The sequence below is a fragment of the Pseudonocardia sp. Cha107L01 genome (assembly GCF_052566575.1).
The window spans coordinates 8540478-8655820 of record NZ_CP199579.1; the positions used below are offsets into that span (position 1 = coordinate 8540478).

At 72.1% G+C, this 115343-nt stretch carries 103 protein-coding genes, 2 tRNA genes and 2 pseudogenes (1 of these 107 only partly in view); 22 read left to right on the forward strand and 85 right to left on the reverse strand.

Annotation, left to right across the window (positions count from 1 at the left end):
* Positions 1-734: 734 nt before the first annotated feature.
* From ACTXG6_RS40345 to ACTXG6_RS40375, 7 genes are all read right to left on the reverse strand, one after another.
* A complete protein-coding gene (locus ACTXG6_RS40345) occupies positions 735-908 on the reverse strand; it encodes a hypothetical protein (protein WP_445184567.1) in 174 nt (57 codons plus the stop codon).
* A 374-nt stretch (positions 909-1282) separates the two neighbouring features.
* A complete protein-coding gene (locus tag ACTXG6_RS40350; protein WP_445184568.1) occupies positions 1283-1864 on the reverse strand; it encodes a hypothetical protein in 582 nt (193 codons plus the stop codon).
* A 78-nt stretch (positions 1865-1942) separates the two neighbouring features.
* Positions 1943-2278 carry a hypothetical protein gene (locus tag ACTXG6_RS40355; protein ID WP_445184569.1) on the reverse strand — a complete coding sequence of 112 codons (336 nt, stop codon included), beginning with the start codon at positions 2276-2278 and terminating at the stop codon, positions 1943-1945.
* Between the two features lie 4 nt (positions 2279-2282).
* Entirely contained in the window at positions 2283-2555 is a 273-nt protein-coding gene (locus ACTXG6_RS40360) for a hypothetical protein (RefSeq protein ID WP_445184570.1), read from the reverse strand.
* On the reverse strand, positions 2555-2788 hold the full coding sequence (locus tag ACTXG6_RS40365; protein ID WP_445184571.1) for a hypothetical protein: 234 nt from the start codon (positions 2786-2788) through the stop codon (positions 2555-2557). Before ACTXG6_RS40365 ends, ACTXG6_RS40360 begins: the two co-directional genes overlap by 1 nt.
* Before the next feature lie 154 nt (positions 2789-2942).
* The gene (locus tag ACTXG6_RS40370; protein WP_445184572.1) at positions 2943-3533 is read right to left on the reverse strand and encodes a hypothetical protein; all 591 of its coding nucleotides are present in this window, start codon (positions 3531-3533) and stop codon (positions 2943-2945) included.
* Positions 3534-3966: 433 nt separating this feature from the next.
* Complete coding sequence (locus ACTXG6_RS40375) at positions 3967-4341, reverse strand: hypothetical protein (RefSeq protein WP_445184573.1); 375 nt, start codon at positions 4339-4341, stop codon at positions 3967-3969.
* Here ACTXG6_RS40375 and ACTXG6_RS40380 point away from each other — a divergent pair.
* Positions 4336-5043: a recombinase family protein gene (locus ACTXG6_RS40380; RefSeq protein WP_445184574.1), complete on the forward strand. Its 708-nt coding sequence runs from the start codon at positions 4336-4338 to the stop codon at positions 5041-5043. The genes ACTXG6_RS40375 and ACTXG6_RS40380 overlap by 6 nt on opposite strands.
* A gap of 485 nt (positions 5044-5528) precedes the next feature.
* Here ACTXG6_RS40380 and ACTXG6_RS40385 read toward each other — a convergent pair whose 3' ends face one another.
* The 32 genes and pseudogenes from ACTXG6_RS40385 to ACTXG6_RS40540 all read right to left on the reverse strand — a co-directional run bounded on the left by ACTXG6_RS40385 (position 5529) and on the right by ACTXG6_RS40540 (position 40583).
* Entirely contained in the window at positions 5529-8417 is a 2889-nt protein-coding gene (locus ACTXG6_RS40385; RefSeq protein WP_445184575.1) for an AAA family ATPase, read from the reverse strand.
* Positions 8414-8863 (reverse strand): hypothetical protein, encoded by a 450-nt coding sequence (locus ACTXG6_RS40390; protein WP_445184576.1) that lies wholly within the window; start codon positions 8861-8863, stop codon positions 8414-8416. Before ACTXG6_RS40390 ends, ACTXG6_RS40385 begins: the two co-directional genes overlap by 4 nt.
* The gene (locus ACTXG6_RS40395; protein ID WP_445184577.1) at positions 8860-9204 is read right to left on the reverse strand and encodes a hypothetical protein; all 345 of its coding nucleotides are present in this window, start codon (positions 9202-9204) and stop codon (positions 8860-8862) included. Before ACTXG6_RS40395 ends, ACTXG6_RS40390 begins: the two co-directional genes overlap by 4 nt.
* Positions 9201-9503, reverse strand: a complete 303-nt coding sequence (locus tag ACTXG6_RS40400; protein WP_445184578.1) for a hypothetical protein — start codon at positions 9501-9503, stop codon at positions 9201-9203. Before ACTXG6_RS40400 ends, ACTXG6_RS40395 begins: the two co-directional genes overlap by 4 nt.
* An 83-nt stretch (positions 9504-9586) precedes the next feature.
* A complete protein-coding gene (locus tag ACTXG6_RS40405; RefSeq protein WP_445184579.1) occupies positions 9587-9964 on the reverse strand; it encodes a hypothetical protein in 378 nt (125 codons plus the stop codon).
* A 178-nt stretch (positions 9965-10142) separates the two neighbouring features.
* Positions 10143-10307 (reverse strand): hypothetical protein, encoded by a 165-nt coding sequence (locus ACTXG6_RS40410; RefSeq protein WP_445184580.1) that lies wholly within the window; start codon positions 10305-10307, stop codon positions 10143-10145.
* Between the two features lie 6 nt (positions 10308-10313).
* Positions 10314-10502: a helix-turn-helix domain-containing protein gene (locus ACTXG6_RS40415; RefSeq protein ID WP_445184581.1), complete on the reverse strand. Its 189-nt coding sequence runs from the start codon at positions 10500-10502 to the stop codon at positions 10314-10316.
* Positions 10503-10708: 206 nt separating this feature from the next.
* Positions 10709-12151 (reverse strand): recombinase family protein, encoded by a 1443-nt coding sequence (locus ACTXG6_RS40420; RefSeq protein ID WP_445184582.1) that lies wholly within the window; start codon positions 12149-12151, stop codon positions 10709-10711.
* Positions 12152-12156: 5 nt separating this feature from the next.
* Positions 12157-13593 (reverse strand): YifB family Mg chelatase-like AAA ATPase, encoded by a 1437-nt coding sequence (locus ACTXG6_RS40425; RefSeq protein ID WP_445184583.1) that lies wholly within the window; start codon positions 13591-13593, stop codon positions 12157-12159.
* Positions 13593-13949, reverse strand: coding sequence for a YraN family protein (locus tag ACTXG6_RS40430; RefSeq protein WP_445184584.1), 357 nt, complete (start codon positions 13947-13949; stop codon positions 13593-13595). The genes ACTXG6_RS40425 and ACTXG6_RS40430 overlap by 1 nt, the downstream gene beginning before the upstream one ends.
* A gap of 100 nt (positions 13950-14049) precedes the next feature.
* A complete protein-coding gene (locus tag ACTXG6_RS40435) occupies positions 14050-14370 on the reverse strand; it encodes a DUF2469 domain-containing protein (RefSeq protein ID WP_325698546.1) in 321 nt (106 codons plus the stop codon).
* On the reverse strand, positions 14367-15161 hold the full coding sequence (locus ACTXG6_RS40440; protein WP_445184585.1) for a ribonuclease HII: 795 nt from the start codon (positions 15159-15161) through the stop codon (positions 14367-14369). Before ACTXG6_RS40440 ends, ACTXG6_RS40435 begins: the two co-directional genes overlap by 4 nt.
* 4 nt (positions 15162-15165) lie before the next feature.
* Positions 15166-15948, reverse strand: coding sequence for a signal peptidase I (lepB, locus tag ACTXG6_RS40445; RefSeq protein WP_445184586.1), 783 nt, complete (start codon positions 15946-15948; stop codon positions 15166-15168).
* Between the two features lie 2660 nt (positions 15949-18608).
* The gene (gene rplS / locus ACTXG6_RS40450) at positions 18609-18968 is read right to left on the reverse strand and encodes a 50S ribosomal protein L19 (protein WP_445184587.1); all 360 of its coding nucleotides are present in this window, start codon (positions 18966-18968) and stop codon (positions 18609-18611) included.
* A gap of 241 nt (positions 18969-19209) precedes the next feature.
* Positions 19210-19974: a tRNA (guanosine(37)-N1)-methyltransferase TrmD gene (gene trmD / locus ACTXG6_RS40455; RefSeq protein WP_445184588.1), complete on the reverse strand. Its 765-nt coding sequence runs from the start codon at positions 19972-19974 to the stop codon at positions 19210-19212.
* Positions 19975-20019: 45 nt separating this feature from the next.
* Positions 20020-20538: a ribosome maturation factor RimM gene (gene rimM, locus ACTXG6_RS40460; protein WP_445184589.1), complete on the reverse strand. Its 519-nt coding sequence runs from the start codon at positions 20536-20538 to the stop codon at positions 20020-20022.
* A 7-nt stretch (positions 20539-20545) separates the two neighbouring features.
* A complete protein-coding gene (locus ACTXG6_RS40465; RefSeq protein ID WP_445184590.1) occupies positions 20546-20788 on the reverse strand; it encodes an RNA-binding protein in 243 nt (80 codons plus the stop codon).
* Positions 20789-21023: 235 nt separating this feature from the next.
* Positions 21024-21461, reverse strand: a pseudogene (rpsP, locus tag ACTXG6_RS40470) (30S ribosomal protein S16); the annotation flags it as partial.
* A gap of 266 nt (positions 21462-21727) precedes the next feature.
* Positions 21728-22492: a LamB/YcsF family protein gene (locus ACTXG6_RS40475; protein ID WP_445184591.1), complete on the reverse strand. Its 765-nt coding sequence runs from the start codon at positions 22490-22492 to the stop codon at positions 21728-21730.
* Positions 22489-23349 carry a CPBP family glutamic-type intramembrane protease gene (locus ACTXG6_RS40480; RefSeq protein WP_445184592.1) on the reverse strand — a complete coding sequence of 287 codons (861 nt, stop codon included), beginning with the start codon at positions 23347-23349 and terminating at the stop codon, positions 22489-22491. Before ACTXG6_RS40480 ends, ACTXG6_RS40475 begins: the two co-directional genes overlap by 4 nt.
* Before the next feature lie 97 nt (positions 23350-23446).
* Positions 23447-24577 carry an amidohydrolase family protein gene (locus tag ACTXG6_RS40485; protein ID WP_445184593.1) on the reverse strand — a complete coding sequence of 377 codons (1131 nt, stop codon included), beginning with the start codon at positions 24575-24577 and terminating at the stop codon, positions 23447-23449.
* Between the two features lie 16 nt (positions 24578-24593).
* Positions 24594-26123, reverse strand: coding sequence for a signal recognition particle protein (gene ffh / locus ACTXG6_RS40490; RefSeq protein WP_445184594.1), 1530 nt, complete (start codon positions 26121-26123; stop codon positions 24594-24596).
* Between the two features lie 147 nt (positions 26124-26270).
* Positions 26271-26837: an AAA family ATPase gene (locus ACTXG6_RS40495; RefSeq protein WP_445184595.1), complete on the reverse strand. Its 567-nt coding sequence runs from the start codon at positions 26835-26837 to the stop codon at positions 26271-26273.
* Positions 26838-26951: 114 nt separating this feature from the next.
* Positions 26952-27959: a DUF6925 family protein gene (locus tag ACTXG6_RS40500; protein ID WP_445184596.1), complete on the reverse strand. Its 1008-nt coding sequence runs from the start codon at positions 27957-27959 to the stop codon at positions 26952-26954.
* Between the two features lie 52 nt (positions 27960-28011).
* Positions 28012-30405, reverse strand: coding sequence for a [protein-PII] uridylyltransferase (locus ACTXG6_RS40505; RefSeq protein ID WP_445184597.1), 2394 nt, complete (start codon positions 30403-30405; stop codon positions 28012-28014).
* 48 nt (positions 30406-30453) lie between these two features.
* Positions 30454-30792: a P-II family nitrogen regulator gene (locus tag ACTXG6_RS40510; RefSeq protein ID WP_445184598.1), complete on the reverse strand. Its 339-nt coding sequence runs from the start codon at positions 30790-30792 to the stop codon at positions 30454-30456.
* Positions 30789-32138, reverse strand: coding sequence for an ammonium transporter (locus ACTXG6_RS40515; RefSeq protein ID WP_445190251.1), 1350 nt, complete (start codon positions 32136-32138; stop codon positions 30789-30791). Before ACTXG6_RS40515 ends, ACTXG6_RS40510 begins: the two co-directional genes overlap by 4 nt.
* 128 nt (positions 32139-32266) lie before the next feature.
* Positions 32267-32605 carry a P-II family nitrogen regulator gene (locus tag ACTXG6_RS40520; protein ID WP_445184599.1) on the reverse strand — a complete coding sequence of 113 codons (339 nt, stop codon included), beginning with the start codon at positions 32603-32605 and terminating at the stop codon, positions 32267-32269.
* Between the two features lie 6 nt (positions 32606-32611).
* Positions 32612-34009 carry an ammonium transporter gene (locus tag ACTXG6_RS40525; protein ID WP_445184600.1) on the reverse strand — a complete coding sequence of 466 codons (1398 nt, stop codon included), beginning with the start codon at positions 34007-34009 and terminating at the stop codon, positions 32612-32614.
* Positions 34010-34628: 619 nt separating this feature from the next.
* On the reverse strand, positions 34629-36389 hold the full coding sequence (gene ftsY, locus ACTXG6_RS40530) for a signal recognition particle-docking protein FtsY (RefSeq protein ID WP_445190252.1): 1761 nt from the start codon (positions 36387-36389) through the stop codon (positions 34629-34631).
* Positions 36390-36442: 53 nt separating this feature from the next.
* Positions 36443-40048 (reverse strand): chromosome segregation protein SMC, encoded by a 3606-nt coding sequence (gene smc / locus ACTXG6_RS40535; protein WP_445184601.1) that lies wholly within the window; start codon positions 40046-40048, stop codon positions 36443-36445.
* A 211-nt stretch (positions 40049-40259) separates the two neighbouring features.
* Positions 40260-40583 carry an acylphosphatase gene (locus ACTXG6_RS40540; protein WP_445184602.1) on the reverse strand — a complete coding sequence of 108 codons (324 nt, stop codon included), beginning with the start codon at positions 40581-40583 and terminating at the stop codon, positions 40260-40262.
* Between ACTXG6_RS40540 and ACTXG6_RS40545 the strand changes: the two genes are divergently transcribed.
* Positions 40573-41247, forward strand: coding sequence for a CAP domain-containing protein (locus tag ACTXG6_RS40545; RefSeq protein WP_445184603.1), 675 nt, complete (start codon positions 40573-40575; stop codon positions 41245-41247). The two genes, ACTXG6_RS40540 and ACTXG6_RS40545, sit on opposite strands and share 11 nt — an antisense overlap.
* A 22-nt stretch (positions 41248-41269) precedes the next feature.
* Here ACTXG6_RS40545 and ACTXG6_RS40550 read toward each other — a convergent pair whose 3' ends face one another.
* Positions 41270-41950 carry a response regulator gene (locus tag ACTXG6_RS40550; protein WP_445184604.1) on the reverse strand — a complete coding sequence of 227 codons (681 nt, stop codon included), beginning with the start codon at positions 41948-41950 and terminating at the stop codon, positions 41270-41272.
* On the reverse strand, positions 41947-44535 hold the full coding sequence (locus tag ACTXG6_RS40555; protein ID WP_445184605.1) for a DUF4118 domain-containing protein: 2589 nt from the start codon (positions 44533-44535) through the stop codon (positions 41947-41949). The genes ACTXG6_RS40550 and ACTXG6_RS40555 overlap by 4 nt, the downstream gene beginning before the upstream one ends.
* A gap of 218 nt (positions 44536-44753) precedes the next feature.
* On the opposite strand from ACTXG6_RS40555, the gene ACTXG6_RS40560 reads away from it, so the two are divergent.
* Positions 44754-46244 carry an LCP family protein gene (locus ACTXG6_RS40560; RefSeq protein WP_445184606.1) on the forward strand — a complete coding sequence of 497 codons (1491 nt, stop codon included), beginning with the start codon at positions 44754-44756 and terminating at the stop codon, positions 46242-46244.
* Positions 46245-46792: 548 nt separating this feature from the next.
* Here ACTXG6_RS40560 and mutM read toward each other — a convergent pair.
* The 9 genes from mutM to ACTXG6_RS40605 form a co-directional block, all read right to left on the reverse strand.
* Positions 46793-47668, reverse strand: coding sequence for a bifunctional DNA-formamidopyrimidine glycosylase/DNA-(apurinic or apyrimidinic site) lyase (mutM, locus tag ACTXG6_RS40565; protein WP_445184607.1), 876 nt, complete (start codon positions 47666-47668; stop codon positions 46793-46795).
* A 9-nt stretch (positions 47669-47677) separates the two neighbouring features.
* Positions 47678-48529, reverse strand: a complete 852-nt coding sequence (gene rnc, locus ACTXG6_RS40570; protein WP_445184608.1) for a ribonuclease III — start codon at positions 48527-48529, stop codon at positions 47678-47680.
* Positions 48530-48596: 67 nt separating this feature from the next.
* Positions 48597-48779: a 50S ribosomal protein L32 gene (rpmF, locus tag ACTXG6_RS40575; RefSeq protein WP_445184609.1), complete on the reverse strand. Its 183-nt coding sequence runs from the start codon at positions 48777-48779 to the stop codon at positions 48597-48599.
* A 27-nt stretch (positions 48780-48806) separates the two neighbouring features.
* Positions 48807-49406: a YceD family protein gene (locus ACTXG6_RS40580; RefSeq protein WP_445184610.1), complete on the reverse strand. Its 600-nt coding sequence runs from the start codon at positions 49404-49406 to the stop codon at positions 48807-48809.
* Positions 49407-49465: 59 nt separating this feature from the next.
* Entirely contained in the window at positions 49466-50482 is a 1017-nt protein-coding gene (locus tag ACTXG6_RS40585; RefSeq protein WP_445184611.1) for a nucleotide-binding protein, read from the reverse strand.
* Positions 50483-50850: 368 nt separating this feature from the next.
* On the reverse strand, positions 50851-51594 hold the full coding sequence (locus tag ACTXG6_RS40590; protein WP_445184612.1) for a DivIVA domain-containing protein: 744 nt from the start codon (positions 51592-51594) through the stop codon (positions 50851-50853).
* Between the two features lie 83 nt (positions 51595-51677).
* Entirely contained in the window at positions 51678-52166 is a 489-nt protein-coding gene (gene coaD, locus ACTXG6_RS40595; RefSeq protein WP_445190253.1) for a pantetheine-phosphate adenylyltransferase, read from the reverse strand.
* A gap of 10 nt (positions 52167-52176) precedes the next feature.
* Positions 52177-52833 (reverse strand): 16S rRNA (guanine(966)-N(2))-methyltransferase RsmD, encoded by a 657-nt coding sequence (rsmD, locus tag ACTXG6_RS40600; protein ID WP_445184613.1) that lies wholly within the window; start codon positions 52831-52833, stop codon positions 52177-52179.
* Between the two features lie 70 nt (positions 52834-52903).
* Positions 52904-56281 carry a pyruvate carboxylase gene (locus tag ACTXG6_RS40605; RefSeq protein ID WP_445184614.1) on the reverse strand — a complete coding sequence of 1126 codons (3378 nt, stop codon included), beginning with the start codon at positions 56279-56281 and terminating at the stop codon, positions 52904-52906.
* Positions 56282-56363: 82 nt separating this feature from the next.
* Between ACTXG6_RS40605 and ACTXG6_RS40610 the strand changes: the two genes are divergently transcribed.
* Positions 56364-57221 carry a hypothetical protein gene (locus ACTXG6_RS40610; protein WP_445184615.1) on the forward strand — a complete coding sequence of 286 codons (858 nt, stop codon included), beginning with the start codon at positions 56364-56366 and terminating at the stop codon, positions 57219-57221.
* Between the two features lie 114 nt (positions 57222-57335).
* Here the strand turns inward: ACTXG6_RS40610 and recG are convergent, their stop codons facing one another.
* Entirely contained in the window at positions 57336-59552 is a 2217-nt protein-coding gene (gene recG, locus ACTXG6_RS40615) for an ATP-dependent DNA helicase RecG (protein ID WP_445184616.1), read from the reverse strand.
* A gap of 5 nt (positions 59553-59557) precedes the next feature.
* Positions 59558-61300 (reverse strand): DAK2 domain-containing protein, encoded by a 1743-nt coding sequence (locus ACTXG6_RS40620; RefSeq protein ID WP_445184617.1) that lies wholly within the window; start codon positions 61298-61300, stop codon positions 59558-59560.
* Positions 61301-61492: 192 nt separating this feature from the next.
* Between ACTXG6_RS40620 and rpmB the strand changes: the two genes are divergently transcribed.
* Positions 61493-61684 carry a 50S ribosomal protein L28 gene (rpmB, locus tag ACTXG6_RS40625; RefSeq protein ID WP_445184618.1) on the forward strand — a complete coding sequence of 64 codons (192 nt, stop codon included), beginning with the start codon at positions 61493-61495 and terminating at the stop codon, positions 61682-61684.
* A 282-nt stretch (positions 61685-61966) separates the two neighbouring features.
* On the opposite strand, the gene ACTXG6_RS40630 is transcribed toward rpmB, so the two are convergent.
* From ACTXG6_RS40630 to aceB, 4 genes are all read right to left on the reverse strand, one after another.
* Positions 61967-62647, reverse strand: a complete 681-nt coding sequence (locus tag ACTXG6_RS40630) for a uracil-DNA glycosylase (RefSeq protein WP_445184619.1) — start codon at positions 62645-62647, stop codon at positions 61967-61969.
* Between the two features lie 173 nt (positions 62648-62820).
* A complete protein-coding gene (locus tag ACTXG6_RS40635; RefSeq protein ID WP_445184620.1) occupies positions 62821-63345 on the reverse strand; it encodes a gamma carbonic anhydrase family protein in 525 nt (174 codons plus the stop codon).
* A 34-nt stretch (positions 63346-63379) separates the two neighbouring features.
* Positions 63380-64408, reverse strand: a complete 1029-nt coding sequence (locus ACTXG6_RS40640; RefSeq protein ID WP_445184621.1) for an MBL fold metallo-hydrolase — start codon at positions 64406-64408, stop codon at positions 63380-63382.
* A 73-nt stretch (positions 64409-64481) separates the two neighbouring features.
* The gene (aceB, locus tag ACTXG6_RS40645) at positions 64482-66065 is read right to left on the reverse strand and encodes a malate synthase A (RefSeq protein ID WP_445184622.1); all 1584 of its coding nucleotides are present in this window, start codon (positions 66063-66065) and stop codon (positions 64482-64484) included.
* Positions 66066-66473: 408 nt separating this feature from the next.
* Here aceB and ACTXG6_RS40650 point away from each other — a divergent pair, with 408 nt between their 5' ends.
* Genes ACTXG6_RS40650 through ACTXG6_RS40665 form a run of 4 tightly spaced genes read left to right on the forward strand, consistent with a single transcriptional unit; the run spans position 66474 to position 70753 of the window.
* Positions 66474-66761, forward strand: coding sequence for a hypothetical protein (locus tag ACTXG6_RS40650; RefSeq protein ID WP_445184623.1), 288 nt, complete (start codon positions 66474-66476; stop codon positions 66759-66761).
* A gap of 21 nt (positions 66762-66782) precedes the next feature.
* Complete coding sequence (locus tag ACTXG6_RS40655; RefSeq protein WP_445184624.1) at positions 66783-68237, forward strand: FAD-linked oxidase C-terminal domain-containing protein; 1455 nt, start codon at positions 66783-66785, stop codon at positions 68235-68237.
* On the forward strand, positions 68234-69391 hold the full coding sequence (locus tag ACTXG6_RS40660; RefSeq protein WP_445184625.1) for an FAD-binding oxidoreductase: 1158 nt from the start codon (positions 68234-68236) through the stop codon (positions 69389-69391). Before ACTXG6_RS40655 ends, ACTXG6_RS40660 begins: the two co-directional genes overlap by 4 nt.
* Before the next feature lie 6 nt (positions 69392-69397).
* Positions 69398-70753, forward strand: a complete 1356-nt coding sequence (locus tag ACTXG6_RS40665) for a (Fe-S)-binding protein (protein ID WP_445184626.1) — start codon at positions 69398-69400, stop codon at positions 70751-70753.
* 36 nt (positions 70754-70789) lie between these two features.
* Here ACTXG6_RS40665 and ACTXG6_RS40670 read toward each other — a convergent pair whose 3' ends face one another.
* Positions 70790-71782: a thiamine-phosphate kinase gene (locus ACTXG6_RS40670; protein WP_445184627.1), complete on the reverse strand. Its 993-nt coding sequence runs from the start codon at positions 71780-71782 to the stop codon at positions 70790-70792.
* Between the two features lie 113 nt (positions 71783-71895).
* Here ACTXG6_RS40670 and ACTXG6_RS40675 point away from each other — a divergent pair, with 113 nt between their 5' ends.
* The gene (locus tag ACTXG6_RS40675; protein ID WP_445184628.1) at positions 71896-72132 is read left to right on the forward strand and encodes an Lrp/AsnC family transcriptional regulator; all 237 of its coding nucleotides are present in this window, start codon (positions 71896-71898) and stop codon (positions 72130-72132) included.
* Between the two features lie 62 nt (positions 72133-72194).
* Positions 72195-72698, forward strand: coding sequence for a DUF3515 domain-containing protein (locus ACTXG6_RS40680; protein WP_445184629.1), 504 nt, complete (start codon positions 72195-72197; stop codon positions 72696-72698).
* A gap of 18 nt (positions 72699-72716) precedes the next feature.
* Here ACTXG6_RS40680 and ACTXG6_RS40685 read toward each other — a convergent pair whose 3' ends face one another.
* Positions 72717-73844: a D-alanine--D-alanine ligase family protein gene (locus tag ACTXG6_RS40685; protein WP_445190254.1), complete on the reverse strand. Its 1128-nt coding sequence runs from the start codon at positions 73842-73844 to the stop codon at positions 72717-72719.
* Between the two features lie 231 nt (positions 73845-74075).
* Positions 74076-75269 (reverse strand): annotated as a pseudogene (locus tag ACTXG6_RS40690) (aminotransferase-like domain-containing protein); the annotation flags it as partial.
* An 84-nt stretch (positions 75270-75353) separates the two neighbouring features.
* Between ACTXG6_RS40690 and ACTXG6_RS40695 the strand changes: the two are divergent.
* A complete protein-coding gene (locus ACTXG6_RS40695; protein ID WP_445184630.1) occupies positions 75354-76055 on the forward strand; it encodes a pyridoxamine 5'-phosphate oxidase family protein in 702 nt (233 codons plus the stop codon).
* 26 nt (positions 76056-76081) lie between these two features.
* Here the strand turns inward: ACTXG6_RS40695 and ACTXG6_RS40700 are convergent, their stop codons facing one another.
* The 4 genes from ACTXG6_RS40700 to ACTXG6_RS40715 all read right to left on the reverse strand — a co-directional run bounded on the left by ACTXG6_RS40700 (position 76082) and on the right by ACTXG6_RS40715 (position 80176).
* The gene (locus ACTXG6_RS40700; protein ID WP_445184631.1) at positions 76082-77155 is read right to left on the reverse strand and encodes an esterase-like activity of phytase family protein; all 1074 of its coding nucleotides are present in this window, start codon (positions 77153-77155) and stop codon (positions 76082-76084) included.
* Positions 77156-77159: 4 nt separating this feature from the next.
* On the reverse strand, positions 77160-78311 hold the full coding sequence (locus ACTXG6_RS40705) for a cystathionine gamma-lyase (RefSeq protein WP_445184632.1): 1152 nt from the start codon (positions 78309-78311) through the stop codon (positions 77160-77162).
* A gap of 72 nt (positions 78312-78383) precedes the next feature.
* Positions 78384-79382 (reverse strand): NAD(P)H-dependent glycerol-3-phosphate dehydrogenase, encoded by a 999-nt coding sequence (locus ACTXG6_RS40710; protein ID WP_445190255.1) that lies wholly within the window; start codon positions 79380-79382, stop codon positions 78384-78386.
* 53 nt (positions 79383-79435) lie between these two features.
* Positions 79436-80176, reverse strand: coding sequence for a lysophospholipid acyltransferase family protein (locus tag ACTXG6_RS40715; protein WP_445184633.1), 741 nt, complete (start codon positions 80174-80176; stop codon positions 79436-79438).
* Positions 80177-80364: 188 nt separating this feature from the next.
* On the opposite strand from ACTXG6_RS40715, the gene cofC reads away from it, so the two are divergent.
* The 3 genes from cofC (at position 80365) to ACTXG6_RS40730 (ending at position 84729) form a co-directional block, all read left to right on the forward strand.
* On the forward strand, positions 80365-81063 hold the full coding sequence (cofC, locus tag ACTXG6_RS40720) for a 2-phospho-L-lactate guanylyltransferase (protein WP_445184634.1): 699 nt from the start codon (positions 80365-80367) through the stop codon (positions 81061-81063).
* Between the two features lie 403 nt (positions 81064-81466).
* Positions 81467-83785, forward strand: a complete 2319-nt coding sequence (locus tag ACTXG6_RS40725; protein ID WP_445184635.1) for an RNA degradosome polyphosphate kinase — start codon at positions 81467-81469, stop codon at positions 83783-83785.
* Between the two features lie 26 nt (positions 83786-83811).
* Positions 83812-84729 (forward strand): NUDIX hydrolase, encoded by a 918-nt coding sequence (locus ACTXG6_RS40730; RefSeq protein ID WP_445184636.1) that lies wholly within the window; start codon positions 83812-83814, stop codon positions 84727-84729.
* A 171-nt stretch (positions 84730-84900) separates the two neighbouring features.
* Here the strand turns inward: ACTXG6_RS40730 and ACTXG6_RS40735 are convergent, their stop codons facing one another.
* The 3 genes from ACTXG6_RS40735 to leuC all read right to left on the reverse strand — a co-directional run bounded on the left by ACTXG6_RS40735 (position 84901) and on the right by leuC (position 87820).
* Positions 84901-85638, reverse strand: a complete 738-nt coding sequence (locus tag ACTXG6_RS40735; protein WP_445184637.1) for an HU family DNA-binding protein — start codon at positions 85636-85638, stop codon at positions 84901-84903.
* Between the two features lie 97 nt (positions 85639-85735).
* A complete protein-coding gene (leuD, locus tag ACTXG6_RS40740) occupies positions 85736-86338 on the reverse strand; it encodes a 3-isopropylmalate dehydratase small subunit (protein ID WP_445184638.1) in 603 nt (200 codons plus the stop codon).
* Between the two features lie 69 nt (positions 86339-86407).
* Positions 86408-87820, reverse strand: a complete 1413-nt coding sequence (gene leuC / locus ACTXG6_RS40745) for a 3-isopropylmalate dehydratase large subunit (RefSeq protein ID WP_445184639.1) — start codon at positions 87818-87820, stop codon at positions 86408-86410.
* 61 nt (positions 87821-87881) lie between these two features.
* Here leuC and ACTXG6_RS40750 point away from each other — a divergent pair, with 61 nt between their 5' ends.
* The gene (locus ACTXG6_RS40750; protein ID WP_445184640.1) at positions 87882-88583 is read left to right on the forward strand and encodes an IclR family transcriptional regulator; all 702 of its coding nucleotides are present in this window, start codon (positions 87882-87884) and stop codon (positions 88581-88583) included.
* Between the two features lie 446 nt (positions 88584-89029).
* Here the strand turns inward: ACTXG6_RS40750 and ACTXG6_RS40755 are convergent.
* Both ACTXG6_RS40755 and ACTXG6_RS40760 read right to left on the reverse strand, forming a co-directional pair.
* Positions 89030-89102, reverse strand: a tRNA-Glu gene (locus tag ACTXG6_RS40755).
* A gap of 26 nt (positions 89103-89128) precedes the next feature.
* Positions 89129-89200 (reverse strand) — tRNA-Gln (locus tag ACTXG6_RS40760).
* Positions 89201-89754: 554 nt separating this feature from the next.
* Here ACTXG6_RS40760 and ACTXG6_RS40765 point away from each other — a divergent pair.
* Positions 89755-91059: an FAD-dependent oxidoreductase gene (locus ACTXG6_RS40765; RefSeq protein WP_445184641.1), complete on the forward strand. Its 1305-nt coding sequence runs from the start codon at positions 89755-89757 to the stop codon at positions 91057-91059.
* Between the two features lie 105 nt (positions 91060-91164).
* Here ACTXG6_RS40765 and cimA read toward each other — a convergent pair whose 3' ends face one another.
* The gene (gene cimA, locus ACTXG6_RS40770) at positions 91165-92820 is read right to left on the reverse strand and encodes a citramalate synthase (protein ID WP_445184642.1); all 1656 of its coding nucleotides are present in this window, start codon (positions 92818-92820) and stop codon (positions 91165-91167) included.
* Positions 92821-93080: 260 nt separating this feature from the next.
* Here cimA and ACTXG6_RS40775 point away from each other — a divergent pair, with 260 nt between their 5' ends.
* Positions 93081-93392, forward strand: a complete 312-nt coding sequence (locus ACTXG6_RS40775) for an EthD family reductase (RefSeq protein WP_445184643.1) — start codon at positions 93081-93083, stop codon at positions 93390-93392.
* 165 nt (positions 93393-93557) lie between these two features.
* Here the strand turns inward: ACTXG6_RS40775 and ACTXG6_RS40780 are convergent, their stop codons facing one another.
* The 10 genes from ACTXG6_RS40780 to ACTXG6_RS40825 form a co-directional block, all read right to left on the reverse strand.
* On the reverse strand, positions 93558-93689 hold the full coding sequence (locus ACTXG6_RS40780) for a hypothetical protein (protein WP_445184644.1): 132 nt from the start codon (positions 93687-93689) through the stop codon (positions 93558-93560).
* Positions 93690-94152: 463 nt separating this feature from the next.
* A complete protein-coding gene (locus ACTXG6_RS40785; RefSeq protein ID WP_445184645.1) occupies positions 94153-95196 on the reverse strand; it encodes a 3-isopropylmalate dehydrogenase in 1044 nt (347 codons plus the stop codon).
* A 244-nt stretch (positions 95197-95440) separates the two neighbouring features.
* Entirely contained in the window at positions 95441-96070 is a 630-nt protein-coding gene (locus ACTXG6_RS40790; RefSeq protein WP_445190256.1) for a class F sortase, read from the reverse strand.
* A 62-nt stretch (positions 96071-96132) separates the two neighbouring features.
* The gene (locus ACTXG6_RS40795; RefSeq protein WP_445184646.1) at positions 96133-97785 is read right to left on the reverse strand and encodes a hypothetical protein; all 1653 of its coding nucleotides are present in this window, start codon (positions 97783-97785) and stop codon (positions 96133-96135) included.
* Between the two features lie 269 nt (positions 97786-98054).
* The gene (gene serA, locus ACTXG6_RS40800; protein ID WP_445184647.1) at positions 98055-99656 is read right to left on the reverse strand and encodes a phosphoglycerate dehydrogenase; all 1602 of its coding nucleotides are present in this window, start codon (positions 99654-99656) and stop codon (positions 98055-98057) included.
* Positions 99657-99844: 188 nt separating this feature from the next.
* On the reverse strand, positions 99845-100573 hold the full coding sequence (locus ACTXG6_RS40805; protein ID WP_445184648.1) for a hypothetical protein: 729 nt from the start codon (positions 100571-100573) through the stop codon (positions 99845-99847).
* Positions 100570-101076 carry a sigma-70 family RNA polymerase sigma factor gene (locus tag ACTXG6_RS40810; RefSeq protein ID WP_445184649.1) on the reverse strand — a complete coding sequence of 169 codons (507 nt, stop codon included), beginning with the start codon at positions 101074-101076 and terminating at the stop codon, positions 100570-100572. The genes ACTXG6_RS40805 and ACTXG6_RS40810 overlap by 4 nt, the downstream gene beginning before the upstream one ends.
* Positions 101077-101281: 205 nt before the next feature.
* The gene (gene ilvC, locus ACTXG6_RS40815; RefSeq protein ID WP_445184650.1) at positions 101282-102283 is read right to left on the reverse strand and encodes a ketol-acid reductoisomerase; all 1002 of its coding nucleotides are present in this window, start codon (positions 102281-102283) and stop codon (positions 101282-101284) included.
* 104 nt (positions 102284-102387) lie between these two features.
* Positions 102388-102894, reverse strand: a complete 507-nt coding sequence (gene ilvN, locus ACTXG6_RS40820; RefSeq protein ID WP_445184651.1) for an acetolactate synthase small subunit — start codon at positions 102892-102894, stop codon at positions 102388-102390.
* Entirely contained in the window at positions 102895-104850 is a 1956-nt protein-coding gene (locus tag ACTXG6_RS40825; RefSeq protein ID WP_445184652.1) for an acetolactate synthase large subunit, read from the reverse strand.
* 344 nt (positions 104851-105194) lie between these two features.
* Between ACTXG6_RS40825 and ACTXG6_RS40830 the strand changes: the two genes are divergently transcribed.
* Together ACTXG6_RS40830 and ilvD are read left to right on the forward strand one after the other, a co-directional pair.
* Entirely contained in the window at positions 105195-105719 is a 525-nt protein-coding gene (locus tag ACTXG6_RS40830; RefSeq protein WP_445184653.1) for a PH domain-containing protein, read from the forward strand.
* A 5-nt stretch (positions 105720-105724) separates the two neighbouring features.
* A complete protein-coding gene (gene ilvD, locus ACTXG6_RS40835; RefSeq protein WP_445184654.1) occupies positions 105725-107566 on the forward strand; it encodes a dihydroxy-acid dehydratase in 1842 nt (613 codons plus the stop codon).
* A 72-nt stretch (positions 107567-107638) separates the two neighbouring features.
* On the opposite strand, the gene ACTXG6_RS40840 is transcribed toward ilvD, so the two are convergent.
* Positions 107639-108208 (reverse strand): DoxX family protein, encoded by a 570-nt coding sequence (locus tag ACTXG6_RS40840; protein ID WP_445184655.1) that lies wholly within the window; start codon positions 108206-108208, stop codon positions 107639-107641.
* A gap of 136 nt (positions 108209-108344) precedes the next feature.
* Here ACTXG6_RS40840 and ACTXG6_RS40845 point away from each other — a divergent pair, with 136 nt between their 5' ends.
* On the forward strand, positions 108345-109544 hold the full coding sequence (locus tag ACTXG6_RS40845; RefSeq protein ID WP_445184656.1) for a PQQ-dependent sugar dehydrogenase: 1200 nt from the start codon (positions 108345-108347) through the stop codon (positions 109542-109544).
* A gap of 46 nt (positions 109545-109590) precedes the next feature.
* On the opposite strand, the gene gatB is transcribed toward ACTXG6_RS40845, so the two are convergent.
* The 3 genes from gatB to gatC form a co-directional block, all read right to left on the reverse strand.
* Positions 109591-111099, reverse strand: a complete 1509-nt coding sequence (gene gatB, locus ACTXG6_RS40850) for an Asp-tRNA(Asn)/Glu-tRNA(Gln) amidotransferase subunit GatB (RefSeq protein WP_445184657.1) — start codon at positions 111097-111099, stop codon at positions 109591-109593.
* Positions 111096-112622 carry an Asp-tRNA(Asn)/Glu-tRNA(Gln) amidotransferase subunit GatA gene (gene gatA / locus ACTXG6_RS40855; protein ID WP_445184658.1) on the reverse strand — a complete coding sequence of 509 codons (1527 nt, stop codon included), beginning with the start codon at positions 112620-112622 and terminating at the stop codon, positions 111096-111098. The genes gatB and gatA overlap by 4 nt, the downstream gene beginning before the upstream one ends.
* A gap of 118 nt (positions 112623-112740) precedes the next feature.
* Positions 112741-113067, reverse strand: coding sequence for an Asp-tRNA(Asn)/Glu-tRNA(Gln) amidotransferase subunit GatC (gatC, locus tag ACTXG6_RS40860; protein WP_445190257.1), 327 nt, complete (start codon positions 113065-113067; stop codon positions 112741-112743).
* 255 nt (positions 113068-113322) lie between these two features.
* On the opposite strand from gatC, the gene ACTXG6_RS40865 reads away from it, so the two are divergent.
* On the forward strand, positions 113323-113979 hold the full coding sequence (locus tag ACTXG6_RS40865) for an ACT domain-containing protein (protein WP_445184659.1): 657 nt from the start codon (positions 113323-113325) through the stop codon (positions 113977-113979).
* 24 nt (positions 113980-114003) lie between these two features.
* Here the strand turns inward: ACTXG6_RS40865 and ACTXG6_RS40870 are convergent, their stop codons facing one another.
* Positions 114004-114723 (reverse strand): 3-keto-5-aminohexanoate cleavage protein, encoded by a 720-nt coding sequence (locus tag ACTXG6_RS40870; RefSeq protein WP_445184660.1) that lies wholly within the window; start codon positions 114721-114723, stop codon positions 114004-114006.
* 75 nt (positions 114724-114798) lie between these two features.
* On the reverse strand, positions 114799-115343 hold the end of the coding sequence (gene ligA, locus ACTXG6_RS40875) for an NAD-dependent DNA ligase LigA (RefSeq protein WP_445184661.1). 1732 nt of this gene lie beyond the right edge of the window; 545 of the gene's 2277 nt are visible here — the last part of the coding sequence; its start codon lies beyond the right edge, outside the window — the gene reads right to left on this strand; the stop codon is at positions 114799-114801.

Sequence of the window (115343 nt, forward strand, 5' to 3'; positions counted from 1 at the left end):
GTGCCAGTGATGACGATCTGTTTCACCGGGACAACCTCGACGCCCTCGTGAGGAGTTGCCACGAGCTGAACACGTGGGGGCGTCCGCGCTGGTATACCCCAACGCGATATCGACAATGTGTGATAACCCTGAGTGCGAGATGCCGAACAGTAAGAAGGCGTCGGTGTGCCGTGGGTGTGGTTCGGCACTCTCGAGTGCTGCCTAGCGGCGGTCGGACCAGCGTGCCGGGTTGGGCGGTGTGGGCCCTCCCCCGCCGAGTTGTTCTTGCGGTGGGAAGTCGGGGGGTCCGTCTTTCGGTGGTGTCCAGATCGGCTTGGGCGCCATTCTTGATCCGATGAAGGCTAGGGCGCCGAGGGCGGTGATGGCAGCCGCCAGGCCGATGAGCCCCCAGTAGTTCGCCGGTACCGGTACTGGTGGCGGTGCGGCAGGAACGGGCGGTATGTGTGCCGGCGGCTTCGGTCCAGGGGTCTGCGCAGGGCCGGCCCAGTCGGGGCCTCCGGTGCCGTAGATGATTGGCGGGTTGTCTGGGACGTACACCCCGTCGGGGCCCTGGTGCCATCCGTGCGGCCCCGCGATCGGAGCTTGTGCTCCGCCGCCGGTGATTCCGCCGATTACGGCTAGCGCCAGGATCACCACGGCGCAGCCGACGCCGCCGCCGGATGAACTGCGTCCGCAGCGTCGTCTGGGTGTGAACGCACGAACGGTGTGGCGGGCGAACCAGAACGGTCCGAACATTATCGCTCCTGCCCGTCCCGGTACCAGCGCAGCAGCCTGGCCGAGCCGAGGATCACGCCGGGGGACAGGAAGACGAAAATGGCTAGGAAGAGCCCCACGTTGGGGCGGCACCATCCGGCGCAGAGCGCGACGGCTATGCAGATCGCGATGCCCGCCATGGCCATGACGATCACGTCCCGCTCCCCCTCGCTGGCGGGTCGGGTGGGTTGGCGACGACCGTAGCCAAGCGACCGGTCTACGGATCGGGCGATGTACCAAAGCATGGCAGTTGCACCCCGATGCGGTCGGTTGACCAGCGCATCGTACGGGTGTAGTGGGCGCTTTCGGGTGAAACTAGGCCAGAGGAGTGGTGGCCGGCCGCGCCAGCGGGGGAGAGACCGCGCCACCATGTGCGCTACCGGGGTGTTGCCGACGGGATGGCAGCGGTCGAGCTGCTGGCGGACGTGCGCGCCAGGTGGTCACCAGCCCGGCGATTCACCTGGCGGCCCTGGTGGGCCTTCGCACCAACCTTTGCCGGGAGCCAAGGCGGTCCTTCACGCCGTCGGCGCTACTGCTTTTTGCGGACCGGCTCATCGTCGTTGTCCCGACGCCACACGAGGCCACGCGAGTCCCGGAACTCGATCGACACGATCATGTCGCCCTCTGGCCACGCAATCTCACCCGCGCTATCGAAGTAGCGCACATCGAACTTCGCCGAACCTCCCGGCTCGATGACCTGCCGGCGGGCGGTTTGCGCAAGGTTCGGCACTAGCTCCCACCGGTGTCGTCCGTCCTGGGGCTCGTCGGCGAGTCGCATGTCGATCACGCCAGCTCTAAATACAGGCTCCAGGCTGTCATTCCTGATCGAGATCGTCTGCTCGTGTTCCGAGGTACGTATGTTCGTGGGGACTGCGTCGGGGCTGAAGCGGTCCACAACGTGCACCGAGATCATCCGTGCCTGAGCCGCGTCTCGGTCGGCGCGGTCCTCGTCACGCAAGCGCTGGGCGCGACGTCCCGCCCCCAACGCGACCACCACCGCGACGAATGTGCCCACCGCACCAGCGGCCTGGCCGATCCCCGCGATCCAGTCCGCGAGCCATTGATGGCCCTGAAAGTCGTAGGCAAGCCAGAGGTACTGGGCGCTGGTCACGACGGACAGGGTAGAGAGCTGTTGCCGACGGGCCGGTCAGCGCAGGGGTCTCTCGGTCGAAACATGAGCCGGGGAGGCTCAACTCTGCCGGGGTGTTGCCGACGCCCTGTCGCGCTGTAGCCGACCAGACGGTGAGGAGTCGCCGAGGTAGTACCAGAGCGACCCGGCGCAGCGCGGGCACCGACCGTTGAGCTTCAGGTCGTCCTCGGCCCGCTCGTCACCCGGTGCCAGGTACACCAAGTCGAGCATGCGGGCCTTGTGGTTCTTGACGGCCCGATTCACCGGCCGGTCCTGGCGGGTCACCCCGACGTAGTGCAGGACCGGGCCGCCGACGTCCCCGTCGGTCACGCACCGCGGCTCGTCGAAGCACAGCACGTAGACGAAGCTCGGCCGATCGGGCCGTAAGCGGCTCACGCGGTCAGTCCCGCCAGGGTCCGTGCCGCTCGGCGTCGGTGCGCAGCGCGACGACCAACCGGTGCAACCGCTTCGCGTACTCCTGGCGCTCGAGCTGCTGGGCCACCGCGGCGTCGGCGCGCTGGAGGGCGCGGTGCACCGCCTGACGACTGGAATACAGCCGGGTGCCGTCGGGGCCGCCGTGGGTGGCGATCTGTGCCAGCGTCCAGCCGTCCGCGCGCAGCCGCTGAGCTATGGCGACGCGCTCGGTGCGACGGTCAACTGCCGGCGCGTCCATCAGCCCTCGTCCGTCGCCGGGAGCATGCCTGCCCAGAATGGGCTGACACCGCTGGTCCGCCGGGTGGCGAGTTCGCCGAGCTTGACCTCCCAGTAGCTGGCACCGAGCGCGGAGCGCTCCTCCGGGTCGAGCTTGGCGATGTCCGAGGCGGACAGCTGCACGTCAGTGCCGTCCGCGTTCTCTTGCCAGGCCTTCATGCCGCTGTCGGCCTCGGTGAAGTAGATCTCTGCCATGTCGTTCTCCGGTCTAACGAGTGATCAAGATTGGTGAAGGGAACGGCGGGGGGCGCGGGCCTGGGAGCTGCGCCAGATGAACAGCCCCCGGGCCATGCTTTCCATCAGGCCCCTCAGCCATGGAAGCGCGCCGCCCGCCGCGAGTCTGTGCGGCTCAGTAGTGGGGGATCGAGTCGAAAAACTGCCACCACTCCGCGTTGGTGTTGATCTTGTTCGTGACGGGCGTCGGCACCCGAGGCATGGGGTTCGGCGAGATCATCCCGCCCACCTCGGGCGTCGGGTTCAGGACCTCCCTGAGCTGCCACGCGGTACCGGCGGCCTCCCGAGCGTTGGCCTCATGGGCGAACCCCTGACGGACCGTCTCGCGGCACTCGTTGAACAGGGCCTCGATCCTGGTCACGATGGCGCGGGCGGCCTCCAGCTCGGCATCCCGACGAGCCTCAGCTTCGACCACCTGGCGTTCCCAATCGCGGCGCTGGCGGGCGGCCGACGCCTCGGTGTGGATCTCTTCGAGCAGGTGTGCCGACGCTTCAGCGGGGACGAGCTCAGCCTTGACGGCCTGCTGCTCAGCGGCGGCGGCCTCGGCCTCATCGAACCGGCCGGCGCGGACGTGGTCGCGGGCAGCGGCAGCCAGCTCGGTGAGCCGCGCCCGGAGCGAGGACACCCGCGCCGTGTGGTGGTGCCGACGGGCGCCGATCTGCTGCTCCAGGGCCGCGGGGTCGGTCAGCTGACCTGTGTCCGTCACGTCGTCTACCTCTGCTCAATCAAGTCGGGGGCGTGGAGTGCGGCGCGGCTGCTGCCTGCCCCGGGCGGCGTCGCGTCGCGGTGACGAACGCCCTTACGGCTCAAGCCCCGTGCGCAGCGGGGTTTCACTCGGGTTCCGGCGCTGCCGGCCGCACTCTCACTGGCGACATGTCGTCACCTAACGTCAATTATCCCCGACTGACGGTAGCGAAAGCGAGGAGCTTTTCTGGGCTATCTGAGTGAATCTTGTAACCCGTTTCGGCGAAGTCAAGCATTAGGGTCTTGACAGATCACATCCGCCCCCATCTTCGGGAAAGTCAAGCCGGATAGATGATCGTTCATGTAACTGGCGTGGCACATTCGCCACCCGCCGCCGGAAACGACGAAATGAAACGAGCGACCTCGGGGGGTCGGCCCCGCCTTGATCGACACGGTCATGCTGACCCGCCAGCCCCGGGCACCTCGCCGCCGGCCTCGACCCAGCTGAGCGCGAGACCAACGAGCCGCAGCGTGGCCGGGCCACCGGTTGGGAGCTGGTCGGCCAGGGCGCCCGCCAGGAACGCCACGGCGTCCAGCAGTTCGGCGTCCGTAACCGGCATGGCATCGCGACTGGCCGGCGGCAGTTCGATGCCATGCCGGTTGGCGGTGATCACAGCAAGCGCGGAACTCAGGGCGTCGATTCGAGCGTTCGGCATGGCTTTCTCCTGGTGGTTGGTCGCCCGGACAGCCCGGGACATGATCGAGTCGTATAAATTTCTGTAGAAATCTTTACAGAGCAGGTCAGAGGCCGATAGGTTCGGCTCATGCATTTGGTTGCCTACCTCCGCGTCAGCTCGAACGGTCAGCTCGACGGCTACGGGTTCGACGTCCAGCGCGCGGACATTCGTCGCTGGGCCAAGGCCAACGGGCACAAGATCGTGGCCGAGTACACCGACGCGGTGACCGGTAAGGCCGACACCGCGGACCGTCCTGGCCTGCTCGAAGCGCTCCAGATGATCCGCCGGCCGCCCGACGCCGAGGGCGTCATCGTCGGCAAGCTCGATCGGCTGGCGCGGCAGCTCACGGTCCAGGAGGCGATCCTGTCGCTGGTCTGGCGCGAGGGCGGCCGGGTGTTCACCGCCGAGGACGGCGAGGTGCTCCAGGACGACCCCGACGACCCGATGCGCACCGCGATCCGCCAGGTTCAGGGCGTGTTCGCCGAGCTGGACCGCAAGACGGTCGTCAAGCGGCTGCGCGACGGCCGACGGGCGAAGGCCGACGCTGGTCGGCACGCGGTCGGTGCGTACCCCTACGGCACGCACGGCGTCGGCAAGGGGCGCGAGCGCGACGCTGGGCCACGCGAGGACGAGCAGGCAGCAGTGCGTCGCATCGCGGAGCTGCGGGCCGCTGGTGAGTCCTACAGGACGATTGCCACGACGCTCGACGCTCAGGGACTGAAGCCACGGCGTGCCGCGAGCTGGAGTGCGATGTCGGTGCGGAACGTCGCGGTACGCGCCGAGGCTGCGGCCTGAGAGCGGCTCTGCGGGCCGGTCGCGCTCAGCCTGGCGCTGGGCCGGCCGGGGCGGTTGCGTTCGCGAGCGTCGCGACTGGCGGTCAGCAACGGTGCTCCCCGGACGAGCGGGCTGTGCGCGTCGGCAACACCCGATGTTTGAGGGCCGAGTCGGCTGTGCGGTGGCCCGTCGGCAACACCTCGTAGCGCGGATGTCGTGACCAGGCTCGGGGCCGACGACGTCGGTAGTGCCGACGTTGTGACCAGGGGGCGGAGCGGGGGTCGGTTCTACCGACGGGCGCAACTCCGGGGGCGGGGCGCTGTGGTGTTGATCTTGGGGTGGCGCCGACGAGGACCGAGACCTCCCGCGTGGGCGATGGTCCGTTTCGGACGATTCCCCGGTATCCGTAGGCGGTTTCGGCAATGTCGGCCTGTTGATCATGATATTGCGGGACGCCGCGGGGTCGGCTGGCGAGGCGGGTGGGCCACCCCGTGGCGTCCCCTCGATCACGACGCGGTCCCCGTGAGCCGGGCGATGATCTGCTCCCTGGTCTCCCCAGCGGGAGGCACCTCGGACGTGTAGCTCGGCGACGGGTCGAGTCGGGTCGGCCCGGGGCTCGGGTCAGCCGGTCGGGCCGGCGCGGGGGTCGGGAACGGCCATGCGCGCGGGGCCGGCGACGGGTCGGGCTGGGCGGCGGCGGGGGGCGCCTCGGTCGGGTCGGCGGGGGGTGGCGACGAGTGTTCCAAGCCTTCCGAGTGTTCCGTCGCCGAGCAGCGTTCCAGCGTTCCGTCCCTCTCTATAGGGGACGGAACGCTGGTGACCCTGCCCCTTGCTACCCAGTGTTCCGAGTGTTCCGGAACGCTGGTGACCCTGCTTGACCTGGGGTTTTGTGCCCCAGTGTTCCGACCTCCAGCACAAGATCGTTGATCAGCAGCGTTCCGGAACGCTGTGGCCCCCCCTTCCGGATCTGAAAAAACGGGGGTTGACCTGCTGTTTTGTAGTTTCTGACCCGGCGGGGTGAGCGACCACAGTTTTTCGGGCGAGCCACCGCCCACTGTCGGCCCCGGGGCGTCCTGGTGGGCGACGTATCCGAGCTCAAAAAACTTCTTGAGGGCTCTAGAGACGGTGGTGCGCTGGAGTCCGTGACCGTGGATGTCAGCGACCCGGTCGGTGATCGTCTTGACGCTGGCCGGTGCCCCCCCGCAGCGCGCCAAACCATCCAGCACCTTGCCGTCGGCCGGGGCGAGTTTCACCGCGGGCTGCTCGCCCTCCGACTCGACCTCCTCGGGTGCGACGGTGGATACCTCGGTGATGACGTTCATCGGCGAGGTGAGGTCGTCCGGATCGTCGGCCCAGATGCGTCGAGCGATCCGGAGATACTGGTCCTCGACCTCACCGCCTTGGACCTCCATCGCGGTGATGACGTGAGACTCTCCGGGGTGCTCGCCGTCCTTTCGGGCCTTCACGTCGATGGACAGCAGCACCCGACCCCATTCCTGGGGGCCAGCACCCGAGCTGCGCTCCGCGCCGGAGCCCTGCTTGCGGTTGAAGTGGTGGACCAGCATCAGGGCCGCACCGTGTGCCTGGCAGACCCGCTGGGGCCCCTCCAACAGCTGGCCGACCTCGACCAGGCTAGTCATGCTGGCCCCGGCCATCGCCAGGTACAGCGGGTCGATGACCACCAGGGCCGGCTTGTGCTCGCGGACCATGCCCTCGATCTCGGCGAGATGCTGGGGGACCTTTAGATGCGGCGCCCTGGCGCACACGGCGATTTGGAGCCCGCTCGAGCTGGCCCCCTTACTCTTGGCCAACGCGCGGATGCGGCGCACGGTGTTGCCCTTGCCGCCCTCACCGACGAACACGATCACCGGGCCGGTCACGTCCACTGGCTTGTAGCCGAGCCATGGCGTGCCGGTGGCGACAGAGACGGCCAGGTCCAGCGCTGTCCAGGTCTTCTGAGCCTTGGGCGCGGCCGCCATCACCCCGTAGTCACCGGCTGGCCAGATGTTGCGGATGAGCCACTGGCGCGGCGGCGCGTTGTCGACCTCGGCGGCCAGGTCGTCGAACCACTGGAGGGGGAGTGCCGCCGACGGCGCCTGATCCGTCTCAGCGTCGGTGTCCCGTCCGGGGCGCAGCTCCAGCAGCCTTCCCCCGGACCCCTCGTTCGGCGCGTCCTCGTTCGGCGGGGTCATGCCGTCCCCTTCGTAGTGTGTGAGGGCCCGCGGGGGCACAGGGGCAGCCAGCCGAGCCCGAGAGAGGTCAATCCCCATTGCCCCGAAGCGGTCCTCCTCGGTCGGGCAGGCCTGGCGGATGGCGGCGAGCACCGGCTCGGGGAGGTTCAGCGCGGCGTCGGTACCGCCGGTTTCCTGAGCGGCCTCGATCAGGTCCTTGGTAGCCGCGCTGACGTCCCCGCCGTGGTGCAGGTGGGCGAACACCCGGGCCTTGGTGAGGTTCTGTCTCTGCCCCGTCGGCAGGCCTACCGACTCACTCCACACGACCAGGCTGTTCTCGTAGGCGTGCGCGGAGTCCTCGGAGCTGGAGTCTCCGGGGCGCTTCCACGAGTCGTAGTCCGGCTTGGTCCCGACGAACGTCCAGCCTTCCGGCTCCAGGATGTCCGCCCAACTGGCGGCACCCGCGAACGCGTCGAGCGGGCTGTTGCCAACGGGGGTGCCATTGCTCGGCCTCGCCGGCGGGGCGGCCTTGGGCTTGGGTGCGGGCACCGGGAAGTCCGACGGGGCGTAGAGCCTGCCGGTCACCGCGATCACCCGACACGGCCGAGGGTTGTCCGTCTTGCGGTTGATCGACCCCGGCAGGCGCAGGATCCGGGCGAGGTCGCCCACCCCGTCCCCATAGGTCCAGCCGCGGGCGAGGGACGCGTCCAACAGGACCGCCTGCACGTTCTCAGACAGGGCCGCGGCGTGGTCCAGGTCGGTGGTGCCTTGCACGGCGAAGAACGGGTACCAGCCTCCCCCGGAGTGAACGAGGTGCGTCGGCTCCGGCAGTCCCGCGGCGGCGATCAGGCCGTGAGCGTCTTCCTGAGTGGGCGGCAGGGGGAGTTCACCCTTACCCGGGGCGTGCCCCTCGGTGCCATAGTCGAGATCGGCCCAGAGGATCGGCACCGCGCACGTGAGGTCAGCGCCGCCCCGCCCGGACGCCGGACGCTGGGTCAGGGTAGTGGTGCGGAAGTACACCCCCTTGGGCTTGCGCTGATCGCAGTGCGCCGCGTAGTTGACCGATTCGGCGATGCCGGCCGGGGAGGTGTCGAAGAACGCGCCGGTCCAGTTGTTGTCCGACGAGCAGATCTGGATCAGTCCGGGCAGCCCGGCGTAGATGGACGCGAGGAACCCGTGCGCGACCCCGGCGTCAAACACGGGGGTGCTGCCGACGGCGCTCACGGCGCCACCGCCGAGCTGGATACCGGCGCGGACCGGAGGTCGTACAGAAGCCGGTGCTTGAGCCCCCACGCCACGGTGCGGCTCTGCTCCAGCGTCGGCCCGTCGTCCTCGGCGAACACCCCGACCAGCCGGCAAGCGTCGCAATCCGCGTAGTCCCGTGCGGGGATGATCAAGTCCCGGGCATAGGACTGCACCGCGGCGACGGCACGGGAGTCGAGCGCACGGCCGGCGCACATGAGGTGCTGGATCAACACGCCGACCACCCGGACCGATTCGACGTCGTGCCCGGAGGTCCGGATTCCCTGCTCGCTGAGGATGTCCCCGCTCAGGTCGACGTAGTACGCGCGGCGCCGGCTGTCCGACTCGACGAACGCCACGGTGACCCACTCGGGCTCGTCGGTGACGCAAACCACACTGGGCTCAGGCGTGTTGCCGACGGGGCTCATGCCGAGACCCCCCGCCAGGTCCGAACGAAACGGCGCGTGCGCCGCTGGCTGGCCCGCGACCCGACCGGCACGATCCGACCGGCGAGCAGCGCGGAGCCCACCACGGCGCCCCACAGGCACGGCACCGGCGGCTCACTTGGGCAGCTGTCGCTCAGCTCATATACGGAGAACGCCTGTCCGCTGGCTGCCAGCTTCTCCAGCGAGGCCCTGGCCTCGGCCCACCAGTCGCGGGTGTCACCGACGGGGGTGTTACCGACGGTATCGAGTGCGGTATGATCGTCCGGCGTATTGCTGGTGGTGGAGGGGGCCCCGTTTTGGCCGGCGGGGCGTCTCTCGCTCATCTGCCGACCGCCTCGGGTGCGGACGCCAGCAGCTCCTCAGCGAGGCACCGGATCCGGTACTCCCGGTAGGCGAGCTTCATATCGCGCTCGGCCTGCTCGATTGCCGGGTCACCGGGCTCGCGATGCTTTTTCAGCGCGGCCAGGCGCGCGCGGGCAGTGACCCACGGCTCGGGGGCCTCCCGGGGGGTGGCGGCGAGGACCCGCTCGGCCTCGACGAGGGCCGGGTCGTCAGGCGCGCGGAACCGCTTCAGTCCGGCGACGCGTAAACGAGCGCTCAGCCACGTAGGGGATGTACTCACTGGGTCTCCAGAGGTCGACAGGTCGACGCTCCGGTGACAGCGCTTGCATGGTGTGTGCAGCGCAATCTTAGCAGAGCCTTGCTTTACAGGTTGACAGCACCTTCCAAGAGCTGCAGCGACAACGTGTAGCTCGGCCTGTCCGGCTCCCGCGAGATCAGCCAGTCGATCACCCTGAGAAGCGAGGGGTTGTCCTCCCGGCACTGCGGCGCGCGACCACACAACGGGCAGCGCATGATGAACGTCACTCCCGCCCCGTCGGCGTACGGGCGCAAGCTCCGCACGTCGGGCAGGTTCACCACATCCCCGTTGACCGTCGCCGCCCCGGTGATGAACTGCAACGCGCAGCCGGGCAGGTAGCTGCGCCGGTCCAAGATCACACCGACGTTTAGGGGCGGGTGATTGTCGGAGCACTCGATCGTCATCGCGACAATTCCGCGAGGGGCTGAGTACGGGCCGGTCATCGGGCTGCTCCTTACCTACTTCAGCCGGGATCGACTGTGCGTTATTCTGCGTATGCGCCGTGGGGGCGTTGCTGTTGTTGGAGAGGGTCTCGTCGTCGTTACCGACGGGGCCCTCCCCCTTTTCAGGGGGAATCATTGAATTTTCGTCTCTCGCTTGGGGAGCGCGAATAAGGAGCGACTAGGCCACTCGGTCGAGAGCCGTCCGCTCAGGCGTCATCGGCCGCATCAGCAATGCGATCTTGTCCCGCTGCTCGGCCGTCAACGGCGGCGCCAGGTCGACCAACTGGCGGATGCGTTCGGCGCGCTCGTCACCGCCGATCCGCGCCAGCTTGCGTCGGGTCATCGCTGATCAGGCGCTCTGCGTGCGGATGCGCTCGAGCTCCTCGGCCGGGATCCTGACCGTGCGGCCGATGCGGAACGCCTTGATGTCGCCGTTCTTGATCCACCGGCGGATGGTCTCGTCACTGACGCCGATAAGTTCGGCGAGTTCCGCCGCGGAATAAGCATTACGGCTGTGTTCGACTTCAAATACCTTCACGGGGACCGCCTAACGTGACCTCTTGGTGGGTGATGAGGTCAGTTAAACGGGGCGACTTTCGCTCGTCCAGTTTCTCCCGCGTTACAGATGTTCGCCCAAATGCAGCAACGGTTTCAAGCCTAGTCGAGATCAGTCGCGCCTATTCGATTCTATTCGAGCCCGGTGACACCGTGCGTGGGGTAATAGCCGCTCCTGTGGGACAGAGGTCACACGTTGCGCCACTCGATCTCGACCGTGTCCGGCCGGAAGGTGCGACTCCCCCGACCGACCGGATGCAACCTCACGATCATGAGGGCGTCGACCACGGCCCGGCGGCGATCAGGGCTCAGATCCGCCCAGGCTGTCTCAACGTGCTCAGCCAAGATGAGGGGGCCGAACAGGTCGGTGCGGCCGGCGTCAGCGATCTGGTCCTCGATGGCGGCCACTCTGGCGGCCAGGGTCTTACGCATGGCGCGGTACTCGGCCGGTGAGACCTCGGCGTCCTCGGCGAACTCGGCGGCCAGGGCGACGAGCCGACTCCGGAACGCGGTGGCTTCCTCTCGAAGGGCCGGAACATCGGGTCGCGTGTGATCCACGAGGAGGTCCCGGGCATCCGGCCGGCTGAGCCGCTCGATCACCACATCGGCGACGTAATCGTCCGCGGGAGCGGCCAGCCGGTTGACGTGCACGCCGGGTACCGGTGTCCGTCGTTCGCCGGGTTCCCTGGAGGCACTACAGCGGTAGATCGGCTTGCGGTGGCTGGCTCCCCCGCCGTGCACGGTCGCTCCGCACTTAGCACAGCCACACACCGCGAGCCCGGACAGGAATTGGCGCGCCGCTGTCCCACCTCCCAGGTAGCGATTCGGGTCGCTCAGCACGCGTTGGACGGCGCGGAACGTCTCCTCCGGGACTATGGCCGGCCAGACAGCTGGACCGTGCTCACGGCCCCTGTACGGCCGGCGACCGGCGTACCGAGGGTTGGCCAGCACCCGGCGCACCGAGTCAGCTCGCCACGGTGAGAGCACGCCCAACTCAGTGTGGCGCCAGGGTCGCTGGCCCGTGGTGAAACCGCGTCGGTTCCACTCGGCGGCTATCGCGCGCAGGCTGTCCCCGGCGAGCACCGCCGAGTACCCGTCGCGGACGGCCTGGGCCTCGGATTCGATGATGGTCACACCGTCCGCCGAGTATCCGAACGGCTTGCGCCCGCCGATCCAGCGGCCCTGGTCGGCTGCCTGCTCGGCGGCGCGGCGCTGCCGGTCCGACTTCGCGTCGATTTCGTGCTGCGCCACCTCGCCGAGTATCCCGAGCGTCAACCGGCCGGCCGGCGTGTTGGGGTCCATATCGCTGCCGCGCACCAGCGCGATGATCACGCCGTGCTGTTGGCAGGCTTCGACGAGTGCGAGCCGGTCACGGGCGGTTCGAGTCAGACGATCAAGTGCCCAGGCGACCACGGCGTCCACCTCACCCGCGCGGACGGCAGCGAGCAGAGCGGTGAACTGCTCACGCGGCTTATGGCCGGCCGCCGATCGGTCGTTGTCCACATAGGGCTCGCCGGCGAGCCGCCAGCCGCGCTGTCTGACCAGGTTGAGGCAGTCCTGCTGCTGGCGCTCAACACCCAGCCCGTCGCCGTCGCGGTCCTGGCTAAGCCGTAGGTAGCACGCTGCTCTCACGTGCGCTAACGTACCGCACTTGTGACCCGCAGCGCCCGATCGGCGCCCCGCGCGGTGATCTCGCCGCGGCGCAACGCATCATCGAGTGGGCGGACCACCGACCGCGGCAGCCGGAATCTGCTGCGCAACACGGGCCCGGGTACCTCGACATTGGACCGCCAGCCGAGGTCCGCCCACCGAGCCGCCGCGGCCACCCGGGCGATCAGTACTCGGGCGCGCACGGTCTCGGTGCTCTCCTCCGGCCGCACATCGGCGGCGGACAGGGCAACGACAGGCTCCAAGGCGGCACGCAGATCCACCCGGTCCAGTAGCGGCCCGGACAGCCGGCCGAGGTAGCGCCGGCGGGCGCTGGACGGACAGATGCAGTCCCGGTCGTGGGCGGGTGCACACGGACACGGGTTGGCCGCCATGACCAGTTGGAACCGCGATGGGTAGCGCACCGAGCCGTCCGCCCGGGCCACCCGCACCTCCCCCTCCTCCAGCGGGGTACGCAGCGACTCCAACAGGTGCGGAGCGAACTCCGGCGCCTCGTCCATGAAAAGGACACCGCGATGCGCCAGCGACACCGCACCGGGCTTGGCCAGCCCGCTGCCACCGCCGACCAGCGCCGCCACCGAGCTGGAATGGTGCGGGGCGACGAAGGGCGGGGCCATGGACAGCGGGCCCGTCGGCGGCAGCCGCCCGGCAACCGAACGGATCGCCGCGAGCTGCAGCGCCTCGTCCGGATGCAACGCCGGCAGCAACCCGATCAGCCGCTGCGCAAGCATGGTCTTGCCGGTGCCGGGCGGGCCGATCAGCAGCAGGTGGTGGCCACCGGCGGCGGCCACCTCCAGAGCTTGCCGCGCGTCCGGCTGACCCACCACGTCCGCCAGCTCCGGCGGCGGCGGTGGCAGTTCGACGTCAACCGGCCCGGGCGCGGCCAGGGGCCCCTCGCCGGCGAGCCACGACAGCACCTCGTTCAGGCAATTTGCCCCGAGCACCTCGAGACCCTCGACCACGGCCGCCTCGCTCAGCGTCTCGGACGGCACCACCACGGTGCGCGAGCCGGACCGACGCGCGGCGAGCAGGCAGGGCAACACACCGCGAACCGGCCGGACGCGCCCGTCCAGAGCCAACTCACCGATGAGCACAGTGTTCTCGAGCCTCGACCCCGGTACCGCCCCGGCCGCCGCGAGGACCGCGCAGGCCAGGGCCAGATCGAATCCGCTGCCCGCCTTGCGCAAGGTCGCCGGGGAGAGCGCGAGGGTGATCCGCCGGTTGGGCCAGTCCCACCCCGAGTTGACCACCGCGGCGCGGACCCGGTCCTTCGACTCGTGCAGCGCCGCGTCCGGCAGCCCGACGAGGTGCACGCCAGGTAGCCCGATGCCGATGTCGGCCTCGATCTCGACGAGCTGCCCGTCCACCCCGTACAGGGCGACCGACCACGCCCTCGCCAGCCTCATCAGAATGCCGACTCGTAGTGCTGGAGGCTGACCGGCCCATCCGGCGGGGCCAGCACGGCGACCACGTCGAACCGGATCTCACACCAGCGCACCCGGTGGGCGGCCAGCCAAGCCTGCGTGATCCGTCGAATCCGCGCGGCCTTGAACTGGGTCACCGCCTCCGCGGGATCACCGAAGCCCGTCCCGGACCGGGTCTTGACCTCACACACCACCAGCCGGTTGCGATCTGTCGCGACGACGTCGAGCTCGCCGTCCCGACAACGCCAGTTACGGGACAGCACGACGAGACCTCGCCGTTGCAGGTATTCGACGGCCAGGTCCTCGCCGCGTCTGCCGAGCTCATCTTTCGTTGCCACACCATCGACGGTGGACCTGCACGGCGGTCAGCCGCCAGCCCCACCCCGCAGCCTGTGGACAACTTGGGGTGCTGTGGATAACTCGGCGCGAAACGGCCGATCAGCCGAACGCCTCACCCTCCGGAAGCCTAAGGTCGGGCTTGTCCAGCTCCTCCACATGCACGTCCTTGAAGGTGATCACTCTGACGTTCTTGACGAAGCGCGCGGGCCGGTACATGTCCCACACCCACGCGTCCGACATCCGTACCTCGAAATAGATCTCTCCATCTGAGTTGCGCGGTGCGACGTCCACCGCGTTGGCCAGATAGAACCGGCGCTCGGTCTCTACCACGTAGGAGAACTGACCGACGATGTCGCGGTACTCCTTGTAGAGCGAGAGCTCCATCTCGGTCTCGTACTTCTCGAGATCCTCGGCACTCATGACTCCACCCCCCGCCTGGTCGATCCCATCACTCCACCGCTGGGCGCGCCCGCGCCAGCGAACCTCGAACCGTGCACACCCGAATTGTGGACCACAACGGTCGAGGAGCGAACGGCACCGGCACGACTGACGTTGACGAAGGAGTAACGATGTACCGGACTCGGTCCGTGTGTGGTCATCGCCGCGTCGTGCGCGGGCGTGCAGTAGCCCTTGTGCTCGGCAAATCCGTACGTCGGCCAGTCCCGGTCCAGTTCGACCATGATCCGGTCCCGTGTCACCTTGGCGAGCACCGAGGCCGCCGCCACGCAGGCCGCCGCCTGGTCGCCCTTGGGCATCGCAAGGTTCGGCACCGCCATCCCGGGCACCGCGAACCCGTCGGTGATCACGTACCCGGGAGGTGCGCTGAGCTGGGCCACGGCGCGGCGCATGCCGTCGACGTTCGCCGCGTGTACGCCCCTGCGATCGATCTCTTCCGGCGGGATGATCACGACGGCCCAGTCCTCCGCGCGGCGCACGATCAGCTCGTAGAACCGCTCCCGGGCGCTCGGGGTGAGCAGCTTGGAGTCGGTGAGCCCTTCGAAGCGTGCCGCATCGCCTGGCCGCGGCACGCACGCGGCCACCACCAGTGGGCCGGCGCAGGCACCGCGCCCGGCCTCGTCGACCCCGGCCACCGGGCCGAGGCCGTAGCGGCGCAGCGCGGACTCACATGCCCAGATTCCGGTGGACCGCCGAATCACCGCACGTTGTGGGCGCGGCCACGGCACGGATCTGGCCGCGACAGATCGAGCCATTGCGTCAACCGGCCGAATCGCGCCCGGTTCGCCGGCGCGGGCGGCGACGTCGCCGCAACCACCATCGCCGACCGGCGGTCAACGGCACGGCCCCGATCACCCCCAGCGCGAGCGGAGCTCCGGCTGGCGCGGTGCTCGGCGCGGACAGCGCCACCCGTTGCGGGTTGGTGTCGTCGATCGACTTGATGCGGGAGAACGGCAGCACCACGAAGCGGGCCTTACCGATCACGTTCGCGACCGGGATCGGACCGTGGCCCGGAACCCGGGAGTCCGACGAGTTGTTGCGGCTGTCCCCCATGACCCAGAGCTGCCCGTCAGGCACCTTGATCGGCCCGAAGTCCGACTGGGTCGGGGGGCCGGCCTCCGGCAGGTAGTAGATGTAGGGCTCATTGAGAGGTTTGCCGTCCACGGTGATGCGGTTCTGTGCGTCGCAGCAGGTGACTGTCTGCCCGCCGACCGCGATCACCCGCTTGATCAGGTCCTTCTCGTCGGGCGGGGCGAGCCCGACGAGCGACCCGATCGACTGGAGGCCTCTGACCAGGGCGTTGCTGGACGGCACAGCCAACTGCTCGCCGTCCTCCCAGCTGGTCGGCCCGCGGAAGACGATGACGTCGCCGGGGGCCGGATCACCGAACCGGTAGCTCAGCTTGTCCACCAGCACCCGGTCATTGGTGCAGCCGGTGCAGCCGTGCAGCGTGGTTTCCATCGAGCCCGACGGGATCTCGTACACCCGAGCAAGGAAGGTCTGGATGAGGAAGGTCAACAGGAGGGCGACCACGATGAGCATGGGCAGCTCGCGCCAGAACGTCGGGCGTCGCCGACGTCCGCCCTTGGGGCGCTTTGCACGGCCTCCGGCCGGGACGTTGGGTGGCCTGACCTCGTCGCTGGCTGCCTCAGAGCGCGGCCGGTGGTGTCGGCCAGCTTTGGAGCGCTGCTCAGTTTCGGTATCCGCCGGTACGGGGGCGGCGGTGGTGGGCCCGCCGGCTCCCGCCGGCTGGAACAGGTCGACCGAGTCCGGGGCCCGCCGATCGGCAGGCCTGCGCGGCGGAGCTGTCACTGCCCGGTTACCGGAGGTGGAACCAATGGACCGGTAACCGACGGGACGGCCGACATTCTCGGTCGGGGAGTCCATGGCCAGCCGCTCGACCGATGTCAGACCGGCAGGTGTGCCGCTGTCGGCCGGCGATGACCCGGTTCCGCCGAGCGGTACCAGTGAGGTCGGCCCGAAGTGTGAACCTGCCGACGCCGGCGTCGCGCCATTTCGACGCACCCTGCGTGGCAGTTCGGAAGCGGCGGACTGCCCGGGAGCGATCTCGTCGGGGACCGCCTGCCCGGTAAAGCCCCGTCCCGCGATGGACTGACCGGAACGCCCCTGTTCGGGAGCGGCCAGGTCAGCGACGGGCTGCCCGGGAGCGGTCTCGCCCTGGACCAACTGGCCCCGGACCGGCAGCCCAGGGATCGCCACGCCCGGCGCGGTCTCATCGAGATCGGCCTGGCCGGTGAATGCCTGTCCAGGCCGCGCCGGGGCCGGCTGGCGTCGCGGCGCCTGCCCCTGTCCGCCGCCCGGTGGCTGAGCTGGGCCTGGGCCCGGTCCAGTACCTGGTAGCGGAGCTGGGCCTTCGCCCGGTCGGTAGCCCTGCGCTGGGTGGAAGCTCTGGGCCGGGTTGCCTCCGGCGGCGCCATAGATCGGCACCCGGGGTTGCCCCGGTACGGGATCGGCGAGCGTCTGTGCGGCGTCGTCCAGCCCGGGAGCGGGCTCGCGAACGGGTGGCGGCGGGGCTTGGCCCGGAGCGAACATCTGCCCCGCGGTGGCTGCGCGCTCCGGCAGCGGTGGGGCCTGGTTCGGAATGCGGGCGGCCGACCCGAACGGTGGCTGGCCCTGCACTGGCTGGCCCAGCGGTGGTTGACCCTGTGCTGGTGGCTGGGCCTGCGGTAGCTGGCCCAGTGGTGGCTGGCCCGGCACTGGCTGGCTCTGCGGTGGCTGGCCCTGTGCGGGCGGCTGGCGGTGCGCGCCGGAACCCGGCCGACGCTGTGGTGGTGGGCCGACAGCGGGGTCAGGCACCAACGGGCGGGAGTGGCGGCCCAGGTACTCCCCGGACTGACCCGAGTACTCACCGGACTGTGCCGGGTACGCGTCCGGAGGCTGCTCGGCGATGGGGGCCGACCGACGATGGTCGCCGGGCGGGCCGATCTGGTCCGGTGGCACGGACCGGTACTGGCCGTTGAGCGGCGGCGCGGCATCCCAGCCAGCGGATCCACCTTGTGGCGCTGCGCCGTTGGCTTGTGGCGCTGCGCCGTTGGCTTGTGGCGCTGCGCCGTTGGCGTCGGCCGTACCGTTGCGGGCGGCCAGACCGTCGCGCGGCCCCTGGGCCCGTCCCGGCGCCGAACCGTCCCAGTCGGCGGGTCCGGCCGAACCGTTCCAGTCGGCGGGTCCGGTCCGCGGCGTCGAACCATTCCAACCAGCGGGCCCGTCCTGCGAGCCGTTGCCGTTGCCGTTGGCCGAAGCGGGCGGGGGCGCGATGCCGTTCCACGCGTTGGGTGCGGGCAGCCGGCTGGGACCACCTCGACCAGCGAGACCGGCCTGCGCAGCCCCACCGTTCCAGTCGGCCGGACCAGCCTGCGGCGCCGCACCGTTCCAGCCATCGGGTGCCGGCTGCCGGGCCGATCCGTTCCACTCAGCGGGGCCCGCCGGCGGCGTTGACCCGTTTCGCCCCGCGGTCCCGGCGTGCCGGGCTGGGCCATGCCAGTCGGTCGGGACGCTCGGCGGGGTCGAACCGTTCGGGCCGCCCTGCCAGTCGGTCGGGACGCTCGGCGGTGTTGAACCGTTCGGGCCGCCCTGCCAGTCGGTCGGGACGCCCGGCGGCGTCGAACCGTTCGGGCCGCCCTGCCAGTCGGTCGGGTCGCTCGGTGTTGAACCGTTCGGGCCGCCCTGCCAGCCGGCCGAGACACCCGGCGTCGAACCGTTCGAGCCGCCCCGCCAGCCGGTCGGGACAGCCGGCGGTGTCGAACCGTTCGGGCCAGCCGGCGGTGTCGAACCGTTGAAACCGTTGGGGCCGGCCTGGTGAGCCGGGCCGGACCGCGTCCGCGGGCCGCCCTGGCTACCCGCCGAGTGCCGGGGGGTGGGCTCGCCGTCCGGCGGTGCGTCGGCCCACGGCGGGGGTGCCTGCCTCGACTGGGCCGAGTCCGGCGTGGAGTACCCGTTCATTGGGCCCGGGAGAACGGGAGCGCCGTTCCAGCCAGCTGACTGGCCGGGCCTGGATAAGTCGTTCGACTCAAGGCCCTCCGACTCGGCGTGGTGTGTCCCAAGCGGTCCGCTGAACCCCTCGTCCTCCGGGGAGGACGCGGCCAACGGGCCGACGCGACGGGCGGGCGGCCGAGGCTCGCCCGGGGCGTTGGGGACAACCACAGACACGAGGCTACGGCACTACCCGCTATTCGGTCAGGGGGTCAGGAAGCGGACGGAGTATCGCGCTTCTCCTTGATCTTCGCGGCCTTGCCACGGAGCTCGCGGAGGTAGTAGAGCTTGGCGCGGCGCACGTCGCCTCGGACCGCAACCTCGATCTCCGCGATGTTCGGCGAGTGCACCGGGAAGGTGCGCTCGACGCCGACACCGAACGAAACCTTGCGCACAGTGAAGGTCTCACGCAGGCCCGCGCCCTGACGGCGAATCACCACGCCCTGGAAGATCTGCACCCGTGAGCGCGATCCCTCAATGACGCGAACGTGGACCTTCAGCGTGTCGCCGGGCCGAAAGCTCGGAATGTCAGAACGCAGCGACGTAGCGTCCAGTTCGTCCAGGGTGTTCATCGTGCAGGTCCGTCCTCGCGTGGGAGAAAGCGTTCTTACGATCACGTTGCCGCACCGACCGGCTCTTGCCCGCTCGCCGGGGAACACGCTGGCGCGCTCTCCCGACCGACCGGACCGGTGTGATCCGGCATCCCCGGCTAGGTGCGCGGGGCGGTGGCAACCAGTCCAGTGTGCCAGACGGACCGTCGCGGATCGAAACCGGACGGCCAGCCATCCCTCCGTTGCCCCATGGTGGGTTTGCTCACCCGGGCTCGTCGGCGAGCCGTTCCAGCAGTTCACGGTCCCGCGGCTGGAGCGCATCGGGGGGTAGCGCGGCGAGCAGGTCGGGCCGCCGCGCGGCCGTGCGGGCCAGCGACTGGTCGCGCCGCCACCGCTCGATCGCGGCATGGTCACCGCTGCGCAGCACCGGCGGCACCGCCAGCTCCCGCCACCGCTCCGGGCGGGTGTACGCCGGCCCCTCGAGCAGCCCGTCCGAGAACGAGTCCTGCGCGGCGGAGTCCGGGTTGCCGAGCACCCCGGGCAGCAGCCGGGCCACCGCCTCCACCATGGCCAGCACCGCGACCTCGCCGCCGACCAGCACGTAGTCGCCGATCGACACCTCGTCGACCACCATCCGCCGGGACGCGTCGTCGAACACCCGCTGGTCGATGCCCTCGTAGCGGCCGCAGGCGAACACCAGCCACGGCTCCGCCGCGTACTCGCGCGCGGTGGCCTGGGTGAACGGGCGCCCGGCCGGCGTCGGCACCACCAGCCGGGGAGCCGGCGTGGACCCTTCCGGCGGCGCACACACCGCGTCCAGCGCCGCACCCCAGACGGCGGGCCGCATCACCATGCCCGGGCCGCCGCCGTACGGCGCGTCGTCGACCGCCTTGTGCACGTCGTGGGTCCAGTCCCGCAGGTCGTGCACCTGTACCGAAATGAGCCCAGCACTGATCGCCCGACCGAGCAGCGCCTCGCGCAGCGCGGCCAGGTAGCCGGGGAAGATTGTCACTACGTCGATCCGCATCGACCGGGAATCCTGCCAGTCGGCCTCGGCGGCGCGTTCAGCGCTCTACTCGTCGTCCAGCAGGCCGTCGGGCGGGGTGAGAACCACCCGGCCGGCGGCCAGGTCGACGGTCGGCACGATCGCCTGCACGAAGGGCACCAGTGCGTCCGGGGCACCGTCGCGCGCCAGTACGAGCAGCTCGCCGGCCGGACCGTGCACGACGTCCCGCACGGTCCCCACCGACACACCGTCCGCGAGCTCGGCGCGCAGCCCGATCAGCTGGTGGTCGTGGAACTCGTCCGGGTCGTCCAACAGCGGCAGGTCGTCGACCGTCACCGTCAGCACCTCGCCGCGCAGCGTCTCGGCCGCGGTGCGGTCGGCGACCTCTTCGAACCGCACCAGCAGGGCACCTCGATGCCAGCGGGTGCCGGCCACCGTCATCCGGCGGCCAGCACCCAGCTCGAACACCGTGCCCTGGGCGAACCGCTGTTCCGGCGCGTCGGTGCGCACCAGCACACTGACCTCGCCGGTCAATCCGTGGGCCCGACCGATCCGGCCGACCCCCACCGTCACACGCTCGGACACCGGCGGCTCAGCGATCGGTGTCGACCACGTCCACCCGGACGCCTCGACCGCCCACGCCGCTGATCACCGTGCGTAGCGCGGTCGCGGTCCGACCGCCCCGGCCGATCACCTTGCCGAGGTCGTCGGGGTGCACCCGGACCTCGAGCGTGCGCCCGCGACGGGTGGTGACCAGCTCCACCTGAACCTCGTCCGGGTGGTCGACGATGCCGCGCACCAGGTGCTCGAGAGCGTCCACGAGAGCGCCGCTCACGCGATCTCCTCACTCTCGACGGTCAGTCGAGCGAATGCGCGCGCCGGACCACCTGACGGTGAGCTAGCGCGCCGGCTCACTGCCCGCCTTCAGCGACGGCCGCACCAGCCTCGGCCTCTGGCTTCGCCTCGGCCTCGGGCGTGGCCTCTGGCTTCGCCTCGACCTCGAGCTTGGTCTCAGTCTTCGCCTCGGCCTCGGGCTTGGCCTCAGTCTTCACCTCGGGCTTGGCCTCGGGCTTGGTCTCAGCCTTCGCCTCGGGCTTGGCGTCGTCCTTCTTGGCCTTCGGCTCAGCCTTCTTCTTCGGCGTGGTCGCCACGCCGGTCACCTCGCCGCCGGCCTCGGCCAGCGCCGCGTTGAACCGGGCCAGCCGGTCCACCGGCGGAGCCGGGTGACGCAGGGTGCCCTCGGTGCCGGGCAGGCCCTTGAACTTCTGCCAGTCGCCGGTGATCTCGAGGATGTTGCGCACCGGATCGGTCGGCTGGGCGCCGACGCCGAGCCAGTACAGAGCGCGCTCGGAGTCGACCTCGATGAAACTGGGGTCGGTCTTGGGGTGGTACTTGCCGATGGTCTCGATCGCGCGGCCACTGCGGCGGTTGCGCGCGTCGGCCACGACGATCCGGTAGTACGGTGCACGGATCTTGCCGAGCCTCATCAGCTTGATCTTGACTGCCACGGGTCTTGCTGCTCCTCGCGGTTCGAATTGCTCATTCAGGTCATGGACGTCCGAGCCCGCGTCGCCCGCGTGGGGAACGGGCTAGACCAGCTCGGTATCAACCACGGCGCGGGGAGAGGGTCCGGCCACGGCGCTCAGCCGACCATTGTGCCAGATACCCCACGTCGGCGGGCCGGCAGCTCCGGTCTACCGCCCTCGGCCACCCCGCAACCGGCCCCCGTCGACGTCCGGCACCCGGTTCCGGGGTCAGATTTCGGGGTCAGAATTCAGACTTCGACGAACGGGCGCACCGTCACATCCAGGGTGAGCAGCTCGGCGCGGACCGCGCGGGCCAGCTCCACCGCGCCCTCGGTATCGCCGTGCAGGCAGAGCGATCGTGCGCCGACCTTCAGCACCGTGCCGTCCACCGCGACGATCTCCCCGGCCGTCGCCAGCCGCACCGCGCGCTCCACCACCTCGGCGGACGTACTGAGCAGCGCACCGGGCTCGGACCTCGGCACCAGGGTGGCCTCCGGGGTGTAGCCGCGGTCGGCGAACGCCTCCTGGACCGGCTCCAGACCGGCCCGCTCGGCCGCCGCCAGCAGCTCCGAACCCGGCAGCCCGAGCACCGGCAGCGCCCCGAACGCCCGCACCCCGGCCACCACCGCGCCGGCCTGCGCGGTGTGCCGCACGGTGGCGTTGTAGAGGGCGCCGTGCGGCTTGACGTACCCGACCCTGGTGCCGCCGGCCCGGGCACAGGCCTCCAGTGCGCCGATCTGGTACAGCACCTCGTCGGCGAGCTGCCCCGGCTCGACGTCGATGAACCGGCGGCCGAACCCGGCCAGGTCGCGGTAGGACACCTGGGCGCCCACCACGACGCCGCGCTCGGCGGCCAGCGCGCAGACCCGACGCATCGTCGAGGCGTCCCCGGCATGGAAGCCGCAGGCCACGTTTGCCGAGCTCACCACCTCGAGCAGCGCGTCGTCGTCGCCGAGGCGCCAGATCCCGAAGCCCTCCGCGAGGTCGGAGTTCAGGTCCAGGACACCGCTCACTTGATCACTCCGAGCAGGGCCAGCAGCAGGGAGACCGCCGGCAGCAGGTTGTTGAGCTGGTGGGCGATGATGCTGGCGCCGAGCCGCCCGGTGTAGAGCCGGGCCAGCCCGATCGGCACCGCGATGACCAGCAGCAGCGGTGTCCGGGTGAACTCGAAGTGCGCGAGCGCGAACGACAGCGTGGTCACCCCGAAGGCCCACCAGCGCCCCGTCGCATGCCGCTCGACCGCGCCCCACAGCAGGCCCCGGTAGACGATCTCCTCACAGATCGGCGCCACCAGCCACACCACGAGGAAGACCGCGATGGCCACCGGCACGGCGAACCGCTGCCCGGCGAACAGCTCGGCGACCGCCGAGTTGGCCTGCTCGGGGCCGACCACCCTGGACCACAGCGCGGCGGCCGGGATGGTCAGCACCAGGCCGCCACAGCCGAAGGCGAGGCCTCGGGTGAGGTCGGTGCGGTCGAACCGCAGGGCCAGGTCGAGCCGAGGTCCGTTGCCGCGCAGCACGGTCGCCAGCAGCGCCACCCCCGCGGCCAGCACGGTCGGCACGGTCAGGCTGAGCAGCAGCATGATCGGTGGCGGCGGCCCGCTGTGATTTCCGACATAGGGCAGCACCAGCAGCACCGAGGTGCCCAGGAACACCGCCTCCGCCAGCAGGTAGGCCCCGAAGCCCCACCGGTGCGGCGGGCCGCTGGCGGCGGTGCCCGCCGGGGCCTCCCCGGGCGCCTCCGCGAGCCCCCGCCGCGGCTCTGGAATCCCCGACGGAATCCCAGCCGGAATCCCCGACAGCTCCGATCCGGGCGGCGGCGGCTCCCACGGCTCACGAACCGCCTCCGGCGGGCCGGATGTGCTCACACCCACCTCCTGCATCGTTCGCTGCCCGCGACGCTACCGGGCGGGTCGGGTGTTCGCCGCAGCCGAACCGCCGGCAACAGTCGGGCGCGCGCCGTTCTCAGAACGCGCCGAGCCGACCGACCGGGCGGCCGCGCAGCAACACGTGGGTCGGCGTGGCCAGCACACCGAGGTCGACCCTCGGGTCGGTGGGGAAGACGACCAGGTCGGCGCGCTCTCCCGGGCTCAGCCCCGGCCGGCCCAGCCAGTCCCTGGCCGCCCAGCTCGCGGCGCCCAGCGCGTCGGCCGGCGACATCCCGGCCCGGCTCAGCGCGGCGATCTCGTCGGCGATCCGCCCGTGCGCGATGCCGCCGCCGGCGTCGGTGCCCGCGTAGACCGCCACCCCGGCCTCGACCGCGCGCCGCACCACGTCGTCGGCGGTCCGGTACAGCTCGCGCATGTGCGCCGCGTAGACCGGGTACTTGCTGGCCGCGTCGGCGAAGCCGGGGAAGTTCTCCACGTTGATCAGGGTCGGCACGAGTGCGGTACCCCGCTCGGCCATCTCCCCGATCAGCTCGTCGGTGAGCCCGGTGCCGTGCTCGATGCAGTCGATGCCGGCCCGGATCAGCCCGGGCAGCGCGTCGGTGCCGAAGACGTGCGCGGTGACCCTGGCGCCGGCCGCGTGCGCCGCGTCGATCGCCTCGACCAGCACGTCGTCCGGCCACACCGGCGCCAGGTCGCCGACCGCCCTGTCGATCCAGTCACCGACCAGCTTGACCCAGCCGTCGCCGGCGGCGGCCTGCGTGGCGACCTCCTCGGGCAGCAGCGCGGGGTCGTCCAGCTCGACCGCGAGGCCGGGGATGTACCGCTTCGGCCTTGCCAGGTGCCGGGCCGTGCGGATGATCAACGGCAGGTCGTCACGGGCCTGCAGCGGCCGGGTGTCCAGCGGTGAGCCGCAGTCGCGGACCAGCAGGGTGCCGGCGTCCCGGTCGGTCTCGGCCTGCTCGACCGCCTCCGCCATCGTGGTCGCGCCCTGGGTACCCAGCCCGACGTGGCAGTGCGCGTCGACCAGCCCCGGCACGATCCAGCCCCGGTCGGCCAACGTCTCCGCACCCGGGATCGGCCCGTCGCCGACCAGCCCGTCCCCGGTGATCCACAGCTCGGTGTGCCGTTCCTCCGGGAGCAGCACACCGCGAAGGTGGTAGGCCGTTCCGGATCCTCGGTCCCGCGCGGCTCCCGGCGCGATGCTCACCCGCGGTCGCCCTCGGTCACTTCGACTTGGGCAGCTTGAGCCGGGACGGGTCGAACCCGGCGGGCAGCTGGTCCAGCCCGGCAAGGCCGGGCGGCAGCTCGTTGAGCCCGGGCGGCATCTTGGACAGGTCGGGCAGTGCCGGCAGCCCACCGCGCGGCCGGGCCTGGCCGGTGGAGCGCCCCTTGCCCTTCTTGCCCTTGCGGCTCTTCGAAGCCCGGCGCCCACCGCCGCCGAAGCCGAACTGGCCGGCCATCTGCTTCATCATCTTGCGAGCTTCGAAGAAGCGGCTGACCAGGTCGTTGACCTCGCTCACCGACACCCCGGAGCCCTTGGCGATGCGCAGCCGGCGGGAGCCATTGATGATCTTCGGGTCGTCCCGTTCGGCCGGCGTCATGCCCCGGATGATGGCCTGCAGCCGGTCCAGCTGACGGTCGTCGACCTGCGACAGCGCCTCTTTCATCTGGCCGGTGTTCGCGCCGGGCAGCATGCCGAGCAGGTTGCCGATCGGGCCCATCTTGCGGATCGCCAGCATCTGCTGGAGGAAGTCCTCCAGGCTCAGCTCACCGCTGGTGATCTTGCTGGCGGTGGCCTCGGCCTGCTTGGCGTCGAAGACCTGCTCGGCCTGCTCGATCAGCGTGAGCACATCGCCCATGCCCAGGATCCGGCTGGCCATCCGGTCCGGGTGGAAGACGTCGAAGTCCTCCAGCTTCTCCCCGTTCGAGGCGAACAGGATGGGCTGGCCGGTCACCTCGCGCACACTCAGCGCGGCACCACCCCTGGCGTCGCCGTCGAGCTTGGTGAGTACCACGCCGGTGAAGCCGACGCCGTCGCGGAACGCCTCGGCGGTGGCCACCGCGTCCTGGCCGATCATGGCGTCGACGACGAACAGGACCTCGTCCGGATTGGTCGCATCCCGGATCGCGGCGGCCTGCGCCATCAGCTCGGTGTCAACCCCGAGGCGGCCGGCGGTGTCCACCACAACGATGTCGTAGTGCTTGTCGCGGGCGTGCGCGATGCCCCGGCGGGCGACGTCGACCGGGTCGCCGACGCCGTTACCCGGCTCCGGCGCGAAGGTCGTGGCCCCGGCGCGCTCGCCGACGATCTGCAGCTGGTTCACCGCGTTGGGGCGCTGCAGGTCGCAGGCCACCAGCAACGGGGTGTGCCCCTGGCCGGCCAGCCACTTGGCCAGCTTGCCGGCCAACGTGGTCTTGCCGGAACCCTGCAGGCCGGCGAGCATGATCACGCTCGGGCCCTGCTTGGCCAGGTTCAGCCGCCGGGTCTCGCCGCCAAGGATGCCGACGAGCTCCTCGTTGACGATCTTGACGACCTGCTGCGCGGGGTTCAGCGCACCGGAGACCTCGGCGCCCTTGGCGCGGTCCTTGACCCGGGCCACGAACGTCCGCACCACCGGCAGTGCCACATCCGCCTCGAGCAGCGCGATGCGGATCTCCCGGCAGGTGGAGTCGATGTCGGCTTCGGAGAGCCGGCCCTTGCCGCGCAGGTCGCGCAATGCGCCGGTCAGGCGCTCGGAGAGGGTGTCAAACACGGTGACTCGTCGCTCCAGCTCGTCGTTCAGGTTCGGGCGGCCGCACGCTCGCCAACGCCCAGACCCTGTTCGATGGCCCGGACGCCTTGTCCGTCGAGACTAGACGAGTGACCGAGGGGTCCGCTGGAGCCGGTCGCCCCGAGGGTGTCACCGGGTGGTGAGAACCAGCCCGTGCCCCGCCTGGCGGCGGTCCAACAGGGTGACCCGGTGCCATCCGGGTGGCCGGTGACCGGCGCGGAGCCTCTCGACGAAGGCACCGCCGCGCCGCACGTGCCGCTCGAAGCTGGAGCGCGGCAGCACCCGCCCCCTGCTGCGCTGGCCGCGCCGGGCCTCCTCGGGCTCGGCATGCACCCACACCAGGTCCCGGCGGCGGCAGGCCAGCATCGCCAGCGCCACCATGGCGACCCGGGTGAACGCGGCGGTGGCCGGCATGTGCACCACCACCGGGCCGAGGGCGACCAGCGCCGTCAGCACGATCTGGACCCGGTACAGCAGGTGCACCAGGCCCCGGTAGCTCCGGTAGGGCAGGCCGGCCGGGAGCCTGTCCCGCAGCCACTCCCGGACCCGGTCGGAGTCCAGCACCACAGCACCGGGCACGGCGATCGGGCGCCGCGCCAGCATGCTGCTCTTCCCTGCCCCCGGGATGCCCGCGACCAGCACGAACGACCGCTTGGACACCGTGAGGACGGTCGGGTCGCCCGCTGTCCCCGTCACGTTGGGTCAACGGCCGACGGGCCCCGATCGTTCCAGCCCGTCGGGTCCGCCACTGTGATCTCGGCGGATCTCGGGCGGCTCTCGGAGCCCGATCCGTAGGGCCGATCGGGGGGATCAGCCGCCGTTGCGGTCGCCGTCCGGGTCGAGCAACGCGGCGGGCGGGTGCCGGCGGTCGGCCCAGGCCGGGTGGAGCGTCCCGGCGTCGGTGTGCGCCAGCTGCCGCAACGCCACCGCGACGGCGGCCCGGCCGAGCGGATCGCGCACCCCGGCGACCGGGTCGCCGGTGGCGGGCGGCGGACCGCCGCTGCGCACCGCGCTGATCGTGGCCGCCTTGACTCGGCGTTGGCCGGCGTCGCCGAACCGTTGCAACAGCCCCTGGAAGGTGTGGTGGCGGGCAGCGTCGAACGGTGTCGGCCGGCCGAGGAGGTCCCGGGCCGGGTGCGGCGGGTACAGCTCGGCGCACGACACCAGCCCCACCGGGATCGGCACCGTCGCCGGGTGGCCCCCGGGCCGGCCGGTTCCGGTCCGCAGCAGGTGCGGCAGCAGGTGGGTGTGCGGGCCGTCCGGGGAGCGGCCGGCAACGGGTGGGATGGCGACGAAGACCTCGACCCGCCCGCACGCGGTGGCGAACACCCGGTGCGGGCTGGCGGCGGCCACCCGCCCGGCCAGCTGGCCGGCGTCGGCGAACAGCGACCGGCCGGCCGACGCGCGCAGCAGCTCGAGCAGCTCGGGGTCCGCGACGCGCACGCAGACATCCACCGTCGGCGTGCCGAGCCCGAGGTCGAACAGCACCGAGGCGCGGTCGGCGGGGCGCAGGCCGTCCTCGTCGGGACCCAGCTCGGTGACCGAGGTCCGGACCGCGCACCGGGCGTCGTCAGCCGGCAGGCAGAGCGCCACCGCGTGGTTCCAGTCGTCCCGGGGCCCGGCCGGCGTCTCGTAGGCCACCGGGCGGACGCCGCCGGGCAGTACGAGCCGGATGCCACCGCGCGCGGTCACCACGGATCCGGGGGCCCTGGTGGCCGGCTCGCCCGGGTCACGGACGAACTCGGCGATCGCGCCCCTGGTGCCCATGCTCCAGCCCGACCCGGGGTCGCCCAGGTGCTCCTCGACCAGCCGATCCACAGCGGCTCGATCCACAGCGGCACCGACCATGAGCCGAGGCTACTGGCGAACGTCAGCTGGTGGCCGCGGCCAGCACCGCCTGCTCGATCCTGCGGCGGACCGGCCGGGGCAGCGAGCTCTGGCCGTCCACCTCCACCAGGCAGAACGAGTCGACCACCGAGGAGCCCAGCGTCTCGACCTTCGCCCACCGGACGTCCGCCCCGCAGCTCTCCAGCGCGGCGGCGATCCGGTGCAACAGGCCGATCCGGTCCGAGCCCCGCAGCTCCAGCACCACCGCGCCGGTGGCCTCGTCGTCGAACCAGAGCACCCGAGGCCGGACCCGCTCCTCCAACCCGGCCGGACGCGCGTAGTCCCGTTCCTTGCGCGCCAGCGCCTCGGTCAGGTCGAGCGTGCCGTCCAGCACCCGGGCCAGGTCATCACGCAGCACGGCCGGGTCCGGCATCCGACCGAACCTCGGTGATACCCCGAAGGTGTCCACCGCGATGCCCTGGTGCGAGCGCAGGTCCGCGACGTGCACCTCCAGCGAGTGCAGCGCCAGCACGCCGGCGGCCAGCGACAGCGAACCCGGCCGGTCCGGCAGCGCCACCAGCACGACCGTCGGCTCGTCCGGGCCGACCTCGCCGCCGCCGGTTCCCGAGGCGTCCCCCGAGCCGGAAGCCACACGCAGCGTGATCTGCGGGCGGCCGGTCGACGCGGCGCGCCCGGCCAGCTCGCGGCGCACCTCGTCCAGCGGCTCCGGCAGTCGGATCGGCTCGCCCGTCATCGCCGCTCGGCAGCGCTCGACGAGCTCGTCGATCAGCGTGCGCTTCCACGGGCTCCACACCCCCGGCCCGGTGGCCAGCGAGTCGGCCTGGGCCAGCGCGTGCAGCAGCTCCAACAGCTGCGGGTCGCCGCCCAGCGTCTCGACCACCCTGGTCACGGTCGCGCCGTCCTCCAGGTCACGCCGGGTCGCGGTGTCCGGGAGCAGCAGGTGGTGCCGCACCATCGCGGCCAGGGTGGCCACGTCGCGCTCGGGCAACCCCAGCCGCCGCCCGACCTGTCGGCCCAGCCCTTCGCCGACCACGGAGTGGTCCTCGTCGCGGCCCTTGCCGATGTCGTGCAGCAGCGCGCCCAGCAGCAGCAGGTCGGGGCGGGCCACAAGGGTCGTCAGCCGGGCGGCCTGGGCACAGGTCTCCACCAGGTGCCGGTCCACGGTCCAGACGTGTGCCCGGTCCCGGGGCGGCATGTCGCGCACCGCGCCCCACTCCGGGAAAAGCCGGCCCCACAGCCCGCCCCGGTCCAGCGCCTCCACCACGTCCACCAGCGGCCGACCGCAGCCGAGCAGCGAGAGCAGCTCCACCACCGCCGCCCTCGGCCACGGCATCCGCAGCTCCGGCGCGGTGTCCGCGAGCCTGGTCAGGGTGCCGGCCGCGATCGGCAGCCCGGTCCGCGCGGCGGTGGCCGCCACCCGGAGTACGAGTGCCGGGTCCTTGGCCGCCGCCGCGTCCCTGGCCAGCGACACCTCGCCGTTGTGCTCGACCACACCCTCGTCGAGCGGGCGGCGGACCGGCGCCCGCCGCAGCGCGGCCAGGCCGCGGCGGGGCAGCGCGGAACGGGCCGCGCGCAGACCCACGTCGACGGCGTAGGCCACCGTGCGTGCCGCCCCGGACAGCGCCCTGGCCAGGTCGAACCGGTCACCCAGTTCGAGCAGTGCGGCGATGTCGTCGGCATCCTGGGCGCGCAGCACATCGCGGGCCCGACCGGCCAGCCGGTGCAGCTCGGTACGGACGTTGAGCAGCAGCAACCGCGCCGCCGCCACGTCCGGGCCGGCCCGGTCGATCAGCTGCGCGGCGGCCAGCGCGTCCAGCAGGTACACGTCCCGCAGCCCGCCCCGGCCGTCCTTGAGGTTCGGCTCGACGCGGTGCGCCACGTCGCCGTTGCGCTCCCAGCGGCCGTTGGTCATCTCGACCAGCTCGTCGAACCGGCTGCGGATGCCGGCCCGCCAGGACTGCCGCACCGCCGAGTTGACCTTGTCGAACAGCGCCTTCTCCCCCGCCAGGTGGCGGGCTTCGAGCAGGCCGAGCGCGGCGCGCAGGTCGGTGGCCGCGACCTGCACCACCTGCCCCGGGGTCCGTACCGAATGGTCGAGGCCGATGCCGGCGTCCCAGAGCGGGTACCACATGGCCTCGGCCAACCGGTCCGCGTCCGGGCGGCGGTCGTGCACCATCACGAGGTCCAGGTCGGAGTACGGCACCAGCTCGCGGCGACCGAGCGCGCCGACCGCGACCAGCGCGACGCCCTCGGTCATCCCGATCGTGGCCGCCCGCGAGGCCAGCCAGAAATCGTGCAGGTCGACCAACGCGCCGCGCAGTGGCTCCGCCGCCAGCCGGCGCTGCCCGGGTCCCGGGTTCAGCAGCACCGCCCTGGCCCGAATGAGGTCGTCGGCGATGCCGGCCGTCGTGCTCATCGAATTGTTCCCCCGACCAACCGCGATGAAGGAGATGAAAGAGCTGACTCAGAGAGCGTCACTGCCGCGTTCCCCGGTGCGAACCCGGACAACGGTCGACAGCGTGGTCACCCAGACCTTGCCGTCGCCGATCTTGCCGGTGCGCGCCGCCTGCACCACTGCGTCGACCACCTTCTCCGCGATGCTGTCGTCCACCGCCACCTCGACCCTGATCTTCGGGACGAAGTCGACGGTGTACTCGGCACCCCGGTAGACCTCGGTGTGCCCCTTCTGCCGGCCGAAGCCGGACGCCTCGCTCACCGTCATGCCGAGCACGCCGAGCTGCTCCAGCGCGCCTTTGACGTCCTCCAGCACGAACGGCTTGATGATTGCCGTGATCAGCTTCATCGCTTCACGTCCTCCTGTTCAGGCCTCGCGGTTCCCCGCGTGGCCGCCCCCGATGTCACTACCCCGCCGCCCCCGCTTGTGGCGGAGCCGAGCAGGGAGAGGTCGTAACCGCTCTCCGCATGTTCGGCCTCATCGATGCCGCCGTGCTCGACCTCCCGGTCCACCCGGAAGCCCATGACCGACCGCACCAGCCAGGCCAGCAGCAGCGTGACCCCGAAGGCGTAGCACACCGCCACCGCGGCAGCCAGCGCCTGCCGGCCGAGCTGCCCGAGGCCGCCCCCGTAGAACAACCCGTCCGCGCCCGCCGGGTTGACCGCCACGGTGGCGAACAGGCCGACCAGCACGGTGCCGAGCAGTCCCCCCACGCCGTGCAGCGCCACCACGTCCAGCGAGTCGTCGTAGCCCAGCCGGTACTTCAGCTTGATCGCCAGCGCGCACACCACGCCGGCCACCGCACCGATCACCAGTGCTCCCCAGGTGTCCACGAAGCCGCAGGCCGGGGTGATCGCGATCAGCCCGGCGAGCGCCCCGGAGGCCGCGCCGAGCGAGGTCGGCCGGCCGTCGTCGATCTGTTCGTAGATCAGCCAGGTGATCAGGCTGGCCGCCGACGCGGTCATCGTGGTGGTGAACGCATTGGCCGCCACCGCGCCGACCGCCAGCGCCGAACCGGCGTTGAAGCCGAACCAGCCGAACCACAGCAGCCCGGCGCCGAGCAGCACGTTCGGCATGTTGTGCGGCCGGAACGGGTCCCTCGGCCACCCCCGGCGCTTGCCCAGGATCAGCGCCAACGCCAGCGCCGACGCCCCCGAGTTGATCTCCACCACGGTGCCGCCGGCGAAGTCCAGCGCCTTGAGCTGGTTGGCGATCCAACCACCGGACTGTGCGGCGTAGCCGTTGAACGCGAACACCCAGTGCGCCAGCGGGAAGTAGACCAGGCAGGTCCATAACGCGATGAAGACCGTCCAGCTCCAGAACTTGGCCCGGTCCGCGATCGCCCCGGCCAGCAGCGCGGCGGTGATCACCGCGAACATCAGCTGGAACATCGCGAACGCCAACAGCGGGATCCGGTCCGAGGGCGGGCCCACGACGCTCGCGGCGTCCCGCAGCCCGACGTGGTCCAGGCCGCCGATCAGGCCGTGCCCGATGTCGTTGCCGAACACCAGGGAGTAGCCGAACACCATCCACAGGACGGTGACCACACCCAGGCACATCAGGTTCATCATCATCATGTTGAGCACGCTCTTGGAGCGCACCAGGCCGCCGTAGAACAGTGCCAGCCCTGGCGTCATCAACATCACCAGGGCGGCACTGACCAGCACCCATGCGGTACTTCCCGCATTGACCACGTCTGTGTGGATCAAATCGTCCTCCCGAACGTTCCGAGAGCCGAATGATCACACCCCGTGGCGGCGACACCGGCAACGGGGCGATCGCGGTCACTCCATGGCACACCGCGATCACCCCGTCGCCTCGATCAGATCGCGTCTGTGCCGCGTTCCCCGGTACGCACTCGCACGATTGCGTCGACCGGGCTGACCCAGACCTTGCCGTCACCGATCTTGCCGGTGCGGGCTGCCTCGACCACGGCGTCGACCACCTTGTCCACCATCGCGTCGTCGGTGACGACCTCGATGCGGACCTTGGGTACGAAGTCGACCGAGTACTCAGCACCCCGGTAGACCTCGGTGTGGCCCTTCTGCCTGCCGTAACCCTGCACCTCGCTGACCGTCATGCCGAGGACACCGATCTGTTCCAGTGCGCCCTTGACGTCCTCCAGCACGAACGGCTTGATGATCGCTGTCACCAGCTTCATGTCCGGTCAGCCCTCCTTCGTGACACTGGCGGTCGCGTTCGCCGCCACCTTGTCCCCGCCGATGGCGTGCTGCCCCAGACCGGCGCTCGCGCGGCCGCCGACCGATGAGAAGTCGTACGCGGTCTCCGCGTGCTCGCCCTCGTCGATGCCGGTGACCTCGGCCTCTTCGTCCACCCGGAACCCGATCGTCTTCTTGATGATCGTGCCGATGATGAACGCCATCACGAACGAGTAGACCATCACCGACCCGGCCGCGATGGCCTGCCGACCCAGCTGGGTGAAGCCGCCGCCGTAGAACAGCCCGTCCTCGCCGAGCGCCGCCGAGTTCACACTCTTGGTGCCGAAGAAGCCGATCAGCAGCGTGCCGATGATGCCGCCGACCAGGTGGACGCCGACCACGTCGAGCGAGTCGTCGAAGCCGAACTTGAACTTGATGCCCACCGCCAGTGCACACACCGCGCCGGCGATCAGGCCGATTGCGATGCCACCGAGCGGGTTGACGAAGCCGCAGGCAGGAGTGATGGCCACCAGACCGGCGACGGCACCCGAGGCCGCGCCGAGAGTGGTCGGCTTGCCGTCCCTGAACTGCTCGACGAGCAGCCAGCCCAGCACCGCGGCGCAGGTGGCCACCGTGGTGTTGGTGAACGCAACCCCGGCCAGGTCGCCGGCGCTCAGTGCGGAGCCGGCGTTGAAGCCGTACCAGCCGAACCACAGCAGGCTCGCGCCCAGCAGCACGTAGGGCAGGTTGTGCGGCCGCATCGGATCACGCGGCCAGCCCTTGCGCCGACCGAGCACGATGGCCAACGCGAGACCCGCGGCACCGGCGTTGATGTGCACCGCGGTACCACCGGCGAAGTCCTCGGCCTTCAGCGTGTTGGCGATCCAACCGCCGTGCGAGTCGGCACCGGTGAAGCCGTCGAACGCGAACACCCAGTGCGCGACCGGGAAGTAGACGATCGCGCCCCAGACGACGACGAACAGCGTCCAGGACCAGAACTTGACGCGGTCCGCGATCGCGCCGGAGATCAGCGCCGGGGTGATGATCGCGAACATCAGTTGGAACATCACGAAGGCCGTTGCCGGCAGGGCATCCGGCCCTGGCCAGGCCACCGCGGGCGGGCCGGTCACGGCCACCCCGACGAAGTGGCCGATTGTCTTGCCGAGCCCGGCGAACTCGTTGCCGCCGACCAGGCCGCCGAACGCGTCGTTCCCGAACGCCCAGCTGTACCCGAACAGCGTCCAGAGCACGCCGATCACTGCCAAGCAGATGAAGTTCATCATCAGCATGTTCAGCACGCTCTTGCTTCGGACCATGCCGCCGTAGAAGAACGCCAGGCCTGGGGTCATCAGCATCACCAGCGCCGCGCTGGCGAGCACCCAAGCGGTATCCCCTGCGTTGATCACCTTCTTGTCCTCCTGTCAGCCAGGTTGGCGAGAAGGATCTGTGGGGGATGTTTCGCCGAAAGGCGCTCCATGTTGCGCAGCGGTGAACGAGCACGCCCATGTCGTTACAGGGAGGTTAAGTGACCCTCTCAACCGGTTCACCCGTCCGGTGCGAGTGACGCCGATCACCCAGAGCGAGTCACAGCGGTCCCACCGGCAACAACCCGGCTTGCTCGACGACTCACGGGCCGGACCGGACGGTCGCGCGCCGGGCCGCCCCCGGTGAGCCGCCGCGCCGCGCCGGAAACGGGCCGGGAACAGGCGGGCCGGGTTGGGCGCAGGCAAGCGGGCCGGGGCGGCCCGTTCGGTCGCGGGTCGCGCCCGGCAGGGCGGTAGCGAATCCGCGCCGAGCGGCACCGTCCGCTCGGGCGCAGCCTGGGGCACGGAGCCGAACGTCGACGGGAACTCCCGGTCGGCCTGCTCGCGCCGTATCGGGTGATCGCCGCCGACAGTAACGCCAGTCCGATTCGATCATGGTCGAGATGCGACTGTTGTTACTGTCGCTGGTCCTTAGCGTCTTTACAGCCGGGCGGTGGGCACCCGGTGTTCGCACGCCCCGGCGAGCTCAGCCCGCGCGCGGTCAGGCCAGCAGAGCGTCCACGAACGCCGACGGCTCGAACGGGGCCAGGTCGTCCGGACCCTCGCCCAGACCGACCAGCTTGACCGGCACACCCAGCTCGCGCTGGACGCGGAACACGATGCCACCCTTCGCGGTGCCGTCCAGCTTGGTCAGCACGATGCCGGTCACATCGATGACCTCGGCGAACACCCTGGCCTGGATGACCCCGTTCTGCCCGGTGGTCGCGTCGAGCACCAGCAGGACCTCGTCCACGTCGCCCTGCCGGGACACCACCCGCTTGATCTTGCTGAGCTCGTCCATCAGCCCGGCCTTGGTGTGCAGCCGCCCCGCGGTGTCGAGCAGCACCGCGTCCGCGCCGGACTCGGCCGCGCGCTTGACCGCCTCGAACGCAACGCTGGCCGGGTCGGCCCCCTCCGGCCCGCGCACCACCTCGGCGCCGGCCCGCTCACCCCAGGTGACGAGTTGCTCGGCCGCGGCGGCCCGGAACGTGTCGACCGCGCCGAGCACCACGGTCCGGCCCCCGGCCACCAGCACCCTGGCCAGCTTGCCGGTGGTGGTGGTCTTGCCGGTGCCGTTCACCCCGGCCACCAGCACCACGGCGGGCCGGCCGTCGTGCGGCAGGGCGCGCACCGAGCGGTCCAGCTCCGGCAACAGTGCGGCGGTGAGTACCTCGTGGAGCAGTTGCCGGGCCTGCTCCGGGGTGCGCGCTCCCTTGGCGGCGATCTCGGCACGCAGCGTGCCGACCAGCTCGGCGGTGGTGTCCGCGCCGAGGTCGGCCAACAGCAGGGTGTCCTCGACCTCTTCCCAGGACTCCTCGTCCAGCTCACCGCCACCGAGCAGGCCGAGAATGCCCTGGCCGAACGCGGACCGGGAGCCGGCGAGCCGTCCGCGCAGCCGCTCCAGGCGCCCCTCGGCCGGTTCGATGGTCTCGGCGGGTGCCGACGGTTGCAAGGTGGGCGGCGCCGCGACGACGGGAGCCGGCGCCGCGGCGGCCGGCCCGGTGCGGGGCGGTGCCGCCGAGGGGGGCGGCGCCGCGGTGCGGGGTGGCTCGGGTTCGGCGGCCGGTGCGGGCGGGACCGGCGGGGCCAGCTCAGTCGTCGGCGGGACGGGCTCGGCCGGCGGTACCGGCGGGACCGGCTCGGCCGACTCGGGCCGCTCGGGTGCGGTCGGCGGGACCGGCTCAACCGGTTCGGGCCGCTCCGGCGCGGCCGGCGGGACCGGCTCGGCCGACTCGGGCCGCTCCGGCGCGGCCGGCGGGACCGGCTCGGGCCGCGCCGGCTCGGCCTCGCTCGGCGGCGGCGTCGTTCTGGGCGGCGCGGCCTCGCTCGGCGGCGGCGTCGTTCTGGGCGGCGCGGCCTCGCTGGGCGGCGCCGGCTGGGCGGGCGGCGCCGGCTGGGCGGGCGGCGCCGGCTGGACGGGCGGTGCCGGCTTCGCGGGCGGTGCCGGGGCCAGCCCGTTGGAGGCTGGGTCGGCGGTGCCGTCGCCGGCCGGCGGCGCGGGGCGCTCGGCGGTACCGGTGCCGGCCGAGAAGCTGATGGCCCCGGTACCCCGGTAGACCTCCCTCGGCTTGTCCGGCGTCTGATCCGGCCGGTCCGCGCGCAGGTTGACCCGCCTGCGCCGGGCCGTCACCAGGCCTACGACCAGCGCGATGAGCAGCAGCACCACCACTACCGCGACGACGATCCACACCACGCCGATGTTCACGGCGGTCTGTCCGACCTGTCCTTGGGCGAGCGCGGTCCGGGCGGCGAACGAGTCCATCACGGTGCCATCCTGACACCGCGGCAACCGAACGGGCGGGGCGGCACCGAAGCTCAGCCGGCGGCGGGCACTCCGCGAAGCCGCTGCGAGATCAGCGTGGTGATGCCGTCGCCGCGCATGCTCACCCCGTACAGCGCGTCGGCCACCTCCATAGTGGGCTTCTGGTGGGTGATGATGATCAGCTGCGAGGTGGCCCGCAGCTCCTCGAGCAGCACGATCAGCCGGCGCAGGTTCGCGTCGTCCAGCGCCGCCTCGATCTCGTCCATCACGTAGAACGGGGACGGCCGGGCCCGGAAGATCGCCACCAGCATGGCCACGGCGGTCAGCGACTTCTCCCCGCCGGAGAGCAGGGACAGCCGCTTGATCTTCTTGCCGGGCGGCCGCGCCTCGACGTCCACGCCGGTGGTGAGCAGGTCGTCCGGGTCGGTGAGCACCAACTTGCCCTGCCCGCCGGGGAACAGCGTGGCGAACACGATCTCGAACTCCCTGGCCACGTCCGCGTAGGCCGACGCGAACACCTCGAGGATCTTGTCGTCGACGTCGCGCACCACGGTGAGCAGGTCGCGCCGGGTCGCCTTCAGGTCCTCCAGCTGGGTGGACAGGAACTTGTAGCGCTCCTCCAGCGCGGCGAACTCCTCCAGCGCCAGCGGGTTCACCTTGCCCAGGGTGGCCAGGTCACGCTGGGCGCGCTGGGCACGCCGCTCCTGGGTGGGCCGGTCGTAGGGCATCGCGGGCGGCGCGGTCACGTCCTCGCCGCGCTCCTTGGCCGCCTCGTACTCGGCCAGCTCACCGAGGCCCGGCGGAACCTCCTGGTCCGGGCCGTACTCGGCGGTCAGCTCCTCCAGTCCCATGCCGAAGTCGCCGGCGATCCGGGACTCCAGCTGCTCGACCCGCAGCCGCGACTGCGCACGCAGCACCTCGTCGCGGTGCACCGTGTCGGTCAGCCGCTCCAGCTCGCCGGTCAGCTGGTTCACCCTGGCCCGCACCTCGCCGACCGCGGCCTCCCCGGAGTCCCTGGCCGAGCGGGCCGCCTCGCGCTCCGCCTCGGCGGTGGCCAGCGACACCTCGATGCGCTCGAGCGCGACCTCGCCGGCGGAGCGGACCGCCTCGGAGATCGTCGCGCCGCGCTCCCGGGCCGCCCTGGCGCTGGCCGCCCTGGCCCGCGCGTCCCGCTCGGAACTGGCCTGGCGGCGCAGCGACTCGGCACGGCCGGCGATCGCCCTGGCCCGTTCCTCGGCGGTCCGCAGCGCCAGCCGGGCCTCCATCTCCTCGGCCCGGACCCCGGCCAGCGCCTCGGCGGCCTCTTCGCGGATGGCGTCGTCCGGCTCCTCGTCGACCGGCTCGCCCTGCGCCGCCTCCAGCCGCTGCTCCGCCTCGTCGAGCGCGCCCAGCGCCTCGATCCGACTGGCCTCCACGTCATCGCGCTGCCGGCGCAACCGGTCCGCCTCGGCCGAGGCGGACCGCACCGCCTGGTCGGCCCGGCCCAACCGCTGCGCCACCGCGGACCGGCGGGCGTCCGCCGCGCTCTGCGCCTCCTGGGCGGCCTCCACATCGGCGAGGCGGGCCGACTCCTCGGCCCGGGCGCCGTCCAGCGCGGCGCGCAGCCCCTCCAGCTTGTGGTCCAGCCCCTCGGAGGTCTCGACGGCCTCGTCGATCGCGGCCTGTACCTCGATCGCGCTCTGGTCCTTGGCGGAGCCGCCGACGGCCCAACCGGCGCCGAGCAGGTCGCCCTCGGCGGTGACCGCACGGACCGAGGGCAGCGCCCCGGTCAGCTGGGCCACCACCCGTTCCGCGGCGGCCAGGTCGTCCACCACGACCACGTCGGCGAGCGCGCGGCGGACCGAGGGGCGCAGCCGCTCCGGCACGCTGACCAGGTCGTCGGCCCAGCGCGCGCCACCTGGCAGGGTGGGCCGACCACCGGCCGGCGGGCCAACCACCTCGCCGGTGCCGATCATGATCCCGGCGCGGCCGGCGCCCTCCGACTTGAGCAGCAGCAGGGCGGCCACCGCCTCGCCGACCGAGGACACCGCGACACCCTCGGCCAACCCGCCAAGCGCGGCGGCCAGCGCGGCCTCGGCACCGGGCTCGACGGTGACCAGGCCCGCTAGCGAGCCCAGCAGCCCGGGCAACCGGTCGCCGGCGGCCAGCAGCGCGGCCGGGCCGTCCTTGCGCCGCAGGCCCAGCGAGAGCGCCTCCACCCGGGCCTTCCAGTGCGCCCGGTCGCGCTCCAGCGCACGCTCGCTCGCGACCAGCTCGGCGACCCGTTCCTTCGCCTCGTCGTGCGCGTCGCCGGCGACCCGGCCGCGCTGGTCCAGCCCGTTGTCGCCGTCGTCCAGCGCGCCGAAGTCGGCCTGCAGCACGGACAGCTCGGCCTCGGCCGCCTCGGTGCGCGACCGGGCCTCGGCCAGCGCGCCGGACAGCCGGTCGATCTCTTCGGCCGTTGCGGCGGACTTGCTGCGCAGTGCCTCGGCCCGCCCGGCCAGGGTGGCCAGCCCGGCCCGCCGGTCGGCGACCGCGCGGACGGCCGCCAGGTGTGCCCGCTCGGCGGCGGCCAGTGCGCGCTCCCCCTCGGTCAGCCGCTCCACCGTCGCGCTGAGCGCCCGGCGTGCGTCGGCGACCTCGGCGAGCAGCGTGTCCTCCCGGTCGGCGATGGTCTCCGCCTCGGCCTCCAGCTCGTCCGGGTCGCGCCCCGAGCCGGCGGCTTCGACCGGTTCGGACAGGTGCCGGCAGCGCTCGGCGGCCAGCCGCACCGTGCCGCGCAGCCGTTCCTGCAGCGACGACAGCCGGTACCAGGTCTCCTGCGCGGCCGTCAGCGCCGGCTGGGCGGCGGCCAGCTCGGCCTCCCGGCCGGCCAGCTCGTGCCGGGCGGCGGTCAGCAGCTGCTCGATCTCGGCGCGCCGTGCCCTCGCGGTGGCCTCGTCGGCCTCCTCCCTGGCCAGCTCGGTACGCAGGGTGACCAGGTCGTCGGCGGCGAGGCGCAGCTTGGCGTCGCGCAGCTCGGACTGCACCGTCTGCGCCCGTCGGGCGATCTCCGCCTGCTTGCCGAGCGGCTTCAGCTGGCGGCGCAGCTCACCGGTGAGGTCGGTCAACCTGGTCAGGTTGGTCTGCATCGCGTCGAGCTTGCGGAGCGCCTTCTCCTTGCGCTTGCGGTGCTTGAGCACGCCGGCGGCCTCTTCGATGAAGGCCCTGCGCTCCTCCGGCTTGGCCTCCAGGATCGCAGCCAGCTGACCCTGCCCGACCACCACGTGCATCTCACGGCCGATGCCGGAGTCGGAGAGCAGCTCCTGGATGTCCAGCAGCCGGCAGCTGTTGCCGTTGATCTCGTACTCGCCGGCGCCGTCGCGGAACATCCGGCGGGTGATCGACACCTCGGAGTAGTCGATGGGCAGCGCGCCGTCGGAGTTGTCGATGGTCAGGGTGACCTCGGCGCGCCCCAACGGCGGCCGGCCGGCGGTGCCGGCGAAGATCACGTCCTCCATCTTGCCGCCGCGCAATGCCTTGGCGCCCTGCTCGCCGAACACCCACATGATCGCGTCGACCACGTTCGACTTGCCGGAGCCGTTGGGCCCCACCACGCAGGTGATCCCCGGCTCGAGGCGCAGCTCGGTAACCGAGGCGAAGGACTTGAAACCCTTCAGCGTCAGGCGTTTGAGGTGCACGTCGTGGCTGGCCTCTCGTCGGGGCCCGGAGCTGCCCGGTCACGCGAACGGCCCAAGGATACAAGCCACCCCCGACGGCGCCGCCCTGACCGGCCCCGTCGCCCCGCGGCCTGTTGTTACCGAACTCCACAGGAGGCAGCAATTCCGGCGCCCAAACCTGCCTAGTGTGCAGCTCGGTAACAACCGTCAGGGCCAGGGACCAGCGCCCGGGTCAGCGCTCGATGAACGAGGTGAGCGTTCCGGTCGCCTCGCTCCAACGCTCGGTCACCCGATCGACCCGACCCGGCGAATGCCCACTACGGAGCGTGACAAGCAGAGCTTCGCAGGCCGGCCTGTCTCCTTCCGCAATGATCTCCACACGGCCGTCCCGCAGGTTCGACGCGCTGCCTACCAGGCCCAACTCGAGCGCCCTGGAGCGCGTCCACCAGCGAAAACCCACACCCTGGACGTGGCCGTGAACCCATGCTGTCAGCCGAATGGCGCTATCGGAGTGCACGCTGCGCAGTCTGCTACGTTCACCCACTGTGACTACCATCGGGCGGCGGCATCTAGTTCCGGCGCTCGCCGGCCTGGGCTGTGGCGCCCTGATCGCCGTGGTCACCGTGATGGTGGGGCCGCATCAGCAACCCGTCCCGCCGCAACCCGACCCGACCACCCTGGCCGGGCCCATGATCATCGGGCCGCCGCCGCCGGACCCGGCCGGCACCCCCGACCAGGGCAGCCCGCTGCTGCTGCCGCTCCCCCCGCCGGTGCCCGTCCCGCCGCCCGCGCCGACACCGCCGCAGGTGCCGGTCCCACCGCCCGTACCGGTCCCGCCGGTACTGTCCGGGCCGGCCGGGCAGGTGCTGGCCATCACCAACGTGCAGCGCCGCGCGGCCGGCTGCGGACCGCTCAAGGTGGACCCCCGGCTGATGCGGGCGGCGCAGCGGCACAGCCAGGACATGGCCACCCGGGGCTACTTCAGCCACACCACGCCGAACGGCACCGGCTGGGACGCCCGGGAGATCTCCGCCGGCTACCCCGAGGACAAGACCGGCGGCGAGAACATCGCCTACGGCCAGGCGACCGCGGCGATCGTGATGAACGTCTGGATGCACTCGCCGCCGCACCGGCAGAACATCCTGTCCTGCGAGTTCACCACGATCGGCATCGGCTACTACCCGCCCGGCCACTACTGGACGCAGGACTTCGGCTACTGAGACGGGGTACTGAGACGCCGGGTCAGAGCTCGAAGCGGTAACCCATGCCCGGCTCGGTGATCAGGTGCCGGGGCCTGGCCGGGTCCGGCTCCAGCTTGCGGCGCAGCTGCGCCAGGTAGACCCGCAGGTAGTTGGTCTCCTTGCCGTACGCCGGCCCCCACACCTCGCGCAGGAGCTGACGCTGGCCGACGAGCTTGCCGTGGTTGCGGACCAGCAGCTCGAGGATGCCCCACTCGGTCGGTGTCAGGTGCACCTCGGCGTCGTCGCGGACCACCTTCTTGGCCGCCAGGTCCACGGTGAAGGTCGAGGTGGTCACCACCGGTTCGCCGTCCACCTGCCCGACCGTGGAGCGGCGTACCGCGGCGCGCAGCCGGGCCAGCAGCTCCGCCATCCCGAACGGCTTGGTGACGTAGTCGTCCGCGCCGGCGTCCAGCGCGTCCACCTTGTCGGTGGAGTCCGTCCGCGCGGACAGCACGATGATCGGCACCTGGGTCCAGCCGCGCAGCCCGGCGATCACCTCGGTGCCCTCCAGGTCGGGAAGCCCGAGGTCGAGGACCACGACCTCCGGGTGGTCGTCGGCGGCGACCCGCAGCGCGCTCGCCCCGTCCACCGCGGTGAGCACCTGGTAGCCCCGGGCCGCGAGGTTGATCCGCAGCGCGCGCAGGATCTGTGCGTCGTCGTCGACCACCAGCACACGTGTCATGTGTAGACCTCCGGCCGGGGCTCCGGCAGGTCCGCCGGGGCGCCGGACCGCCCGCCCGAGGGCACCGCCGGCAGCGAGATCACCACGGTCAGCCCGCCGCCCGGGGTGTCCTCGGCGGTCAGCGTGCCCCCCATCGCCTCGGTGAACCCGCGCGCCACGCTCAGCCCGAGTCCCACCCCGGACGTGACCTGCCGGTCGCCGAGCCGCTGGAACGGGGTGAACAGCCCGTCGGCGGCGTCCCTGGGCACCCCGGGTCCGGAGTCCACCACCCGCAGCTCCACCCGGTCGGCGTGCGCGCTGGCCCGCGCCGCGACCGGCGCGCCCCGGCCGTACTTCAGCGCGTTGTCCACGACGTTGGCCACCACCCGCTCCAGCAGGCCGGCGTCGGCCAGCACCGCCGGCAGCGACTCGTCGATCTCCACCCGTACCCGCTGGGCGCCGTCCACCCCGGTCAGCGCGAGCGCCGCGACCTCGTCGTAGCCGACCGGGGCGATGCGGGGCACCACGGCGCCGGCGGCGAGGCGGGACGAGTCGAGCAGGTTGTCCACCAGCGAGGTGAGCCGGTCCACGGACTCCTCGACGGTGGCCAGCAGCTCGCCCCGGTCGCCCTCCGACAGCGTCAGCTCGGGGTCGCGCAGGCTGCCGGCGGCCGCCTTGATCGAGGTGAGCGGGGTGCGCAGGTCGTGGCCGACGGCGGACAGCAGCGCCGACCGCAGCTCCGCACCCTCCATCTTGCGGTGCGCCGCGGCGGCCTCGGCGGACATCCGCTGGGCGCGCAGCGCGAGCAGTGCCTGGCCACCGACCGTCTCCAGCACCCGGCGGTCGCCGGCCGCCAGCGTGCGGCCCTGGCCGATCAGGTGGATGTCCTGGTCGACCTCGACGTCCACCTCGGCGTCCTCGGGCCGCAGGCAGTCCGGGGCGCCGACGCAGGCGACGTAGCGCCACCCGGAGCGCTCCTCGGTGGCCCGTTCCAGCACGGCCACCGAGCGCAGCCCGAAGGCCTCGCTGACCTTCTCCAGCAGCCGGGGCAACGGGTCGACGCGGGTCAGCACGGTACGGGCGAAGGAGGCGAGCAGGGCTGCCTCGGTACGCGCCCTGGCGGCCTGCTCCGCCCGGCGCGCGGCCCGGTCCACCACCAGCGCCACCGCGACGGCGACCACCACCATGACGACCAGGGTGACCGCGTTCTCCCGCTGGGCGATGGTGAACGTGTGCACCGGCGGGGTGAGGAAGTAGTTGAGCATCGACCCGCCGGCGACCGCGGCCAGCAGCGCCGGTCCCAGCCCGCCGACCAGCGCCACCACCACGATGGTCAGGAAGAACAGCACCACGTCGGTGGAGAGCCCGAACAGCGGGGCGAACAGCAACGCCGCCACGGTGGCCAGCGCGGGTGCCAGCACGGCCAGCGCCCAGCCGGCGACCAGCCGGTTCATCGGCAGTGCGCTGTGCAGCCACCGCGCCGCCGGGCCGGCACCGGCCTGGGGGTGGGTCACCATGTGCACGTCGATGGAGCCGGAGTCCTGCACCACGCCGGCGCCGATGCCCGGGTTGAACAGCCTGGCCAGCCGGGAACGCCGCGAGGTACCCAGCACCAGCTGGGTGGCGTTGGCGCCCCTGGCGAAGTCCAGCAGCGCCGCCGGCACGTCCTCCCCACCCACCACGGTGTGGAAGGACGCACCCACGTCGTCGGCCAGCTGGCGCAACCCACGCAGCGCGGTCGGGGGCGTGCCGGTCAGCCCGTCGCTGCGCAGCACGTGCACGCAGAGCAGGTCGGCCCCGCCACCGCCGCCGCCGGCGCGCTTGGCGATCCGGGCGGCGCGGCGCAGCACCGTCTCGCTCTCCGGGCCGCCGGTCACCGCGACCACCACCCGCTCCCGGGCATCCCAGACCTCGGTGATGTGCTGCTCGGCGCGGTGCCGCAGCAGGGCCACATCCACCTCGTCGGCCACCCACAGCAGCGCCAGCTCGCGCAGCGCCACCAGGTTGACCGGCTTGAAGTAGTTGGACAGCGCCGCGTCGACCCGTTCCGGCGGGTAGATGTTGCCGTGCGCCATCCGCCGGCGTAGTGCCTCCGGGGTGATGTCCACCAGCTCGATCTGCTCGGCGCCGCGCACCCACTCGTCCGGCACGGTCTCCCGCTGGCGCACCTTGGTGATCGTCTCGACCACGTCGTTGAGCGACTCCAGGTGCTGCACGTTGACCGTGGACAGCACGTCGATGCCGGCGGCCAGCAGCTCGTCGATGTCCTGCCAGCGCTTGGCGTTGCGCGAGCCCGGCGCGTTGCTGTGCGCCAGCTCGTCCACCAGCACCAGCTCGGGTGCCCTGGCCAGAACGGCGTCGACGTCGAGCTCGGACAGCTCGGTGCCCCGGTAGTGCGCCAGCCGCCTCGGGACCACCTCGAACCCGTCCAGCAGCGTCGCCGTCTTGGGCCGCCCGTGGGTCTCCACGATGCCGACCACGACGTCGGTGCCCCGGTCCGCGCGGCGGCGGCCCTCGCCGAGCATCGCGAACGTCTTACCCACCCCGGGGGCGGACCCGAGGTAGATGCGCAGGATGCCCCTGCGACAGGGGGGATGGACACTCACAGCGCCATTCTCACCCTCCGGCTCCGGCGGCGGCGAGCTCCGGCCCGGTGTTGCGGCGTCTTGACGCCCGCTACCGGCCACATTGACGCGTTCTTGACGCGGCGGTGAGCCCGCTCACCACGACGGGGCGGCCGGCGGCGGCGCGCCGACTGAGGCTCAGCTGAGGGCATCAGCGCGTCGTTTTCATGACCAGGTGCTTCCTGGTGCAGGCTGTCCCGGTGAGAACGCGGGGCCGGGCACTGGGCAGAGTTGTCCTCGCGCTCGCCTCCGCGCTGGTGCTGTTCGTGACCGGCTACGGCTGGCACGCCTACGAGAACCTGTCCAACGGGCTGACCAAGTCGGACGCACTGGCCGGCACCGCGTCGGGGTCCACCAACGGCGACACCAACATCCTGGTGATGGGCCTGGACAGTCGGCTGGACCAGAACGGCAACCCGCTGCCCCGCGACGTGCTCGCCCAGCTGCACGCCGGGGACTCCAGCGACGGCGGCTACAACACCAACGTGCTGATGCTGCTGCACGTACCGGGCAACGGCGACAGGGCGCAGGCCATCTCCATCCCCCGCGACGACTACGTGAAGCTGCCCGGGTCGCCGGACGGGGTCAGTAAGCAGAAGATCAAGCAGGGCTACGGGCTGGCCAAGGACGCCAAGGAGCGCGCGCTGCGCGCGGCCGGCGTGACCGACCAGAGCACGCTCGAGCAGCAGGGCCGCGAGGCCGGCCGCAAGGAGGCCGTCCAGGCGGTGCAGAACTTCCTCGGCGGGGTGTCCATCGACCACTTCGTGGAGGTCACCCTGGTCGGGTTCTACGACCTGGCACGGGCGCTCGGCTCCATCACCGTGTGCCTGGCCGGGCCGACCCAGGACAGCTACTCCGGCGCCAAGTTCGTCAAGGGCCACCAGCAGCTGGGCGCGGCACAGGCGCTGGCGTTCGTGCGGCAGCGCCGGGACTACGTGCACCCCGACCTCAACTTCACCGACCTGGACCGGGAACGCCGCCAGCAGGCCTTCCTCTCCTCGGCGGCCTACCAGCTGCGCAGTGCCGGCACCTTCACCAACCCGGAACGGCTGAACGCGCTCATCAACGTGGCCACGAAGGACGTCGTGATCGACAGCGGCTTCGACCTTCTCGGCTTCCTGCAGCAGTCGCGGGGCCTGCTCAGCGGCAACATCACCTTCACGACGCTGCCGGTCAAGGAGTTCAGCAAGGTCGACGGGCAGGACGTCAACCTGGTCGACCTCGACCAGGTCCGGGCCACCGTGCGCGCGTTGATCAACCCGGACGACGCGAACCCGCCGGCCGGCGATACGGCGGGCGCGAAGCTGCCGGCCGCGACGCTGGACGTGGTCAACGCGGCCGGCAAGGACGGGCTGGCCTCGAAGCTGGAGAAGCAGCTCGCCGCGCTCGGCCTCACCGAGGGCACCGCGAGCACCGAGCACCGGCTCCGGCACGAGTCGACGGTGAGCTACGCCCCCGACGCACGGGACGCGGCCACTGCGCTGGCCACCGCGCTCGGCGGACTGCCCGTCCAGGCGGACCCGACGCTGGCCAGCGGGCACGAGCGGGTCGTCGTCGGCACCGACTTCAGCCCACCGGCCAGCCTGAACGGTCCGGCCGGGGGGACGGACGGATCGGGCCCGCCGGACGCGGCTCCGCCCGCCGTGGCGGCATCGAGCATTTCCGGTGGCGGGATCCCGTGTGTGAAATGACCATCCGCACACCCGCCCGCTCGACCGGCCGGGCCGCCGGCGAGCGGCCGGCGCGACCGGCCTGACCGGTCGCGGCCAGACCCAGCAGGCTGGCCGCCACCCCCACCGTGAGCAGCAGCACCAGCGCGGACCGGCTGGTCGCGTCGAGGCGCAGCTCGCCGAAGCGGTGCAGCTCGAACCCGGAGTACATCCCCCAGCACTGTGCGGCCGCGGCCAGCGCGCCCGGCAGCGTGGTCGTCGCCCCCACCCCGACCGCGACCGCGGCGAGCAGCACCAGGCCGACCGCGGGTCGGTCACCGGCGCCGAGGCACCAGCCGAGCAGGGTGGCCACGATCGCCGCACCGAAGCCGATCGCGCTGCCGACACCACCGGTCAGCCGGGGCCAGCTCGCCGACACGCCTTCGGACCGCCGCATCTCGACCCACCTCCAGCGCCCGAGCATGCCGCCGCCGGGGCCGGGGGGACCGGCCGCTCACGGGGCGCTGATGCCGCCGCCCGACACCTTGACGCGCCGTTGACGCCGCGACGCCCCGAGCCCGTCGGGGGGGTCAGCGGTGCGGCTGCCGGGGCGGGGGCTGGCAGTGCGGGCAGAAGTAGGACGACCGGTTCATGAACGGCTCGCGGCGAATCGGGGTGCCGCAGCGGGAGCACGGCCGGTCCTCCTGGCCGTAGACGTTCAGCGAACGGTCGAAGAAGCCCGAGTTGCCGTTGACGTTCACGTAGAGCGCGTCGAACGAGGTACCGCCCTGGTCGAGGGCCTCGTCCATCACCTCGGCGGCGCGTGCCAGTACCCCGAGTCCTGCCTTGCGGGTCAGCGTCGCGGTCGGGCGGGTGCCGTGCAGCTTGGCCCGCCACAGCGCCTCGTCGGCGTAGATGTTGCCGATCCCGGACACCAGCGACTGGTCCAGCAGGGCCCGCTTGAGCCCGGTCCGCCTGGCGCGCAGCGCGGTGACCACCTCGGCGGCGTCGAAGGCCGGGTCCATCGGGTCCCTGGCGATGTGCGCGATCGGCTCGGGCACCTGCTCGGCCGGATCTGTGTCAGCGCCGACCAGCGTCTCGACGCTGACCCCGCCGAACGTGCGCTGGTCCACGAACCGCAGCTGGGGGCCGCCGTCGGCGAAGCTGAGCAGCACCCGCAGATGTTTCTGCGGCGGCGTGGCCGGGTCACAGACCAGCAGCTGGCCGCTCATGCCCAGGTGCGCGAGCAGTGCCTCGGCCGAGTCCAGCTCGAGCCAGAGGTACTTGCCCCGGCGGCGGGCCGCGGTCAGCGTCCGGCCGGTGAGCCGGCCGATCACATCGGCCGGACCGGCCAGGTGGCGGCGCACCGCCCTCAGGTGCAGCACCTCGGCGGCGGCGACGCGGCGCCCGACCACGTGCTCGGCCAGGCCCCGGCGCACCACCTCGACCTCGGGTAGTTCGGGCACGACAGCCCGTCAGGAGTCCGGCGCGCCGGGCTCGGTGGCGCTGTGGGAGTCCGGGTCGGTGCTGTTCGCCGAGCCGCTGTTCGTCGTACCGCTGTTCGTCGTACCGCTGTTCGTCGATCCGCTGTTCGCCGTACCGCTGTTCGCCGATCCGCTGTTCGCCGAGCCCGCGCCCTCGGACAGCGACCGCCAGGCCAGCTGGGCGGCCTTCTGCTCGGCTTCCTTCTTGGTCCGCCCCATCCCGGTGCCGAGCTCGCGGCCGGCGACGACGGCGGTCGCGGTGAAGGTCTTGAGGTGGTCCGGGCCGTCCTCGGAGATCCGGTACTCCGGCACCCCCAGCTCGGCGGACGCGGTGAGCTCCTGCAGGCTGGTCTTCCAGTCGAGCCCGGCACCGAGCAGCGGGGCAGCCCGGAGCAGCCCGTCGAACAGCCGCTCCACCACGTCCCTGGCGATCTCAAGGCCGTGGGCCAGATACACAGCGCCGATCAGTGCCTCGGTCGCGTCGGCCAGGATGCTGGCCTTGCCGCGCCCGCCGGTCAGCTCTTCGCCGCGCCCCAGGTAGAGGTACGCACCGAGGCCGGCGTTCGGGACGCCGTCGGGCTCGGGCGGCCCCAGCTCGCGAGCCACCGAGGCGAGCGCGTGCATGTTCACCACGCTCGCCCGCAGTTTCGCCAGCTGCCCCTCCGGCAGGTCCGGGTGCGACCGGTACAGGCGCTCGGTGACGATCACGCCGAGCACCGAGTCGCCGAGGAACTCCAGGCGTTCGTTGGTGGGCAGACCACCATGTTCGTACGCGTAGGACCGGTGGGTCAGCGCAAGCGTCAGCAGCTCGGTGTCGAGTTCGACACCGAGCTGCGCGGTCAACGCTGAACGGTCGCTCTCCGGCCCTCGCGTCGCTCGATCCCCCACGAGCGGGTGCTTTACCGGGCGATCAGGCGGGGGTGACGACCGGGCGGCCGTCGTACTGACCGCAGGTCGGGCAGGCCAGGTGCGGCGGCTTCAGCGCCCGGCAGGCCCGGTTCGAACAGGGCGCGAGGTTCGGCGCGGAGGTCTTCCACTGCGAACGGCGGGAGTGCGTGTTCGACCGCGACATTCTGCGCTTCGGGACAGCCACGACGATCTCTCCAAGTATCTCGGTGCGTTACCGACGCTCTTCAGCATCCGCTGCAGAGTCGGCTGAGGACGTGAGCTTGCCCCGCAGGGCAGCCCATCGAGCATCAATTGTCTCATGGCGGTGCTCGGGCGCGAGATCGGCCCACCGCTCGCCACATTCCGGGCACAGTCCCCGGCAGTCTTCCTGGCACAGCGGGACCAGTGGGAGCTCGAGCACCACCACATCCCGGACCATCTGTTCGGTGTCGATGTAGTCGTCGACGACCTGGCTGACCTCGTCCTCCTCGGTCGTCTCCACCGTGGTGCTGTCCGGGTAGGCGAACAGCTCGCCGAGCCGCACGGTGACCTCGTCGTGGATCGGCTCCAGGCACCGGGAGCACTCGCCGACGATCTCGGCGTGCGCCGTCCCGGAGACGAAGACACCCTCGCTCGCCGACTCGAGGCGCAGCTCGAGGTCGATCGGGGCACCCTCCTGGATGCCGATCACCTCCAGCCCGAAACCCGACGGGGCCGGGACGGTCCGCTGGTAGGTGCGCATATTGCCTGGCCGGCGCCCCAACTCCCGGGTGCTGATCACCCACGGACTGGTGCGCACCGGATGAATTCCCGCGTGCTCATGTCTGGTCATACCAACTCCAGGGTAAGCCACCACGCGGTGGGGCGTGTCGTGCGGGCCCGAGCCGCTCCCTACCTGCCGAACCGGTCCGCGATCTGGGCCCCCAGCTCGAGGAACGCCAGCTTGGTCGGCTCACGCATGGCACCGAGGTCGAGCCGCCCGCCGGTGGCCAGGTGCGGGTCGTACGGAATCTCCACCACGGACCGGCAACGGGCCAGGAAGTGCGCCCGCACCCGCTCCCGGTCGATCTCCGGGCTCACCCGGTCGCAGCACAGCACGACCACCGCGTCGGCCACCTGCTCGGCGTAGCCGTGCGCGACCAGCCAGTCCAGCGTCTTCGACGCCCGCGAGGAGCCGTCGACCGTTGGGGCGCCCACGACCACCAGCGAGTCGGCCAGCGCGAGCGTGCCCTCCATCGCCGAGTGCACCAGCCCGGTGCCGGAGTCAGTGATGATGATGTTGTAGAACCGGGCGAGCACCGCGCAGATCTGCTCGTACTCGGCGCGGTTGAACGCCTCGCTCATCGCCGGGTCCTGCTCGGAGGCCAGCACCTGCAGCCGCCCGGCCAGGCTCGTGTAGTGCGACACCGCGGTCAGCGAGTCGATGCTGTCGATGTTCTCCAGCATCTGCCGCACCGTCACGCCGATCTCCCCGGTCAACCGGTCGGCCAGCGTGCCGGCATCGGGGTTCGCGTCCAGCGCCACCACCCGGTCGCCGCGGTGCTCGGCCAGCGTGAGGCCCAGCACCGCCGACACCGTCGTCTTGCCCACGCCGCCCTTGAGCGAGCTCACCGCGATCTGGTGCGCGCCGGGCAGGTGCCGGCGGACCCGGCGCAGCAGGATGTTGCGCGCCGCCTCCGCCTCGCTCACGCCGGGGTTGATCCGGCCACCGGAGGCGCTGTACACCGCGCGGCGCCAGCCGACCGTCGGGCGTTGCACCCTGGCCCGGACGATCGTGTCGTCGGTGAGGTCCGCCGCGCTGGAGTCGCCGCTGTGCCCGAGGCTGCTGGCGGAGAGGTTGTTGGAGGAGGCCGGCGGCCGGCTCATCGGGTGGGAGGTCGTCACGTTGCTGTACCCCTCATCGGACATGGCGAACCGATGCTGATGCTTCGGCCACCAACTGCGCGGGTCGAAGGCGCCGGGGCCAAAAGTGCCATCCGGATAACGAGGCCTCGCCGCGGCCCAGCCGTCCGGTCCGGTGATCGGCGGACCGAGGTCGAAGGTCGGCACGTGGTGTTCCGGATGCTCGGTCCGGGTGGACTCGGGCTCTCTGCTCGTCACTGTCGCCTCCAGAGCGATCGCCCACCACGGTCTCCCTCCGCGATCGCCGGCGAACTGTGTGCCAGTTCATTGACGGTGATCACTATAAGCACGCGGAGGCGGTGAGCACCTGCCCGAGGAATCGCCTGTATGGGCCAATTCGTTAGGCCGGGCCTGCCCGTTCAGCCAGGAGAGTGTCAGTCGAGCAGATCCGCGCCGATGCGGTCGCGCGGGCCGGTCTGCTCCGGGCGGCCCGACAGATCGCGCCGCGCTCCCCGGTGCCCCCGCCCCCGCTGCACCGTCTGCAGCGTACGTGTCAGCGTGTCCTCGAAGCTCGACAACGAGGACTCGATGTAGTGGTCGCACTCGGCGCGCAGCCGGTCGGCCTCCCGCTCGCCCGCGTCGATGACCCGGCCGGACTCGATGTGCGCCGCCTGCACGACCTCGGTCTGCGCGACGAGACGGGCCTGTTCGGCGCGTCCCTCGGCCACCGCGTGCTCGTAGTTGGCCCGACCGGTCTCGGTGAGCCGCTCGGCCTCGACACGCGCCCGTTCCACCAGATCCTGGTGCTGCGCCCGGGCGTCGGCGATGGTCCGCTCTGCCTCGTGCCGGGCCCGGCCGACGAGTTGCTCGGCCTCCGCGCTGGCCTGTGTCACCAGGCGTTCCGCTTCCGCGCGCGCGTCGCCGAGGAGCTTGTCCGCGTCCTGGTCGGCCTGCTCGGTGACCTCGTCGGCTCGCCGCTCGGCGGTGGACATCAGCTCGTCGCGGTGATCCAGCACGTCCTGTGCATCGTCCAGCTCGCCGGGCAACGCCTCGCGGAGCTCGTCGAGCAGGTCGAGCACGTCGCCCCGAGGAACCACGCAGGTGGCGGTCATCGGCAGCCCTCGTGCTTCTTCAACCACCGTGACCAGCGCGTCGAGAGTTTCGAAGACCCGGTACACGACTGCCAGTGTGCCTGCCGGAGATCCCGAAACGGGGGATCCTCCGGCGGCCGCGTGTCCGAGTGCCGCCGACCGGCCGGCCCCTAGGAGGGGTTCGTACCGGCCAGTCGGTCGATCACCCGCTGGTTCACCGGGCCGGGCAGCAGGTGCGCCACGTCGCCGCCGAACCTGGCCACGTCCTTGACCAGCGAGCTGGCGATGAAGCTGTACTCCGGGCTGGTTGACATGAACAGCGTGTCCACCCCGGACAGCCGCTGGTTCATCTGCGCCATCTGCAGCTCGTAGTCGAAGTCGGTGACCGCGCGCAGGCCCTTCACGATGGCGTGGACGTCGTGCTCCCGGCAGAAGTCCACCAGCAGCCCGTGGAAGGACGTGACCTTCACGTTCGGCAGGTGCTCGGTGACCTCGCGGAGCATGTCGATGCGCTCCTCGACGGTGAACATGCCCTGCTTCTGGGGGTTCACCAGTACCGCGACGACGATCTCGTCGAAGAGGGCGGCCGTCCGCTCGATGATGTCGAGGTGGCCGTTGGTCACCGGGTCGAAGGAACCGGGGCAGACCGCCCGCCTCACCACCGTGGCCTCATGGGCGCGAACCGTAACAAAGACCCATGGACCTACCCCAGTGCAGCACCGTGTCACCGTAGCGACGGTCGCGCTCGGCCCGCAGCGGCTCCGGCCAGTCGAACGCCCCGGACCGGGCCGCCCGCTCCACCACCACCGTCGCCCCGGCCGGCCCGTCGACCGTCGCCCCGTCCTCCGCCGGCCCGCTCCCCCCGCCGCCGACTGCCCCGCCGACTGCGCCGCCGGAAAGCCAGCCGTGCGCCCAGGCGTCGCGCAGCCAGCCGGCGATCTCGGTGTCCGCAATCGCGTACGGCGGGTCGATCAGCACCACGTCGTAGGACCTCGGCGCCGGTCCGGCCAGCACCGAGCCGGCCGTCGCCACCCGCAGCGTCGCCACCCCGGCCAGCCCCAGGTCGGCCAGGTTGCGGCGCAGGGTGGCGGCCGCACGCTTGTCGGACTCGACGAACAGCGCGTGCGCCGCGCCCCGGGACAGCGCCTCGATGCCCAGCGCGCCGGAGCCGGCGCACAGGTCCAGCACCGCCGCGCCGCGCAGCCCCGGGCCGGCTTCCAGCGAGCTGAACAGCGCCTCGCGCACCCGGTCGGAGGTCGGCCGGGTACCGCTGGGCGGCACCGCGATCCGCCGCCCGCCCACCACCCCGGCGATGATCCTGGTCACGTCACGCCCGCACGTGACGAGCCCCCCGTGAGTGGCGAGTGGTCCCCGGGGACCACTCGCCACTCACGAGTCATGACAGCTCCAGGAGCAGGTCGCCGCCCTCCACCTGCTGGACCGCGCCGATGGCCACCCTGGCCACCGTGCCGTCCTTGGGCGCGGTGATGCCGGCCTCCATCTTCATCGCCTCGATGGTCGCCACGGTCTGCCCCGAGCTGACCTTGTCGCCCTCGCCGACGGACAGCGTGACCACGCCGGCGAACGGCGCCGGCACGTGGTCGGGGTTGTTCTTCTCCGCCTTCTCCGCGGCCTTGACGTCGGTGGTGACGGAGTCGTCGCGCACCTGCACCGGCCGCAGCTGACCGTTGAGGGTGGTCACCACGGAGCGGAAACCGCGCTCGTCGGGCTCGGAGATGGCTTCGAGGCCGATCAGCAGGGTCACCCCCGGCTCGAGCTCGACCTCGTGCTCCCGCTCGGGTTCCAGGCCGTAGAAGAAGTCCTTGGAGGACAGCACGGAAGTGTCCCCGAACGACTCCCGGTGCGCCTCGAACTCCGCGGCGGGGCCGGCGAAGAGCAGCCGGTTGAGCGTCGTGCGGGGTTGGTCGCGCAGGCCCCTGCGGTCCTCGATGCTCAGCTCGGGCACACCCTTGGCCGGCGAGCGGCCCTCCAGCGCCCTGCTCCGGAACGGCTCCGGCCACCCACCGGGCGGGTCGCCGAGCTCGCCGCGCAGGAAGCCGATCACCGAGTCCGGCACGTCGAACCGCCCGGGGTCGGCCTCGAACTCCTTCGGGTCGACGTCCGCGCCGACCATGTGCAGCGCGAGGTCGCCGACGACCTTCGACGACGGGGTGACCTTGACGAGCCGCCCGAGCATCCGGTCGGCCGCGGCGTAGAAGTCCTCGATCTTCTCGAACCGCTCCCGCAGGCCGAGCGCGATCGCCTGCTGGCGCAGGTTGGACAGCTGCCCGCCGGGGATCTCGTGGTGATAGACCCGCCCGGTCGGCGAGGCCAGCCCGGACTCGAACGGCGCGTAGACCTTGCGCACCGCCTCCCAGTAGGGCTCCAGGTCGCAGACCGCCTGCAGGTTCAGCCCGGTGGTGCGCTCGGTGTGGTCGGTGCCCGCCACCAGCGCGGACAGCGGCGGCTGCGAGGTGGTGCCGGCCATCGAGGCGACCGCGCCGTCCACCGCGTCCACCCCGGCGTCGATCGCGGCCAGCAGGGTGGCCAGCTGCCCGCCGGGGGTGTCGTGGGTGTGCAGGTGCACCGGTAGCGGGAACCGCTCGCGCAGCGCGGTCACCAGGGTGCGGGCGGCCGGTGGGCGCAGCAGCCCGGCCATGTCCTTGATGGCGAGCACGTGAGCCCCGGCGTCGACCATCTGCTCGGCGAGGCGCAGGTAGTAGTCCAGGGTGTAGAGCTTCTCCCCGGGGTCGGACAGGTCGGCGGTGTAGCAGAGCGCGGCCTCGGCGATCGCCGTCCCGGTGTTGCGCACGGCCTCGATCGCCGGCCGCATCTGGGCCACGTCGTTGAGCGCGTCGAAGATCCGGAAGATGTCGATCCCGGTGCGCGCCGCCTCCGCGACGAAGGCGTCGGTCACCTCGGTCGGGTACGGGGTGTAGCCGACCGTGTTGCGCCCGCGCAGCAGCATCTGCAGGCACAGGTTCGGCACCGTCTCGCGCAGCGCGGCGAGCCGTTCCCACGGGTCCTCGGACAGGAAGCGCAGCGCCACGTCGTAGGTGGCGCCGCCCCAGCACTCCAGGGACAGCAGCTCCGGCGCCATCCGGGCCACGTGCGGGGCCACCGCCAGCAGGTCGCGGGTCCGTACCCGGGTTGCCAGCAGCGACTGGTGGGCGTCCCGGAACGTGGTGTCGGTGACGCCGACCCGGGTCTGCTCCCGCAGCCGGGTGGCGAAACCCTCCGGCCCCAGCTCGGTCAGCAGTTGCCGGGAGCCGTCCGGTGCCGGTTGGCTCAGGTCGACCCCGGGCAGTTTGTCGGCGGGCTCGGCCACCGCCGGGCGGGCGCCGTGCGGCTTGTTCACCGTGACCCCGGCCAGGTAGCTGAGCATCCGGGTGCCCCGGTCGGCGGACTGGCGCGCGGTCAGCAGGTACGGCCGCTCCTCGATGAACGAGGTGGTGACCCGGCCGGCCTGGAAGTCCTCGTCGGCCAGCAGCGCCTGCAGGAACGGGATGTTGGTGGACACGCCGCGGACCCGGAACTCGGCGACCGCCCGGCGGGCCCGGCGCACGGCCGTGGGGAAGTCGCGGCCCCGGCACGTCAGCTTGGCCAGCATGGAGTCGAAGTGGGCGCTGACCTCGGCGCCAGTGTGCACGGTGCCGCCGTCCAGGCGTACCCCGGACCCACCCGGTGAGCGGTAGGTGCTGATCACCCCGGTGTCCGGGCGGAAGCCGTTGGCCGGGTCCTCGGTGGTGATCCGGCACTGCAGCGCGGCGCCGTGCAGCACGATGGTGTCCTGGCTCAGCTCCAGGTCGGCGAAGGTCTCGCCGGCGGCGATGCGCAGCTGCGAGCTCACCAGGTCGACGTCGGTGACCTCCTCGGTGACCGTGTGCTCGACCTGGATCCGGGGGTTCATCTCGATGAAGACGTGGTTGCCGTCCTCGTCCAGCAGGAACTCCACGGTGCCGGCGTTGCGGTAGCCGATGGAGCGGGCGAAGGCCACCGCGTCGGCGCAGATCCGCTCCCTGGTCGCCGGGTCCAGGTTCGGCGCCGGGGCGATCTCCACGACCTTCTGGTGGCGGCGCTGCAGCGAGCAGTCCCGCTCGAACAGGTGCAGTACCTCGCCCGCCGCGTCGGCCAGCACCTGCACCTCGATGTGCCTGGGGTTGACCACGGCCTTCTCCAGGAACATCCGGCTGTCACCGAACGCCGACTCGGCCTCCCGCATGGCGGCCTCGACCGCCTCGCGCAGGTCACCGGCCGACTCCACCCGCCGCATGCCCCTGCCGCCGCCGCCGGCGACCGCCTTGACGAACACCGGGAAGCCGATGTCCTCGCCCCGCCCGATCAGCTCGTCGACGTCGGTGGACGCCTCGCTGGAGGCCAGCACCGCCACGCCGGCCTCCCGCGCCGCGGCGATCGCGCGGGCCTTGTTGCCGGTCAGCTCCAGCACCTCGGCGGGCGGCCCGACGAAGGTGATCCCAGCGTCCGCGCAGGCCTGCGCGAGCTCCGGGTTCTCGGACAGGAAGCCGTAGCCCGGGTAGACCGCGTCCGCGCCGGCCTTGCGGGCGGCCCGGACGATCTCGGACACCGACAGGTACGCGCGCACCGGGTGGCCCGGTTCGCCGATCTGGTACGACTCGTCGGCCTTGAGCCGATGCAGTGAATTGCGATCCTCGTGCGGGAACACCGCCACAGTGCCGATGCCCAGCTCATAGGCGGCGCGGAAGGCACGGATCGCGATCTCGCCCCGGTTCGCCACCAGCACCTTGCGAAACATGTCTCCTCCAGATGTGCCGATCGGGCTACCGTGGGGGAAGCTCATCACACGCCGCCACGGCCCGCACGGAGGCCATCCGCTGATGACCAGATGCCACCCGAGGGGGTCGCTCCGTGGGAGCGGCTACCGCCGTCGGTCCATCCACCCCGCCCGCCTGCTGCTGTTCGCCCTGCTGGGCGCGGTGCTGCTGGGCAGCGCGGAGATCACCTTCCCGCTGCTGATCGCCGCGATGCTGGTCGGCGGCACCGTGCTGCTGTTCCGCGCGGGCAGCGCATCCCGGCGGCAACAGCACTGGCAACAACAGTGGCAGCAGCACTGGCGGGCCGAGCAGGCCTGGTTCCCGCCGCCCGCCGTCCCGGTGCCGAGCCCGCGTACCGCGCCGGACTGGCGGGGCGAGTGGCGGGCGGCGCGTCGGCGGTTCGACGCGCTGCGCGGTGAGTACGCCGGCTACGAGTGCGACCCGCTGGCGGTGCTGCGGCTGCCCGCGCTTGCCGATGTCACCGTGCCGGCCACCGCGCGCTTCGTGGACGCGTTCGCCGAGGCGCAGGCGCTGGACACCGACGTCGTGCCACCGGTCGGGCACGCCGCGAAGTTCCGGCTGGCGGTCGACCGGGCGTGCCGGTCCTGGCAGGCCGCCCGGGACGCCGCCGACCGGATCCGGCTGGCCGGGCTGTCCCCGGAGGAGCGCTCGTCCGTGCAGCGGGTGATCAAGCTGCTCACCATGGCGAACGCGAGCGGGAACGACGCCGAGCGGCTCACCGCGTACGCCAAGGCCCGCGCCGAGCTGGCCCGATTGGAGCGCGCCGGCCGGATCCACCTGCCCAGAGCGGCGACCGCGGCTCTGGACGCCTCGGCCCGCACCGGGCTGCCGGCCGGGTTCGCGGTGCCGGGCGCACCGGACGCCGACGCCGAGCCCGTGGCGGACGCGAAGCCCGCCTAGAGATCCTTGGCCGGAGGTGTCCGACCACCCGGCGAGGCCTGCTGGTGCACAGTGCCATCGACTCGGTGGCCACCCTGCTCGCCGCCGGCGAGGGCACTCCCCAGGCCTAGTAGCTCAGGCCTTCTCGAGGTACTCCGCGCGCTCCTCGTCGACGATCTCGGCGACCATGGCGGCCAGCCCGGGGTGCTCGGTCAGCGTCGGGTCCTCGGCGACCAGCTCCCAGGCCCGGTCCCTCGCCTCGGAGATGGTCCGCTCGTCGCGCAGCAGTGACAGCAGCCGCAGCCCGGAGTTACGGCCGGACTGCGCGGCGCCCAGCACGTCGCCCTCCCGGCGCAGCTCCAGGTCGTGGCGGGCCAGCTCGAAGCCGTCGGTGGTGGAGGCCACCGCGTCCAGGCGTTCCCGCGCGGTGGTGCCCGGCGGCGAGTCGGTGACCAGCAGGCACACCCCCGGCGCCGAGCCCCGCCCGACCCGCCCGCGCAGCTGGTGCAGCTGAGACAGGCCGAACCGGTCCGCGTCCATGATCACCATCGCGGTGGCGTTGGGCACGTCCACCCCGACCTCGATGACCGTGGTGGCCACCAGCACATCCAGCTCGCCGGCGGCGAACGCGCGCATCACCGCGTCCTTCTCATCCGACGGCAGCCGCCCGTGCAGCACCCCCAGCCGCAGCCCGGCCAACGGCCCCTCGGCGAGCATCGGTGCCACGTCGGCCACCGCGAGCGGTGGGCGGCGCTTGCCGTCGTCGCCGTCGGCGCCCTCGTCCTCCGGCTCGAGGTCGGTGTCCTCCAGCGGGGCCGACCCGGGCGCCGCGCCGTCCTCGCCGATCCGGGGGCAGACCACGAACGCCTGGTGACCGGCGGCGACCTCCTCGCGCAGCCGGTGCCAGGCCCGCTCCAGCCAGGCCGGTTTCTCCCCCACCGGGATGACCGTGGTGGCGATCGGCGAGCGCCCACGCGGCAGCTCGCGCAGCGCGGAGATCTCCAGGTCGCCGTACACCGTCATGGCCACCGTGCGCGGGATCGGCGTCGCGGTCATCACGAGCAGGTGCGGGGTGGTGCCCTGGCCGCCGTCCCGACTGCGCAGCGCGTCCCGCTGCTGCACGCCGAACCGGTGCTGCTCATCCACCACCAGCAGCCCGAGGTCGGCGAACTCCACCCGGTCCTGGATCAGCGCGTGGGTGCCGACCACGATCCCGGCACTCCCGGAGACCGCGTCCAGCAGCGCCTGCTTGCGCGCCTTGGCCGGCAGCGACCCGGTGAGCAGCGCGACCCGGGTGGCCCGTTCCGCGCCATCCAGCTCGCCGGCCCGCCCCAGCGGCCCGAGCAGCTCGCGCAGCGTCCTGGCGTGCTGGCCGGCGAGCACCTCGGTGGGCGCCAGCATCGCGGCCTGCCGGCCCGAGTCGGCGACCCGCAGCATGGCGCGCAGCGCGACGATGGTCTTGCCGGCGCCGACGTCGCCCTGCACCAGGCGGTTCATCGGGTGCTCGCCGGCCAGGTCGCGGGTGATCACCTCACCCACCTCGACCTGCCCGTCGGTCAGGGTGAACGGCAGCTGCGCGTCGAACTCGTCGAACAGCCCGCCGGGCACCGGCGGACAGGCCGGGGCCGGTCGGCTCAGCGCGGCCAACCGGCGCTGGGCCAGCGCGAGCTGCACGGCCAGCGCCTCGTCCCAGACCAGCCGTTCCCTGGCCCGGCGCCAGTCGGAGTCCTTGCCGGGCAGGTGGATCCCGCGCAACGCGTCGCCGAGGCCGGGCAGGCCGCGCTCGGCCAGCAGCGCCGCCGGCACCGGGTCGGTCGGGTCGTCGATCATCTCCAGCACCTGCCGGACACACCGGGCGATCTTCCAGGACTGCAGCTTGATGGTCGCCGGGTAGATCGGCAGCAGCGCACCGGCGAACTGGTCCACCACGCCGGCGTCGTCATCGTCCTCGCCGAAGATCATCATGTCCGGCTGGGTGAGCTGCAGCTTGCCCCGGAACGCGGTGACCTTGCCGGAGAACATCCCGACCTTGCCGGCCACCAGGCTGCCCTGGAACCGCCGGTTGAAGAACGTGCAGCTCAGGGTGCGCCCACCGGAGGCGATCACCACCTCCATGATGGTGCCCCGGCGCTGGCGCATCGGCCGGCTGGACACCGAGCGGATCTCCGCCATCACCGTCACGTGCTCGCCGAGCTGGAGACTGGCGAGGTCGGTCAGCTTGCCCCGCTCGGCGTACCGGCGCGGGTAGTGCCGCAGCAGCTCGCCGACCGTGTGCAGGTCCAGCTGCGCCGCGAGCGCCGTCGCGGCGGCCTGCCCGACGAGCGGCTTGAGCGGGCTGTCCAGATCGGTCATAGCCGTCATTCCACCCCCAGCTGGACCGGCCGCCCGACCGGGCCGCCCCGATACCGCACCACTTCGACCTCCGGGTGGGTGTGCCGCAGGTGCCCGACGAGCAGCTCACCCAGCTCGTCGGTGCCGCCCTGGCCGTTCTGCCCGAGCAGCACGGTCACCAGTTCGCCCCCCGTCGTCAGCATCCGGTCCGCGAGCTGACAGGCGGCGGCCGCCAGGTCGTGCTCGATGAGCACCACCTCGCCGTCGACCAGCGCGAGCACGTCACCCGCGTAGCAACGGCCGACCCAGGTCAGCGCCTCACCGGTGGCGATCTGCACCACCCCGGTGCGGGTCGCGGCCGCTGCTTCGGCCATCGCCACCACGTCGTCGCCGGCCCGGCGCCGCGCGTCGTGCACGGCCAGCGCGGCCAATCCCTGCAGCACCGACGAGGTGGGTACCACCACCACCTCGACACCGGCCGCCCTGGCCAGGTCGGCGGCCTCCTCGGCGACCGCGGTCAGCTCGATGTCGTTGGGCAGCACCACGACGTGCCGGGCCCGGGTGCCGGCCACCGCCGCCGCGATCTCACCGGGCCCCGGGGGCTGCTCCGGGGCCGCCACCAGCGCGGTCACCCCGTCGGCCCGGACCAGCGCGGCGACCGGTTCGCCGCTGACCACCGTGACCACCGCCCTGGCCAGCCGGAACCGCCCCGCGTCGGCGCCGGCCCCGAGCAGCGCGGACTGCTGGTCCTCGAACCGGACCACGGTGATCCGGTACGGCCGCCCGGCCTCCATGCCCGCCTCGACCGCGGCCCCGATGTCGGTGCAGTGCACGTGCACGTTCCACTGGCCGGCGGCGCCGGGCTGGCCGTCGCCCACCACGGCCACCGAGTCGCCCAGCTCGTCGAGCCGGGCGCGCAGCGCGTCGACCCGCTCGGCGGAGCTGCCCTCCAGCAGGTACATCACCTCGTAGTCGAACTCCGCCGACCCGGACTCCCGGTCGGCGGTCAGCGACCCCCGGTCCCTGGAGCGCCACCTGGAGTCGAGGGCATGTGGTTCTACACCGGGTTCGCCCGGGACCACGACCGCGGACACGGCGCCGGCAACGACGGCGGGGCCGCCGGAGCGCGCGTTGACCACGCCGGCCAGCGCATCGAGCAGCAGCGCGAGCCCACGCCCGCCGGCATCGACCACACCGGCCCTGGCCAGCACCGGCAGCTGCCTCGGGGTGTCCGCCAGCGCGACGGCGGCTCCCTCGACGGCGGCGGCGACCACGTCCGCCAATGCGCCGCCCCGGTTCGCGGCGGCCGACGAGTCCGTGGCCGCCGCGCGCAGCACGGACAACATCGTGCCCTCCACCGGCCGGCTCACCGCGGCTCTGGCCAGTTCGTCGGCCCGGCACAGCGCGGCGGCCAGCGCGGGGCCGTCCACCCCGTCGACAGCCCAGCCCTCGGCGTCGGCGAGCACCTCGGCCAGGCCCCTCGGCAGCTGCGACACGATCACTCCGGAGTTGCCGCGGGCGCCGCGCAGCGCACCCCTGGCCAGCGCGGCGGCCGCCTCGGCAGCGGTGTCCGGCCGGCCCGGCCGCACCGGCCGGCGGGCCAGCTCCTCGGCGGCCGCGCGCAGCGTGAGCACCAGGTTCGTCCCGGTGTCACCGTCCGCGACCGGGTACACATTGGTTCGGTCCAGCTCGGCGCGATGGGCGTCCAGCAGGTCGACCGACGCGTCCGCCCAGCGCCGGAGCGCGCTCGCGTCCAGGACCCGCAACACCCGCACTCTCTCCTCCCGGTAGCTCCCGGACAGAACCGGGTGGACCGCCCGCCGAGCCTAGTGCGGTGCTTTTGCTCGCCCCGGTTTGGTTGCCGCGAATCCGATCGCTTACCCTGGTACGAAGCACGTCCGGCCTCCTGGCCGGCCGCGCGCGCCTAGCGCGCATTCCATTCGACACGAGGAGTTATCGACGTGGCTGCCGTCTGCGACGTCTGTGGCAAGGGTCCCGGCTTCGGCATGTCCGTGTCGCACTCACACCGCCGCACCCACCGCCGCTGGAACCCGAACATCCAGACCGTGCGGACCAGCGTGAACGGTGGTTCCCGCCGCCGGCTGAACGTGTGCACCTCCTGCCTCAAGGCAGGCAAGGTCGCCCGCGCCTGACCGCGTACCGCAATGTGACCCGCCACACCGATCCGGTGCGGCGGGTCATTTGTGTGCGCATCCCTTTGTCCATCCGATACCTACCGCGCCTATCCGAGTCCTACCGCTGCCGCCCGAGCGAAACCGTGCTCGCGGGCTGTCCGGGCCAGCGCGGCCGGGTTCAGCGCCGGGGGTTGGTTCGCGACGGTGTGACTCTCCGCTCACATTTTGGCCCGAAATGTGAGCCATCGCGCACAGTCCCACACCCCACCTGCCGCCGGACCGGCGCCGCGACCGGGACGGTCAGGGCAGCTTCCAGTCGACCGGCTCGGAGCCGCCCGCCTCGAGCAGGTCGTTGACCCGGCTGAACGGGCGCGAGCCGAAGAAGCCGCGGTCCGCCGACATCGGGCTCGGGTGCGCGGACTCGATACACGGCACACCGGCGCCCAGCGCCGGCCGCAGCGTCCGCGCGTCCCGGCCCCAGAGGATCGCCACCAGCGGGGCCGGGCGGGCGACGAGCGCCCGGATGGCCTGGTCGGTGATCTGTTCCCAGCCCTTGCCCCGGTGCGACGCCGGCTGCCCCGGCTGCACCGTGAGCACCCTGTTGAGCAGGAGCACGCCGCGCTCGGTCCACGGCGTCAGATCCCCGGACGACGGCATCGGGTGCCCCAGGTCCTCGCCGTACTCCCGGAAGATGTTCATCAGGCTGCGCGGCAGCGGGCGGGTCTCCGCGGACACCGAGAAGGACAGCCCCACCGGGTGGCCGGGCGTCGGGTACGGGTCCTGCCCGACGATGAGCACCCGGACGGCGTCGAACGGCTGTTGGAACGCGCGCAGCACGTTCGGCCCGGCGGGCAGGTACCGGCGGCCGGCGGCGATCTCCGAGCGCAGGAAGGCGCCCATCGCGGTCACCCCGTCGGCAACCGGGGCCAGCGCCGTCGCCCAGCCGGCCTCGACGACCTCGTCCAGCGGCTTCGCGCTCACGGCCGGACCGGTCGACGGGCCGGCTGGCCGGCGGCGGCGCGGGACGGGCCTGGTTCGAGAGTGGAGACGAGCACGGCAGGACACTATCGAGCACCGCGGAGCCGGCGGCGCTCAGCCCAGCGGCTTGCCGAAGAACCTGCTCCTCGGCTTGCGGGTCCCGGTCTCGGTACCGATCACCCGTCCAACCGCCGCAGCTCGGTCCGGAACTTCTTGCCGCGCTCGACGTAGGAGTCCACCGCGTACTTGAAGGCCCCCGCCGGCACCTCGTAGTCCTCCCGGATCCGGGCCGGCACGCCGAGCGCCATCCGCCGCGCCGGCACGTGCGAGTTGGGCGAGACCACCGCGCCGGCGGCCACCACGGCGCCCTCGTCGACCCGGGATCCGTTGAGCACCACGGAGCCGGAGGAGATCAGGCAGCGGTCGGCGATCGTCGCGGCTTCGATGTGCACGTTGTGCCCGATGGTGCACTCGTTGCCGATCACGGTGAACTGCCGGCTGGTGGTGTGCACGATGGTGCCGTCCTGCACGCTGGTGCGCTCGCCGATCAGGATGCGGCCGTGGTCCCCGCGCAGCACCGTCGTCGGCCAGACCGTGGAGAACGCCCCGATGATGACGTCGCCGATGACCACCGCGTCGGGGTGGATGTAGGCGTCGGGGTGGATGTCCGGTTCAAGCTCACCGAGCGCGTAGATGGGCACCCGCCGAGCCTAGATCGTCGCTACGCCGGGCGCGTCAGGCGTAGCAGGTCAGCGGCTTGCCCCCGTTGTAGGCGACCATGTCCGAGAACGCCGCGACGATGTCGATCTGACCGCCGCGCGGGGTGCCGCCCAGGTCTGCGGTCAGATCGGCGGTCAGATCGGCGGTCAGATCGGCGGTCAGATCGGCGGTCAGATCGGCGGTCAGATCGGCGGTCAGATCAGCGTAGGCCCGGTGCAGGTTGCCGACGATCCGCTCCGCGTCCAGCAGGTCGGCGTAGCCACCCAGGTCGACCTCGCGGGCCGCCTCCAGCGGGGTCAGCCCGGCCGCCTTGCCCTCGCGCGCGGTGTCCTGGACGAACCGCAGGTAGCCGAGCACGTCGTCGATCAGCTCCGGGCCGGCGACCCCGCCGTGGCCGGGCACGATCGTCTGGGCACCGAGCGGCTTGAGCACCGAGGTGAGCACGTCGATCGCGCCGGCCACCGAGCCCATCAGCAGGAACGGGGTGCCGCCGTTGAACAGCAGGTCCCCGCAGAACAGCACGGAGCGCTCCGGCAGCCAGATGATCGAGTCGTTCGTGGTGTGCGCCGGGGTCCCGACGTGACGGACCTCGCAGCGCAGGTCGTCCGACCACACCGTCACGCCCTCGGTGTAGGTCAGGAAGGGCGGCTCGAGCGGCAGGTCGCCCCAGTCGATCGGGGTCCAGAACGGCAGTGGCTGCGGCGGCCCGAAACCCAGCATCTCGGTCCGGGTCGCCTCGTGGGCGACGATGGTCGCGCCGTCGAACAGAGAGTTGCCGAAGGTGTGGTCGCCGTGGTGGTGAGTGTTGATCAACGTGCGCACCGGGCGGTCGCTCACCGAGGCGATCGCCTCCAGGTACGCCCTGGTCCGCCGCTCGGTGGAGCAGCTGTCGATACTGACCACGCCACGCGACCCGGCCAGGAACCCGGTGTTGTTGATCCACCAGCTGCCGTCCGGCTGGATGTAGGCGTAGACCCCGTCACTGACCTCGACGACGCCGGGCTCGCCGAGGTGCGCGGCGGCCGCTACCGGTGATGAGCTCATGTCGTCAGCCTAGAACCCGGCCCAGTGCCGTGAGTGGCGATGGTCGTCATAGCGACCATCGCCACTCACAGGGCTAGTCGATCAGCTCGTAGGCCGGCAGGGTCAGGAAGTCGACGAAGTCGTCCGCGAGCGCGACCTGCTCGAACACCGTCCGCGCCTGCTCCCAGCGCCCCGAGGCGAAGGCCTCGTCGCCCACCGCGTCGCGGATCTTCGCGAGCTCCTCCTCGATCACCGTGCGGACCAGCTGCTCGGTGACCGTGGTGCCCTCGGCCAGCTGCACCGACCCGTGTACCCACTGCCACACCTGCGAGCGGGAGATCTCGGCGGTGGCGGCGTCCTCCATCAGGTTGTTGATGCCCGCCGCGCCGTTGCCGCGCAGCCAGGACTCGATGTACTGCAGCCCGACGCTGATGCCGTTGCGCAGCCCGGCCTCGGTGGCCTCGCCCGGGGTGGCCGCCACGTCGAGCAGCTCGGCGGCGGTGACCTTGACGTCGTCGCGGATGCGGTCCAGCTGGTTCGGCCGGTCGCCGAGCACCCCGTCGAAGACCTCGCGGCAGATCGGCACCAGGTCCGGGTGGGCGACCCAGGAGCCGTCGAAGCCGGCCTCGGCCTCCCGCTTCTTGTCCTCCCGGACCTTCGCCATCGCCTTCTCGTTGACCTCCGGGTCACGCCGGCTGGGGATGAACGCGGCCATGCCGCCGACCGCGAAGGCGCCGCGCCGGTGGCAGGTGGACACCAGCAGTTCGGTGTAGGCGCGCATGAACGGCGCGGTCATGGTCACCGCGTTGCGGTCCGGCAGCACGAAGGCCGGCCCGGCGTCCCGGAAGTACTTGATCAGGGAGAACAGGTAGTCCCAGCGGCCGGCGTTCAGGCCGGAGATGTGGTCGCGCAGCTCGTAGAGGATCTCCTCCATCTCGAACGCCGCGGTGATCGTCTCGATCAGCACGGTGGCCCGGACCGATCCGTGCGGCACGCCGCGCTCCCGCTGGGCGAAGGTGAACACGTCGTTCCACAGCCGTGCCTCGCGGTGGCTCTCCAACTTCGGCAGGTAGAAATAGGGCACGGACGGGTTGTGGAAGAAGTACAGCCCGAAGTCGACGAGCGCGCCGGCCACCGGCTCGCCGTCGACGACGAGGTGACGCTCGTCCAGATGCCAGCCCCTCGGCCGCACCACCACGGTGGGCAGGTCGGTGGCGGTGACCCGGTACTCCTTGCCCTCCGGGCTGGTGAACTCGACCTTGCCGGTGCGCGCGTCCAGCAGGTTGATCTGGCCGGCGACCACGTTGTGCCAGGTGGGCGTGCTGGCGTCCTCGAAGTCGGCCAGCCACACCTTGGCGCCGGAGTTCAGCGCATTGATCGTCATCTTGCGCTCGGTGGGGCCGGTCATCTCCACCCGCCGGTCCACCAGTGCGGGCGGCGCCTGGGCAACCCGCCATTCGCCAGCCCGAATTTCCGCGGTTTCTTCGGAGAAGTCCAGCCGGCCGGTACGGGCGACCTCCGCGCGGCGTTCAGCGCGGGCGGCGAGCAGGGTCCGGCGGGTCGGCTCGAACTTCCGGTGCAGCGCGGCGACGAACTCGAGCGCCGCCGCGGTGAGCACCTCGTCCTGGCGGTCCACCGTATAGGCGTTGATCTCGATCGACGATGTCTGGGAGCCCATGCGGCGAGGGTACTTTCTACAAAGTGGACACGCCATTCCACGATACGGAAACTCTCGGCCACCCTTTCGTGGAGTCGTGAAGCCCCCGAAAGGACCACGTTGGGTTGATGTAAAGAGCTCCGTGAAATCCCCCGTTCAGGCCATAGGGCGTCAGCAGATTCGCCTACTGCCCTTTACAGGTGACGGGGTGGCGGCCAAGAATCACCGAGTGGCCCAATCCGGCGTGAGCCGGAGCACCACCCGGCCGGCGCCCGCCGGCCGCGACCATCCGGACACCGTCGGAGGCTCCCCATCTCTGCTTCGCACTCAGGGGACGGGCCAGCCCGGCCGGCCGAGGCGGGTCTGCCCCGCATTCCTCGGCCGAGGGCTCCCCTCAGCGAATCAATTCGTCGGATCCTGCCCCGCCCGGTGCAGCCCGACGAGATCAACCTCGACGAGGCGTTCGTCGACCTGGCCGAGGTCGCCGTGCGAACCTGCGCGGACGGCTCCTGGCAGGAGCACGCGTGCTTCCTGCTCGGCTCGGCCTCCGGCCGCTGGCAGGTGATCCCGTTCAGCCACCCGGTGGTGTGTGACCTGATCGGACGGCTCCGCCTGCTCCCCGGCTACGAGGACAACCAGCTGCTCGACCTGATCGGCTCCAAGCAGACCGAGATCGTGGTGCTCTGGCGCGACCCCGCACTGGCGCGGATCCGCTAGCCTCCGTATCGGAGGTGCGCGATGTCGCTCAACGGCACCGCCCAACGGGACTTCGAGCGCGCTCTGGGCGCCGCGAACGTGATCAGCGACCCGCCCCGGCTGCGCAGCTACGAGTGCGACGGGCTGACCGGGTACCGGGTGGTGCCGGCCCTGGTGCTGCTGCCGAAAACCGCCGAGCAGGTCGCCGCGGCCGTCCGGGTCTGCGCCGCGCACGGCATCCCGTTCGTGGCCAGGGGCGCCGGGACCGGCCTCTCCGGCGGTGCGCTGCCGGTGGCGGACGGTGTGGTGATCAGTCTGCAGCGGCTGCGCCGGGTGCTGGAGGTCGACCCGGTGGACCGGCGCGCGGTACTCGAACCCGGCGTCACGAACCTGGACATCACCCGCGCCGCGGCGCCGTACGGGCTCTACTACGCGCCGGACCCGTCCAGTCAGCAGGTCTGCACCATCGGCGGCAACGTGGCGGAGAACTCCGGCGGCGCACACTGCCTCAAGTACGGCTTCACCACCAACCACGTGCTGGCGCTGGAGGTCGTGCTGGCCGATGGCTCGGTGGTGACCCTGGGCGGTGACAGCGGCGAGCAGCTCGGGCCCGACCTGCGTGGGGTGTTCCTCGGCTCCGAGGGCACCGTCGGCATCGCCACGAAGATCACCGTGCGGTTGCTGCGCGCCCCGGAGACGGTGCGCACGCTGCTCGCCGACTTCCCGTCCATCGAGGCCGCCGGTGAGGTGGTCAGCGACATCGTGGCGGCCGGGATCGTGCCGGCGGCGGTCGAGATGATGGACACGCTCGCCATCGAGGCGGCCGAGGAGGCGGTGCACGCCGGCTACACCCGGGGCGTGGCGGCGGCGCTGGTCGTCGAGCTGGACGGGCCGGTCGAGGAGTGCGCCGAGGGGTTCGACAAGGTCACCGCGATCTGCGAGAAGCACGGCTGCACCCGGCTGCACGTGGCGGGCGACGCCGAGGAGCGCGCGGCGATCTGGCGGGGGCGCAAGTCGGCGTTCGCCGCGGTCGGGCGAATCAGCCCGGACTACTTCGTGCAGGACGGCGTGGTGCCCCGGACCCGGCTGGCCGAGGTGCTCGGCCGGATCGCCGAGATGGGCGAGCAGGCCGGGCTCCGGGTGGCGAACGTGTTCCACGCCGGCGACGGCAACCTGCACCCGCTGGTGCTCTACGACGCCGCCGCCGGTGAGACCGAGCGCGGCGAGGAACTGTCCGGCAAGATCGCCGAGCTGTGCGTCGAGCTGGGCGGCTCGCTGTCCGGCGAACACGGCATCGGCACCGACAAGGCCTGCTCGATGCCCAAGATGTACTCCGCGACCGACCTCGCGGTGATGGCCAGGGTGCGCGCCGCGTTCGACCCGGCCGGGCTGTGCAACCCGGGCAAGCTGCTGCCGACGCCTCGGCTGTGCGGCGAGATCCCCGGCAAGTTCACCCCGCACCCGCTCGAGGAGGCCGGGGTGATCGAGCGGCTATGAGCTCCCTGCAGGACTCCTCCACCCGCACCGTCCGCCCCGCCGACCTGGCCGAGGCGGCCGCCGCGCTGGCCGACACCGCCGGGCAGGTGCTGGTCAGCGGCGCCGGGACCGCCGCCGACTGGGCCGGCCGGCCGGACGCGCCCGAGCTGGTACTGGACACCACCGCGCTGACCGGGGTGCGCGCGCACAACCCGGGGGACATGACCGTCGAGGTGCGGGCCGGCATGCCGCTGCGCGAGCTGAACGGCGTGCTGGCCGAGCACGGCCAACGGGTCGCGCTGGATCCGGCCAGGGTCGCCCTCGGTGCCACCGCGGGCGGCCTGATCGCCACCGCCGACGCCGGGCCGCTCGCGCTGACCTACGGGTCCATGCGCGACCTGGTGATCGGGATGACCGTGGTGCTCGCGGACGGCACGGTGGCCCGCAGCGGTGGCCATGTGATCAAGAACGTGGCCGGTTACGACCTCGCCAAGCTGGCGCACGGCTGTCACGGCACGCTCGGGCTGATCGCCGAGGTGGTGCTGCGGTTGCACCCGCTGCCGGCGGCGAACCTGACGGTGCGGCTGCCCGGCTCGCTCGCCGAGGCGGCCGAGGCGGCCGCCGAGATAATGAGCGGCCCGCTGGAGCCGGCGGCGCTGGAGTGGTGCGGCGACGCGCTGCTGGTCCGGTTGGAGGGCGGCGCGGCGGCGGTGGATGCCAGGGCCGACCGGCTGATCACGCTGCTCGGCCTGGGTGCGGTGCGGCTCACCGCGGCCGAGGAGGCGGCGGCGTGGGACGAGCACGCGGTACTCGTCGCCGGCGCCGAGGGACGGCCGCCCGAGGGCACCGCGGTGCTGCGGGTCGGCGCCCGACCGTCCCGGCTGGCCGGGCTGCTCGGCGAGCTGGGCACCGAGCTGGGCGCCAGCCGGGTCACCGCGGGGCTGGCCACCGGGATCGGCACCGTGACGCTGCCGGCCGACCCGGAGACCGTCTCGCGGGCCCACCAGAGCGTGCACCGGGCCGGCGGCACCTCGACGCTGCGGGCCCGCCCGGTCGACGCGGCACTACCCGGCTGGGGCCCGGCACCGGCCGCGGTGGGCCTGCTGCGGGCCGTCCGGAAGGAACTCGACCCCGGTGGCCGGCTCGGCGCCGGCCGCTTCGTACCTTGGATGTGATGCGCGTTGACCACCCCCGGCGGAACCGCCGACAGCAAGCTGCCGCAGACCGGGCCGAGCGCGTTCGACCCGCACCGGCCGCCGTCCGCCGAGCTGCTCGGCGACTGCGTGCACTGCGGCTTCTGCCTGCCGACCTGCCCCACGTACCAGCTGTGGGGCGAGGAGATGGACTCCCCGCGGGGCCGGATCTACCTGATGGACATGGCGTCGAAGGGCGAGATCGAGCTGGCCGGGGCGCTGCACGAGCACATCGACGCCTGCCTGGGCTGCATGGCCTGCGTGACGTCCTGCCCGTCCGGGGTGCAGTACGACCGGCTGCTGGAGTCGGTGCGCCCACAGCTGGAGCGCAACGTGCCTCGCGGGCGGGCGGACCGGCTGTTCCGGGGCGCGATCTTTGCCCTGTTCCCGTACCGGGGGCGGTTGCGCGCGGCGGCCGTGCCCGGGGCGCTCTACCAGCGGCTGCGCCGGGTGCCGGCGGTCGCGCGGCTGGCCGGCAAGCTGCCCGGCCGGCTCGCCGCGATGGAGTCGCTGCTGCCGCCGGTGCGGCTGCGGGAGGCGTTTGCCCGGCTCCCGGAGCGGGTCGCGGCGCGGGGGACGCGCCGCCGCCGGGTCGCGCTGCTGACCGGCTGCGTGCAGGACGTGTTCTTCCACGAGGTGAACGCGGCCACCGCCCGGGTGCTGGCCGCTGAGGGCTGCGAGGTGCTGATCCCCCGGGACCAGCGCTGCTGCGGCGCCCTGGAGCTGCACGCCGGCCGGGAGGTCAGTGCACTCGGCCGGGCCCGCCGCACGATCGAGCGGTTCGCCGAGCTGCAGGTGGACGCAGTGGTCACCAACGTGGCCGGCTGCGGCTCCTCGATGAAGGAGTACGGCCACCTGCTCGCCGACGACACGGCGTGGGCCGACCGCGCGGCCGCCTTCAGCGCGAGGGTCCGCGACGTCAGCGAGGTGTTGGCCGAGCTGGAGCCGGCGGCGCCCCGGCACCCGATCCGGGCCCGGGTGGTCTATCACGACGCCTGCCACCTCGGGCACGCCCAGGGTGTGCGGGCGCAGCCGCGCGCGGTGCTGCGCACGATCCCCGACCTGGAGCTGGTGGAGGTGCCTGAGGCCGAGCTGTGCTGCGGCTCGGCGGGCATCTACAACCTGGTCCAGCCCGAGGCGGCGGCCGAGCTCGGCGCGCGCAAGGCGGCGAACGTCCGCTCGGCCCGGCCGGACCTGGTGGTCACCGCCAACCCCGGCTGCCTGTTGCAGATCCGCAAGCACCTCGGTGCCGACTCGACCGACGCCGGGCTCGAACTGCCGCTGATGCACCCGGTGCAGCTGCTGGACGCCTCCATCCGGGGCGTGCCATTGCCCCGGGGGTAGGCCGGCCCCGGGGCTAGTCCCGCGGGTAGGCCAGGTTCAGCTCGGGGCGAAGTGGTCCCAGCCGGCGACGCCGACATAGGGCCGACCGTCCACCGTGATCCCGGCCCCCGAGGCCACCGAACCGATCTCCACCCAGCCTTCCGGCAGCACGGTGCCGGCCGGGAAGGCCGCGGCCAGCGCGTGGTCCTCGCCGCCGGTGAGCACCCAGCGCCGGGCATCGGCGCCCAGCGCGGCGGCCACCTCGACCAGTCGGGACGCCAACGGCACCGCGTCGGCACGGATGTCCAACGCCACCCCGGACGCCAGCGCCACGTGCCCGAGGTCGGCGAGCAGCCCGTCCGAGACGTCGATCATCGCGGTGGCCCCCGCGTCGGCGGCGACCGGGCCGGCGGCGTACGGCGGCGTCGGCACCCGCTGCGCCCCCACCACCTCCACCGGCGAGCGGAACCCCCGCCGCAGCACGGCCAGCCCGGCAGCGGCCCAGCCGAGTCGACCGGCCACCGCGAGCCGGTCACCGGGTCGGGCACCGGAGCGGGTCACCGGCTCGCGCCCGCGCAGGTCACCGAGCACCGTCACCGACAGCACCACGGCGGGCCCGGACACCACGTCGCCGCCGACAACTCCGGCACCCGCCGCCGACGCCTCCGCCCACAGTCCGGCGGCCAGCCCCTCCGCCACCAGCGACGGGGTGTCCGGCGGACAGCACAGGCCGACCAACAGCGCCGTCGGCGCCGCGCCCATCGCCGCGATGTCGGCCATGTTCACCGCCGCCGCCTTGCGGCCGACCTGCTCCGGCGTCGACCAGTCCAGCCGGAAGTGCACGCCCTCCACCAGCACGTCGGTACTCGCCAGCACCCGCCCGTCCGGTGCCGCCACCATCGCCGCGTCGTCGCCCGGCCCCAACAGCGTGCTGCCCGGCTGCACCCGTCCCTCGGTCACCCTCTTGATCAGTCCGAACTCACCGAGATCGGCGACCGTCCGCCGGTCCCGAGAGTCAGCGGGATCCCGGCCGCCAGCTTGGTAAGCCACAGCCCACACTCCCTTCGTCCGATCATGTGTCCGACATGTGACGGCGCCGCGGTACGTTGCTCTCGCTGTCGTTCCTACCCGAGAGGCGACATCACGTAGGGAAGGGGCACGTTGTGGTCCAGGCATACATCCTGATCCAGACCGAGGTCGGCAAGGCCTCCGCCGTGGCGGCGGAGATCTCCGGGCTGCCCGGAGTGCTGGCCGCGGAGGATGTCACCGGCCCCTACGACGTGATCGTGCGCGCCGAAGCGGACTCCATGGACAACCTCGGGCGCCTCGTCGTCGCCCAGGTGCAGAACGTCCCCGGCATCACCCGCACGCTGACCTGCCCCGTGGTGCATCTGTCCTGAACACTCCCGTCCCCGGTAACCCGCCCCGGCCCGCCGCCCCGCGGCGGCATCCGGCGACGGTCGTGATCTTCGTGCTCCCGCTGCTGCTGTTGGCCGTCGCCGCCGTGCTCGGCATCGTCGCCGGCCACCGGGGTGCCGACGCCGCCCGCCCGGACGACCGCCCGCTCGCACTGCCGCCGGTGGACGCGCCGGACGCCACCTCGCCCTCGTGCACCCGGCTGCTCGCCGCACTCCCGGCCACCCTGACGGCGAGCCCGCACCCGGTGCCCCGACTGCCCCTCGCCGCGCCCGCCCCGGCCGGTGCGACGGCCTGGGCCGGCACGGCGGGCGGTGATCCGGTGGTGCTGCGCTGCGGGCTGCCCAGGCCACCCGAGCTGACCGACAGCTCAGCGCTGATCGTGATCAACGGGGTCAGCTGGCTGGACCTGTCCCAACCCGGCCGGGACACCTTCATCGCGGTGGACCGGCCGGTGTACCTGGCGGTCACGGTGCCCCGGGACCTCGGTACCGGGCCGGTGCAGTCGGTCTCGGACACGGTGCGCACCACCCTGCCGGCGACGAACTGAGCCGGCGACGAACTGAGCTCACCGCAGTCCGGTGCCCCTCGCCAGCGCGGTCTCGATCAGCGTGGCGAGCAGGGCCGGGTAGTCCACCCCGGTCACCGCCCACATCCTCGGGAACATCGAGATCGGGGTGAAGCCCGGCATGGTGTTCACCTCGTTGACCACCAGGCTGCCGTCCTCGAGGGCGAAGAAGTCCACCCTGGCCAGTCCCTGGCAGTCCAGCGCGGTGAACGCCGCGATGGCCAGCTCGCGGACCCGCTCGGTGGTGGCGTCGTCGAGCTTGGCGGGGATGTCGAACTCGCACACGTCGTCGAGGTACTTGGACTCGAAGTCGTAGAACTCCGGCGCCGAGCCGTCCTCACCCGAGCCGACCAGCCGGATCTCGGCCGGCAGACTGGCCCGCACCGAGCCGTCCGGGAACTCCAGCACGCCGCACTCGACCTCGCGGCCCACCACCGCCGCTTCCACCAGCACCTTCGGGTCGTGCTCCCGGGCGGCGGCGATCGCGGCCGGCAGCGCCGCCCAGCTGGCCACCTTGGTGATGCCCACCGAGGAACCCGCCCTGGCCGGTTTGACGAACACCGGCAACCCCAGCCTGTCCCGCTGCGCGTCGCTCAGGGTGGCCACCCCCGGCCGCAGCACCACCACGTCGCCGACCGGCAGCCCCTCGGCCGCGAGCAGCTTCTTGGTGAACTCCTTGTCCATGGCGGCCGCACTGGCCAGTACCCCGGCGCCGACGTACGGCGTGCCGGCAAGCTCGAGCAGCCCCTGGATGGTGCCGTCCTCGCCGTACGGGCCGTGCAGCACCGGGAACACCACGTCCACCGCGCTGAGCACCTCACCGGCCCGGCCCGGGTCCAGGCGCACCAGCCCACCCAGCGTCGGGTCGGCCGGCAGCGCGAGCGAGGTACCGGTCGAGTCGACCGCCGGGAGCTGACGGTTCTGGATGCTCAGGGCCTCCGGGTCGTCCCGGCCGAGCACCCAGCCACCCTCCGGCGTGATACCGACCGGCACGACCTCGAACCGCTCCCGGTCCAGGTGCCCGAGCACACTGCCGGCGGACACGCACGAGATCGCATGCTCGCTGCTGCGCCCACCGAACACCACGGCGACCCGGATCCGGCGCTCTCCCCCGCTGCGCTGCTCCATGGCCGGCGAGCGTAGCCGCCGAGGGGAATCAGCCCGATGCCAGGCCCGCTCGACCAACTCGGCGACCACCCCGACGGCCGTGTCCAGCTCGGTTCGGCTCGGCCCGGCATAGCCGATCGACACACCGAACACGCTGGCCGGGCCCCTGTGGTACTCCTTCAGGCCGGGGATCAGCACGCCGGCGGCCTCGCCACCGGCCAGCACCGCCAGCTCGGCGGCGGCCGACGGCAGGCCGATCCGCAGGTGGCCGCCGGCCGCGTCGCCGAGCACCGGGGCCCCGGTGCCGCCCAGTGCCTCGACGACCCGCCCGCGACGCTCGGTCAGCTCCGCCCGCAGCCGCCGCAGGTGCCGGGCCAGGTCGCCGTACTCGGCCAGCGCGGCGAACACCAGCTGGCCGGCCGGCGACGGGCGGATCGAGGTCCGCTCCCTGGCGGCCAGCATCGCGGCGTGCAGCGCGGGCGGTGCCACCAGCCAACCGGCGCCCAGTGCCGGGGTGAGCAGCTTGCTGGTGGTGCCCAGGTACGCGACGACGTCCGGGCCCAGCGCGGCGAGCAGCGGCAGCGGGGCCACGTCGTAGCGCAGCTCACCGTCGTAGTCGTCCTCCAGCACCACGAAGCCCTCGGCCCTGGCGCGCTCCACCAGCGCCACCCGCCGGCCGGCGGACAGCCGGGAGCCGAGTGGGAACTGGTGCGCCGGGGTGCAGTAGACGGCGGCCAACCCGGTCGGCAGCTGGTCCACCCGCAGCCCGTTCTCGTCGACCGCGGCGGGCACCACCCGCAGCCCCCTGCCGACCAGCGTCGCGGCGGCGCGCTGATAGCCCGGCTCCTCCAGCGCGACCGTCGAACCGGGCGGCAGCACGGCGGCGAGCTCGTCGAGGCCGGCGGTGGTGCCCGAGGTGGCGAGCAGCTGCTCGGGGTGCGCGGCCAACCCTCGGTGCCGCAGCAGGTGGTCGACCACCGCCCGGCGGAACTCGGGGCGCCCGGCCGGCTCCGGCCCCCGGGACGGCGGTCGGTCGGCGGCGGACCGCCAGGCGCGGCGCCAGGCCGCCCGGTCCAGCACCGCCAGGCAGGGGCGGCCGGCGGTCAGGTCCAGCAGGGCGGGCGGCGGAGCGGTCCCCTCGGTCGAGGGGCCGGTGCCCAGGCCACCGCCGCGCACACCCCGCACCCCGGCCGGTGCGGCGGTGACGAAGGTGCCGGAGCCGCGCTGGCCGGCCAGCCAGCCCTCGGCCAGAAGCTGGTCGTACGCGGCGGCGGTCACCGTGCGGCTCACCCCGAGCCGGGCGGCCAGCGCGCGGGTGGAGCTCAGCCGGTCGCCGACCCGCAGTGCCCCGCTGCCGGCGGCCGACCGCAGCGCATCCGCCACCTGAACCGCCAACGGCTCCGGGCCGCTCCGGTCGAGCACAATGGGCAGGTCGTCGACCGGCACCTCGACACCTCCACTAAGTGGCCTGCCTGAATCCTACGGGAATGGCTCTATCAGGATGCCACTTGGTCGACGCATCATCGAGCCATGAGCACCGTGTCCGAGTCAACGCGAACACCACCACGATCGGCCTCCGACCGGCCGCTGTCCCCGACCGACCGCAGCACCCCGCGCCGGCACCGCGAGCGTGGCCGCCGCGACCGCGACGAGCTGTACGCGGTACTCGACGAGGCACTCATCTGCCATCTCGGCGTGGTCTCCGGGGCCGCGCCGATCGTCCTGCCCACCTGTTTCGGGCGCGTTGACGACGTCCTGTACCTGCACGGGTCGAGCGGTGCCGCCAGCCTGCGGACCGGGGTCGGCGCCCCGGTGTGCGTGACCGTGACCCTGCTGGACGGGCTGGTGTACGCCCGCTCGGTGTTCAGCCACTCGGCCAACTACCGCTCCGCGGTGGTGCACGGCAACGCCCGGCCGGTCACCGACCCGGCGGAGAAGCTGGCCGCGCTGCGGGCCATCGTGGAACACACCACACCCGGCTCCTGGGAGCACGCCCGCCAGCCCACGACCAAGGAGCTGGCCGCGACCGGTGTGCTCGCCCTCGATCTGGGCGAAGCCAGCCTCAAGGTCCGCACGGGCCCCCCAGGGGACGAGGACGCCGACGTCGCGACCGGGGCGGCGTGGGCCGGTGTGCTGCCGGTACGCACGACGTTCGGCGAGCCGGCGCCGTGCCCGCTGCTGCCGGCGGGCGCGGCGACCCCGTCGCACGTGACCGAGCGGGCCGGCGCGTAGGTCGGCCCGGGCCCGCCCCCGACCCGCTACGGCTCGGGCAGGTGGGCCGTCAGCGAGTAGAGCCGGGTGGTCTGGGCCGGGTTCTGGTTGTCGTCGCTGACCAGTAACAGCCGCAGCCCGCCGTCCGGGCCCCGGCCGGTGACCGCGAGGCCCTCGATGTTGTCCAGCAGCGGGTTGACCTGTTTCTCCCTGGCGGTGGCACCGAGGGACGGGCAGTGGCCGAGGTCGGCCAGCAGTGTCTTGCGGACGAGCCGGCCGGCCCGCTGGGTCAGGTCCTGGACGGCGCCGACGTCGGAGGCCTGGCCCAGGTCGGCGAGGTAGAGCCGGATGGTGTTGCCGATGCCGGGGATGAAGCCGCGTTCCAGGACCAGCAGCCGGCCGTCGCCGGTGGCCCTGATCTCGGAGACGCCCAGGGCCGGGTCGACCGGGTAGCCGTACTGGGCGGCGAGCCGGAAGTCGTCGGTGTCGCCGGTGCGGGTCCACGTCTGGAAGCGGACCAGGTTGCCCTGGTCGCCGGACAGCGCCGCCTCCATCGAGGCCACCAGGGTGCGGCCGCCGGGTTGCAGGGTGAGGCCCTCGAACGTGAGGTTCACCGACGCCCGGCCGGCCGGCGCGACCCGCAGGTCGTCCGGTACCGGGAGCCGGCCGAGCAGGGTGCCGTCCCTGGCGTAGCGCCGGACCGACGGCTCGGTCTCGGAGCTGACCAGCCGGGTGCCGTCCCGGTCGATGGCCAGGCCCTCGGAGTCCAGCGGCCGCCCGCTCTCGTCCTTGAGCGCCACCACGCCGGTTGGTCGATGCGTCCGGGCATCCAGCGTGAACAGCGACGAGCGGTCGGACAGCGCGGCGATGTTTCCGTCAAGGTCGACGTCCAGGCTGGACAGGTTGCCCACGTAGGTGCCGTCGAAGGTCGTCTTGTCCAGCGCGTCGGAGAAGCTGTCGATGCTCACCGAGGGCGAGCAGGCGCCGGCCCGCCCACCGGCGCTCTGGCCCGCACCGGGCGCGGGGGTGGCGCCCGGACCGGTGCCGGTGCCAGCGCCGGTGCCGGCGCTACAACCGGCCAGCAGCAGACCGACGCCTACGACCGTCAGCAGAGTGCGCACCCAGCTACCGCTCGGTCCTGGGGTCGAGCTTGGGGTCGAGCACTGGGTCGAGCGCCAGGTCCAGCGCCTTGAGCACGTCGGCGGTCAGGTCGTCGGTGTCCTCGCAGCCCGCGGAGAGCCGGACGAACCCGGGCCCGACCTGGTCCCCCCACCGCTCCCGGCGGTCCGCGCTGCTGCGCAGGCCACCGAAGCTGGTCGCCGAGGCCACCAGCGTGCTGGCCGCCAGGAACCTGCTCACCGCGGCCGCCGAGGGCAGCTCGAAGCTGAGCACCCCACCGAACCGGCGCATCTGCCGGCTGGCCACCTCGAAGGACGGGTCGTCGGCCAGCCCCGGCCAGCGCACACCGAGCGCCCCGGGGTGCTCACGCAGGGCGGTGGCCAGCGCGGCGGCGTTGGCGGCCTGGCGGGCCAGACGCAGGTCCAGGGTGCCGAGGCCGCGGTGCGCCAGCCACGTCTCGAACGGACCCGGCACCGCGCCGCCCCGGTTGCGGGTGGTCGCCAACCGGCCGGCCAGCTCCGGGTCCGCGCAGCTCAGGTGCCCCAGGATCAGGTCGCTGTGGCCGGACAGGGCCTTGGAGTCGCTGGCCACCACGACGTCCGCGCCCAGCTCCAGCGGCCGCTGCCCGAGTGGCGTGGCGGTGGTGTTGTCCACCGCGAGCAGCGCCCCGGCGGCGTGCGCCCTGGCGGCCAGCGCGGCGATGTCGCACACGTCCAGCCCCGGGTTGGACGGCGTCTCCAGCAGGACCAGGGTGGCGCCGTCGAACACCGAGTCCGGCCACGGCCCCGGTGTCGGCACCTCACGCACCTCGACGCCGAGCGGGGCCAGCTCCTCGGCGGCCAGCGCGCGCGCCAGGTAGTAGCCGTCGGCCGGCAGCACCACCGCGGCACCGGGGCGGGCCAGCAGCCGCAGCAGCGCCGAGACGGCGGCCATCCCGGACGGGTAGAGCACCGTGTGCCCCCCGTCCAGCTCGCCGATGGCGGCCTCCAGCGCCCGCCAGGTGGGGTTGGCCGACCGGCCGTAGAAGTCCACCGGCAGGTCGCCGTCCGGGGGGCCCAGGTGGTACGCGGCGGCCAGCACGGGCCCGGCGTGCAGCGCCTCCCCGGCTACCTCGCCGACCCGCCCCGCGTGCACACAGCGCGTCCCGTCACCAACCATGACCCAACCCCCGCGAGCCGCTCACTCCGATCACGCCACCACGCTACGTCCTCGACACCGCCGGCCCGGGGATCACTCCGGCTTCAGGGTGCGGCTGATCAGCTGCTTGGCCATCGCGGCGGCCGACATGCCCTCGTGGCACACCCGGCGCACCCCGTCCGCGATCGGCACGTCCACCTCGTGCCGCGCGGCCAGCTCACAGATCGACACGCAGGACTTCACGCCCTCCGCCACCTGGCCGTGGTTGGCCGCCTCCGCCTCGGCGAGGCTCTCGCCCCGGCCCAGCCGCTCGCCGAAGCTCCGGTTGCGCGACAGCGACGACGAGCAGGTGGCCACCAGGTCGCCAAGGCCGGCCAGCCCGGCGAAGGTCAGCGGGTCGGCGCCGAGGCGCACCCCCAGCCGGGCCGTCTCGGCCAGTCCCCGGGTGATCAGCGACGCCCTGGTGTTGTCGCCGAAGCCCATACCGGCGGCGATCCCGCAGGCCAGCGCGATCACGTTCTTGCCGGCACCGCCCAGCTCGGCGCCCACCAGGTCGGTGTTGGTGTAGACCCGGAAGTAGCCGGTGGTGCAGGCCAGCTGAAGGGCGACCGCCCGGCCGTGGTCCGTGCAGGCGATCACCGTGGCGGTCGGCTGCTCCTCGGCGATCTCCCTGGCCAGGTTCGGCCCGCTCACCACGGCGACCTGGCCGGCCGGCACGTCGGCCACCTCGGTGATCACTTCGCTCATCCGGCTGAGGCTGCCCAGCTCGACCCCCTTGGCCAGGCTGACCAGCGTCGCGCCGGGCGGCAGCGCGTCCCGCCAGCCGATGAGGTTCTTGCGCAGCGTCTGCGAGGGCACCGCGAACACCACGGCGTCCGCGCCGTCCATCGCCTCGGCGGCGTCCGCCGTGGCGGTGATCAGTTCGGGCAGCCGGATCCCGGGCAGGTACTCCGGGTTGGCGTGCCGCTCGTTGATCTCGGCGGCGACCTCCGGCCGGCGGGCCCAGAGCGTCACCGGGCGCCCGGCGTCGGCGACCACCTTGGCGAACGTGGTTCCCCACGACCCGGCACCGAGCACCGCCAGCCGACGCACGCCCGACGGCTCCAACCCGGCCGTGACCTCCACGGCCGAGACGTCCACCCGGCTCACGACGCCGCGTCGCCCTCGACCGGTCCCCCGGCGGCACGGCTCCGCCGGTAGAAGTCCGCCGGCGCCGGCTCGTTGCGGACCTCGGCGAGCAGGTCGCGCACCGCGGCCATCATGAAGTCGGTCGCCTCACGCAGCAGCGCCGCGTCGATCGGACGGCCGGCGAACGCGCTCAGGTCCAGCGGCGGGCCACAGCGCACCACGACCTCCTTGCGCGGTATCGGGCGGAACTTCTTGCCGTTGTAGTGGTCGTACACCTCGCGGGTACCCCAGTGCACCATCGGCAGCACCGGGATGTCGCCGGACAGCGCGAGGCGGGCCACCCCGGTCCGGGACTGCATCGGCCAGCCGGCCGGGTCCCGGGTGATGGTGCCCTCCGGGTAGATCACCACCAGCTTGCCGTTGCGCAGTGCCTCGACGCCGGCGCGCAGGCTCTGCTGGGCGTCCGCCGAGTCGCGGTAGACCGGGATCTGGCCGCTGCCGGCCATCGTCCAACCGGCCACCGGCACCTTCCAGATGCTGGCCTTCGCCAGGAACCGGGGTACCCGCCGGGCCCGGTGCACGAACACCGCCGAGTACAGCGGGTCCACGTAGGAGATGTGGTTCGCCACCACCAGCGCCGAACCGGTCGCCGGGATGTGCTCCAAGCCCTCTATCCGCCAGCGACTCACCGCCCAGGTGAACGGATAGAACATCACCGCGCTCAGCCCGACCCAGAAGCCGCCCTTTTCCCGCGCCACCCGCCAACCTCCTCGATTGCGCGCCCTGCAACCCGGCCGTTCCGGATCTAGTGTCCCGACCGCCGCGGCGAGTCTTTACCGGGCGGTTACCGGCGTGAGTCTGTACCGGGCGGGCGCCGATGGTCCAGCAACCCACCCCGGTGGCGTGGTGGCCCGCGGCACCGGCGCGAGAGTGGAACGATGAAGGTATGACCGGTCGGGTGGAGGTGGGTCGGGTGCCACCGGTGGACCTCGTCGTCCCGGTCAAGTCGCTGGCCAGGGCCAAGACGCGGCTGCGTGGCGCGGCCGACGACGGCATCGGCGACCCGATGGCGCACGCCCGGTTGTCCCTTGCGCTCGCCATGGACACCATCGCCGCGGCCCGCTCCGCGCGCGGGGTGCACGACGTGATTGCTATCACCTCCGACCCGGAGGTCGCGTCGGCGCTGCGGGCCGACGGGGTGCGGGTCCTGGCCGATCACCCGGAGCGGGGGCTCAACGCGGCGCTGACCTTCGGTGCCGAGGTGTTGCTGGCCCAGGACCCGGCGCGCCCGGTCGGCGCACTGCAGGCCGACCTGCCCGCGCTGCGCTCCGAGGAGCTCGCTGACGCCCTGGCACACGCCCGGATCGCGATGGCGGCCGGCAGCGCGCCCCGGGCGTTCTGCTCGGACGCCCAGGGCAGCGGGACAACGCTGCTGGTCTGCGCGCCGGGCGTGCCGCTGGCCCCCCGGTTCGGGGTGGGTTCGGCCGAGGCGCACGAGCGGGCCGGTGCGCTCCGGCTGCGCGGCGACTGGCCCGGTCTGCGCCAGGACGTGGACACCGCGGCTGATCTGCGGCGGGCCGCCGAGCTGGGCCTCGGCCCCGCGACCCTGGCCGCCCTGCGCAGCACCGCCAAACAGCTGCCCTGAACCAGCCCGTCGGAGCACCGATGGTCGATCGTGACCTGCTGTTCACCTACGGCCCCTCTCGGTGGGGGCTTCCCTCTTGACGCCGTTGGGCAACAATGACCTCGTGGCTTCCGAGGGACAAAACGGACGACGGACAACCCGACCTACCCGACGAGGTACGCCGGCGCCCCGTTCGGCGCCCACCGGCAGCGGTCGGGCGTCCGCCGACGTGCCGGCCAAGCCCAGGTCGGCCAGATCCGCGTCCGCCAAGTCCACGCCGGCAACAAGCACGCCGGCAACAAGCACGCCGGCAACAAGCACGCCGGCAACAACGACGGCGAGCACGCCCGGGGCCACCGCTACCAACGGCGCACCGGACACCACCGCGGCCGGCACCCCCGCGGTTGTCGGCCCCCCGGCGGCGGTGACGGTCCCGGCGACCCCGGCCCCGGCGACCCCGGCATCGGCGTCGGCATCGGCGTCGGCATCGACGTCGGCATCGACCCCGGCATCGGCGACCCCAGCATCGGCGACCCCGGCATGGGGGACCAACGGCACCCCGGCGGGCACCGCCTCGGACACCGGCCCGGGACGCCGGCCGGCACCGCGCCCGGGCGGCGTCGACCAGTCGACCCCGGCAGCGCCACCCGCGCCGACGCCGTCCGAGACGCACACCGACCTGCCCGACGACCGCTACCTGAACCGGGAGCTGTCCTGGCTGGACTTCAACGCCCGGGTGCTCGCGCTGGCCGAGGACACCAGCCAGCCGCTGCTCGAGCGGGCAAAGTTCCTCGCCATCTTCGCCTCCAACCTCGACGAGTTCTTCATGGTCCGGGTGGCCGGTCTCAAGCGCCGGGACGAGACCGGCCTCGCGGTCCGCTCCGCCGACGGCCTCACCCCGCGCGAACAGCTGGCCCGCATCGCCGAGCGCAGCCAGGCGCTGGCCGAGCGGCACGCCAGGGTCTTCCAGGACTCGGTGCAGCCGGAGCTGGAGGAGCAGGGTGTCCACCTGGTCCGCTGGCGCGACCTCACCGACACCCAGAGCAAGGCGCTCTCCCAGTACTTCTTCGAGCAGGTGTTCCCGGTGCTCACGCCGCTCGCGGTCGACCCGGCGCACCCGTTCCCGTACATCTCGGGGCTGTCGCTGAACCTGGCCGTGACGGTGCGCGACCCGCAGTCGCAGATCGAGCGGTTCGCCAGGGTGAAGGTGCCCAACAACGTGCCCCGGCTGGTCCCGGTCATCTCGGAGCAGGGCAACGACGTGTTCCTGCCGGTCGAGGACCTGATCGCGGCGAACCTCGGCGAGCTGTTCACCGGGATGGAGGTCGCCGAGCACCACGCCTTCCGGGTCACCCGCAACGCCGACCTGGACGTCGAGGAGGACCGCGACGAGGACCTGCTGCAGGCGCTGGAGCGGGAGCTGGCGCGGCGCAGGTTCGGCCCGCCGGTGCGCCTCGAGGTCACCGACACGATGAGCGAGCACGTGCTGGAGCTGCTGCTGCGCGAGCTCGACGTCGACCCGCACGACGTCATGGTGGTGCCCGGGCTGCTCGACCTGACGATGCTCTGGCGGGTCTACGGGGTCGACCGCCCCGAGCTCAAGGACGCCCCTTTTGTGCCGGCGACCCACCCGGCCTTCGCTGAGGGGGAGACGCCCAAGAGCGTGTTCGCCACGCTGCGCCAGGGCGACGTACTCGTGCACCACCCGTACGACTCGTTCTCCACCAGCGTGCAGCGGTTCATCGAGCAGGCCGCCGCCGACCCGCAGGTGCTGGCCATCAAGCAGACGCTCTACCGCACCTCCGGCGACTCACCGATCGTCGACGCGCTGGTCAGTGCCGCCGAGGCCAACAAGCAGGTGGTCGCGCTGGTCGAGCTGAAGGCGCGGTTCGATGAGAAGGCCAACATCCGCTGGGCCCGTGAGCTGGAGAAGGCGGGCGTGCACGTGGTGTACGGGTTGGTCGGGCTGAAGACGCACTGCAAGACGTCGATGGTGGTGCGCCAGGAGGGCTCCCGGATCCGGCGCTACTGCCACGTCGGCACCGGCAACTACAACCCCAAGACCGCGCGGCTCTACGAGGACCTCGGTGTGCTGACCGCCGACCCGACCGTGGGCGCCGACGTCGCCGACCTGTTCAACGCACTGACCGGCTACGCCAGGCAGAGCCGCTACCGCACCCTGTTGGTGGCCCCCTACGGTGTGCGCCGCGGCCTGCTCGAGCGGATCGACACCGAGATCGCGCACCACCGGGCCGGCGAGCCGGCGGGCATCCGGTTCAAGATGAACTCCCTGGTCGACGAGCAGGTGATCGACGCGCTGTACCGGGCGTCGCAGGCCGGGGTGCCGGTCGACATCGTGGTCCGGGGCATCTGCGCGCTGGTGCCCGGGCGCGCGGGGCTCAGCGAGAACATCCGGGTCCGCTCGATCCTGGGCCGATTCCTGGAGCACTCGCGGATCTTCCACTTCGAGGGCGCCGGCGAGTACTGGATCGGCAGCGCCGACATCATGCACCGCAACCTGGACCGCCGGGTCGAGGTGCTGCTGCGGGTCAATCCGAAGCTGACCGAGCAGCTGGACGGCATCATGAACTCCGCGCTGGACCCGTCGACGCGCTGTTGGATACTCGAGCCGGACGGCGTCTGGACACCGTCGCCGGAGCCGGGCAGCGGCGCCGGCCCGGTACGCGACCACCAGGCCGAGTGCCTGCGCCGGCACGCGGTCGCGCTCGCGCCCGCCGAGTGACGAATACGGGACCGGGCGACACCCAGATGACCGACAACAAGAGCGACGACAAGACTGACGACGTGACGAACTACGCGAAGCCGGACGTGGTGGCCGCCGGGGCGGTGCTGTGGCGCCCGGCCGCCGACGGCAGCCTGGAGACGGCCCTGGTGCACCGGCCGCGCTACGACGACTGGTCGCTGCCGAAGGGCAAGCTGGAGCACGGCGAGACGGCGCCGGTCGCGGCCCTGCGGGAGGTGACCGAGGAGACCAGCATCTCGGCGGCCCTCGGCGCGCGGCTCGGCGAGAGCCATTACCAGGTGCCGCAGGGCGCCAAGGTGGTGCACTACTGGAGCGCCAGGGCCGGCGGCGGCGAGTTCACCCCGAACCACGAGGTGGACGAGCTGCGCTGGCTCGGGCTGGATGCCGCCGGCGAGCTGCTGACCTACGTCCGCGACCGCGAGCTGCTGGACCGCTTCCGCCGGTGGGAGCTGCCCCCTCGGCCGTTGCTGCTCGTCCGGCACGCCAAGGCGGGTACCCGGAGTGACTGGTCCGGCGAGGACGAGTTGCGCCCGCTCACCCCCAAGGGGCGCGAGCAGGCCAGCGCGCTCAGCGCGCTGCTCAGCCTGTTCGGACCGGCCCGGGCGTACGCGGCACCGCCGGTCCGCTGCCCGCAGACCATCCAGCCACTGGCCGACAAGCTCGGTCTGACGATCACGCCGGAACCGCTGTTGAGCGAGGACAGCTACTGGAAGGACCCGGACGCCAGCCTGGCGCGACTGCGCGAGCTGGCCGCCGGCCCGGACGTGCCGGTGGTGTGCAGCCAGGGTGGCGTGATCCCGGACCTGGTCGACCGGCTGACCGGCGACCAGGGGGCGACGTCCCGCAAGGCGAGCACCTGGGTGCTGGGTTTCAGCGGCGACCGGGTGGTCAGCGCCGACTACTACCCGGCGCCCGGGCACTGAGCCGGCGCGTCCCGGAGCGGTAGTCCGGAGCGGTAGTCCGGAGTTGTTCCGCCCGGAGTTGTAGTCCGGAGTTGTAGTCCTGAGTGTTCCGACGGAGCTGCCCGGGGAGCTGGGTGACCCAGGCCCCCGGGCAGCCGGTCGGCGCGACGCCGCGGTTGCGGCCGCTGGGCGCTACTTCTTGGACTTCTTCTTGACGGCCTTGGCGTCCACCTTGCCGTTCTTCGCGGCGCTCTTCGCGGTGTCCTTGACGGCCTTGGCCGCCTTGGCCGCCTTGCCTTTGGCGCCGTTCTTCGCCGCGGCCGGCTTCACCTCGGGCTTGGTGGCGACCTTGGGCTCGGCAGTGGCGGCGGCAGTGGGCTTGGTCGCCGGCTTGGCGGCGGCCCTGGCCGCCGGCTTCGTGGCAGCCTTGGCGGCCGGCTTGGCAGCCGCCGGCTTGGCAGCGGCAGGCTTCGCGGTCGCCGGCTTGGCAGCGGCAGGCTTCGCGGCCGCTGGCTGGGCAGCGGCAGGCTTCCTCGCGGCCGGCTTCGCCGCCGCCGGCGCGGCCGCCCCGTTGACGGCGGCCCTGGCGGCGGGTCGCGCGGCCCTGGTCGCGGTGGCGGCCGGGGCGGCGGCCGACCGCGCACCCGGCTCGCGAACTCCGCTGACCACGTCCCGGAACCCGGCGCCCGGCCGGAACGCCGGTACCGCCGTGGCCGGCACCTCGATCACCTGTCCGGTACGGGGGTTGCGACCCGAGCGGGCGGCGCGCTCGCGCCGCTCGAACACGCCGAACCCGGTCAACGTCACGGAGTCGCCGGCGTGCACCGTGCGGACGATCACGTCGAGCAACCCGTCCAATGCAGTGGTGGCGACCTTGCGGTCGCCTTCCAGGTGCTCGGCGAGAGCTGTGACGAGCTCAGCCTTGTTCACCTCGTGCCCCTTCCAGCTTTCCCCGGCCCCGATAGGCCACGGTTATCTGGCCCCACCGTAGAGGTTATGGCTGGTCAGCCACCAGCCGCCCCGTCGATCACCCCGAAGTGGTGATCACCGTGCGGGGCAGCCGGGCGGGCCGGGTGGCCTCGAAGCGGTCGATGTCGCCCTCGTTGCGCAGGGTGAGGCCGATGTCGTCGAGGCCTTCCAACAGCCGCCACCGGACATACTCGTCGACCTCGAAGCGCATCGAGAGGTCCTTCGCGGAGATGGCCTTCTCGGTCAGGTCGACAGTGACCTCGGTGCCCGGCTCGTTCTCCAGCAGCTTCCACAGCAGCTCGACGTCGTCCTGGCTGCACTGGGCGGTGAGCAGGCCGCCCTTGCCCGAGTTACCCCGGAAGATGTCCGCGAACCGGGACGAGATGACCACGCGGAACCCGTAGTCCTTGAGCGCCCAGACCGCGTGCTCCCGGGAGGACCCGGTGCCGAAGTCCTGGCCGGCGACCAACACGCTGCCCCGGGAGAAGGGCTCGATGTTCAGGATGAAGTTCTCGTCCTGGCGCCAGGCGGAGAACAACCCGTCCTCGAACCCGGTGCGGGTGACCCGCTTCAGGTACACCGCCGGGATGATCTGGTCGGTGTCCACGTTGGACCGGCGCAGTGGCACACCGATGCCGGTGTGCGTGGTGAATGGCTCCATGGGATTGCCCTCCTTCGTCGGGCTCGTGAGTGGCGAGTGGCCCTATCGGACCACTCGCCACTCACGGGGTCAGTCCAGGTCTTCGGGCGAGGACAGGGTGCCGCGCACGGCGGTGGCGGCAGCGACCAGCGGGGACACCAGGTGGGTGCGGCCACCCTTGCCCTGGCGGCCTTCGAAGTTGCGGTTCGAGGTGGACGCGCTGCGCTCACCGGGTGCGAGCTGGTCGGGGTTCATGCCGAGGCACATCGAGCAGCCCGCCGAGCGCCACTCCGCGCCGGCGGCGGTGAACACGTCGCTGAGGCCCTCCTTCTCGGCCTGGAAGCGCACCCGCATCGAGCCGGGCACCACGAGCATGCGCACCCCGTCGGCGACCTTGCGCCCCTTGATCACCGCGGCGGCGGCCCGCAGGTCCTCGATCCGGCCGTTGGTGCAGGACCCGACGAAGACGGTGTCCACCGGGACCTCACGCAGCGGGGTCCCCGCCGTCAGGCCCATGTAGGTCAGCGCCTTCTCCGCGGCGACCCGCTCGTTCTCGTCGGCGATCTCCCTCGGGTCCGGCACCCGTGCGCTCAGCGGCAGGCCCTGGCCGGGGTTGGTGCCCCAGGTGACGAACGGGGTGAGGGTGTCGGCGTCGACGTCGACCTCGGCGTCGAAGGTGGCGTCGTCGTCGGTGCGCAGCTGTTCCCAGGCGGCCACCGCCTCGTCCCACTCCGCACCCTTCGGGGCGTGGTCGCGGCCGTTGAGGTACTCGTAGGTGATCGCGTCCGGGGCGATCATGCCGGCTCGGGCGCCCGCCTCGATGGACATGTTGCAGACGGTCATCCGGGCTTCCATCGACAGGTTCTCGATGACGTTGCCGCGATACTCAAGCACGTAGCCCTGGCCACCGCCGGTGCCGATCTTGGCGATGACAGCCAGTACGACGTCCTTGCTGGTGACCCCGGGGCGCAGGGTGCCGTCGGCGCTGTTGATGTTGATCGCCATGGTCTTGAACCGCTTGAGCGGCAGCGTCTGGGTGGCCATCACGTGCTCGACCTCGGAGGTACCGATGCCGAAGGCCATCGAGCCGAACGCGCCGTGCGTCGAGGTGTGACTGTCGCCGCAGACCACGGTCATGCCGGGCTGGGTCAGACCGAGCTGCGGGCCGATGATGTGCACGATGCCCTGCTCGGCGTGGTTCATGGAGTACAGCGGTACCCCGAACTCGGCGCAGTTGCGGCGCAGCGTCTCCACCTGGGTGCGCGACACCGGGTCCGCGATCGGCAGGTCGACATCCTTGGTGGGCACGTTGTGGTCCTCGGTGGCGACCGTGAGATCCGGTCGGCGCAGCGGGCGCCCAGCGAGCCGCAACCCGTCAAACGCCTGCGGACTGGTGACCTCGTGCACGAGATGCAGGTCGATGTAGATCAGGTCGGGCTCGGCGCCCTGCCCGCGCCGCACCAGGTGCTCGTCCCAGACCTTCTCCGCGAGCGTCCTTCCCATCGCTTCCTCCGATTACCCGTCGATCTAGACTTCCCACATACCGGGAAGTTAGTATCGTTCCGTGAGACAGCATAGCGGGATTGGCGTGCTGGACAAAGCCGTCGGAGTGCTCTGGGCGGCCGCGGCCGAGCCGTGCGGGCTCTCCGAGCTGTGCCAGCGGACCGGGTTGCCCCGGGCGACCGCGCACCGGCTCGCGGTCGGTCTGGAAGTGCACGGGTTGCTCCACCGGGGCGCGGACGGCCGGTGGCGTCCCGGGCCGACCCTGGGCGAGCTGGCGTCCCGCTCCGGCGACCCACTGCTGGAGGCCGCGGCGGCGGTACTGCCCCGGCTCCGCGACCTTACCGGCGAGAGCGTGCAGCTCTACCGGCGTGACGGCATGTACCGGATCTGCGTGGCGGCGTCGGAGCCGGCCAGTGGGCTGCGGGACACCGTGCCGGTCGGCACCCGGCTCTCGATGGGCGCCGGCTCCGGGGCGAAGGTGCTGGCCGCCTGGGCCGACCCGGCCACCCAGCGCGCGGTGCTGTCCGACGCGGCCTACTCCGAGCGGACGCTGATGGACGTGCGCCGGCGAGGCTGGGCGCAGAGTGTCGCCGAGCGGGAGACCGGGGTGGCCAGCGTGTCGGCGCCGGTCCGCAACTCGGCCGGCCAGGTGGTCGCGGCAGTCTCAGTCTCCGGCCCGGTAGACCGCATAGGCCGCCGCCCCGGCGCCCGCTGGGCCGCAAACCTCCTGGCCGCCGCCGACGCCCTACAACACCGCCTCTAACGGTGAGCCGACCCCAGGCCACCCGACCCCAGGCCACCCAGCCTGTCGGCGCCCCCAAGGCCGAAGGCGAAACCCCGCAACCCCGGCCACTGACACCGCACGGTCGAGCCGTTCACGCTGACGAAACCCCCGACTCACCCTGACAAAACCCCCGACTCGCGGGACACAAGGTGACCGGGACACCAAAGGTGACCGAGCCGAGGCGAAGGTGACCGGGACACCAAAGGTGACCGAGCCGAGGCGAAGGTGACCGGGACACCAAAGGTGACCGAGCCGAGGCGAAGGTGACCGAGGCACCAAAACCCGACCACCGGGGACACCAAAGGTGACCAGGGTGGGGGTCCGGGGGCATGCCCCCGGCGCGGGGTCTGGGGGCTCGGCCCCCAGGGCAAAATGCGAAAGAGCCCTGTCCACATATTCCGTGGACAGGGCTCTCCCAGCCTCTGTAGCCCCGACGGGATTTGAACCCGCGCTACCGCCTTGAGAGGGCGGCGTCCTAGGCCGCTAGACGACGGGGCCAAGGGATACGGTTTGCACCGAATCCGCTGGGGTACCAGGACTCGAACCTAGACTAACTGAACCAGAATCAGTCGTGCTGCCGATTACACCATACCCCAATTGCTGTGGAGCACCGTCGCCGGTGTTCCGTGCTGCGACAGATCGTAGCTGACCCGTCCGGGACGTCTCAAACCGCCACCCCCACTCCATCGGCTCGCGGTCGACACCCGGTCCGGCCAAGCGGACGGGCACCCGCCGGCCGTACCCGGATCTTTCCTGGTCACGGCCGCGACGGCGCCCCGCGGCGCCCACCCCCCTCTTCGCACGCCGCACCGGGGAGCGACCACCAGGCCCCGCGACCCGGCTTCGCCGACAGCTCGGACCCGGCCTTCGCGGGTCGGAGACCGAGTGTCCGAACCGCCGAAGATCGCGCCACGGTGCACCGTGAGAGGGATCACGTCAATTCCCCCGACACTCTTCAGGTGGAACGTTATGCCCCTTATGGCTCATATTCCCGCCGCCGAGGCAGCCATTCGTCCGCACGAATTGTGGACCGCGGCCCGACAGCGACAAGGTGATCTCAGTCGCACCGTGCGCGCTTGACCACAGCTCGGCGGGCGAGCAGACTGACACCGCATTCAACAAGGTTGAATTATGGTGAGGCAACAGGCAGATGACCGAAACAGAATGTGTCGTCGTCGGCGGCGGCCCCGCTGGGATGGTGCTCGGGCTCCTGCTGGCCAGGGCCGGGGTGCAGGTCACCGTCCTGGAGAAGCACGCGGACTTCCTGCGCGACTTCCGCGGCGACACGGTGCACGCCTCCACGTTGAGGCTGCTCGACGAGCTCGGGCTCGGACCGGAGTTCGCCGAGATCCCGCACCGGCTGGTCGACACGATCACCATGGAGATGGACGCCGGCTCGGTGACCATCGGGCTGAGCCGGATCCCCGGCGGGCACAAGCACATCGCGCTCGTCCCGCAGTGGGACTTCCTCGAACTGCTGGCCACCGCCGCCGCGCGGGAGCCGAGCTTCACCCTGCTGCGCAACGCGGAGGTGACCGGGCTGCTCACCGAGCACGGCCGGGTGGTCGGCGTGCGCTACCGGGACCGCACCGAACACAGCGGCGAGCCCGAGGAGAACCGCGGCAGCGGATCCACCGGGACCGAGCACGAGCTGCGGGCCGCGCTCACCGTGGGCTGCGACGGGCGCGACTCGACGGTGCGCGCGGCGGCCGGGGTGGCGCCCCGCACGTTCGGTGCGCCGATCGACGTGTGCTGGTTCCGGCTGCCCCGCCGCGACGGCGACCCGGTCGGCAACGTCGGCCGGTTCTCGGTCGGCCACCTCGTGGTGATGCTGGACCGGGGTGACTACTGGCAGGTCGCCTATGTGATCCGCAAGGGCGGCGACGCCAACCTCCGGGCGGCCGGGGTGGCGGCGCTGCGGACCGAGATGGCCGGACTCGTGCCGTGGACCTCGGACCGGCTGGACACAATCGGCAGCTGGGACGACGTGAAGCTGCTGGACGTCAAGGTCGACCGGATGCGGCGGTGGTTCTCAGACGGGCTGCTGTTGATCGGCGATGCCGCGCACGCCATGTCGCCGGTGGGTGGGGTCGGCATCAACCTCGCGGTGGCGGACGCGGTCGCCGCCGCCCGACTCCTCGCCGCGCCGCTGCGCCTCTCGCACGGGGTCACCCCGGCCCGGCTCAAGCGGGTGCAGCGTCGCCGGCGGTGGCCCGCGATCCTGATCCAGGCCGGCCAACGGCTCGTGCACAAGGCCGTGCTCGGCCCCCAGCTCGCCGCCGACCCGACCGACCGGCCCCGCGCGACCGAGCTGCCCCGGGCGGTGAAACTGCTGGGCCGGTACCCACTGCTGCAGGCGATCCCCGGCTACCTGGTCGCGGTCGGCCCGCTGCCGGAGCACGCTCCGTCCTGGGCCAGGCGACGCCCGGCGGTCGCGTTCGCGACCGCCGAGTAGGGCGGTCGGTATGACCGGTGGCGCGTCGCCGAGGGGGGCGGCGCGCCACCGCCGAGGCGGCGCGCCCGTCTCAGCCAGTCAGCGCCGGTCTCCGCGTTCGAGCAGTCAGCGGACCGCGGTCAGCGGGGCGCGCTGCCGCATCGACGCGAAGGTCAGCGCGTCCACCAGCGCCAGCCAGGACGCCTCCACCACGTTGCCGTGCACCCCGACCGTGGTCCACGAGCCGGCCCGGTCCCCACCGTGTTCAGTGCTCTCCACCAGCACCCGGGTGACCGCGTCGGTGCCGTGCCCGGAACCGCGCCGGGGGTTCAGGATGCGCACCTTGTAGTCGGACAGCTCGACGCCGTCCAGCCACGGACACGATGGCGACAACGCCGCCCGCAGTGCCGCGTCCAGTGCGTTGACCGGGCCGTTGCCCTCTTCCGTCGCGATAACCCGCCGGCCGTCGACGACCATCTTGACGGTCGCCTCGGCGATCACCTCACCGTCCGCGCGCCGCTCCACGATCACCCGGTAGGACTCCAGGGTGAACGGTGGGACCGGCGCCGACTCCGGGTCCATCGCCGAGCGCATCAGCAGCTCGAGGGAGGCCTCGGCCGCCTCGAAAGACCATCCGTTTGCTTCCCGCTCCTTGACCGTGGCGACCACCGAGGACACGGCGGCCGGGTGGCCGGCCAGGTCGAGGCCGAACTCGATTCCCTTGAGTTCGACGCTCGCCCGGCCGGCCATCTCGGTGACCAGCACCCGCTGCCCGTTGCCGACAACCGTGGGGTCCATGTGGTTGTACAGCTCGGGATCGACCTTGATCGCACTCGCGTGCAGGCCCGCCTTGTGAGCGAACGCTGACGCCCCGACATAAGCCTGGTGGGTGTCGGGGGCGATGTTGGCGATCTCCGCCAACGCGTGCGAGGTCCGGGTCAGCTCGGCGAATGCCCCGTCCGGTAGGACAGGCATGTCGAGCTTGGTCACCAGGTTCCCGACGACGGCGAACAGGTCGGCGTTGCCGGCCCGCTCCCCGTAGCCGTTCGCGGTGCACTGCACGTGGCTGGCGCCGGCCTGTACCGCCGCCACGCTGTTGGCCACCGCGCAGCCGGTGTCGTCCTGGCAGTGGATGCCGAGCCGGAACCCGGTCAGGTCGGCCACCTCGCCGACGATCTCGGCGAGGCGCAGGGGCAACATCCCGCCGTTGGTGTCGCACAGGACGGCGACGTCGGCACCGGCGGTCATCGCCGCGTCCAGCACCCGCAGCGCGGTGTCCGGGTCGAACTGGAAGCCGTCGAAGAAGTGCTCGGCGTCCAGGAACACCCGCCGGCCCTCCGCGCGCAGCAGCGCCACGGTGTCGGCCACCATCGCGCAGTTCTCCACCACGTCGGTGCGCAGCGCCCGCTCGATGTGCCGGCGGTCCGACTTGGCCACCAGGGTGACCACCCGCGCCTCGGATGCCAGCAGCGCGCGGACCTGCGGGTCGTCCTCCGTCCGGACGCCGGCCTTGCGGGTGGCACCGAAGGCGACCAGCGCCGCGTGCCGCAGTTGCAGCTCCCCGGCGGCGGCGCGCGCGAAGAACTCGGTGTCCTTGGGCAGCGCGCCCGGCCAGCCACCCTCGATGAAGCCCACCCCGAGCGCGTCGAGGTGGCGGGCGACAGCGAGCTTGTCGGCCACCGAGTAGCTGATGCCCTCCCGCTGGGCGCCGTCCCGCAGGGTCGTGTCGTAGACGTGGAAAGCGTCTCCGAGGGGGGTGCCGGTGGGTGCTGTTCGGGACATCGGCTCTGCTGCTCCTGGTTATCGGTGGTGGCGAGCTCGGGATCAGGCAACAAAAAAGACCCCCCGCGAATGCGAGAGGTCTGCGCGTCGGGCGATGGTGCTCGCTACCCGACGCGCTCCGCGATAATCACAGACTGGTGTGCCACGCCGCCGACGATAGCACCTCTGGAGCCGAGTCCGTTCACCCGGCGGTGTGGGAACCCAGCGGCGCGTGCCGGCGGCCAGCAAGATGGACCCGTACCCGAGATCGAGGAGGATCAGTGTTGTACCAGCTCACCGTGCTCTACAACCACCCCGAGGACACCGCCGCATTCGACAAGCACTACCGCGAGGTGCATGCGCCGCTGGCGAAGAAAGCCCCCGGACTGGACAGCTACACCCTGAACTGGTGCGAGGACGGCCCGGACGGCAGCACGGCGCCGTACCACCTGATCGCGGTGCTCAGCTGGGCGTCCAAGGACGCGATGCTCGCCGCGCTGGGCAGTCCCGAGTTCCAGGCGGCCGGGGCGGACCTGCCCAATTTCGCCGGCGCCGGCGCACAGCTGATCTTCGGCGAGACCGAGGACGCCTGACCCGGAGCACCGGAGCACCGGAGCACCGATCACCGCCGACTCCCCCGCGATCACCGCCGACTCCCCCGCGAGTCGCTGGATTCTGCGGGGTGAGTCGGTGGAATCCGCGGGGTGAGTCGGTGGAATCCGCGGCTCACCGCGCGGCCCGCTCACGCGGACGGCGGCTCACCGGGGCCGCCGCTCACCGGGCGGCGGCTCACCGGGCGGCGGCTCACCGGGCGGCGGCTCACCGAGCGGCAACTCACCGAGCGGCGGCTCACCGAGCGCACGCCCGACCCCGACTCTCGCCGACGCCACCGGCCTCGTTCAACCGAGAGTAACGCCAGTCTCTCCGCAGTCATGATCTAAACGGCCCTACGTTACTTTCGCTTCCGCGCGCGGCGCCAATCACCGGGCCTGGCAGATGTCGAGGCACCCCGGCACCGACCCGCCGATCGGCCACCCTGCACGGACTGTCCACGGGGCACACAGACCGGCCGCACTCCGCACAGGGGCTACAAGGCCTGTGCGACCTACACCTGGTCTGTGCCAGCAACCCGGCGGCGACCACAGCCACCCGGCCCAGCTCCGCGGTCCAGCCACCGGCGGCCCACCTCCGCGCGCCTGGCCACCCGGCGCGCCATTCGAGACCGTTGCCCGGCGGCGACCTTCCCGTTCGCTACGGAGCCGGGGCCGCCCGATGTTCGGGCGGCCCCGGCTCCGGGTGTGCTGAGAGCCGCGACTCAGTGTGCTGAGAGCCCCGACTCGCGGGAAAGCTCGGTCAGATGGCGTCGAAGGTGGCCGGGCGGCCGACCAGCGCGGCCAGCCGGTCGCCGATCGACGAGGTGTGCCCGGCGGCCCCGGGGTCGCGGGTGGCCAGGTCGAACGCCACCGACGCCTCCACCTTGCGGGCCGCCTCGCTGCGGCCGAGGTGATCGAGCAGCAGTGCCACGGACAGCACCGCGGCCGTCGGGTCGGCGATGCCCTGCCCCGCGATGTCCGGCGCGCTGCCGTGCACCGGTTCGAACATGCTCGGGTTGCGCCGGCTGACGTCCAGGTTGCCGCTGGCGGCCAGCCCGATGCCACCGGTCACCGCGGCCGCCAGGTCGGTGAGGATGTCGCCGAACAGGTTGTCGGTGACGATCACGTCGAACCGGCCGGGGTCGGTCACGAGGTGGATCGTGGTCGCGTCCACGTGCTGGTAGGAGACGCCCACGTCGGGGTACTCGAGCGAGACCTCCTCGACGATCCGCGACCACAGCCCGCCGGCGTACGCCATCACGTTGGTCTTGTGCACGAGGGTGAGGTGCTTGCGCGGCCGCTTGGCCGCCCTGGCGAACGCGTCACGCACGACCCGCTCCACACCGAACGCGGTGTTGATGCTGACCTCGGTGGCGATCTCGTGCGTGGTGTCCTTGCGCAGATGGCCACCGGTGCCGGCGTACGGCCCCTCGGTGCCCTCGCGCACCACAACCAGGTCGATCTCCGGCGGGTTGGCCAGCGGGCTGCGCACCCCCGGGTAGAGCCGCGCCGGGCGCAGGTTGACGTGATGATCGAGCTCGAACCGCAGCCGGAGCAGCAGCCCGCGCTCCAGGATGCCGCTGGGCACCGAAGGGTCACCCACCGCGCCGAGCAGAATCGCGTCGTGCTCGGCCAACTCGGTCAACACGGACTCGGGGAGCAGCTCCCCGGTCGAGTGCCAGCGCGCCGCGCCGAGGTCGTAGGTCGTCGTCTCGGTACCGGGCGCGACTTCCCCGAGCACCTTCAGCGCCTCGGCGATGACCTCCGGCCCGATCCCGTCTCCGGGAACCACCGCCAATCGCATGACCTGCCGCCTCCTCATACCGCCCCTGTACTGCCGGGAACCGATGTCCCGACGGCACGCTACCGGCTGCGGTGAGCCGCATTCGCCGATGGCCACCCATTCGGGTTCACTCACCCTAGTGAAGATCCCGCCAACCCGGGCGAGTCGCCTCGCGACACCGCCCGAACCGGCGAATTTTGCCGAGTTCGGGCAGGGCCGTTTGGCGGTGTCGCACGGGCCGCCTACTCGCTTAGAGCAGCCCGCGTCAGGCCACCGAGGTGAGCTTGGCGAAGGCGATGATGCTGTCCACGTAGCTGCGCTTGCTCTTGTCGAAGCCGCCGCCGCAGGTGATCAGCCGCAGCTCCGAGTCCGTGGTGTCCCCGTAGACGTCCACGGTCGGGAACGCGTTCTTCGGGACCTGCTGCAGCTTCGTCACGGTGAAGACGGCGGTCTTGCCGTCCGCCCTCGTCACCTTGACCTGATCGCCCGGCTTGAGCTGGTTCAGCTTGGCGAAGATGCCGTCCTGCCCGTTGCCGTTGATGTGGCCCAGGATGATCGCCGGGCCGGCCGCGCCCGGTGTCGGGCCCAACCGGTACCAGCTGGCCTGCAACGGCGTGCTCACCGGCGGCACGGTGATCGTCTGGTCCGGGTTCAACCCCAGCGGGACCAGGCTCGACGACGCGTTGATCGCATCGATCCGCAGCTCCGTCGGCGCCGACGCCGCGAGCGGCGGGATCGCCGTCACCGGCGCCCCGGTCACCGTCGGCGAGGTGAGGCTCGGGCCGTCGTTCGGTCCCGGCCCCGCCTGCGAGCTACAACCCGCCGCCAGCACCGCGACCGCCGCCGCCGCCAGGACGGACCGAGCCGCGAACGTCCGGACCCCGAACGCCGCCACTCTCAACGCCGCCACCCTGAACGTCGAAACCGTGCCGACCCGAGCCGGCCCCCCGTGAATTCTCATCGTCGCGCACCCCGCCGTGAGTTCCGTCGCGCCAACGCCGCACCAGTACCGGCAATCGCCGCACCTGTCAGACCGATCACACCCAACGCCGTCAGACCCGGCGCACCACCGTCATCGACCGGGCCGCCACCGGTCTCCGGGGCACCCTCCGGGTACACCGACACCTGGTCCCCACCGCCTGGTGTGGAGCCGTCGTCACCGTTGTGGTCGCCGTCGCCCTGGACGAAGAACGACTCCTCCAGCGTGGCGCCCCCACACTTCACCCGGACCGTGTGCTCGCCCTGCTCGGCGTCGTCACTGACGTGCGTGGTGCCGCTGAAGCGCCACTGCCGGCCGTCGTGGTCCAGGTCGATATCGTCCAGCGCGTCGGACTCCGCCCGGCCCACCGAGTCGTCACAGCCGACGTGGATGTCGACCTCGTCGCCGCGGTGCCCGTAGCCGGGGTCGAGGCTGAGGTAGCTGTCGTGGTCGCCGCGCTCGCTCAGCACCCAGAAGCCCTCGCTGTCGTTGTGGCCGTCGCAGCTCACGGTCACCCGGTGCCAGCCGTTGCTGACGTGGTCGACCACGCGGGTGGACCCGGTCAGCCGGCTGCCGTCGCGGTGCAGCGTGATGTCGTCGAGGGCGTCGGACTCCAACCGGGCGTTGTTGTCCCGGCAGCGCACCGACACGTCCACCGAGTCGCCGCGGTAGCCGGAGCGGTCGCTCAGCCAGAAGTCGCGCGGCCCCTCGCCGTTACCGCCGTTACCGCCGTTGCCGCCGTTGTCACCCCGGATGACCCGGAAGGTGTCCCTGGCGACCTCTCGCCTCGAACCGTCCTGGCAGACCCGGGTCGCGGTGTGGTCGCCCTCGCGGGCGTTGTCGTCGACGTAGCCCCGGTTGCCCCGGACGTTCACGCCGTCGGCGTCCAGCGACACCTGCCGGCCACTCGAGCAGCCGCCGTTGAAGTAGACCGCGTCGCCCTGGCGGACGTTCCTCGGCGAGACCGAGAGGGTCGCACGCAGGTCGCCGTTGCCCGGGCCACCCGGCCCACCTGGCCCACCGGGCCCACCCGGGCCGCCAGGCCCACCGGGTCCACCTGGTCCACCAGGCCCGCCGGGACCGCCGGGACCGGGGCCGATGCCGCGGACCTGGAACGAGTCGGTCGCGGTGTCGCGCTTCGACCCGTTCGCGCACACCAGGGTCACCGTGTGGTTGCCCGAGTTGGCGTTGCGATCGACCGAGCCGCTGTTGCCGCTGAACCGCACCCCGTCACCGGTGAGCGAGAACAGCTGGCCGTTCGCGCAGTTCGCGTTGGCCGAGATGGAGTCGCCAGGGCTGACCAGCTTCGGCGACACCGAGAGCGACGCCTTGGGGTCGGACAGGATGGGGCCGGGCTTGAGCTCGTTGCCCGGTGCCGGCTTGGGCTCCACCGGCTTGGGTTCCACCGGCTTGGGTTGCACGGGCGGCGGCGCGGGTGGCTCGGACGGCTTGTCCTTGTCCTTCTCGCCCTGCGCCGGCTTGTTGCTGTCGGCCTGCCCGGGCACGGGGACCGATGAGGCCGGCGGCTGGGAACCACTGCCGTCGTTGTCGGCGGCCATCGCGACGGGCGCGCTCCAGGCCATCGTGAGCAGCGCCAGGGTGGCGCCGGCCAGGAGTGTGCGGGTTCGCATCCTGAGTGTTCCCCTCGTCCGACCCGCCGGCGGGCTGCCAGGGGGATCCGCCGTAGAGACCGTTGGCGAACCTGAGAACGTTTCCGGGCGTTACCGAACTGCAACTCCCCTGAGCCTCAGGACTACTGCCACGCCACCTCCGGCGCATGAGCCCCAGGAGTTTTACCCGGATGGACCACGCGCACACGGCAAAGACAAGAGGTGGGGCGGCCGATCGCGGCCGCTTTACCCTACAGATGCCTGAAACGCACCCGGAGCTGAGCCCGATCTCAGTCGAAACTGACCGCTCTGATCGTGCGCGCGCCGATCGCGGCGCCGACCGGGCTGAGCACGGTGTTGTCCACCGGCCGGTCCACCCGCAGCAGCATGATCGCGTCGGTTCCGTCGGCGGTCTGGCTGATCTGGGCGGCCTCGATGTTCACGCCGGCCTCGCCGAGCAGGGTGCCGACCCGGCCCATCACGCCTGGGCGGTCGGTGTACTCGAGCACCAGGACGTCGCCCTCGGCGCGCAGGTCGAAGTGCCGGCCGTTGATCTCGACCAGTTTCTCGACCGCCGCGCGGCCGGTCAGCGTGCCGGCCACGGTCACCTGCTCACCGTCCGGCATGGCGGCGCGCAACCGCACCACGCTGCGGTAGTTGTCGCTCTCCGGCACCGTGGTGACCGCCACGGCCACGCCGCGCTCCTCGGCGAGCGAGGGCACGTTGACGAAGGTGACCTGGTCCTCCACCACGTCGTTGAAAATGCCGCGCAGCGCCGCCAGCGGCAGCACCGAGACGTCCTCGGCCGACAGCTCGCCGGAGACCTCCACGTTCACCGAGGCGGGCACCCGACCGGTCAGCGCGTAAAGCAGGGTGCCCAGCTTCTGGGTGAGCGGGAGGTACGGCCGCACCTCCTCGCCGACCACGCCGGAGATCTGCACGTTCACCGCGTCCGGCACGAACTCGCCGGCCAGCGCGAGCAGCACCGAGCGCGCCACGTCGGTGCCGGCCCGGTCCTGCGCCTCGTTCGTCGAGGCGCCCAGGTGCGGGGTGACGACGATGGAGGGCAGCTCGAACAGCGGGCTGACCGTGGTCGGCTCGGTGACGTAGACGTCGATGCCGGCGGCGCCGACGTGGCCGGAGCGGACCGCCTCGGCCAGCGCGTCCTCGTCGACGAGGCCACCGCGGGCGGCGTTGACGATGACCACGCCCCGCTTGGTCATGGCCAACTGGTCCTTGCCGATCAGGCCGAGCGTCTCCGGGGTCTTCGGCAGGTGGATGGAGATCACGTCGGCGCACTCGAGCAGCTCGTCGAGGGACAGCAGCTCGATGCCGAACTGGGCGGCGCGGGCCGGGGCGATGTACGGGTCGTACGCGACGATCTTGGTGCCGAACGCGAACAGCCGCTGGGCGACCAGTTGGCCGATCTTGCCGAGGCCGACAACACCGACCGTCTTGCCGTTGAGCTCGACGCCGGTGTACGAGCTGCGCTTCCACTGCCCGGCGCGCAGGCTGGCGTCGGCGGCCGGCACGTGGCGCAGCGCGGACAGCAGCAGGGCCACCGCGTGCTCGGCGGCGGAGACGATGTTCGAGGTGGGCGCGTTGACCACCATGACGCCGCGCGCGGTGGCCGGCGGGACGTCGACGTTGTCCAGCCCGACGCCGGCGCGGGCGACCACCTTGAGCTGGTGCGCGGCCGCCAGCACCTCCGCGTCCACCTTGGTGGCGGAGCGGACCAGCAGCGCGTCGACGTCGGCCACCGCGGCCAGCAGCGCGGGGCGGTCGGTCCCGTCGACGTGCCGGATGTCGCAGCTGCCGCTGAGCAGGTCGAGGACGGAGGGCGCCAACTTCTCGGCAAGCAGTACGACGGGACGGCGGGCGGCGGTGCTCACGGTGCTCCCAGGTATAGAGGTGCGGGGTCGGCACCGATCGTAGTGGCGTGGCGCCGGGCACTCCCGGGCACCGTGACCAGGGCAATAGCGGCGGACCCGGCGGCCTGGGACGTGCCTGGGGCCGTGCTGGTTCGGGGCTGGTTCGGGGCTGGTTCGGGGCTGGTGCGAAATCCGACCCAGGACCGGGGTCAGATGTGGACGGTGCGCAGCACCACGTCGCCGCGCGCGTCGTGAACCTCGAGGCCGGCCAGCTGCTGTCGGGTCAGGTCGGTGGCGGCGGCCAGCACGACGTCCTTGTCCGGTATCGCGGTCCACCGGGCCAACTCGGTGTCCGAGCCGTCCACGCCCTTCGCCACCAGGGTGTACACCGGCGATACCCAGTCCTTGGTGCCCTGGTAACGGCACCGCATCACCACCTCGGTGCCCCACGCCTTGGCGTTCAGCGCTACCGCGGCGGTGGCGTCCGCGCCGCCCTCCGGCTCCATCTGGACCGGCAGTGCGGCCGCCGCGGTGACCCCGGTGCTCGGTCCCCGCAGGGCGCCGGTCGCCAGCGCGGTGCCGCCGACGCCGACCAAACCGACGAGCACCAGCGACGCCGCGACCAGCCCACGCCGCCGGGCCCGCTGGCGGCGGATCTCGCGCAGCGCGGCGGCGACCGGGCCCGGGTCGCCCTCCCCGCCCTCGGCGGCCCACGGTGCCGCCGCCACCACCGGGACGGGTTGGCTACCCGAGGGTGGCCCGGGGCTGCGGGCCAGCAGTCCGGGCAGGCCGGCGAGCTGGCCGACCTCACGGAGGCAGTACGGGCAGTTCGGCAGGTGCTCGGCGTAGTCGGCCCGCTCGATGGGGTGCAGCGAGCCGATCAGGTAGGCGCCGGCCTCCTCGGTGCGCGGGCAGCCCTCCGGTGACATGCGCGTCACGGCGTAACTCCCATCTCGACCAGCGCGGCGCGCAGTGCGCGCAACGCGTAGTGGGTGCGCGACTTGACGGTGCCGGCAGGCACCCCGAGCCGCGCGGCGGCCTCGGCGACCGAGCGTCCGTCGAAGAAACACTCCCGGATGACGTCCTGGTGCGGCGGGGTCAGGTGGCTGACCGCCTCGGCCACCAGCCAGGCCTGCAGCGCGGCGTCCACGCCATCGGCCACGCCGGTTTCCGGGGGTTGATCGGTGATCGTCTCGGGACGCACCGACCGGGCGCGCCATTCGTCGATCAACACATTTCGCAGGGTACGCAGTAGCCACCCCCGCGTGCTGCCACGCTGGGGATCCAGCGACTCGGGGTGCCGCCATGCTCGCAACAGGACCTCCTGGACGGCGTCCTGGGCCCGGCCCAGGTCACCATTGGTCATGCCCAGCGCGTACGACTCCAACGCCGTGCCGTGTTCGGAGTACAGGGCGCGGATGAGCCGATCGTCGACGACCACTGCGCACCTCCGCTCCCCGCCCTAGACACGGACGCTCGGGCCGAGCGGTTCAATACTGGCCGGACCGGAGTTCACCGGCCGCGCCGACCACCCGCAGCCGACCACCCGCAGCCGACCACCCGCCGCCGACCACCCGCCCCGGACATGGCACCGCCCCGCCGGGCGGCCCGGCGGGGCGGTGGACTGGCTGGGAGACGCGGGTGGTTCAGGCGGGCGGTGCGACCCAGGACATCAGACCGCGCAGCTTGGCGCCGACCACCTCGATCTGGTGGTCGACACCCTGCTTCTGCAGCCGGGTGAAGTTGGGCCGCCCGGCGTCGTCCTCGGCCACCCACTCGCGGGCGAACGTGCCGTCCTGGATCTCGCCGAGGATCTTGCGCATCTCGTCCTTGACCGCCGGCGTGATGACACGGGGGCCTCGGGTGAGGTCGCCGTACTCGGCGGTGTCGGAGATCGAGTAGCGCTCGCCGGTGATGCCGCCCTCGTACATCAGGTCGACGATCAGCTTGAGCTCGTGCAGGCACTCGAAGTAGGCGATCTCCGGGGCGTAACCGGCCTCGGTGAGCACCTCGAAACCGGTCTGCACCAGCGCCGCGGCGCCACCGCAGAGCACCGACTGCTCACCGAACAAGTCGGTCTCGGTCTCCTCCTTGAAGGTGGTCTCGATGACCCCGGCCCGGCTGCCGCCGATGCCCTTCGCGTACGAGAGGGCCAGCGCCTTGGCCGAGCCGGAGGCGTCCTGCTCGACCGCGATCAGGCACGGCACGCCCTTGCCGTCCACGAACTGCCGGCGCACCAGGTGCCCCGGGCCCTTCGGCGCGACCATGGCCACGTCCACATCGGCCGGCGCCTTGATCAGGTCGTAGCGGATGTTGAACCCGTGCCCGAAGAAGATCGCGTCGCCGCTCTTGAGGTTCGGCGCGATGTCCTCGGCGTAGATGAACCGCTGCTTGGTGTCCGGCGCCAGGATCATGATCAGGTCAGCCTCGGCGGAGGCCTCCGCCGGGGTCACCACCCGCAGCCCCTCGTCCTCGGCCTTCTGCCGCGACTTCGAGCCCTCGGGCAACCCGACCCGGACATCGACACCGGAGTCGCGCAGGCTGAGCGCGTGGGCGTGCCCCTGGCTGCCGTAGCCGATCACGGCCACCTTGCGACCCTGGATGATCGACAAATCAGCGTCATCGTCGTAGTAGATGTTGACAGCCATCGCTGCTCAGAATCCCTTCTCAAAGCTTGTGACGTTGTGTGGTGTACATCTGGCTAGCGGCACCGCTGGGGTGCCGACCCTCGACCGGCGCGCCCGGGCCCGGTCTACCGGACGGCCGTGGCGGTGATCGACCGGGGTCCCCGGCCGACCGCGACCATGCCGGACTTGACCATCTCGCGGATGCCGTAGGGCTCGAGCATCCGGAGCAGCGCGGTCAGCTTGTCCGTGGTTCCGGTGGCCTCCACCGTGACCGCCTCCGGCGCCACGTCGACCACCTTGGCCCGGAAGAGCTGGACCGTCTCCAGCACCTGGCTGCGGACTGTCGCATCGGCCCTGACCTTGACCAGGAGCAGCTCGCGCTGCACCGAGATGGCGGGCTCGAGCTCCACGATCTTGATCACGTTGATCAGCTTGTTGAGCTGCTTGGTGACCTGTTCGAGAGGCAGCTCGTCGACCGCGACCACGATGGTCATCCGGGACACCTCGGACACCTCGGTGGGGCCCACGGCCAGCGACTCGATGTTGAAGCCGCGCCGGCTGAACAGCCCGGCCACCCTGGCCAGCACCCCGGGCTTGTTCTCGACCAGCACCGAGAGGGTGTGCCTGTTCATCTACCGTTCCCCCGCTGAGTCGGTCTCCCCGGTGCGCACGCTCGGCGCACCGTGGGTGTCGTGCCGCTGCACCTCGGCGTGGTCGAGCACACCGTGCTCGATCACCTCTCCGGTGGCCGCGTCGTCGTCGTCGAACAGCGGGCGGATCCCCCGCGCCGTCTTCACCTCGTCGTTGCTCTTGCCGGCGGCGACCATCGGCCAGACCTGCGCGTCCGCGCCGACCACGAAGTCGATCACAACCGGCTGGTCGTTGATCTGCATCGCCTGGTTGATCACCTCGTCCACCCTGTCCCGGCTCTCGCAGCGCAGCCCCACGCAGCCCATCGCCTCGGCGAGCAGCTTGAAGTCGGGGATGCGGTGCTTGTGGGTGCCCAGGTCGGTGTTGGAGTAGCGCTGCGAGTAGAACAGGTTCTGCCACTGCCGGACCATGCCGAGGTTGCCGTTGTTGATGATGGCGACCTTGATCGGGATGCCCTCGATGGCGCAGGTCGCCAGCTCCTGGTTGGTCATCTGGAAGCAGCCGTCACCGTCGATGCACCACACCGTGGTGTCCGGCAGGCCGAGCTTGGCGCCCATCGCGGCGGGCACCGCGAAGCCCATGGTGCCCAGCCCGCCCGAGTTGATCCAGGACCGCGGCTTCTCGTAGCGGATGAACTGGGCGGCCCACATCTGGTGCTGGCCGACCCCGGCGGTGTAGACCGCGTCCGGGCCGGCGATCGCCCCGATCCGCTCGATCACGTACTCCGGGGAGAGCATGCCGTCGGACGGCCAGTCGTAGCCGAGCGGGAAGGTCTCCCGCCACTCGTCCAGCACCGTCCACCAGGCGGCAAGGTCGGTCTTGCCGCCGGCCTCGGCCTGCTCGCCGCGCACCGCGTCGATCAGGTCGACCAGGACCTCCTTGCAGTCCCCGACGATCGGCACGTCGGCGCGGCGGTTCTTGGAGATCTCGGCGGGGTCGATGTCGGCGTGCACGATCGCGGCGTCCGGCGCGAAGGTGGACAGCTGGCCGGTGACCCGGTCGTCGAACCGCGCGCCCAGAGCGACCAGCAGGTCCGCCTTCTGCATCGCGGCCACGGCGGTGACGGTGCCGTGCATGCCGGGCATCCCGAGGTGCTGCGGGTGGCTGTCCGGGAATGCCCCGCGCGCCATCAGGGTGGTCACCACCGGGGCACCGGTGAGCTCGGCCAGCACCTTCAGCTCGGCGGAGGCGGCAGCCTTGACCACGCCACCGCCGACGTAGAGCACCGGGCGGCGCGCGGCGGCGATCAGCCGGGCGGCCTCCCTGATCTGCTTACCGTGCGGGCGGGTGGTCGGCCGGTAGCCGGGCAGCTTCAGCTCCGGCGGCCAGGAGAACGTGGTCTGCTCCTGCAGCACGTCCTTGGGGATGTCCACCAGCACCGGGCCGGGGCGGCCGGTGGAGGCGAGGTGGAAGGCCTCGGCGATCGCCCTCGGGATGTCGATCGGGTCGATGACCAGCATGTTGTGCTTGGTGATCGGCAGCGTGATGCCGGTGATGTCGGCTTCCTGGAAGGCGTCGGTGCCGATCAGCGCGCGGGACTGCTGCCCGGTGATGGCCACCATCGGGACGGAGTCCATGTAGGCGTCCGCGATCGGCGTCACCAGGTTCGTCGCACCCGGCCCACTGGTCGCCATGCAGACGCCGACCTTGCCGGTGGCCTGCGCGTACCCGGTGGCCGCGTGCCCGGCGCCCTGCTCGTGGCGGACCAGCACGTGCCGCACGATGGTCGAGTCGAGCAGCGGGTCGTACGCGGGCAGGATGGTGCCACCGGGAATCCCGAATACCGCCTCACAGCCCACCGCCTCGAGCGAGAGCACGAGCGACTGCGCGCCGGTCACGGAGACCGGCTCGGACGCGGTGCGCAGCGGGCGCGCGGGCGGCGGGGTGGGTTTCGGCGGACCGGGAACCGGGGCCGGTCGGGGCGTCGCGGTGGTCATCTTGAGCTCTGCCTCGTGTCTGCTCGGTCGAGTATCTGGCAACGGTCATTTGCTCTGGTCGGGAACTCGGGCATAAAACCTCGGGCACAAAAAAGCCCCCGCCGCCGGGACCGGCGGAACGAGGGTTGCGCGTCGACGAAGAACTATTCAGGCGTCGACGCGCCTGCGAAGTACTACAAGGTCGACGAGAATGCGCACACAGCGACGGTAACCGGCCGTTCGGCGACGGTCAACTCAGTGAGACCGCGATCTCGGATCCTGGGATCGGCTGGGACGTCGCGGCCGGCCGCCCGGCAGCGCCGGCTGGTCGCCGGCCGGTACCGGCCACCTGCGACGATAGCCGGGTGGATGGTCCTGTCGTGTTCCGCAACTCACCGCTCGCCGTGCTCGCCGCCATCGCCTTCATGGTGTGTTTCACTCCGGTGGCGCTCACCGTCCCCGGCATGACAGTGCTCTACCTGATCCCGATCGCGATGGTCTTCTGGGTGCTGCGGCTGCGCACGACGGTGGATGCGGACACGATCGCGGCGCGCGGCACGTTGCGCACGCAGCGCGTAGATTGGGCTGACGTCACCGCGTTGCGCTTGCGGACACGATCCCGGATCAGCGCGGTGCTCAACAGCGGCACGGAGCTACCTCTACCGGCCGTGCACGTCCGAGACCTCCCCGTGCTCGCCATGATGAGCGGCGGGCGGCTGCCCGACCCGAGCGCCGAAGCTGGCGCGCCCGAACGCACCGAGTCCGAACGTACCGAGTCCGAACACACCGAGTCCGAGCCCAGCGGGGCCGGCCCCGGACCCACCGCACCCGATCCCACCGCACCGGCAACACCCGCTACACCAGCACCGCCCGAGTCGCCCGAGGAGTGACCGTCATGCCCGCACTTCGTTCCCGCGTCACCACGCACGGCCGAAACGCCGCGGGCGCCCGCTCGCTCTGGCGCGCCACCGGCATGGGCGAGAACGACTTCGGCAAGCCGATCGTGGCGATCGCCAACTCCTACACCCAGTTCGTGCCCGGCCACGTGCACCTCAAGAACATGGGTGACATCGTCGCGGAGACGATCCGTCTGGCGGGTGGGGTCGCCCGGGAGTTCCACACCATCGCCGTCGACGACGGCATCGCGATGGGCCACGGCGGCATGCTCTACTCGCTGCCGTCCCGCGAGGTGATCGCGGACGCGGTGGAGTACATGGTCAACGGGCACGCCGCCGACGCACTGGTCTGCATCTCCAACTGCGACAAGATCACCCCCGGCATGCTGAACGCGGCGATGCGGCTGAACGTGCCGACCGTGTTCGTCTCCGGCGGCCCGATGGAGGCCGGCAAGGCGGTCGTGGTGGGCGGGGTCGCGCAGGCACCCACCGACCTGATCACGGCGATCTCGGCGTCGGCATCGTCCGAGGTGGACGAGGACGGCCTGTCGGTCGTCGAGCGCTCGGCCTGCCCCACCTGCGGCTCCTGCTCCGGCATGTTCACCGCCAACTCGATGAACTGCCTGACCGAGGCGCTCGGCCTCGCGCTGCCCGGCAACGGCTCCACGCTGGCCACCCACGCCGCGCGGCGCGCGCTGTTCGAGCGGGCCGGCACCACGGTGATGGAGCTGTGCCGGCGCTGGTACGAGCACGACGACGAGTCCGCGCTGCCCCGCTCGATCGCGTCCCGGGCGGCCTTCGAGAACGCGATGGCGCTGGACGTGGCGATGGGTGGCTCCACCAACACGGTGCTGCACACGCTGGCCGCCGCCCAAGAGGGCGAGGTCGACTTCACCCTCGCCGACATCGACGCGATCTCCCGCCGGGTGCCGTGCCTGAGCAAGGTCTCGCCCAACTCGAACTACCACATGGAGGACGTGCACCGGGCCGGCGGCATCCCCGCGATCCTCGGTGAGCTGCGCCGCGCCGGGCTGCTGAACACGGCCGTGCACACGGTGCACAGCCCGACGCTGGAGGCCTGGCTGGACGAGTGGGACATCCGCTCCGGAGCCGCCTCGCCGACCGCGGTCGAGCTCTTCCACGCCGCGCCCGGCGGGGTGCGCACCACCGAGGCGTTCTCCACCGAGAACCGCTGGTCCTCCCTCGACACCGACGCCGCCGGCGGCTGCATCCGCGACCGGGCGCACGCCTACAGCGCGGACGGCGGCCTCGCGGTGCTGCACGGCAACCTGGCCGAGGACGGCGCGGTGATCAAGAACGCCGGCATCCCCGAGGAGCTGTGGCACTTCGAGGGCCCGGCGCGTGTGGTGGAGAGCCAGGAGGAGGCCGTCTCGGTCATCCTCGGCAAGCAGATCCAGCCCGGTGACGTGCTGGTGGTCCGTTACGAGGGGCCGTCCGGCGGTCCGGGGATGCAGGAGATGCTGCACCCGACGGCGTTCCTCAAGGGTGCCGGCCTCGGTGCGGTCTGCGCGCTGATCACCGACGGCCGGTTCTCCGGCGGGTCCAGCGGCATCTCCGTCGGGCACATCTCGCCGGAGGCGGCGCACGGCGGCGTGATCGGGCTGGTCCAGAACGGCGACCGGATCCGCATCGACGTGCACACCCGCGCACTGCAGCTGCTTGTCTCCGACGACGTGCTGGCCGAGCGGCGGGCCAAGATGGACGCCTCGGAGCGGCCGTGGCAGCCGGTGGACCGGCAGCGCGTGGTGTCCAAGGCACTGCGTGCGTACGCCGCGCTCGCCACCTCGGCGGCCACCGGCGCGGTGCGCGAGGTGCGCTGACCCCTCGCCACCGGCCGGGGAACCCCCCGGCCGGCGAGTCGGGGATTTTGTCAGCGCGAGTCGGGGATTCCGTCAGCCGTGCCCGAGAACACGGGCGAGGATGGCCGCCCCGATCCCGAGCACGAGACAGGGCAGCCCGGTCACCTGCGGGCGGCAGAACAGCGGGAACATCCGGTCAAGCGCGAGCCGGCCGCCGCCGGTCAGTACGACCGCGGCGGCCATGCCGGCCAGCACGAACTCCAGCTCGAAGCCGGCGCCGTTCGGTCGGACGAAGAAGCCGGAACCCCACTTCAACCACACCGCGTTGATCACCACCGCCAGCAGCCCGGCGGCCGCGACCGGGGTGAACAGCCCGAACAGCACCAGGATGCCGCCGCCGATCTCGGTGATCGCGGTCAGGCCGGCGAGCAGCGAGCTCTGCCCGAAGCCCTGGACGGTGAGGAACTGGCCGAAGCCGGCGAGCCCGGGACCGCCGAACGCGCCGAACATCACCTGCGCGCCGTGACCGATGAACGCGGCCGCCAGCACCAGTCGCAGAATCAGCAACCCGAGGTCCGCGCCGTGGTGCCAGCGCAGGGGGTGCCGTAACGGGTGCCGGGGGCGCCCGCCCTCAGCCTCGATCGCGGTGGGGGGCGCTTCCACGTCAAAGCCACGGCGACCGGAGCCATATGCGCGGCTCACCAACGCAGGGTAGGTCCGGCGGCCCGATCTCCTTCGATGACGCGCCGAAGCTCCGTACTCACCCGCGGTTCACGGCGTGATCCCTAGGGTTGCCGGTGTGTCCCGATCGCCGTCCCGCGTCTCGGCGCGCCGGCCGGCGGCGCGCGCCCGCTGGCGCGGGCTCCTCCCGGTCCTCGCGCTCGCTCTGGTGTTCATCACTGTGCTCGGCGGCTGCGCGTCCTTCCCGGACAACGGCCCCAAGCAGTGGCGGGACAAGGTCGAGGGCGGCGGCCCGCTCGCCGCGCCACCCCGGGTGCCCGACCAGCCGCCGGACTCCGCGCAGCCGCCACCGCCGGCACCGCCCGGCCAGGGAGCCGGTCCCAACGGCTGCGTCGACCCGGACCCGCAGGTGGTGGCCACCTGCCTGGACCCGATCTCGGCCGTCGCCGTGCTGCCGGACGCGCAGAGCGCGCTGGTGGCGGAACGGTCCACCGGCCGGGTGCTCCGGGTGCAGAAGGGCAAGGACCCGGAGCTCATCGCCACGATCGGGGTGGACGCCGCGGGCGGTGGGCTGATCGGGCTGGTGCTCTCACCCAGCTACCGGGAGGACCAGCTGCTCTACGCCTACGCGGCCACCGGCACCGACCACCGGGTGCTGCGGATCGCGCAGGGTGACCCGCCGGTGCCGATCCTGACCGGGATCCCCCGCACGCCCGGCAACGACGGCGGCGCACTGGGCGTCGGCCGGGACGGCGCGCTGCTGGTGGCCACCGGCGCGGACGGCCCCAACCCGGCGCCGGGTTCGCTGGCTGGCAAGGTGCTACGGATCGACACCTTCGGGCGCCCGTTCAAGGACAACCCCGACCCGCACTCACCGATCTACACGAGCGGGCTGCGCTCGCCGGGTGGCATGTGCACCGCGCCGGACTCCGGCACCGCGTGGGTGACCGACCACCTCGCCGACCGCGACGTGCTGCAGCGGGTGGTGCCCAGTCCGGTCGGCGACCCCTCCTGGAGCTGGCCGGACCGCCCCGGCGTGACCGGCTGCGTGGCGCCGCCCGGCGCGATCGTGATCGCCGAGCGCGGCGCGTCCGCCCTGTTCCTGCTGCACACCACGACACCCGGCGCCTTCACCGGCGCTCCCCGGACCCTGCTCGCCGGCGCCTACGGTCGCCTCGGACCGGCCGCGCTCGCCCCGGACGGACTGCTCTGGCTGGGCACCACGAACAAGGGCGCCGGCGGTCCCCTGGTCAGCAGCGACGACCGCGTACTCCGGATCCAACCGCCCTCGGCCGGCGGCGGGGGCGGCCCCGACTAACCCGTGAGTGGCGAGTGGTCCCGGGGGACCACTCGCCACTCACGGGTCAGGTGCAGCGTTCGAGGACCAGCTCGCGGACGCGCTTGGCGTCGGCCTGGCCCCGGGTCGCTTTCATGACCGCGCCGACGACAGCGCCGGCGGCGGCTACCTTGCCACCGCGGATCTTCTCGGCGATGTCGGGCTGCGCGGCGAGCGCCTCGTCGACGGCGGCGATGAGGGCGGAGTCGTCGGAGACCACCTTCAGGCCGCGCCCGGCCACCACCTCGTCCGGCGAGCCCTCGCCGGCCAGTACGCCGTCCACCACCTGGCGGGCCAGGTTGTTGCTCAGCTCGCCGCCGGTGACCAGCGCGATCACCCTGGCCAGCTGCTCCGGGGTGATCGGCAGCTCGTCGAGCGCGACGCCGGTGTTGTTGGCCTGCTGCGACAGGTACGAGACCCACCACGAGCGGGCCTCACCGGACGGCGCGCCGGCCGCCACGGTGGCCGCGACCAGGTCGAGCGCGCCGGCGTTGACCAGGTCGCGCAGTTCCTCGTCGGACAGCGACCACTCCGCCTGTACCCGCTTGCGACGCTGGGCCGGCATCTCCGGCAGGGTCGCGCGGATCTCGTCGACCCAGTCCCGCGACGGCTGCACCGGCACCAGGTCCGGCTCGGGGAAGTACCGGTAGTCCTCGGACGACTCCTTGCGACGGCCCGGACGCGTCGTGCCGCCCGACTCGTCGAAGTGCCGGGTCTCCTGCACGACCTTGCCGCCGGCCAGCAGCACGCCGGCCTGCCGGGTCATCTCGAAGCGCACCGCACGCTCCACAGAGCGCAGCGAGTTGACGTTCTTCGTCTCGCTGCGGGTGCCGAGCACGCCCGAGTCGCGCGGCGACAGCGACAGGTTCACGTCGCACCGCATCGAACCCTGGTCCATCCGCACGTCGGACACGTTCAGCGCGCGCAGCAGGTCGCGCAGCGTGCTGACGTACGCGCGGGCCACCTCGGGAGCCCGCTCGCGGGTGCCCGGGATCAGCTTCGTGACGATCTCGATCAGCGGCACGCCGGCCCGGTTGTAGTCCAGCAGCGAGTACTCCGCGCCGTGGATGCGACCGGTTGCGCCGCCGACGTGCATCGACTTGCCGGTGTCCTCCTCCATGTGCGCGCGCTCGATCTCCACCCGCACGACCGAACCGTCGTCCAGCTCCACGTCCAACCAGCCGTTGACCGCGATCGGCTCGTCGTACTGCGAGGTCTGGAAGTTCTTCGGCATGTCCGGGTAGAAGTAGTTCTTGCGGGCGAACCGGCAGCGCGGCACGATCTCGCAGTTCAGCGCCAGGCCGATCAGGATCGCCGAGCGCACCGCCTGCTCGTTCACCACCGGCAGCGAGCCGGGCAGCCCCAGGCAGGTCGGGCACACCTGGGTGTTCGGCTCGGCACCGAACTCGGTCGGGCAGCCGCAGAACATCTTCGTGTTCGTGTTCAGCTCGACGTGCACCTCGAGCCCGAGCATCGGGTCGAAGGCCGCCACGACCTCGTCGTAGTCGACCAGATCCGGTGTCACAGCGGCGCTCATACGGTTGCCTCCAGCCCGTTCACCCGCTGGATCAGCGGGCCTCCGTCGGCGGCGTTGCGGGCGGCCTCGAACGCGGCGGCCACCCGGTACATCACCGCCTCACCCAACGCCGGCGCCATGATCTGCAACCCCACCGGCAGGCCGTCGGACTCGGCCAGCCCGGACGGCACCGACATCGCCGCGTTGCCCGCCATGTTCGCCGGGATGGTGCACAGGTCGTTGAGGTACATCGCCAGCGGGTCGTCCACCTTCTCCCCGATGGGGAACGCGGTGGTCGGCGCGGTCGGCGAGACGAGCACGTCGACCTGGCCGAACGCGGCGGTGAAGTCGCGCGCGATCAGCGTGCGCACCTGCTGCGCCTTGCCGTAGTACGCGTCGTAGTAGCCGGAGCTCAGCGCGTAGGTACCGAGCATGATGCGGCGCTTGACCTCGTCTCCGAAGCCGGCCTCCCGGGTCGCCGCCATGACCTCCTCGGCCGAGGCGTCGGGCGCGGGCATGACCCGCAGCCCGTAGCGCATCGCGTCGAACCTGGCCAGGTTCGAGGACACCTCGCTGGGCAGGATCAGGTAGTAGGCGGCCAGCGCGTACCGGAAGTGCGGGCAGCTCACCGTGACCAGCTCGGCACCCAGCGACTCCAGGGTGCTCAACGCGGCCCGGTAGCTGGCCTCGACCTGCGGCTGGTAGCCCTCACCGCCCAGCTCGCTCACCACGCCGACACGCAGTCCGCGCAGGTCACCGCCGGCGCCCCGACGGGCCGCCTCGACCACGGCCGGCACCGGGGTGTCGATCGAGGTGGAGTCGAGCGGGTCGTACCCGGCGATGACCTCGTGCAGCAGCGCCGCGTCCAGCACGGTCCGCGCGCACGGGCCGCCCTGGTCCAGCGAGGACGCACACGCCACCAGCCCGTAGCGGGACACCCCGCCGTAGGTCGGCTTGACCCCGACGGTGCCGGTGACCGCCGCCGGCTGGCGGATCGAGCCGCCGGTGTCGGTACCGATGGCCAGCGGTGCCTCGAACGCGGCCAGTGAGGCCGCCGAGCCGCCACCCGAGCCGCCGGGGATGCGTGTGGTGTCCCACGGGTTGTGGGTCGGGCCGTAGGCGGAGTGCTCGGTGGAGGAGCCCATCGCGAACTCGTCCATGTTCGTCTTGCCCAGGATCACCACGCCGGCCCGGCGCAGCCGCGCGGTGACAGTGGCGTCGTACGGCGGGCGCCACCCTTCGAGGATCTTCGACCCGCAGGTGGTGGGCATGTCGGACGTGGCGAACACGTCCTTCAGCGCGAGCGGCACGCCGGCCAGCGGCGACGCCGGCGGCTTGCCCCCGGCCAGTGCCGCGTCCACCTCGGCGGCGGCGGCCAGCGCCGGCTCGGCGGCGATGTGCAGGAACGCGTGCACCGCCGGGTCGACCTGGGTGATGCGGTCCAGGTGGGCCTGGGTGACCTCGACGGCGGACACCTCGCGGGAGTGGATCTTCGCGGCCAGCTCGGCGGCGGTCAGCCTGATCAGCTCGGTGTCGGTGCTCATTGCTCGCCTCCGCGCTCGTTCCGCTCCTCGCTCGCTAGCGCTCGCTGTGCATGACCCACCCCGCCGGCTCCGCCGGCTACCGTCCCCCGGGATGCTCGCTCGCTGTCGGCTTCGGTGCTCATGCTTCCTCCCCGAGGATCCTCGGCACCTGGAACCGGCCCAGCTCGCTCGCCGGCGCCCCGGCCAGCGCCTGCTCCTGGGTCAGTCCGGGGCGGATCTCGTCCGGTCGGAACACGTTCGTCAGCGGGACCGCGTGCGAGGTGGGCTCGATGTCAGCCGCGGCGACCTCGCCGACCTGGGCCACTGAGGCGAGGATGACGTCGAGCTGGGTGGCGAAGCGGTCGAGTTCCTCGTCGGTGACGGCGAGCCGGGCCAGCCGGGCGAGGTGTTCGACCTCGGCGCGGGAGATGATCCCGCCGGCCGGGTCGTGCGTCGACTCGGGCATTTCCCTCCTGGTCAGGAATGGCACGGGAACGGCTATGACGTCCATGGCGGTGATGATCATGGCGGCGTCCCGGGCAGTAAAGCTCAAGTCTAGGTCCGCGCCACTGAGTGGGTGCCGCCCGGGCGCCGTGCACCCAGCGTCGCGACCGGCACACCCGCTGGTGAGCGGACAAACCCGTCCCAGGCAACACGGCCGGAACACCGTGCTGACACAATTCCCCGGGCTGTCGAGGTAGTACTAGGAGGAGTGTCGAGAGTGTCGTTCCTGATCCGGGTGCAAGTCCCGGACCGGCCAGGCATGCTCGGCGCGATCGCCACCGCGCTCGGGCACGCCGGGGTCGACATCCTCGGCGTGGACGTCGTCGAGCGGGCCGATTCGGTAGCGGTCGACGACCTCGCTGTCGAGATGCCCAGCGGCCGGCCACCGGACGTGCTGATCACAGCCGTGGAGTCGATCCCCGGTGTGCACGTGGAGTCGGTTCGCCCGCACACCGGCAAGCTCGACACCCACCGCGAGCTGGAGCTCATCGAGGAGATCAGCGCTAACCCGGAGCGCGGCCTGCAGCTGTTCGCCGACGGCATCCCGCGGATCTTCCGGGCCGGCTGGGCGCTCGTGGTGATCCAGGAGGGCCGGCGGGCATACCGGCTGGCGGAGAGCCAGGCGTCGCCGGAGACCAGGGCCGGCAGCCTTCCCTGGCTGCCGCTCACCAAGCCGATCGTGCTCGATCCGGCGGTGCACTGGGCGCCCGAGCCCTGGTTCGAGCTGGACACCGAGCTGGCCGCCGCGCCGTTCGCCGGGCCGGACCGGGCGCTGGTCGTCGGCCGCCCCGGCGGTCCGGCCTTCCGCGCCTCGGAGCTGGCTCGGCTCAACCACCTCGGCGGGATAGTCTCCACGATCCTCGGCCCGACGTAGCCCCGGCCGGGCTCGCAGCGGCGCTCAGACCTTGATCGCCAGCGCGCTCTTGACCAGGTCCTCGTTGCCGGTGGCCAGCCACTTGTCCGGGCGCACCAGGACGTCCTCGAACCCGATGCGGGTGTCGATGCCGAGGCGCAGTGCGTACTCCAGCACCGGCCAGGCGCCGTCCTCCTCGCCGTGCAGCAGTACCGGCACCCCGAGGTGGCCCAGCGTGCGCAGGATGCGGACCGCTTCGGCGACCGCCGTGTCCGGCCCGCTGACCGTCGGCTCGGCGACCACCCGGATCGTGCCCGGCGGCACTCCGACCTTGCGCAGGGTGACCGCGTCCGCGGTGGTCCAGACGCCCAGTTCGAGGCCGATGCCCAGCGAGTAGGCCGCGGCGCAGACCTCCCGCCAGCCGAGGTCGTGCACGTTGACCGCGATCACGTCCGGCTTGCCGGCGCCAAGGCGGCCCCAGGCGATGACCGCGTCGACCCGCAGCCTGGGATCGGGCTGCACCCAGCGCGCGGCCGGGACACCGACCTCCATGCCGGGGACCTCGGCGTGGATCGCGGCCACCGCGTCACCGACGTGCAGCGGCTCCAGCGTCTCCAGCCCCTTCGGGCAGCGCGGATGCACATGAACCGAGGTGACGCCGTAACGCGCCACCGCCCGCGCGTCGCGCGCCAGGTAGTACGGCGTCACGGGCAGCGCGGGGTGCGCGTCCGCTGGGCGCGCACCGTTCAAACATCCTTGCAGCACCGACGTGACCTCCCCGACTTACTCAGATTAAGCCACTAACGGCCGTAATGGGTTACTTCGAATTGCTGGGCTTTGTTATTCCGAACGGGCTAGTTCCCGTGCCGCGTCCGGGCCCTGTTGCAGTAAAACGGTGAAACCGGCCTCGTCCAGCACTGGAACGCCCAGTTCAAGGGCCTTCTCGTGCTTTGTGCCCGGTGCCTCCCCGACGACCACGAACGCGGTCTTCTTGGACACCGACCCGGCGGCACGACCACCCCGTGAGGTGATGGCCTCCTTGGCCTCGTCCCGCGAGTAGCGCTCGAGGCTGCCGGTGACCACGATCGACAGGCCTTCCAGGGTGCGGGGTACGGATTCGTCGCGCTCCTCGGCGAGCCGCACGCCGGCGGCCCGCCACTTGGCCACCACGTCGCGGTGCCAGTCCACGGTGAACCAGTCCCGCACGGCCGCCGCGATCGTCGGGCCGACACCGTCGACCGCCGCCAGCGCCTCGACGTTGCGGGCTGCCCGCTTGGCCGGCGCGACGTCTTCGGCGGCGGTGTCCGACTCGGCCGCGTCGGGCTCGGCCGCGTCGGGCTCGGCCGCGTCGGGCTCGGCCGCGTCGGTCTCAACGGCGTCGGCGG

Excerpts from the sequence above, each read along its gene's own strand:
- ACTXG6_RS40550 (WP_445184604.1), bottom strand. The coding sequence starts at position 41,950 with ATGACACGTGTGCTGGTGGTCGACGACGACGCACAGATCCTGCGCGCG.
- ACTXG6_RS40365 (WP_445184571.1), bottom strand. The coding sequence starts at position 2,788 with ATGGCAGAGATCTACTTCACCGAGGCCGACAGCGGCATGAAGGCCTGG.
- leuC (WP_445184639.1), bottom strand. The coding sequence starts at position 87,820 with ATGGGAAGGACGCTCGCGGAGAAGGTCTGGGACGAGCACCTGGTGCGG.
- leuD (WP_445184638.1), bottom strand. The coding sequence starts at position 86,338 with ATGGAGCCATTCACCACGCACACCGGCATCGGTGTGCCACTGCGCCGG.
- ACTXG6_RS40785 (WP_445184645.1), bottom strand. The coding sequence starts at position 95,196 with ATGCGATTGGCGGTGGTTCCCGGAGACGGGATCGGGCCGGAGGTCATC.
- ACTXG6_RS40585 (WP_445184611.1), bottom strand. The coding sequence starts at position 50,482 with ATGTCCGATGAGGGGTACAGCAACGTGACGACCTCCCACCCGATGAGC.
- ACTXG6_RS40705 (WP_445184632.1), bottom strand. The coding sequence starts at position 78,311 with ATGGTTGGTGACGGGACGCGCTGTGTGCACGCGGGGCGGGTCGGCGAG.
- ACTXG6_RS40695 (WP_445184630.1), top strand. The coding sequence starts at position 75,354 with ATGAGCACCGTGTCCGAGTCAACGCGAACACCACCACGATCGGCCTCC.
- ACTXG6_RS40655 (WP_445184624.1), top strand. The coding sequence starts at position 66,783 with ATGTCGCTCAACGGCACCGCCCAACGGGACTTCGAGCGCGCTCTGGGC.
- aceB (WP_445184622.1), bottom strand. The coding sequence starts at position 66,065 with ATGGGCTCCCAGACATCGTCGATCGAGATCAACGCCTATACGGTGGAC.
- ACTXG6_RS40765 (WP_445184641.1), top strand. The coding sequence starts at position 89,755 with ATGACCGAAACAGAATGTGTCGTCGTCGGCGGCGGCCCCGCTGGGATG.
- ilvD (WP_445184654.1), top strand. The coding sequence starts at position 105,725 with ATGCCCGCACTTCGTTCCCGCGTCACCACGCACGGCCGAAACGCCGCG.
- ACTXG6_RS40410 (WP_445184580.1), bottom strand. The coding sequence starts at position 10,307 with ATGACCCGACGCAAGCTGGCGCGGATCGGCGGTGACGAGCGCGCCGAA.
- ACTXG6_RS40580 (WP_445184610.1), bottom strand. The coding sequence starts at position 49,406 with ATGACCAGACATGAGCACGCGGGAATTCATCCGGTGCGCACCAGTCCG.
- ACTXG6_RS40425 (WP_445184583.1), bottom strand. The coding sequence starts at position 13,593 with ATGAGGCTGGCGAGGGCGTGGTCGGTCGCCCTGTACGGGGTGGACGGG.
- gatB (WP_445184657.1), bottom strand. The coding sequence starts at position 111,099 with ATGAGCGCCGCTGTGACACCGGATCTGGTCGACTACGACGAGGTCGTG.
- gatA (WP_445184658.1), bottom strand. The coding sequence starts at position 112,622 with ATGAGCACCGACACCGAGCTGATCAGGCTGACCGCCGCCGAGCTGGCC.
- rplS (WP_445184587.1), bottom strand. The coding sequence starts at position 18,968 with ATGAACACCCTGGACGAACTGGACGCTACGTCGCTGCGTTCTGACATT.
- ACTXG6_RS40390 (WP_445184576.1), bottom strand. The coding sequence starts at position 8,863 with ATGAGCCCCGTCGGCAACACGCCTGAGCCCAGTGTGGTTTGCGTCACC.
- ilvC (WP_445184650.1), bottom strand. The coding sequence starts at position 102,283 with ATGGCTGTCAACATCTACTACGACGATGACGCTGATTTGTCGATCATC.
- ACTXG6_RS40405 (WP_445184579.1), bottom strand. The coding sequence starts at position 9,964 with ATGACCGGCCCGTACTCAGCCCCTCGCGGAATTGTCGCGATGACGATC.
- cimA (WP_445184642.1), bottom strand. The coding sequence starts at position 92,820 with ATGTCCCGAACAGCACCCACCGGCACCCCCCTCGGAGACGCTTTCCAC.
- ACTXG6_RS40380 (WP_445184574.1), top strand. The coding sequence starts at position 4,336 with ATGCATTTGGTTGCCTACCTCCGCGTCAGCTCGAACGGTCAGCTCGAC.
- ACTXG6_RS40825 (WP_445184652.1), bottom strand. The coding sequence starts at position 104,850 with ATGACCACCGCGACGCCCCGACCGGCCCCGGTTCCCGGTCCGCCGAAA.
- ACTXG6_RS40520 (WP_445184599.1), bottom strand. The coding sequence starts at position 32,605 with ATGAAGCTGGTGACAGCGATCATCAAGCCGTTCGTGCTGGAGGACGTC.
- ACTXG6_RS40660 (WP_445184625.1), top strand. The coding sequence starts at position 68,234 with ATGAGCTCCCTGCAGGACTCCTCCACCCGCACCGTCCGCCCCGCCGAC.
- ACTXG6_RS40685 (WP_445190254.1), bottom strand. The coding sequence starts at position 73,844 with ATGGAGCAGCGCAGCGGGGGAGAGCGCCGGATCCGGGTCGCCGTGGTG.
- ACTXG6_RS40505 (WP_445184597.1), bottom strand. The coding sequence starts at position 30,405 with ATGAGCACGACGGCCGGCATCGCCGACGACCTCATTCGGGCCAGGGCG.
- cofC (WP_445184634.1), top strand. The coding sequence starts at position 80,365 with ATGACCGGTCGGGTGGAGGTGGGTCGGGTGCCACCGGTGGACCTCGTC.
- ACTXG6_RS40795 (WP_445184646.1), bottom strand. The coding sequence starts at position 97,785 with ATGCGAACCCGCACACTCCTGGCCGGCGCCACCCTGGCGCTGCTCACG.
- ACTXG6_RS40395 (WP_445184577.1), bottom strand. The coding sequence starts at position 9,204 with ATGAGCGAGAGACGCCCCGCCGGCCAAAACGGGGCCCCCTCCACCACC.
- ACTXG6_RS40730 (WP_445184636.1), top strand. The coding sequence starts at position 83,812 with ATGACCGACAACAAGAGCGACGACAAGACTGACGACGTGACGAACTAC.
- ACTXG6_RS40440 (WP_445184585.1), bottom strand. The coding sequence starts at position 15,161 with ATGGCTCGATCTGTCGCGGCCAGATCCGTGCCGTGGCCGCGCCCACAA.
- gatC (WP_445190257.1), bottom strand. The coding sequence starts at position 113,067 with ATGCCCGAGTCGACGCACGACCCGGCCGGCGGGATCATCTCCCGCGCC.
- ACTXG6_RS40640 (WP_445184621.1), bottom strand. The coding sequence starts at position 64,408 with ATGAGCTCATCACCGGTAGCGGCCGCCGCGCACCTCGGCGAGCCCGGC.
- lepB (WP_445184586.1), bottom strand. The coding sequence starts at position 15,948 with ATGCTCATCGTGGTCGCCCTCCTGTTGACCTTCCTCATCCAGACCTTC.
- ACTXG6_RS40510 (WP_445184598.1), bottom strand. The coding sequence starts at position 30,792 with ATGAAGCTGATCACGGCAATCATCAAGCCGTTCGTGCTGGAGGACGTC.
- ACTXG6_RS40375 (WP_445184573.1), bottom strand. The coding sequence starts at position 4,341 with ATGCATGAGCCGAACCTATCGGCCTCTGACCTGCTCTGTAAAGATTTC.
- ACTXG6_RS40605 (WP_445184614.1), bottom strand. The coding sequence starts at position 56,281 with ATGTTTCGCAAGGTGCTGGTGGCGAACCGGGGCGAGATCGCGATCCGT.
- ACTXG6_RS40540 (WP_445184602.1), bottom strand. The coding sequence starts at position 40,583 with ATGGTAGTCACAGTGGGTGAACGTAGCAGACTGCGCAGCGTGCACTCC.
- ftsY (WP_445190252.1), bottom strand. The coding sequence starts at position 36,389 with ATGGACTCGTTCGCCGCCCGGACCGCGCTCGCCCAAGGACAGGTCGGA.
- trmD (WP_445184588.1), bottom strand. The coding sequence starts at position 19,974 with ATGCGGATCGACGTAGTGACAATCTTCCCCGGCTACCTGGCCGCGCTG.
- ilvN (WP_445184651.1), bottom strand. The coding sequence starts at position 102,894 with ATGAACAGGCACACCCTCTCGGTGCTGGTCGAGAACAAGCCCGGGGTG.
- ACTXG6_RS40435 (WP_325698546.1), bottom strand. The coding sequence starts at position 14,370 with ATGAGTGCCGAGGATCTCGAGAAGTACGAGACCGAGATGGAGCTCTCG.
- ACTXG6_RS40610 (WP_445184615.1), top strand. The coding sequence starts at position 56,364 with ATGACCAGATGCCACCCGAGGGGGTCGCTCCGTGGGAGCGGCTACCGC.
- recG (WP_445184616.1), bottom strand. The coding sequence starts at position 59,552 with ATGACCGATCTGGACAGCCCGCTCAAGCCGCTCGTCGGGCAGGCCGCC.
- ACTXG6_RS40360 (WP_445184570.1), bottom strand. The coding sequence starts at position 2,555 with ATGGACGCGCCGGCAGTTGACCGTCGCACCGAGCGCGTCGCCATAGCT.